Raw genomic sequence first — 96108 nt, 5'->3', positions numbered from 1 at the left:
CCCCGCCTGTGCTTTACGGCGGCAGCCGGTCAGCGGCTACCTGCTTGATCAGCGCTTGCTGCTTGTCGGCATAGTCGGCGCTTGCGGGAATGCCCTTCTCCCCGATCGCCCAGACAGGCTCGTAGGCAAAGAGGATTTCCGCCTTCGGTTGATCGCCGCTCAGCTCCTGCAGCGCGCCGAGAACTTGTGCCGTCAGCACCGCCTCGGCGCGGCCTGATTCACGCTCGTCCAGCGTCTCGCCGACGCAGATCAGTGGCACGAAACCGTGCCTGACAGCAGCTGCCGTTTTCAGTCCGACAGTCGCATCCGTCTCGCCGAAATGCTCCCGGCGCTCGCTATGGCCGAGTTCGATTACATCCAGCCCGCAGTCTTTCAACATCACTGGCGAAATCTCTCCCGTCCACGCGCCGGCATCGGCCCAATGCATGTTCTGGGCACCTACCTTCACGCGGGTGTTGGCTAGTGCCGCCTTGACCTGGCGCGCGGCGGTGAACGGCGGAATGACGAAAGGCTGTATCGCCTGATCGAAACCAGGCACGAAGGCGGCCAACGCATCGGCGAACAGCAACGCCTCGGCAAGCGTCTTGTTCATCTTCCAGCTCGTGCCGACCCAATATGGGGCCATTGTTTTTCTCCTTCGATACTTTTGCGGCCGAAGCCGGCTTCCGGGCGACGTATTCGCTCAAGTCCGAGGCTTGAGACTGTCCCGGCCACTGTCGACGTAAGGCGCCCAGAAATCCACCGACTCGCGGATCATCTCGATAACCTGATGGTCGACTGGTTCCCTCTCCCTGAAGGAAAGTTCAAGGCAAATTTCATTGTCGGTTCCACCACCCTGCCGAACCGCGTCCAGCAACTTCTGCGGCACTATGCGGCCATCCTTGTTGTAGGCGGCCGTGAACGGCCAATGGCCGCCCTTGTTCATGGAAGACTGCTTGATGTGGATGATCGGAGATTGCAATGGAAACGCTTTCGCCCAGGCGTAGGGATCGGTGTCGGCAGGGTTGGGTGAGGTCACGTCGCCATGGTCGATATCGACCATCATCTTCATCGGTATGGGCAGCTTCGCTGCGTCGATGGCGCCTTGCAGCGTGACGCAGCTTTCGATCGTGTGGCCGAACTCGCGGCCGACCGACATCGGCTCCCAGAACAGGTATGTCAGCCCCGCCGCCCTGGCGTGTTCGGCAACCTCGCGCCAGCATTCGAGCGCGATATCGAGAAGTGCTGCCCGCCGTTGCGGATCGTCAAAGTCCTTGTAGGTGAAGATGGCGAACTGCGTGCCCATGCCTGGCGCGCCGAGTTCGGCGGAAATGTCGGCGAAGGTCTTGAACCAGTCGACATAGTAGCGCCGGACGTCGGCGTCCGGGTGGCCGAAATGGTTGAGCCGGCCATAAGGTCCGGTCATGCCGGAGGTGATCCTGACACCGGTCCGCGAAAGCGCGCTGTTGAACAGGCGCAGGAATTTGGCAATCGTGGCCGCCGGCCAGCCCGGATTGACGAATTCATGCGTCAACTGCACGTCGCGAATGCCGATGCCATAAGCAATCGCGTCGATCAAATCGTCTGGATCGGCGAAGCGATTGACCAGAGGATTGGTGTTGAGGGAAAGCGTGAAGGCCATCAGTCCGCCGTCGCCATGATGTTACCGAACCAATCTTCGAACGCTTTCCGCTCGGCCGCATTGATATGCAGGCCATGCTTTGTGCGGCGTTCCAGTATATCGGCTGATGTGCCAGCCCATTCGGTCTCGACCAGGAACTTTGCCTCCCGTTCATACAGATCGGGACCGAAGCGTCGGCCGAGATCAGCCTCGCTTTGCGCGCCGGCGAGCAATTGCCTGGCGCGGGTGCCGTAGCTTCGAGCGTAGTGCTTCACCAACGACGGGCTGAGCCATGAAAATTCGACATGCAGATCGCTCAGAAACTGCTCGAAGTCCGCATTGGGCAGGTCGCCCCCCGGCAAGGGAATTTTGGCCGTCCAGGCTTTCTTCATCGTCGGAAAGAATGGCTGGATCTTTTCCAGCGCGTGTTCCGACAGCTTGCGGAAGGTGGTGATCTTGCCGCCGAACACCGAAAGCAGCGGTGCGTTGCCGTTGGAGGCGTCGAGTTCGAAAATATAGTCGCGCGTCACCGCGCTTGGATTGTCGGCATTGTCGTCATAGAGCGGACGCACACCGGAGAAGCTGTAGACCACGTCCTGTGGCGTCAGCTGCCGCTTGAAATAGCGATTGACCACCTTGATCAGGTAGTCGACTTCGCTGGCCTCGGCGACCACTTCCTCGGGCCTGCCTTCGTAGGGAATGTCGGTCGTGCCGATCAGCGCCAGATCGTTCTCGTACGGGTTGACGAAGATCACCCGCTTGTCGTTGTTCTGGATGAGATAGGCCTGCCGCCCCTCCCAGAATTTGGGCACGACGATATGGCTGCCTTTTACAAGCCGGACATTGCGCGTCGAATTCTGCCCGGCGACGCGGCTGACAATGTCGTTGACCCAGGGACCTGCTGCGTTGATCAGAGCGCGCGCGCGGACTTTCGTGACGGCGCCCGTGCGACCATCCTGCATGTCGATCGACCACAGTCCGCCTTCACGGCGCGCCGCGACACAGGCGGTGCGCGTGAGCACTCTGGCGCCTCGCTGCCTTGCATCGAGCGCATTGAGCAGCACCAGGCGCGCATCGTCGACCCAGCAGTCGGAATATTCGAAACCGCGCTTGAATTCGTCCTTGATCGGCGCGCCTTCAGGCGAGGTCCTCAGGTTCAGCGTTCTTGTCCCAGGCAGCCGTTTGCGGCCGCCAAGGTGGTCGTAGAGAAACAGCCCGAGCCGGACCAGCCATGCCGGCCTATCCTGCGGGCTGTGCGGTAGAACGAAGCGCATCGGCCAGATGATATGCGGCGCCGCCTCGAGCAGCACCTCGCGTTCGATCAGCGCTTCGCGAACCAGCCTGAATTCATAATATTCGAGGTAGCGCAGGCCGCCATGCACCAGCTTGCCGGAACGCGAACTGGTGCCTTGCGCGAGATCGTCTTTTTCGCACAGGATGACGGACAGGCCACGACCTGCAGCATCACGCGCTATGCCGGCTCCATTGACGCCGCCGCCGATCACGAAGAGATCGACGACATCTGTTGTATTGCTCAAGATCTTGCTCCTGTGCGGTGCGCCATGCCCTTCCACACCGGCCGAAGCGCCTGGCGCGCCGCAACGAAGGAAGGGAAGAGCGCATCGTATGTTTGCGAAAGCGCCTCGTCATAGGCATCGCAGTCGCCGAGAAGCGGCGTCACCCATTCGGCGGCGCAGTCTTCCATGGAGCCGTAGACGCCGAGCCCGACCGCGGCCATCATCGCGGCACCCGCCGCGCCGGCTTCCTGGCGGCTGCTGGTGCGCACCTGCGCCCTTGTCGCCGCCGCGATGATGCGACGTAGAGACGGACTGCGCGCTGCGCCGCCCGACAGGCGGATCTCACTCGGCACGGCGCCCATCGCCTGGTAGCAATCGCGAGCGGCGAAGGCCAACCCCTCGAGCACGCCGCGTGCCAGATCGCCAAAGCCATGCTTGACCGAAAGGCCGATGAAGCCGGCGCGTGCGTCAGGGTCGACGAACGGCCCTCTTTCGCCGGCTAGCGATATGTAAGGCTGGTAGATCAGCGATCCCGGCTCCGATGCTTCCATCCAAGCGTCGAGCGCCTTCAGCAACTCGTCATGAGAAGGTTTGCCGCCAGCCGTGGCGAGCACGTCGCGCGCAAGGCCAAGCACCCAGTCTATGTTGAGCGTCGCCGCCATGTTGGATTGCAATTGTGCAAAGGCGCCCGGAATAGGCATGGCGATCGTGTAGCCGGAGCCATCTGCGTTCAGCACGACATCGTCGGGAGTGGCTGCGAAGCGCGTGTGTATGCCGGTCGAGCCGATGACCGTGCAGCCGACATTGCCCGAGGGATCATAGAGGCCGGCTCCGAGCGCCGTCATGACCATGTCGACGTAGCCCAGCACCACCGGCGTGCCTTCGAGCAGGCCGGTCTCCGCCGCCGCCGATCGCGATAGCGGATGATGGTCGGTGGTGCCTTCGAGCATGGGAGGCAACAGGCGGCGATGCGTCGTCAGATCCAGGATGTCGAGGGCTTCGTCGGAATAGGTGCGCGACCGAAAATCGCCGAAGGTGAAGGTTCCCTCGGAGGGATCGGTGGCGCGTTCGCCCGTCATCTTGAAGTAGAGCCAATCCTTGCAATGCAGTGCGGTGGCCGCCCGCTCCAGCATGTCGGGATGGTTCTTTTTCATGAAGGCAAGCTGGGCGCCTTGCTGGCAGGAATTCAGCCCCGTGCCGGTCAGTTCGAACCGCCTGCGATCCCGGGGATCGGCGCGCATCTCGTCCACCAAACGTCCGGCGCGGGCATCGAGCCACAGCCAGGCGCGCGAGACAGGCATGCCGTCGCTATCGATCAGCCAGGTTCCGTCGCCTTGCCCGGTGATGGCCACCGCCGCGATTCGTTGCGCGAGGTCGGGAATCTTGGCCGCGAGATCGCGAACGGTCCGCGCCATGTCGCGCCAGGTCTGGTCGAGGTCCTGCTCGGCGCCGCCGCCTTCCAGCGTGACGAAGCTATTGGGCACCGACGTCATGGCGAGCTGCCGCCCGGACAGATCGAAAGCGATCGATTTGATCACCGACGTTCCCGCGTCGATGCCGATCAGCAGGTCTTTCATGCCGCAAATTCCGATTGGTTGCGAAGGCAGTTCACGAGGGCAGTCATTTCGTAGAAGAGACAGGGGGTGTCCGCAAGGACACCCCCTGTGCAGGTATTACTCAGACAGCACGAAGGGTGCGGTGTACTTGTCGACATTGTCCTTGGTGATGAGAAGGCAATCGAACAGCTGCTTCTCGGTCGCCGCACCGGTGGCACCCGTCTTGATAAACGAGTCCGCCTGCTGCACGGCCTTGGCCGAGAAGATGGCGACCGGCTGCAGCACGGTGTACTGCAGTTCACCGGACTTGATCGCCGCAACCGCGTCCGGGGAGCCGTCGAAGCCACCGACCTTGATGCCGGCGAGCTTGCCAGCTTCCTTCAGCGCCGCAACCGCGCCGAGAGCCATTTCGTCATTGCCGCTGATCACGGCGATGATGTCGGGATTGGCTTGCAGCATGCTCTGCATCTTGTCGTGGCCCTGGGTACGATCCCAGTTGGCGACCTGCGAAGCAGCCTTTTCGAGATCCGGGTACTGGCTCAGCACAGTCGCGTAACCGTTCGAGCGCGTGGCGGCATTGTTGTCCGACGGGGCGCCGAGCAGTTCGACATATTTGCCCTTTTCACCGACGGCCTGCACCCACTGCTGGGCACCGAGAGCAGCGCCCTGCGCGTTGTTGGAAACGAGCTGCCCCTTGGCGAGGCCTTCCTGGTTGATCTCGGCATTGACAAGGAACACCGGGATGTTGGCTGCAATCGCCTTCTTCACCGCACCGACAGAGCCGTCGGCGTTGGCCGGATCGAGAATGATCGCCACCGACTTGTTGGTGATGGCGGTGTCGATCAAATTGCTTTCGGTATTGGTATCGCCCTTGTGGGCGCCGACATTGGCCGTATAGCCAAGCTTCTCGGCCTCGGCCTTGGCGACGTTGCCCTCGGTCAGCCAGTAGGGATTGGCCGGATCGTTGACGATGATCGAGATCAGGCCCGCGGCTGACGCGGCGGCCGTGAACCCAACGACCATCGCGGCCGCGAGCAGACTTTTCAGCATGGTTTTCATGTACATTCCTCCAATGATTACGCGGTGTTGCTGCCAGTTCACCTGGCAGTCTTCCCTTGGGCAGGATTGGCCGGTTCGGCCTTCCCCCGTTTCTGAGAAGTCGGTTGGCCACCTGTCGCGCTTGGGAGCTTGCTGCGGCGGCGATACTGAACGGCATTGAGGAGCACGGCGAGCACGATGACCGCGCCGGTGAACACTGTCTGCCAGTAGGATGAGATGCCGATGATCACCAGACCGTCGGACAGGAAGCCGATGACGAAGGCCCCGAGCAGGGTTCCGCGGATGTTGCCGCGGCCGCCGGTCAGTGCCGCGCCGCCGATGACGACGGCCGCAATGGCCGTCAGTTCGTAGGTGGTGCCGGCGGTCGGTCCCGCCGATGTAAGCTGCGAGGACAGGATCAGGCCGGCAATGGCGGCGCAGATGCCCGACAGCACATAGACGGAAATCTGCACTGTCTTGACCGGAACGCCGGAGAGTTCGGCCGCGCGTTCATTGCCGCCCGAGGCGTAGAGCCAGCGCCCGAAAGCGGTGCGGTTCAGGACGATGCTGCCAATGAGCGCGATGACCACGAGAACCACGACGCCCGTCGGCACGCCGAACAAGCGGTTGAAGCCAAGCGCATCGAAGCCGGTGTTTCCGAGCTCCGGCTTGCCGCCGAGATTGTTGTAGGTCAGGCCGCTGGTCATCAGCAGCGCCAGGCCGCGCGCCATGTACATGACGCCGAGGGTGGCGACGAAAGCTGGAACCTTGAAGCGCGCGATGAGCACGCCGTTGATCAGCCCGACGACGGCGCCCAGCATGCAGGCCAGCACCGCGACCACCCACACCGGCGGATAGAGAACGACGCCCAGCCAACTCAGCGTCACCCCTTGCATCAGGAAGCCGGCAACGACGCCGGCCAAGCCCAGCGTCGACCCCACCGACAGATCGATGCCGCCATTGAGGATGACAAGCAGCATGCCGATCGCGAGGATTCCGAAGATGGCGACATGCGAGGCCATGGTCAGGAAATTCGCCACCGAGAGGTAGTAGGGCGACAGGATCGAAAAGACGACGATGATGACGATCAGGGCAAAGAAAGCGCGGCCCTCGAGCAGCAGCTTGGCGAGATCGAAGCCTTCGCTCGCGCTTGGACTGGACTGTTTTCTGGCCTGGCTGACATCGGTCATGGTGTGGGCTCCGAAATTCCTGGTGATCAGGCGACCACGGCTTCGCCCGAGGCGGCCATGATCTGCTCTTTGGTGGCATTGGCGCCGAATTCGGCTGAAATCCTGCCGCGGCGCATGACGACGATGCGGTGGGCAATGCTGAGGCATTCGTTGACCTCAGAGGTCGAGAAGACGACGGCAAGGCCCTGCGCAGCGCGTTCGCTCAGCAAGCGGAAGACTTCGGCCTTGGCGCCGACATCGATGCCGCGGCTCGGCTCGTCGAGAAGGATAACCTTGGGATTGGTCGTCAGCATCTTGCCGATGACGACCTTCTGCTGATTGCCGCCCGACAGCGATCCGATCATGGCGTTGCCGCCAGCGGTCTTGACGGTCACCTTGCGGATCGAGTCTTCGACCAGCTCTCGCTCTCTGGAACGAGACAGAAACAGGCCCCTGGCGAACGCTTCGATGCTGGCGAGCGAAAGATTACGACCGACGGTCATCGTCTGCACCAGCCCGTCGCGCTGCCGGTCCTCGGGGACCAGCACAAGCCCTCTGGAGATACGCTGGGCAATGCTCAGCCCCGAGACGTCCTCGCCTTCCAGCAGCGCCCGCCCGCCCGCCATCGGCACTCGTCCGGCGACGGCCTCCAGCAATTCCGTGCGCCCGGCACCCATCAGCCCGTAGATGCAGACGATCTCGCCTGCTCGCACGTCCAGCGACAGGTGATCGACGACGGAATAACCTGAGCCCGAAGTGTCGACGACGCTGACATCCTCGATCGATAGGGCGACTTCGCCGAATTCATGGCCGGTCGGCGGCGAGCCGAGATCGAAATTCTCGCCGACCATGTTGCGCACGATCCATTCGAGATCGATATCCCGGGCTTCGGCCGTCGCGGTAATCGCGCCATCGCGCAGGACAACGGCATAGTCGGTGATCTGCAGCGCCTCTTCGAGGTGATGCGATATGTAGACGATGGAGACGCCGCGGCTGGTCAGATCGCGGATCACCTTGAACAGAACTTCCACCTCGGTTGCGCTGAGCGCGGAGGTCGGCTCGTCCATGATGAGGATGCGCGAATCGACCGACAGTGCCCGGGCGATCTCGACGATCTGCTGTTGGCCGAGGCGCAGATCCTCGACCAGGGTCATCGGATCGATGTCCTCCTCGAGATCAGCCATCAGAGCGCGCGCCTGGCGTTGCTCCTCGGCGAAGTCGAGGCCGGTCCTGGTGCGCAGTTCGCGGCCCATGAAGATGTTGTCGCGAACGCTGAGGTTGGGCGCCAGGCTGAGTTCCTGGTGGATGATCGAGATGCCGCGATCGCGCGCGTCCGAGGACGAAGAAAAGCTGACGAGATTGCCGTCGAGCACGATGTCGCCGGATGTCGGCGTGACCACGCCGGAGAGGATCTTCATCAGCGTCGACTTGCCGGCGCCATTCTCTCCGAACAGCGTGGTGACCTTGCCGCGATGGATGTCGAAATTGACGCCCTTGAGCGCATGGACGCCGCCATACGACATGACGATGTTGCGCGCCGAAAGCACGGCGTCGCCAGTCGCGGGTCCGGTGTCGGCAGTCGGTTTCATTTGACGTCCAGCCTCACGGGGGTGACGAGCCAGCTCTTCGGGTTGACCAGCTTGAATGCGCCGACCACCGATATGGTCTTGCCGGTCAAGGTGCTCGTATCGACCTTGGCCAGGACTTCCTTCTTCATCTCATTGTTCAGCGCCGAACCGGCGTCCTGGTACTCAATCTGGTTGGTGAACTGGCCGAATGTGATCTTGCCCGTGGCGTCACGCAGTTCCGTCCCGTTGATTGCCGGTCCCGTCTGCACGCGGATCATCAACGTATCTGGCACGCCGTCGACGGCGACCTTGTAGATGCCAGATTTTCCTTCGCCGACGACGCCGGTGAACTTGACTGAAATGACCGGTCCGACGCCCGCAGGCACACCGTATTCCTTTTCCGCCGTTGCCCTGTCCTTGGCAATCGCCGTCGCCACCGTCACCGCGTCGGCGGCGCGTGCCTCGACATCGGCCTGCACCTTGGGAAATTCCGACTTGCCGTAGTCAGCGGCGGAAAACACGGCGCTGCGAACGTCGCCTGCCGACCCTATCCTGACCACGTTGGTATCGAGCGCCATGGCGCCGAGCAGGACGACAACCGCGGCGCTGGCAAGTGCCCGACGCAGGGCGGGCGAGGCAGGCCTGGTCGATGCAGTGGCGGCTTTCGCGCTCATGACGCAACCGCCAGCAAGGCTGATCCGCGCTTGTCACGCATTTGGCGATCCTCCGTTCATATGGCGCTTCGCGCCATTGGGTTTGTTCTGTTCGACAAGGGCACGAGCGGTGGATTCGTCGGTGATCAGGCCGCTCAGATAGCGGCTTTCGAGCACCGCTTTGATAGCGCGTATTTTCACTTTGCCGCCGGCGACGGCGACGATCCGGCGGCCCTTCAACTGGTCCCGCGGGAGTGCCAGGATTCTTTCCGACAGCGCCGTTTCCACTGGGCGTCCCTGGTCGTCGAAGAAGTGGGCGAGCAGCTCGCCGACGCCGCCATCGCGTTTGACCTCATCGATTTCGGAATGTTCGATCATGCCGGTGGCGACCAGCGAAGCTTCCCGCTCGGCGGTCCCTATGCCGACGAACATCAGGTCGGACCGGCTTGCGAGGTCGAAGACATCGCTGATGCCGCGCTGCCCAAGCAGCACCTCACGGTCCTCCGCGGTGTTGGCGACAAAAGGCACCGGCATCACATAGGCCTGCGCGCCGGTCCGCTCGGCCAGCCGATGCATGACGTCGTGCGGGTTGGCCGCGAACTTGCGCGTCACACCGCCAAGCAGCGAGACGAAACGGATATGGGCGGCGGCGGTGCGCGTCAGATACTCGACGCTTGCGGCAAGGGTACGGCCGTGGCCGACGCCGATCAGCATGTCCTCGCCGCGATCGATCTCCCGCTTCAGAAACTGAGCGCCGGCGATGCCAAGCGCCTTCAGCGGCAGCTCGTCCTGATCGAGATCCGGAACGACCTCGCAGTAATCGAGCCCGTAAGCATTGATCAGCTGCTGCTCGAGGTCGATGCATTCGCCGACGTCGCCGTCGATGATCACCCTGACCAGGCCATCCTGGGTGGCCCGCGTGATGAGCCGATGCGCCTTGAGGCTGGTCAGGCCGAGCCGCTTGGCCACCTGGGCCTGCGTCAGACCCCCGGCATAGTGAAGCCAGGCCGCGCGGGTGGCGAGGCTGGACTCATGATCGCGGTTAGCGGTTCCGCCGGATTTCAAGCCATCTCCTCCCTGAGATGATATTATTATCTTTGTGTGCAAAAATTTTCACATCCCTGCATCGCTGTCAATCCCCCGCCGGGTTGGGCGCATGCACATGCGGGCAATTCACAGGTCTCGCCCTTCCCGAAACGCCGGTCTGCCGGCATTCGGCGGGCAACATCGACCTATTAGGAGGTGAGCATGTTACTCGATCATACAGTTGTGTTAATTTAACGTCAATCTATGTTACCTCACGCCTAAGCCAGCAGAATTGCATGGCCATCGGCTATCCAGATTTTCTTCTAACTAGCTGTTTTTCAGGGATAATATCTAATATCGGCAAAATCCCAATCCGCCTGTGAGTTGGGCGATTTGCGGATGCGGCGCATCCATGGGCAAACCAACCGGATTGCCTTGTGAAGAGCATCGGTGACGGACTGATCAACCCAGCCGCATCAGGTTCCGGTCCTCGAGTTCCACAATTGCGGCCTCGACTTCCCTTGCAAGGCGCCCGGCGCTCCAGCCCAGCGCCTGTCCGGCAATCGCCGCAATCGCCTGCAGGTCGCGGCCTGTCAGGGAGCCTGATATCGCCAAGGTGCTGCGGCGCATGACGATGTCGGCCAGATGTTCGACGAACTCGTTGCGGACGATGTAGTCGATTTCCGATTTGCTGTAGCTTTCTGAATCCGGCAGCCGACCCTCATCGCCCGACCCATGCGTGGCGATCTGCGTGGCTCTGGTGCCGTATCGCGACAGCAGCGCATCGAGACGCCGTTCCTCAGCGCCCGTCTTCGAGCGAGCCAGAGCCAGCCAACTTGCTCGCGCTGCGGCATTGGTCGGGAAATCCCTGCCGCCGCCGATCGGCATGGCTTGCGTCGTCACCTTGCGGCTGTGCTGCAGGCGGCCGAGCACGGTGTCGGCGACTTCCTCGGCAAAGCCGCGAAAGGTCGTCCACTTGCCGCCGACCAGCGAGATGACCGCGAAAGGTCTGTTCCGATCCGGCTCGGCGACCGGCGCGGAGTGGTCACGGCTGATCAGCCCGGGCAGCGATGCATCGGAGGCCGGCAGCGGCCTGATGCCGCTATAGGCGTAGACGATCTGGTCGCGCTCGAACGCCATTCCCGGCAGCAGAGTCCGCACGCTGTCGAGCAGGTACTCGACTTCGTCGGGCTCGCAGCGCACCGCGTCGGGATTGTCGGCCTTGATGTCGGTGGAGCCGACCAGCGCCAGGCCGAGATAATCGTAGATGAGGCAGATGCGGCCGTCATCGGCTTCGAAATAGAGCATGCGCCCGGCCAGGCTTTTGACCAGTTCGTCATGCTTGAGCAGGACGTGCGAGCCCTTGGTGCCGCCGATCATCTTCGACGGCGCGCCAAGCAATTCGTTGACATCGTCGATCCACGGACCGGCGGCGTTGACCACCAGCTTCGGCCGCACCGAAAAGGCCGCGCCGTTTTCCGGCTGGAAGGTCAGTACCCCATCGGCGGACTTGACCAGCGCCGTATAGTTCGCGCTGGCCGAGGCCGCGTTTGCCTGCCGCCCATCGAGGATCAGTTCAAGCACGAGCCTTTCGGGGTGGCTTATCTTGGCGTCGTAGTAGGTGCCGGTGGCGACGATCGAAGGATTGAGCGCCGGCATCCCGCTGAGCGCCTGGCGCCGCCCGACCATGCGGTGGCGCGGCATGACCTGGTTTCGCGAGCCGTAGAAATCATAGATCATCAGGCCGATCTTGATCAGGATGGCGCCGCGGCTGCGCGGTGCGCTGGTCGAGCCGAACAGCGTCCGCAAGGCCGCCAACATGCCCTTGCTCCAGGAAAAGATCGGGATGACGGTCGGCAGCGGGCTGACATAGTGCGGCGCGTTCTTCAAAAGCAGATTGCGTTCAAGTGTCGACTGTGCGACCAGCCCGAACTCGCCGGTTTCGAGATATTTCAGGCCACCGTGAATGAGCCGCGACGGCGCGGCACTGGTGCCCGAGCCGAAATCCGCCTTGTCGACGATCAGACAGCTGACGCCTTGCGCGCACAGGTCGCGAAACAGCCCTGCCCCGTTAATGCCGGCGCCAAGAATGACGACGTCGACCTCGCCGGTTCCGGCCATGGCGGCCAAACGCCCGGCGGGATTTTCCGTAAATGTTGCTTCGCTTGAGCTCATGACGCTCTCGTCTTGACGATGCGCAGCTTCACGCCGGCCCGTTCGAGAGCTTGCGCCCGCGCATCGCCCAGGCCTTCGGTCGCCAGCACGACATCGAAGCTGGTCAGATCGTCGAAGACATGCAGCGCGATCCTGTCGAACTTGGCATGGTCGATCAGAAGGATACGCTTGGCCGATGCGGCCATCATCGCCTGCTTGACCCGCACGACATTGGGATCCTGGATGAAGGCCGTGGTTCCGGTGATGGCCGAAGCCGAACAGATCAGCACATTGGCGCGCAGCTGCGCCACGGCGTTCTCGCAGACGATACCGATATAGGCGTTGTAGGTGCCGTGGTACTGGCCGCCGAGACAGATGAAGTCGAGTTCGTCGACATTGATCAGCAGTGATGCCGTCGCTACGGAGTTGGTGATGACGGTCAGCGGCTTGACGTCGAGCAGCAGTGCCGCGACGGCGTTTGCCGTCGAGGAATCGTCCAGCATCACCACCTGGCCGGCTTCGACATAATCGAGTGCTGCCCGCGCCAGCGCATCCTTCTCGGCCCGGTTGACCGTCACACGGTAGCGGAAGGCGCTTTCGTAGAGGCCGGAAGGCTGAACCGTCACCGCACCGTGCAGCTTGCGCAGCACGCCCTGCTGCGCCAGCCGGTCGATATGCCGGTGGACGGTCATGCGCGACACGCCGAAATGCTCGACCAGATCGTCGATGCGCACCTGGCCGAGCTTGATCACATAGTCGGCGATCTCTTCGCGTCGTTCGTCGGCCTTGATCATGCGGTTCCCCCAGTGTCTGGCCGGCCCAGCTTCTCGATGTCGGGCCAATGCGGTTCGAGCGCACCGGCTATGCGGCCATAGAGGGAAAAGCGCTCGTTGAACACAGCACTCGAGGCTTGGTCAGGCTCGTATTGGCGCGCCGTCATCCCGACCTGCCTGGCGCCCTGTTGCGGCGTCGCGAAGATGCCAACCGCCGCCCCCGCGCAAAGGGCAGCGCCAAAGGCCGCGGCCTCGTCGGTCGAGGTGACGATGACCGGGGCGTTCAGCACGTCGGCAAACATCTGAACGAAGGCCGGATTGCGCGAACCGCCGCCGGTCAGGCGGATCTCGCTGATGGCAAAGCCGTCGCGCAAGGCTTCGACATGGGTGCGGTGATTGAAGGCAATGCCCTCCAGAACCGCCTTCAGCATATCGCCGCGATTGTGCCAGCCGTGCAGGCCGACAAAGCCGCCGCTGGCAACATCGCCATAAGGAGAGCCGAACAGATAGGGATGAAACAGGATGGTCGAGGGCTTCTTCAGCGCCGCGTCGATCTCTGCTGCCAGAAGCTCGTGGATCGAGTCGCCATCGATCGATGCCTTTTCCTGCTCCGAGCGGCAGAACGTGTCGAGAAACCAGTCGTAGTTCGCGGTCGAGGCCGGCGAGATCGCCATGTTGTTCCAGCGGCCTGCGTCGATGGCGTTGCGACAGAGCCAACGCGGGTCGACGCGTGGTTGCGAAGAGACGACTTCGTTGATGGAATAGGTTCCGGCGACGATGGCGAGCACGCCCTCCTCATGGCCGCCCATGCCAAGTGCGGAGGCAGTCACGTCATGCAGTCCGCACGCGACCGGTGTTCCCTTGGCAAGGCCGGTCATTTCGGCTGCCTCGGCGGTGACATGGCCGACGATCGCGGCGGAGTGCGCCATCGGCGGCAGCGCGTCGAAAACATCGTCCAATCCGAAGATTCGCAACGCTTCCGGCGCGAAGGCTTGCGTGCGGAAATCCGTGAATGAGGTGCTGGCCTCGGTACGGTCGGTGCCGATCTTGCCGGTCAGGCAAAAGCGCAGCCAGTCCTTGCAGGCCAGTATATGCCCGATACGCCCATAGCGGGCCGGTTCGTGCTCCCTGATCCAGGCGAGCAGCGCCGACGGCGCCGAGACGTGGGGCGCCTGGCCTGTTCGCGCTAGCGCCTCTTCGAAGACCCGGTCCGCCGACCATCGCTCGACAATCTTGCCGGCGCGGCTATCGAGCGACAGGATTCCAGGCCCCAGCGGCCGACGATCCTTGTCGAGCAAATAGAGACCGTCGCCATGCGCGGTTGCCGCCACCGCCCTGATGTCGTCCGCCGGGCGGCCACATAGCGCGATCGCCTCCTTGATTGCGTCGGCGGTCGCTTGCCAGAGGCCGGCCATGTCGCGCTCCACCCAGCGCGCATGGGGCATCGATTGCGGAACCCGCCGACGCGCCACCGACAACTGCGTGCCATCGGCATCGAAGATCACCGCCTTGGTGACCGTGAGACCGTTATCGATTCCGAGCAAACTGGGCATGGGCGCCGCCGTTTTCAGCAACTGGTGAAGGGCGCTGCAAGGCAATCCTGCAGGTTGGGATAAGGATGACGGACATGACGACAATCAACGAGCAACGGTGATACCAAAGCGCCGCATCCGATGCGGTAAACAGACCATAGTAGCCTGTTAAATTAACGTCAACATGTGATATATTTTGTAGAAATGTCTAACGTAAGCTGAGACATGCATCCGATGCGGGACGAAGCTCCGACCAGTGCCCAACTGGCTGGATGGCCCTCAACCCTGCACGGCGGGCCAGGGGGACGGTGCGACTGACGCTCGAACGCGTTTGACTGGCTTAGCGAATTCCGTGCGCAGCGGCCGGACAGCCGGCACCGTTCAAAGAAAACGCGACGACTCAAGAAGTTCAGCCACGCCGTCCAGTTCCTTGTGCAGGCGATGCCAGCGACGGTCGAGGTAGACCAGCGAATGCGCCTCAGGGGGGATCTCGTCCGGCTGCACCTCGCCGTCAAGGAGTTCGGCCGCCACCAGTGTCGCGCCCTCGATCGGCAGGACGCCGAGCCGGCGGGCGCGGAACCAGGTCGAGACGCCGGTATAGCGCGGTTCGCCCGTGGGCAGCCGAGCCCAGGCGCCTCCCGGCGGGAAGCGTTCCGCGCCGCTCGACGCGCAGAGCTGCGCCAGGTCGATATCGGTGTAGCGCAGCAGGTGGATCACCATGGTCTGCGCCCGCAGCAAGGGTTCGGACGAGGTCGATTTCATCGACAGCGAGAAGGCGACGACCGGTGGCGCAGCACTTACAGAGATCAGCGAGGACACGGTCATCGCCACCGGTCTGTCGCCGGGATCGGCCGTGATCACGGCAACACCGGCCGGATGGTGGCGAAAGGCTTCGCGGAAGGCGTTGGTCATCGGATGCGGGAAGCTCATCGACGTCTCTCTTCTGCAGCATGAAATGGGGCCGGATGGGTCCGCCGTCCGGCCCTTGCGACTACTTCTTCTCGATCAGATCGTAGAACTGCCAGGTGCGATCGCTCCACACCCCGCCGATGTCGCGGCCGGCCGAGGTGACGATCGATGGCGCGATCGTGAAATGGTTGGCCGCCACCATCATCTCGCGGAAGGTGCGCTGGATCACACCGGCGCGCAGCGACGCACCGCCGCCCGCGCGGTAGGCGAAGTTGCAGATGTCGACGCCAACCTCGTGAATCTCGGATTTGGCCAGATGGACAAGGCTGATCTGACGCGTCGACATGCTGTTGCCGGCTTCGACCGTCATCTCGATGTCGCGCCAGACTTCGAAGATGAAGGCGCGGGCAGCGCGATAGCGGGCTTCGGCGCGGCCATAGTCGTGCCAGAATTTCTCGCTCTCGCCGATCAACCCGGCGCGGCCTGACTTGCTGCGGGCGAACTTGGCGATCTCGTCCAGCATCCGCCGCCCGGTGCCGAGTGCCCAGCCGGTATGACCGATGGCGGCGAGGCCGACGACACCGAGACTGAAGAACTCCTTCTGGCGCAGCGGCGGTGCGGTCAGGATCGGGAAGACGAGATCGTCGGCGATGAAGACGTCCTCGGCCGCATAGTCGATGCTGCCGGTGCCTCCGAGGCCCAGAACGTCCCAATTGCCGAGCTGCTTGTGCTGGGAGATCGGCGCATGGGCGCACATGATGATCACATTGCCCCTATCGTCCTTGGCGGGCTTGCCGGTGCCGTCGTCGACGAAGGCGGCACTGTGGCTATAGGTGGCGTGGCTGAAGCCGCTGCCATAGCTCCACTTGCCGTTCAGCCGGTAGCCACCGTCGACCTTCTTCAGCATGCCGAGCGGCGCCCCCTGTCCCGAGAAACGGTTGTCGGAGCCCGGCGCGAACAGCCGCTCGACCGCGCTGTCCGGCAGAAAGGCAGCCGACATCGCGCCGATGCAGCAATGCACCATGGAAACCCAGCCGGCCGCCCCGGAATGCCAGGTGATCGCCGCCAGCAGTTCGAGACCCTCGGTGGGTCGCAACTGCGCACCGCCGAGGCTCTCCGCGGCAAAGATATGCGACATGCGCAGCGGCTTCAGCAGCTCGAACGTGGCCGCAGTCAGTTCGCCATTCTCCTCATCGGCGGTGGCGTTGGCTTCCAGGGCCGGTCCGATCTCCGCGATCTTCCTGAGCAAGTCGCGATAGTCGGTGGTCGTCCCCCACGAGCTGTGCTTGATGGGTTTGTTCATCGTGTTCTCCTCCTCCTTTTCAAATGCGATCAGCCGGCGAAGAAATCGCCGATCTTCCTGAGCGTTTCGGGTTTCTCCTGCATGACGAAATGGCCGGCGTCCTCGACGAGGATCAGGCGTGCGTCGGGCAGCGCCTCGACGAAGAGCGGAGCCTGTCCCGCCGGCAGCATACGGTCCCTGGTGCCCCAGACGACCAGTGTCGGATTGGCGATGCGCGCCAGAAAGCGCCGCAGGTTCGGATGACCCATGCCGAACGGCGCCAGCAGCCGGCCGAGCGTCTCGCCTTCGCGGGCGCGATCGGCGCCGAAGGCCTCGGCAAAGGCGGCGTCGGAACCATCCGGGAAGTAGCGCAGCGCCACCGAGACGTCTTGCGCCAGATAGGCCGGCAACTCCTGCGGCGCGACCGCGCCGAGATCAGTGGCCGGATATGCGGGGTCGTTGAGCCCTGCCGGCGCGATCAGCACCACCTTGTCGAAACGCTCGCGCGCAAGGCCAGCGAGTTCGGTCGCCATCCAGCCGCCCATGGAAAAGCCGATGAGATGAGGCTTCTCCGGCAGACGGAGAACATCGAGCAGATTCAGATAGTGTAAAACCATGTCGGACATCGTAGCGACATGCGGCGCCGGGCCAGAAAAGCCGAAGCCCGGATGGCTCGGGCAGAGCACGCGGAAACGGTCCGCGAGGCCCTCGGCAAAGTCGAAGCCTTCAAGCGTCGAGGCGCCGTGCAGGAACAGCACGGGCTTGCCTCTACCGATGGCCATCACCACCGTTTTCGTGCCATCGATATCGTATTCGAGCGTTTCGAATTGAACGGCCATTTTTCACTCTCCTCAAACAAGGTCCGGCTGGATCAGCACTTTGCATTGCGTGGTGCGGCGGCGAAGGCTCTCGAATATCTGCGGAACCGGCGAGAGGTCGATCCGGTCGGTGACCAGAGTTTGCGGTGCGAAAGGTCCGCCTCGAAGCGCATCGAGGGCGACGCCGAATTCGTTGCGCTGATGGAAGAAGACCGAAAACAGCAGGTTCACTTCCTTCGTCAGCGCAACGAACGGGTCCCACTGGTCTCCACCAATGCAGAGGCCGACCCCGACCACCGTGCCCTGCAGCCGGACCGCCTCGACCGCCGCGCCGATGAGGCCACGCTTGCCAACGCATTCGAAGACGATGTCGGGCGCTCCGCCGCAGAGATCGGTGAGGTTCTCGCTCAGCTTTTCGCCGGAAAGCGCGAAGCCGGTCGCGCCGAGAGCAAGCGCACGCTCGCGCTGATGGCCGTGGATGTCGGCCACCACGACACGCGATGCCCCCATGCGCCGCGCCCAGAAGGCGACGAGCAGTCCGATCGGCCCGGCACCCAGTATGGCGACCCGATCCCCCGGCTTCATGCCCGAACGGACGATGCAATGCAGGGCGACCGACAGTGGCTCGGCCAACGCACCATCCTCGAGTGCTACATCGTCGGACAGGATGTGACATTGGCGTGCGGCCACGGTCGCGTATTGCGCATAGCCGCCGCCGATCAGCTCCATCTCGTGACAGCGCGCCGGATCGCCGCGCTCGCAGGCCTCGCAGTGTCCGCAACCGCGCATCGGCACGACAGCGACCCGGTCACCGATCCGAAGGCCCTTTGCCTCCGATCCGACCGCGACGATGTCACCGGAGAATTCATGGCCGAGCACAAAGCCTGCCTCGATGCCGAAAGGCACCGGATCCTCGGTGATGTGCAGATCGCTGCCGCAGATGCCGCAAGCGGCGACACGCAAGACGACCTCGTCCGGGGCTGGCGTCGGGTCCGGCACCGTGCCGATCCGCAGTGGGACGCCGACCTTATCGAAGATGGCGGCTTTCATGAAATCCTCCTCGTCAGCGGTTCGGGGTCGACGAGCTTGCGTCGGATCGGGAACCATGGTGCATCCCACCGCTTCGAGATCAGGCCCCAGATGCCCGTCCGGGCGTAGAGCGCCACCAGAAGCGTCATCAGGCCGAGGACGACGAAATAGGTTGCGCCATATTCGCCGAACCAGCGGTCCGCGATGAAGAAGATCAGCGATCCGATCAGAACGCCCTCGATGGACCCGATCCCGCCGACCATGACGATGAAGATCGCGACGTTCGCCCACATCGGATCAAAGGCCGAACCCGGGGTGATGCGCAGCTGCGCCATGAAATAGATCGCGCCCGCGAGGCCGCAGCCGACCGCTGACGCGACATAGATCAGGAAGCGTAGCTTCACGACATTCACGCCCTGGCTGGCAGCCGCAACCGGATTGTCGCGTATGGCGATCAGCGCAAGGCCGAAGCGCGAGCGAAGCAGCCAATAGCTGCCGCCCAGCGTGACGAGCAGCATCCCCGCGCAGAGCAGCGACATAGCGACATTCCGCTCGAAGGCCGAATAGTCCTTCATCACGCGAAGCGACATGCCCGCGCCGGAATTGACGAGCGGCAGGTTCGAGGCGGTCAGCCGGAAGACCTCGGCCACCACCCATGTGCCGATCGAAAAATAGGGGCCATCCAGGCGATGCAGCAGCAGGTAGATCGGCACGGCCAGCGCGGCCGGCACCAGGAGCGACAGGAAGACCGCCACAAACGGATTGATGCCGTAGGTCTGCGCCAGCACGAAAAGCGCATAGCCGGCGGCGCCCATGAAGGCGTGCTGGCCTACGGAGACGAGGCCGGCATAGCCGGCGAGCAGGTTCCACATCTGCGCGACGGCGATATAGCAGCACAGCACCAGAACCGACCGGATCGTGCCGGTCGAAGCCCACCACGGCATGACAGCGACAGCGATCATGGCCAGCACCGCCAGCGTCATCGCGATGCGACCGGACCGGGTCTGGCGCTGGACCACGACCTCGGGCACCTCGGTTGTTGCCACATAGGGAATCGCACTCATGACAATGCCTTTCCGAACAGGCCCTGTGGGCGGGTCGCCAGCACGACCAGGAAGACGATATGTCCGGCAAGCACGCCGAAGCCCGGATCGATGCGGAAGCCGATGGCCTGCGAGATGCCGAGCACCATCGAGCCGACGAAGGCGCCCCATACCGTCCCCATGCCGCCGATGATCACCGCTTCGAACGCGTAGATCAGCTGGGCAGGTCCGTCGGCCGGAGCAACAGTCGACCGCAGCGCCTGGAAGACGGCTGCAAAACCGAGAATGCCGACCGCCGCCGCTGTCGCCATCGCATAGACGGCGCGCGGGTTGATGCCGGTCATCGCCGCCGCCTCGACATCGGCCGACGCGGCGCGGAGCGCGCGACCGAAGCGCGTGCGCTTCAGCGTCAGGTCGAGGCCTCCTGTCAGGCCCGTGGCAACGGCCAGCACGATCAGCGGCAGGAGACCGACATAGATGCCGCCGATCTCGATGGACTGGCTCTCGATCCCATGGCCGGGCAGCGATCGGCTGTTCGCGGACCATATCTGGAGCATCAGGTTCTGCAGCGCGATCGACAGTCCGAAGGTCGCGATCAGCGAGGGCAGCGGATCGCTGCCCACCACGCGGTTCAGCACGGCCTTCTGCAGCACCCAGCCCATCAGCACCGCGAGCGGCACCAGCACGATCAGCACCGGCAGCGGTCCCAGACCCCAAGCCGTGGCGATCGAGATGCCGATCAGCGACAAAAGGATCACCAGATCGCCATGGCTGATGTTGACGATCCGCATGACGCCGAACATCAGCGCCATGCCGAGTGCATACTGGGCATACATGCCGCCCAGCAGGACCCCCTGCACCAAGGCGTCAAACCACTCCATGGCCCGCTCCAAAATAGGCTTTGCCGATCTGCTCGCGCGTGATTTCGGCGGACCTGCCGGTCAGGGTCACGCGGCCCTCCAGCATGCAGTAGAGGCGGTCCGTGGCGGTCCGGGCGAGGCCGACATCCTGCTCGACCACGATCATCGCCGTGCCGGTGGCGCGGATTTCGGGCAAGGCGGCATAGATTTCGCGGATCACCTTGGGCGCGAGACCAAGGCTGATCTCATCGCAGAGCAGCACGCGCGGCTGGCAGAGCAGCGCGCGGCCGATCGCCACCATCTGCTGCTGCCCGCCCGAGAGGCTTTGCACCTGGGTGCGAGCCTTCTCCTTGAGGATCGGGAACAGCTGGTGCAGACGCGGCAGCGTCCATCCGCCCTTGGCGCCCATGCGCGCGGCCTGGTCGATGGCGACGCGCAGATTGTCCTCGACCGACATGCCGGTGAAGAGGCGGCGGCCCTCCGGCACGATGGCGACGCCCTTCTGCACCATGCGGTCGGTGGCGGTGCCGCCGACCGGCTCACCGTGCAGCAGCACCATCTCGCGCCCGACCGGAAGCAGGCCCATGATCGAACGCAGGAGGGTGGATTTTCCGGCCCCGTTGGCGCCGATCAAGGCCACGGCCTCACCCTGGTGCAGCTCGATGTCGACGCCGTAGAGCGCCTGGAAGTCGCCATAGCGGGCCAACAGCCCGTGGGTGGAAAGAACGGCCGTCATCCCTCGATCCCCATGTAGACGCGCTGGACCTCAGGCAGCGCGATCACGTCGGCGGGCACGCCTTCCGCGATCTTCTCGCCGAAATTCAGAACCAAGAGCCGGTCGGCTACCGCCAGCAATGCGTGCAGCACATGCTCGATCCACACGATGGTGATGCCGCGGTCGCGGATGCGGCGCACCAGCGCCACCAGCGCCTTCGATTCATCGTCGGTCAGCCCGCCCGCGATCTCGTCCAGCAGCAGCAGCTTCGGATCCGACGCCAGCGCGCGCGCCAGCTCCAGCCGCTTGCGGTCGAGCAGAGTGAGAGCGCCGGCCGAGACATTGGCCTTGTCGGAGAGTTCGCACTCGCGCAGGACCTGGGCGCAGAAAGCATAGCTCTGCTTCTCGGACCGGCCGCCGCCGAAAGCGGCGGCGACCAGCAGGTTTTCGAAGGTGGTCATGCCGGAATAGGGACGCGGGATCTGATAGGTCCGCCCGATCCCCATCTGGCAGCGCCGGAAGGGCGGCTCGCCGCGGAGTGCGGTGTCGCCGAGCTGGATCTCGCCGCCGGACGTCTTCAAGTCGCCGCTGATCATGTTGAACAGCGTCGTTTTGCCCGCCCCATTCGGGCCGAGGATGCCCAGCACCTCGCCCCGATGCACGTCGAAAGTCACGTCATGCAGGACGCGGACAGCGCCGAAGGACTTCGACACCCCGTGCGCTTTCAGCAGGATTTCCCTACCCATGACTCTGCCCGCGTCCCCGCTCATGTCACCAGGCGATCGGCTGAATAGCCTGTTGCGGCGCGAAGAGCTGATTGACCGTGTTGTCGACGATCTTCAGGTCATAAGGCCATTTCTCGCCCTTCACCCACTGGCCGCCGAAGATCGGCGTCTTGCAGATGTTCTTGTGGGGCGAGCCGTCGAACTTGATATGACCGACCAGCGTCTGCAGATCGGTAGCGACCAGGGCGTCTCGGTTGGCTGTGCGATCGAGCGGATTGGAAGAGCGCTTCAGGATGTCGAGCGCGACCTCGAGCAAGGCATGCGAATAGCCCAGCGGCTGCGTCCACTGCCGCTTCGAATCGACTTCCCATTGGCTGGCGATGTCGCTGCTGACCTGCCCGGTCAGCGACGACTTGAACGGGAACGCCGGTGTCCACCAGACCTCCGAGGACATGCCGTTGCCTAGAGGACCCATGGCCTCGACACCCCCCGGGAACAGGAGTGCCGCCGCCACCGTGACCGCCTTCGGCTTGAAGCCCTGCTGGTTGCACTGGGTGACGAAGGTCTTCAGATCGTCCGGATAGGTAATGCCGCCGATGATCTCGCAGCCCTGCTTCTTGAACTCGGCGATCTGTGCGGAAAAATCATTGGTGCGGGGCTGGAAATAGCCGGGCACCACGACCTCGTAGCCGGCCTTGCGGGTCGGCGCTGGCAAGCCATATTCGTCGTTGCCCCAGGTCTCGCCGTCGATGTTCTGCGGAAACAGCATGCCGACCTTCTTGTTGGTCTCCAGATGGCTCCAGAGTCCGACGAAGGTGTTCAGCGCCTCGTCGAGGCCCCAGAAGAAATGATAGGTCCAGCCGAAGGTCTGCTTGCCGCCGCCGCGCGGCATGATCACCGCTTGCCAGGGAGCACCGGAGGAAATGCAGGGGGTCTCATAAAGCTCGGCCTGCTCGGCCGCGGGCAGGATCGTGTCGGTGGTCGAGGCCGGTACGAGCAGATGCACCTCGTCGTTCAGGATGAGGTTGCCGGCGATTTCCGATGCCTTGTTCGGATTGGACTGGCTGTCGCGATCGAGGATCTCGATCTCGTAAGTATTGCCGTCGGCACATTGCAGCTGGCCGCCGAGCAGGGCGCGGATTTTCTGCAAGGTGTAGCCATCCGTTTCACCAAACAGGGCGAGCGGCCCGGTCGTGGGGCTGAGATAGCCGAGCTTGATCTTCCCCGCCGTCGCGGCGCGCAGATAGGTCGGCATGCCCAGCGTGCTGGCGGCAACGCCGGCTCCAATCCCCTTCAGGACGCTTCGGCGGCTGGGCCGCAAGCCCGATTTCACCAGTTTGTTGTAGTAGGTCATTGTCGGTTCCTCCCTGGGTTAAGTTTCTCCGGCCCACGGGACCGGTCTCAGTTCAAAGCTTGTTCAGGTCATCCTCAGCAGCGAGCCGCCATCGATGACGATCAGCGAGCCCGTCACGTAGGACGCGGCCGGCGACGCCAGATAGAGCGCCAGGCCCTTGATCTCTTCAGGGTCACCGATCCGGCCGATGAGCGACTGGGCCTCGAAGGCCTTGCGGTCCGCCGGATTGCGCAGCCGGCCGCCGGCGATGTTGGTGATGAACGGCCCGGGCAGGATTGCGTTGATGCGGATGTTGTAGGCGCCGAGCTCCATCGCCATGTGGCGAACGAGATGGTTCACCGCGGCCTTGGCGGGCATGTAGGGTGTACCCACGATGCTCTCGTTGATCAGCGAGGCGATGGACGACGTGACGATGATCTGGCCGCCGCCATTCGGCTTCATGTGCCGCACGGCATGCTTGATCGTGGTGTAGACCGAGGTCAGGTTTATCTCGATCACCTTGTCCCAGTGCTCGTCGGGCAGGTTCTCGATGGCGCCCTCGGGGTTCCTTTCGCCCGTCGGGGTGTTGAAGCCCGGCCCGGCGTCGATCCCGGCATTGGCGAACACGACGTCGATCGAGCCGGCCTTCTCGGCCACCTTGTCGAAGGCGGCCGCCATGGCCGCACGGTCGCCGACATCGACGACCTGGCCCCAGACATCGCCACCCGCCGCCCTGATCGCCGCCACGGTCTTCTCCAGCCCGGCAGGGTTCAGGTCGAAGATGCAGACCTTCGCCCCGTGCTCGGCCATGATCTCGGAATAGGCCTGCCCGATGCCGCTGGCGCCGCCGGTGACGATCACCGACTTGCCTCTGACATCGAACATCTTCTCAAGTGCGGCCATCAGTTTCCTCCCTTGCGCGACAGCACGAAATCGAACTCCACGTCGTAGAACGGCGCCGCGACCTCGACCCTGGCCGCGGCTTCGGCGTCCTCGACCTTGCGGAATTCGGCGAGCAGGCTTTTCTTCACGCCGAAGACGGCATCTGAATCGATGTACGGATCGTCCGGATCGAAGATGTGCGTGGTCAGCGCGTCGAAGCCCTCGGCCTCGACGATGTAGTGGAGATGCGCCGGACGATTGGGGTGGCGGCCTAGCGCGCCCAGCAGCCTGCCGACCGGACCGTCATCCGGGATCGGGTAGTATTTGGGCTTCACGCCGCGGAACCAGTAACGTCCGTCCGCACCGGTGCGGAACACCCCGCGCAGATTGAAGTCGGGCTGGATGCCCTTCTGCTGCACGTCGTAGAAACCCTCGTCATTGGCCTGCCAGACGTCGATCTTGGCGCCTGCGATCGGGTTACCCTCGGTATTGAGGATGCGGCCATGCACGAACATCGGCTCGCCCTTCTGGTCGAGGCAGATGTTCGATCCCATTGGCAATTCGGGCGCGTCGGCGACGTGGAAAGGCCCCAGCACCGTGGATTCCGAGGCACCCGACGGCTTGCGGTTGTTGATCGCATCGACCAGCATCGAGACGCCGAGAACATCCGACAGCAGGATGTACTCCTGCCGCCATTCGTTGCAGATCTGGCCCGTCTGCGTCAGGAACATGATCGCGCCGAACCATTCCTCCTGCGTCGGCTCGATCTCCTTCACCGCCTCGTGCAGCTTTCGGGTGATGACCTCCATCACCTCTTTGAGCCGCTCGTCTTTGGCGTTCCTGTTGCGCGCCACGACGACCTCGGCCGAGTTCGCCTCGGTGAAATAGCCGGATTCGTGTTCGTCAATCATGCGATCCTCCTCAGCGCGCCAGAACGGATTTGAAGACCCGGCGCAGTTCGGCCGCCGGATCGGCCGCGAGCGTTTCGGAACGCCAGGCGACGTGGTGGTCGGGACGGACGATCAGGCAGCCGGTGTCGCGGATCTCCCGCGCGCCGGCCCAGTCGCCGGCATGATCCTCGATCGTGCGGCGCGGGCCGATCACATGGCTGCGGATCGGCAGACCGAGCTCCGCGCCCACCGTCTCCGCCGCGGCGACCCACGCCTCGCCGCCAATACCGGTCAAAAGCGTGAACTCGCCATGCCCGCAAAGATCGAGCGTCGAGACCTTCCTGCCCGAGCGCTCGAACACCCAGACATGCGGCAAGCGCGCGCCCGGCCACGTCGTTGGCGCATAGTGCAGCTCGCGATCCTTCTCGAATGCCGGCTCGCGCTGGCCGTCGGTCACCACCGCGCCGGACGCATAGCGCTGGTTCATCTCGACGCCATGGGCGTCGAACTCGTACTTCTTGAAGGCGATAGCCTTGCGGAGCGCCTCGCGCTGCGCTTCGGCCGCGGGCGTCGCGTCGGCGCGGGCCTCCATGTTCCTCTGGATCTTGTCGTGATCGACGCCGCCATCCATGCCGAGCGCCTCGAAGATCGGTCCGAATTCGGCAATGGACTGGTTCGCCCGCGTCACGATCTGGCGCGCGATCGGTGCGCGCTCGGCAGAGTAGCTATCCAGAAGCCCGATGCCCGCCTGCCCCTTGACGACCTTGGCAAGCTTCCAGGCGAGATTGAACCCATCCTGGATCGATGTGTTCGAGCCGAGCCCGTTCGAGGGCGGATGCCGGTGCGCGGCGTCGCCCATGATGAACACCCGCCCCTTCTGCATGTGCGTGGCGAAGCAGTTGTTCACCGTCCAGGTGTTGGCGCCCAGGAGCTCGATCTCGAGCGCGGAATCTCCGACCAATTGACGCGCGACCTCGGTGGCCAGTTCCGGCGTTACCTCCGGCGGCGGCTGGTTGATGTCGTAGCCCCAGACGATCAGCCACTCATCCCACGGCCGCACCATGCGAACCAGACCCATGCCGATGCCGCCGACGTCGGCGCCGGGCTGCATGACCCAGTAGAGGACGCTCGGCCGGTGCGCGACGTATTTCGACAGATCGGCCCTGAACAGGATGTTCATCGAGCCGCCGACGCCCATCTTACCGTCGAGCGGCAGGCCCAGATGCTCGGCCACCAGCGAGTTGCCGCCGTCGGCGCCGACGAGGAACTTCGACCGCACGGTGAAATCCTTACCCGACAGCCGATCGCGGCAGGTCGTGGTCACGCCGTCCGCATCCTGGACATGGCTGACATATTCCGTGCTCATGCGTGCCTGCGTCCCGCGGGTGCAGGCCGACTTGAACAGGATCGGCTCCATGAAGGTCTGGGGCAAATCGTTCATGAAACAGGGAGACGACAGCAGATGTTCGGCCTTGGAGAGCGGCGCTGTACCCCAGCTCTTCATGCGGCCGATCTCCTCGCCGGCCAGGCTTTCGCAGAACACGTTCTCGCCCATCAGTTCCTGCGGCGAGGCGTGCATCATGGCCTCTGCCTCGACATCCGGACCGAGGTCGCGCAGCACTTCCATGGTGCGCTGGTTGGTGATGTGGGCACGCGGCGTGTTCGACAACCAGCGATAGCGATTGACGATCATGTTGGCCACGCCGTAGCTCGACAGCAGCGCGGCGGTGGCCGAGCCGGCCGGGCCAGTGCCGACGATCAGCACGTCGGTTTCGATATCCGCCATCAAATTCCTCCCTCGATCTTCGGACCGGTCAGCCTGCGGCGGACCGGAAACAGGTGCAGGCCATTGCGGGACGCGATCAGGCCCCAGAGCCCCTTTGGCGCAAAAAGCATCACGACAACGGCGATGAGGCCGAGCGTCATCAAGTACCAACTGCCGTAGTCGGCCAGCGCCGAGCGCAGCGCAAAGAAGACCAGCACACCGAGGATCGGCCCCTCGATGGTGCCGATGCCGCCGATGACGACAATAAAGATGACGTTGGCGGTCCAGTCGGTGACGGCAAAGGCCGCGCTCGGCGAGATGCGGGCCGTCTGCAGGAAAATCAGCGCGCCGGTCAGCCCGGTGGCAGCCGCGGCGATCAGAAAGACCGCCCATCTGAGCCGGGCGGTATCGACGCCCACCGATTGCGCCGCGTCGACATTGTCGCGCACGGCCGCCAGCGCCAGCCCGAGGCGGCTGCGCAGCAGCCAGTAGATGCCGCCCGTCACGGCCACGACCAGCGCCAAAGCCAGCCAGTAGGCCATGACATCGCGTGCCGCGGCCTCGCGGACGCCGAACAGCGCCCGGACCGCATCGGTGCCCAGGATGCTGCTCGTCGCCTCGCGCGGCAGCGACGTGCCGGTGCCGCCGCCAAGTGCCTTCCACTGCGCAACCAGCAGGCGCGTCACTTCGGCGATCACCCAGGTGCCGATGGCGAAATACGCGCCCTGCAAGCGGAACGCGAAAAAGGCCGTCGGAACCGCCAGCACCAGTGCCGCAAGGGCGCCCAGCGGGATCGCCAGGACCGGATTCCAGCCGAGCAGGATCACGCCGGCGAACATCGCGTAGGCGCCGATGCCGACGAAAGCCTGCTGGCCCACCGAGACCAGGCCGCCATAGCCCGCCAGCAGGTTCCAGATCTGCGCCAGCGTCAGCATGGTGAGGATGAAGAACAGATCCTGTATGACACCACGCGAGGCCACGGCAGGCAGCGCGAGCGCGGCGACGAGGAAGATCGGCACGATGATCGCGGTCACGGTTCCGGCGCGGGTGCGGGTTGTCAGTCGATACATGCCGGCCCTCAATCCACTGCGCGCGGAAAAAGCCCGCGCGGCCTGAGCAGCATCACGGCCAGGAAGGCGATGTGGCCGGCCAGGATCTGCCATTCCGGATTGAGCGCGGCGCCAAACGTTTGCGCCACCCCGATGATGATCCCGCCGGCAAGCGTCCCCCACAGGCTGCCGAGGCCGCCGATGATCACCGCCTCGAAGGCATAGATCAGCCGCGCCGGTCCGATCGAAGGATCGAAGTTCGCGCGCATGCCGAGATAGAGCGCCGCCAGCGTCACCACGACCATGGCGATCCCGGTGGCGATCGCGAAAATCCGCTTCGGCTCTATCCCCATCAGCCCCGCCGTCACGGCGTCGTCCGAGGTGGCGCGGAAGGCACGGCCGAGGGCGGTGTGGTAAAAGAGCGCGTTGAGCGCAATGATCGTCACGATCGCCGAGGCAAAGGTCATCAACGGCATGATCCCAACCGTGACCAGCCCTAGATCGAGCGATGCCCCTTCCAACGCGCCCACCGGAATGCGGCGGCTGTCGGCGGAGAAGGCCTCGAGCAGGCCGTTCTGCAAGGCGACCGACAGGCCGAACGTGACCAGAAGCGGCGGCAGGATGTCCTTGCCCAGCACGCGGTTCAGGACGGCGGCCTGCAGCAGCCAGCCGAGCCCGAACATCACGGGCATGGCAATCAGGGCAGCGATCCAGGGCGACAAGCCGAGCAGCGTGACGCCCATCAAAACCAGATAAGCGGCAAGAATGATGAGGTCGCCATGGGCTAGGTTCACCAGCCGCATGATGCCGAAGACGAGGCTCAACCCTGCTGCAAACAGGGCATAGAGCCCGCCCAGCAGAATCCCTTGCACGAGGGTGTCCAGCCAGATCATCGCCGCGCCACCTCGATCAGGCCACAAGGGTGCTGTGCGAGCAGACGACCGAGCCTTGGTTCCCGCGTCATGCCGCCACTCCGAAATAGGCAGAGTGGATATCTTCGCGCGTGACCTCGGCCGCCCTGGCGGCCAGCGTGGCGCGACCCTCCATCATGCAGTAGACGCGGTCGGCCACTGCCAGCGCCTTGCCGATATCCTGCTCCACCAGCACGATCGCGGCGCCGCCTTGGCGGATCCTGGGAAGTGCTGCGTAGATATCGCGGATGACGACGGGCGCGAGGCCGAGGCTGATCTCGTCGCAAAGCAGCAATTCGGGGTTCGACATCAGCGCCCGGCCGATCGCCACCATCTGCTGCTGGCCACCCGAGAGCGCGGTACCGGGGCTCTTGCGCCGCTCGCCCAGGATCGGGAAAAGGTCATAGACCGCGTCGAGGCTCCACGGCCCCTGCACCTTACGCGCCTGCCCGCCGACCAGCAGATTTTCCTCGACGGTGAGCGAAGGGAACAGCCGGCGCCCCTCCGGCACCATGGCGATGCCGCGCTTCATGATCTCGGCCGAAGACAGCGCGCCGATCGGCTCGCCCCTGTGCAGCACCATGCCGGGCGCGTTGCCGATCACGCCGGTGATCGAGCGCATCAGCGTGGATTTGCCGGCGCCGTTGGCGCCGATGATCGCCACGCATTCGCCCGCGGCCACGGTGATATCCACACCGAACAGTGCCCGGAACTGGCCGTAATTCGCGGTGAGGCCGCGCGTTTCCAGCATCAGACCTCGAGCCCCAGATAGATTTCGCGAACCGCCTTCGAGGCCATGATCTCATCAGGCGCGCCGATCCCGATCACGCGCCCGAAATCCAGCACGAGGAGCCGCTCGACCACCGAATTCAGGGCATGCAGCACATGCTCGATCCAGATGATGGTGGTCCCCCTCGCGTGGATGGCTCTGATCGTCGCGACCAGGGCCTTGCATTCGCCCTCCGTCAGACCGCCCGCGATCTCGTCCAGAAGCAGAAGTTCGGGGCCTGTCGCCAAGGCGCGGGCGAGTTCCAGGCGCTTGCGGTCGAGAAGGCTCAACGAGCCGGCCACGAAATTGGCTTTCCTGAGGAGCTCCGTCGCCTCGAGGATACCAGCGCAATCCTCGACCATCTCGGCCTCGCGTCCGCCGCGGCCGAAGGCGGCGGCGGTCAAGAGATTCTCGAACACGGTCAGCCCCTCGAAAGGCTGCGGAATCTGGAAGCTGCGGCCGACGCCCATGCGCACCCGCTCCATGGCCGGAGCGCGGGTCACGTCGCGGCCGAGGAATTCGATGCGGCCCTCATTTGCAAACAAGTTTCCGGTGATCAGGTTGAAGAGCGTCGATTTTCCCGCGCCGTTCGGGCCTATAATGCCCAGCGCTTCGCCGCGCGGCACGCTGACGGTCACGGAATCCGCAACCTTCAGGGCGCCGAAGGACTTCGAAACGTTTTCCAGCCTGAGTATCATCACAGTCATCCTTGGGTCGCGCCGAACGAGGGCGGCGCAGCCGCCCCCGGCAGCGTCAGGCCAGGGCTTCCATCTTGCCAGCGGTGGGAATCTCGGTAGCGCCGGCGTTCTCGACGGTCACCAGATCGAAGCCGCCACCGGCCTTCTTCCGCCACTGGCCGCCAACGAGCGGCGTCTTGCAGACGTTCTTCGCGGCGAAAGGCGGCAGTCCCGCACCGCTCCATGCCACTTTCCCCACCACCGTCGTCATGTCGGTGGCGGCTATGGCCGCCGCGATCGCCTCGGCATTGGTCGGATCCGAAACGCGCCCCATGACATTGGCCGCCACCTCGAACAGCGAATGGACAAAACCGATCGGCTGCGTCCAGGGGCGCCCGGTCTTGGCGGTGAAATCCGCCGCGATTTCCGCCGAGCTCTCGCCCGTCACGGACGATTTGAACGGATGCGAGGCCGACCACCAGACCTCGGATGAGAGGTTGTGGCCAGCATCGCCCAGCGTCTCGACCGATTGCGGAAAGAGGATCGCTTTGGCCACCGTTATCGCCTTGGGCTTGAAGCCCTGCTGGCGGGCCTGGTTCCAGAAGGTGGTGAAGTCCGGCGGAATGACCACACCGGTGACGATCTCGGCATTGGCCGCCTTGAAGGCGTTGACCTGCGCGGTGAAATCGTCCGACAGGTTCTGATAGCGGCCGGGATCGGCAAGGCTGAAACCGGCGGCATCGAGGCCCGGCTTCAAGCCGTTCTTCGGATCACCCCAGGCATTGCCGTCGGCATCGTTGGGGAACAGCCCTCCCACCTTGCCGTTGGTGGAAAGCTGCTTCCACATGCCGGTGTAGACGGCGATGATGTCCTCGAGACCCCAGAAATAGTGATAGGCGAAGTTGAAAGGCTTCCACGAGGACGGATCGGCCGGATTGCCCTGCTGGCCGATGAACCAGGGCTGCCACGGCGCCATCGTCGAGATCACCGGCACGCCCTCCGCCTCGCAGGTGGTGGCCACCGGATTGGTGTTCTCGGGCGTCGAGCCGACGAGCATCAGGTTGATCTCGTCATCGACGATCAGGCTCTTGGCTACCTCGGCCGCGCGGTTGGGGTTCGACTGGCTGTCCTTGACGATGACCTCGAAGTTCTTGCCCGCCTCGGAAGCGAGGAAGGCCTTGATGTTGTAGGCGTCGCTTTCCGCGAAGCCGGCGAGCGGCCCCGTCTGCGGCGAAACATAGCCCAGGCGGATCTTGGCGCCTTGCGCGATGGCCGGCGTCGCCAGGCGCGAACCGGCGAGCGCCAGGCCTGTCGCCGCCGAGGCTTTCAGTAGGCTGCGTCTTGTGATCATGTTTGGTTCCTCCCTCTTGTTTTGTTCTCAGTCCCCCGGACGGCGTCCCTCCCACGCCGCCTGAAGGAGTTCCCTTATCGATCCCGGATCAATCGGCCTTGGATTCGCATAGGCATTCTTCACCGCGATTGCCGCCGCGCGGTCGAGATCGGCCTCCTCGATGCCGATCGCCTTCAGGCTCAGCGGAGAGCCGACCGACTGTGCGAAATCCCAGAGCCCGCCGCCCGCCGAACCACCACCGAATGCCTCAGCGATCGGGCGCAGCAGATCGGGCACCGCCGCTTCGTTGAAGGCGGTCGTGTAGGGCAGCAGGATGGCGTGGGTTTCGGCGTGCGGCGTGTCGAACGAGCCGCCGAAGACGTGCGCCAGCTTGTGATGCAGCGCCATCGAGACATAGCCGAGTGCGGTCGAGCAGCACCACGCCGCATAGAGCGCCTGCGTCCGCGCCGCGCGATCCTGCGGATTGCCGATCAACCTTGGAATGCCTTCCCGAAAGGCAACCATGGCATCCCTGCACATCAGCACGATGACCGGATTGCGATCGGGGGCATACAAGGCTTCCATCGCATGAGCGATCGCGTTCATCGCCGAGGTTACGGTGAGATTTACCGGCAAGCTCAGTGTCAGATCGACGTCGTAGATCACCGTCTCTGGGCGAATGTCCGGCGAGCGGCGGGTGGTCTTCTCGCCGGCTGCCGTCTCGCCGAGTATGTCGGTCATTTCCGAGCCGGCATAGGTGGTGGGAATGACCACCTGGTCGGCGCCCGTGCGCACGGCAATGGCCTTGCCGAGCCCAGTGGTCGAGCCGCCGCCGAGGCTGACGACCGCCGAAGCGCCACTGCCGCGGAAGGTATCGATGGCCTTTTCCGTGACCTCGACAGGGGTATGCATGACCGCGCCGGCAAAGATCCCGGCGGCGAGGCCACCAAGGCTTGCGGCCAGCCTTTCCGCATCGCCCTTCTGATGCGGCGTCGAAAGCACCATCACCTTTTCATGGCCGAGCCGCCGGACTTCCTCCTCGACGCGAGCCATGGTGCCGGCACCGAAGACCACCCGTGTCGTCAGGCCCGGAAAGGTGAAGCTGTCCATCATCGCGCCGCCTCCATGCGCGGGCCACGCCCGGCCGCGAGGTCGTCGAGGATAGTGCCCAGCATGGCAATCTCGGCGTCCGAGACCTCATGGCCGCGGCCCGGGAACAGATCGGCCCGCAGGCTCGCGCCAATCCGGCCCAGCGATTGCGCGGCATCGGCAAACGCCGAGACCGGTATCCACGGATCGGCATCACCACCGGAAAGATAAATCGGCATTCCGGCCGGCGCCGCCTCGGATCTTTCGTCCGCCGGAACGCCGACACGGCAGCCCGTGAAGGCCGCCAAAGCGTCCGGCGGCGGCAGCCCCGCACAGAGATATTCGATCGAGAGACACGCCCCTTGCGAGAAGCCCGCGAGAAGCAGCGGCAGTCCGGGCAGTTCGGCACGCGCCGCAACCATTGCGGCCGCAAGGTGGTCGAGCGCGTCAGAGAGCTGCGCGCGGGCGACCGACGTCAACGGGTCGACGGCACGCGCCTCCCACCACATGCCGTGCGGCGCGCGCGGCAGGATGAAGGCCACGGCCGACGCGGAAAGCCGCGACAGCACATGGGACTGCATCTCTTCGGGCGATTGGCCGCGGCCGTGGACGAAGACGCAAATCGCCTTAGCCTCCGGGCCTCTTGGCCCAAGCCGGAGCGGACCGCTGCCTGAACTCACGCGAAATCCGCCTGTTCCAGGCCGGCCTGCAATTCGCTCTCGCGGTCCTTGAACCAAGGCGGGAAGACCAGCGTCTTGCCGATCTGGCCCGGAGGCTCGTCCTTGGCCCAGCCTTCCGGCGTGGTCCAGGCAATTTCGAACAGCGCGCCGCCGGGCGAGCGGACATAACAGGACTTGAAGTAGTTGCGGTCCTTCTGCTCCGATATGTCCGTGAAGCCGAGGCCCTCGATATGAGCGCGCAGCTTCAACTGGTTCTCTTCGTCGCCGGTGTTGAGGGCGAGGTGGTGGATCGTGCCTCCCGCCAGAGTCCAGGTGCCCTGCGGGCTGTCGCGGTCGACAATGACCTCCACGCGCTGTGCGACGCCGGCCGCATCCGGCACGCGGAACACGAGCCCCTCGTGGTCGTCGGCCTCTTTCTCCATCGGCAATGCGATGGTCAGGAAGTCGTCCATGGCGGTGCGGTCCATCACCGCCACCACGGCGCCGTAGATTCCCTTGATGCCGTGGGCCTTGCCGATGCCCTGCGCCTCGTTGGTGATGGGCGCGCGGGGATCCCTGTCGCTTTCCACCAGCTCATGCGGGATGCCGCAGGGATGTGCGAAAGCCGCACGGTCGGCGCCAAAACGGGTGATCTTGATGGCCTCGATGCCGCGCGCATTCAACCGGTCGACCCAGAAATCCGCGGCGCCCCTGGGGATCGACTGCATGATGGTGCGCGACTGATTGGACCCGCGGCGGCCATAGACGCCCGGCTTGCGGAACGGGAAGGTGGTGATGATCGTCGACGCATCGCCATTGGGCGAGCCGTAATAGAGGTGGTAGACCGGGATGACGCCGTCGAACAAGACGGTGCGCTTCACCGAATGCAGGCCGAGCGCCTTGGTATAGAAATCAAAATCTTCCTGAGCGCTGTCGGTCGAGAGCGTCAAATGGTGGTAGCCGCTGATACGTGCCATCGGTCATCTCCTCCCAGAGGTTTCGGTATCGCTCCGCCGCTGCGGGCAGAGCACGAGGTTGAGGTCGAGCGCGTGCTTGCGTTTTCCTCCATTGGGCGGCAGCGCGCGGAACTCGGCCATGAGTTCGGGTTTGACCCCGAAGATGGCATCCCGGCCGATCGCAGGGTCCGACCGGTCGAAGATGTGGGTCGTCAGCGTCTCGAAGCCCTCCGCCGAGACGCGAAAATGGATATGGGCCGGCCGCTCGAGGCCAAGGCCCAGCGCTGACATCAATTGACCGACCGGTCCGTCCGACGGCAGCGTGTAGCCCTTCGGCTTCACCGTCGTGAAGCGGAACCGTCCCTGCGGATCGGTACGGAAGCGTCCGCGCAGATTGAATTCCGGCTGGCGGTCGGGTTCCTGGTTCTCGTAGAGACCCTCGGCATTGGCCTGCCAGATCTCGACCGTCGCATCGCCGACCCCCGCGCCGTCGAGCGCGACGATGCGGCCCGCGACCTCCAGCGGCTCGCCCTTGTGATCGCGCGAGATGTTCGCGCCGGGTGGCATCTCCGGCACGTCGGCCCGGTAGAAGGGCCCGGCCAGGGTGTTTGGTGTCGCTCCGGCGGGGCGCGGGCTGTTCTGATCCTCGATCAGCGAAGACACGCCCAGGACGTCGGCGAACAGCACCCATTCCTGGCGCCGCGCATCGGCGTAGTGGCCAACCTCGGTCAGAAAATCGATCGCCTGGCGGAATTCCTCGCCGGAGGGCCGCAACTCCACGATCAGCGCGTGCAAACCATCCACGGCTGCCTGCGCCGCCGCCGCCAGGCGGGACTGGCCCATTGCCGTCAGGCGCCGCGAGAATTCCTCGGCCTGCGTCGATATCGCCTTGGGGGACTCATCCCGCTTCGGGTCGTGCTGGCCGTGCATTCCGCCGGGGCCTCCCTTCCCCTTGCCAAGCGGGATAGCACGGCCCGACGCGATGCTTGATGAGATGTGACGTCCCTTGTATAGCGTTTTGCTATGAAGCTGAACGAGCGCCACCTCATGCAGCTCGCCGCGGTGCTGGATGCCGGCGGCGTGTCGGAAGGAGCCGCCATGCTGGGCTTGACCCAGCCGGCGGTCAGCCGATCACTGGCCATGCTGGAGGCGCGGGTGGGTGAGCCGCTGTTCCTCAAGGGCCGCCGGCCGCTGCAGGCGACGCCGCTCGGCTTCCAGCTGGCGGCGCAGGGCCGCACGATCATCACCGCGTCGCGCAAGGCGTCGGATGCGGTGCAGGGCTTCATGAAAGGCACCAAAGGTGTCGTCCGTGTCGGCGGCGTGCCGTTCTTCATGGACGCGATGATCAGCCGGATGATCGGAGAATTCCAGAAGCTCGAACCCGAGGTCACCGTTCAGCAGAGCTACATGAACCTGCCCGAGATGGTCGCGGCGCTGGACAGCAACCAGATCGACCTCGGCATCGTGCCGATCGGCGTGCTCGACCTTGGTCCCGGCTTCGAATTCACCGAAATCCTGCCCGGACGCAATGTCGTGGCTTGCCGGCCCGATCATCCCCTGCTGCGAAATCGCCGCCTCAGGGCGCATGACCTGACCAGCTTTCCCTGGGTGGCTCCCCTGCCCGGCTCTCCGCTGATGTCGGACCTGCAGATGATCCTGATGAGCATCGGCATGTCGGACCTGAACATCCGCTATTCGGGAGGCTCGCTGATGAGCGTGATCAACTTCCTTGCCGAAACCGATGCGTTGGCCGTGCTGCCATTCTCCGTAGTCTTCGCGCAGCGCAAGGAGAGCCGGGTTACGGTGCTGCCCTATGAAATCCCGCAGCCCAGCCGCTCACTCGGTATCCTTCGCCGGGTCAGCGGACCACGCTCACCGGCGGCAGAGCGCTTCGCCGGCCACGTCACGACCGCCTTCGAAAACCTGAAGCACATCATCAAACGGCATGAGAATGCCGTTGTCTGGGGACGGTAAACCAGCCTCGCTATTCGAATGATGCGGTAGCGTCACACAACGCGCATGTTTCCTCCAGCCGGAGGCGCTTCATCCCCGCGTCGCCGGTTAGGCTCGACGGCCGCCCGCCCCCAAAAGCCGTCGGGCCGCCAGAAATCCCGATATCCTATTGGTCACGCCCTCCTCCACCTCGCCATCACTGCGTAAACGCTTTGGACATCTGATCCGCAAAGGGTTTCAACAGATAAGACCAGACATTGCGTTCGTCGGTGCGGATATGAACCTCGGCGGGCATACCTGGCCTCAGCACCTTCGCTTCGGTCAGGCAGCTCGATTTGCTTTCAACCTTGATACGCGCCGAAAAATAGGAAAGCTGACGTTGCGGGTCTTTAATCAGATCTGCCGAGATGTGTTTCACTGACCCTTGGCAGACCGGAGTGGTTCCCACGTCGAACGCCGGAAAACGGATTGATACCGGCTGCCCAGGCCGGACATCGTCGACCCGCGACGGAGGGATCAGCGCGTCCACCACAAGATCGTCGGTATCAGGTACGATGGTCATAAGCATCTCGCCAGGCGCGATAACGCCGCCGACGGTATGGACAGCCGATTCCTGTATCGTTCCGGACTGTGGCGCGCGGATCGTTGTCTTGGTCAGTTCATCCTGCGCCACAATCCTCCGTTCGTTGAGTTCGGTCTGTTTGGCTTCGGTCTCGCGGAGTTCGGTCGTCACGTCGGTGCGCCTTTGGTCATCCAGCTGCAGCATCTGCAACCCCGTTTCGCTGATGCGCGCCTGGGCTTCAGCTACTGCTGCAGCGAGGCGACCCGATTCTCCCCTGGCCCGGGTGGCATCCAACTTGATGTTGCTTACCCTCTCCTTGGAGACGAGTTTTTTGGCGTAGAGGGAATCAACGTCGGCGAAATCCTTGCTCAGCAGGGCAACCGATTCATCCACCGCGCTCTGTTGCGCTTTAAGACCGTCGATCTGACGTTCAAGTTGCTGGGATTGGCTTCTCAGCTGTGCCTTCTGTCCAGCCAAAGCCGAAGAGCGCGTTTCAAAGAGAGCGCGTTCGCCGTTGACGAGCGCAGCCAGCTCCGGTTGGTTCATTCGCGCTTTCAGGCCGACCGGCAGCTGCATTTCCGCCAAGCCCGTGCGCTCGGCCTCCAGCCGGGCGAGGCGAACGGTCGCGCGATCGAGATCCTCGCTGATGATTTGCAGGTTCGCGCGTGTCAGCGTGTCATCCAGCCTGACCAGCACGTCGCCGGCTCGCACATGATCTCCGTCCTGCGCGAAGATCCCGCCCACTGTTCCTCCGGTTTGATGCTGGACCTTCTTGACGTTGCTTTCTACCACCACGGTGGCCGGTGCAACCACGGCGCCGGCGATCTTGGTCAATCCCAGCCACAGGCCGCCGCCGAGGACCAGCAGACCTGTAATCACCAAGCCGAATATCAGGTTGGCCCGTATACCGTCCGGCAGATCTGGCGAGCTCACGGCAGGTCCTTTGCTGCCACGAAGGGTCCGGGCATAGGACGAGAAGGTGACGAATGTTTCGAGCAGAGCCTCATGCATGCCCGGCAACCCCCGGTATCGGCGCCAAAGAAGATGGCCGAGGTGAAACAGGCGGTGAAGGTCGGAGCACGTTCGCCAAGACCTCCTCGCGCGAGCCAAAGGCATGAACCGTCCCGTTCGACATAACCAGCACCTGATCGATGTTGGCGAGTGCCGAGGGACGATGCGCAACGACAATGACGATGCCCCCGCGCTGACGCACTGCCCGTATGGCGCCGGCCAGGGCAGCGTCTCCATCCACGTCGAGGTTCGAGTTCGGTTCGTCGAGCACGACAAGGAACGGCTCGCCATAAAGGGCTCGGGCGAGACCCACGAGTTGCCTCTGCCCTGCCGACAGGGCTGCTCCCCCCTCCCCGATGCGGGTCTGAAATCCCTGAGGGAGTTGCATGATCATTTTCTCGACGCCGGCGGCTCTTGCCGCCGCAAGGACGCCTTTTGGATCCGTCTTGCCTCGGAACCTCGAAATGTTGTCTGCTACCGTGCCGTCAAACAACTCCACATCCTGCGGCATGTAGCCGATATGGGCGCCGAGATGTTCCGAGTTCCATTGATCGAGAGAGGCGCCGTCCAATCTCACCGAGCCATGGAGCGGCTTCCACACCCCGACCAACGAACGGGCCAGCGTCGTCTTGCCGGAGCCGCTCGGGCCGACGACGGCCATTCCAGCCCCCCTCGACAGGTGGAAACTTACATTTACAACGGTCGGTCTTGTCAGGCCGGGCGGCGCGACTGTCAGTTGCTCGACGGCAAATCGTGCCTGTGGACGAGGCAATTCCATCGGATCGTCCTGACTGCCAAATGCAGCCATGACAGCTGCCAGTTCGCTATAGCTGCGCCGGGTCGATAGAAAACCTCTCCAGTTTGCAATGGCCGCGTCAACTGGGGCCAAGGCCCGGCCGAGCAATATGGAAGATGCGATAATCACCCCAGGAGAAGCTTCACCGCCGATGACCAGGTAGGCACCGAGCCCCAGAACGCCGGATTGCAGACCCATGCGAAGCGCCTTCGAGAAGGAACTGGCGCCACCGACGACATCCGAGAGGCGCTCCTGCTGACCAAGATATGCGCGGCTGACGTCGCTCCAGCGTCGAGCCAGTCGACCAGAAAGCCCCATTGCATGAACAACCTCGGCGTTGCGCCGGGCGGAGTCGGCAAGCGCCCGTTGCGACGACAAGTCTTCGGAGGCGCGCGCGGCCGGACCACGGCTAAAGACTTCCGCAACCGCCGTCAGGAGGACCACGGCGATCGCGCCGACGGTTGCCAACAAGCCGAGCAAAGGATGGAGCAAATAAATGATCACCAGATAAAAAGGGATCCACGGAGCGTCGAAGATGACCGTCGGTCCCGTTCCGGAAAGAAAGCCGCGCAGTCGGTCAAGATCGTGCAAAGGCTGCAAGCGGCCCGCATCACGTCCTGCCTTGAGCGGCAAGGACAGGGAGATGGAGAACACCTTTTGCTGCAAATTTCTATAGAGAAGACTGCCGATGCGGACCAGCACGCGAAGCCGCACGAAATCCAGGAGCCCGTAGACCGCATACAAGCCCAGCATGCCGATCGTGAATCCCACCAGGGTGGGAACGCTCTGCGACGGCAGAACGCGATCGTAGATCTGCAACATATAGACCGAACCGGTCAGGGCGAGAATGTTTATCACTGCCGAAAACAGCGCCACGCCAAGCAGCCCAGGCATGCAGGCGAGAATGGCGGAACGCAGCTCGGGAGAACCGGCCCCCGATGTTTTCATGACCAGCGGTCGTTCGCGCGACACTGCCGCGCCGTTACTTCCGTAAATTGTGATGGCTCAAACCTTTCTTGGTGCGCATAGCAGCCGCTATCCGTCGCCCCCCTTATTACGCTCTGCTTACATACGTCGACTTTGAGGAAAATGCAGCGGATTCGTGGCGCAGGACCAACGAAACGCGACCCGCAGCGTGCACAGGCTGGGGATAACTCCCCCAAAAAACGGCAATTCACGCTAGTAACGCAGTCCAGAATGGAACACGCAAAAGGGGCTTATGTCCTTGCTTCCACACACTTTCAAAGACGCCACGGTCGTTGACACAAAATACCTGATGCGGAGCAACAACTTAGATCAATCAAACCTTTTGTCGTTCTGTATTCTGTATTTGATCTCGCCCCGATACACCAATCACCCGAGCAGACCATCAGTCTCCCAGACTTCCAGAGGCGGCAAATTGACGACCGTCAGGCCGGCACGCCGGATCGTCATTCAAACGGAGGAGGACGGTGATCGAGCCTGACGTATTGTGGTTTAACGCATGCGCAGGGATGGCGACTGGAGGGCTCGTTCACCTCGGGGCGCTGGCCGACGGGTTCGACCGGCCCCATCTGTGACGGCTGCCAACCTGCCCAAGGAGGCGGATCGCGCCTTCGCCATCGTCGTTATCAGAGCGGACGCCGCGTTAGCCGTGCGTTATCCGCGTAGTGGGGTGTTGCGTGGAAAAGAAGTATCGGAAATTAAGAAGAGCTGTCTGGGAAACGATATATAGGGTCAGCTTGATAACCCCGAATTTCTACGTTCTGAACTACCCCATAGCAGCAGCGGGATTCTTTAACGGGAACAACAGGTTCCCAAGACGGGTTTCCAGTCAATCGGCTACGATAAATGATTTTATATTTGACAGAATGATACGAAATAGATGGGGATACCTGGAGAAGATTTGCGTTGATAAGCATTATGCTAAGTACATAGCTAGTGGAATCGCAGGCCTTAAAATCCCAAAGACGATCTCTGTATTCAAGATAGATAGAAATACGACGGCAGATGACATTTTACTTTGGATCCAGCCTTTCCTCGGACGTCATTTCGTGATGAAGCCGACCCATTCCTCTGGAAAAATTATATTCCTCGACAAACCGCTCAATAGGAAAACTCTAGAGGAATTCTTAAATTTCTCTAAGAGGTCGTACTTTAATATCGGACGAGAGACACAATATTATAAAATGGAAAAGAAATTAATTGTCGAAGACAACATTTCTACTGGTGGTGAATTAAGTGACTACAAATTCTTTTGCGTTCGCGGCAAGGCAATTTATCTTCAGGTCGACGTCGGTAGATTTGTTGATCATAAAAGGGCTGTCTTTTCTCTTCCGGATTTTAAGCAGATTGATGTCATGTATGGTTATGACCTACCAGAAAACGTAGAAAGGCCGGAAAATCTCGAAAAAATGATCGAGATCGCGGAAACGATATCTAGGGATGTTGAGTTTGTCAGGGTCGATTTGTACAGCATTAACGGTGACATATATTTTGGAGAGATGACTTTTTCTCCATGCGCTGGGTCGGATCATATTTCAAACGAGAGTTGGGCCATCGATTTTTTAAATAGGATCAAAGCAGAAAGTGCTCCTAAAGCAGCGATAGGTGGCCGCTTCACGCCGCAAGCGGCACGATCTTTCGACCGTCAAGTTGGCGGGTGAGCCGCGAGGGCGTCAGCGCAAGCCTCGGTTCATGTGCCGAGGCACCCCAATTGGCTTTCCCCTAGTTGGGGATAACCCGGTCGGGAAAGGCGGATATTTCCCAATCACGCGGCTCAACAATGAGCCGGATGAGAGGGGCTTATGTTGTTGTTGCGGCACTGTTTTAAAAGACTTCGGTTGACCCGAAGCGGAACATCTCCTGCTGTGCAGCAATCCTGTCGGCGATCAAAGATTCTATCCAGCGGGTGTCGTATTTGATTTGGGCCTAATATGCGCCGTCAACTAAGCAGACGTGGGGCATAACCGAATCAACCAAAGGATTTTTGGATGACACTCCACTACGCGTCCGGTGGATCAGCCGCCGAGATCGCAACCGCCGGATTCAATCTGGCTGATGTTCAGTACGTTTCGCAAGTCAATGCCTTGCCGGATGGCATGAAAGGCTTGGTTTATCTCGGTGAGCACGACGGAGTAACTTCGTCTTTCATTGATAAAGTCACTCCCTTCATAGGTAATCCAAATGTGTTCGGGTTTTACCTTAGCGACGAGCCTGATCCGACAGGCAAGTGGGGCAGCTACGCAACCGCTGCAAATCTAAAGGCGGAATCCGACTGGATTCATTCTCATGTTCCCGGCGCCAAGACCTTCATCACGATGATGAACTTGGGCACGGATGGCTCCCCGAGCTACATGAACCCGAACGACCCGGCCCACGCCGCTTACAATCCGGCGAATACGGGCATCGATTTCTACGGTATCGGCTATTACCCCATCAACAACACTTCGGCTCCCGACTACACCCATATCGACAAGATGGTTGCGGCTGCCGGTGAAGCGGGCATCCCGATTGACAAGATCGTCCCGCTTTACCAGGCGTTCGGTGGTGGCAACTGGGAAACCAGCGCTGGCGGCAAGTTTGTCATGCCCACCGCTGCCCAGGAGCAGGCCATGATTGATCGTTGGGCCGCACTGGTTCCGTCGCCGGCCTTTGACTATACCTATAAATGGGGAACGCAGAATGGCGACACCGCGCTTGAAAGCGCCTCGGAACTGAAAGCCTTTTTCCTCCAGCACAATCTCGAGGGCACCCATGCCCCGGTCTCGCCCCCGGTTAGTGATCCTGTCACGCCCCCGGTCAGTGATCCGGTCGGCACACCGACCACACCTCCTACTCACGTCGGCACCCCTGCTCCCACCGGGCCGGCCCCGTCGGGCAGCGATCATGTCTTCCATGGCACGCGCGGCGCAGACGTTTTCCACGCAACCGGGGGCAATGACAAATATCTCGTCAACAATGCTCATGACAAGGTCATGGAAGCGCCAAACGGGGGCTTCGACAAGGTCGCGGCCTCGGTGAGTTACGCTCTTACGGCGGGATCACATGTCGAGCAGCTCTCCACCGCCAATTCCGGTGGCAGGGCGTCCATTAACCTGACCGGCAACGAATTCGGTCAAGCCATCTATGGAAATGGCGGTGCCAACAAGATCAATGGCGGCGGTGGCGCCGACAAGATGACCGGCTATGGCGGCAATGACACCTATTACGTCGACAATGCCCACGACAAGGTGGTGGAGCAGGGAGGAAGCGGCCTCGACAAGGTTCTTGCCTCGGTGAGCTTCGCTCTTTCGGCTGGCTCGCACATCGAGCAACTCGCAACCACCAAGACGTCCGGCAAGGCCGCCATCAATCTGACCGGCAACGAATTCGGACAGACCATTCAAGGCAATGCCGGTAACAACAAGATCGACGGTGGCGGCGGAGCCGATACGTTGACCGGGCACGGGGGCAGAGATGCCTTCGTGTTCAGTACCGCCCTTGGCGCTGGAAACGTCGACAGGATCACTGATTTCAACAAAGCCCAGGACAAGATCCACCTCGACCATTCCATCTTTGCCGGTCTCGATCAGGGGGGCCTCTCGTCGGACGCTTTCTTTGCCGGCAAAGCGGCGCATGACAGTTCCGATCACATTATCTACAACAGTTCGACCGGAGCTCTTTCTTTCGACAGCGACGGCGTCGGAGGCGCAAACCAGATCCATTTCGCGAGCCTCTCTCCGCATCTGTCGATTACCGCATCGTCTTTCCTGGTCACCTGACGCTCCAGCGACGAATGCCTTAAAGGTCGGCGAGGTCTTGGTGCCTCGCCGACAGTCGTTTGGGCCGAGCGTCCGAACTTCGCGCCCATCAGCGAGCCGCGGAGTTCAGGTCCGCCACGCCTTACTCCAGCCACTCATCGTACCCACTTCAGGCAATGCCGTGGGGGCGTCCCGGTGAGACTGCGTCGGCAAGACAGGAGGGACATTAGCGCTCCCCCACCGCGAGGGAATCTCGCCTCACTGGTCCTACCCCTTTCCAAACATCATGGTGTCATTCAAACGGACGAGGACAGGAACCCGGCCTCCCCATAGCGTGCACTCGGGCGGGATGCGCTCATAGGTGATGAAACCGGGCCGTGGCAGCATCGAGAGCGTCAGTTACTCGATTGCCCGCCGTGTGCGCTGGGGAGAGGCAGATGAACCCACATCTGGTCTGCGTGGGAGGCGAGGATCACGCCTTGAGAGTTCCCTTCCTCATCGCGCTGCGAGAGAAAGGCTTTCGCGTTACGGCGGTCTCGAGCGGTTCTCCCGTACCGTTTTTAAGGCATGACATTTCGCATCACAGGTTCTCCTTCGACCGGTTTGCATCTGGCGGCGGGGAATGGCGTGCTCTCGGAACGATGCGCCGATTGATGCGGGAGCTTCGGCCCGACATCATCCAGAGTTTCGACACCAAGCCAAATCTGTTGACGCCCCTTTCCATGCGGGGAACAGTTCCGGTTATTCGCACCATCAACGGGCTGGGCTGGACGTTCTCATCTCTGGCGCCTCGCGCTTTGGCCCTGCGTCCGGTCTATTGCGCGCTGCAATGGCTCGCGTCTTCGTGGACGGCGGCGACCGTTTTCCAAAATCGTGATGACCAACTGTTCTTCGAGCGCTTTCGGCTGACCGGTCGCGGAAGCTCGCGACTGATACGCAGTTCCGGAATCGATGTCGATGCGTTCGCAACGGTGCGCCATCTCGGGTCCTCGGCAACGAAGATGCGTAGGGAACTCGGCCTCCAGTCCGCCGAAGTGGTGATCTTTGTCGGCCGCTTGACCCGTCAGAAGGGTGTGGGAACCCTCCTCGAGGCGGTTCCTCGCGTCGTGGCCGAAAGACCAGCAGCACGATTTGTGCTTGTCGGCCCGCGAGAATCCGAAGGCTCATTCGCAATCGACAAGTCCGAGATCGACCGGCACGCATCTCATGTGCTGGCCTTGGGTCCACGACGCGATGTCGCTGATCTCCTCGGCATGGCCGATGTATTCGCCTTTCCCACCCAGTATCGCGAAGGAGTACCGCGTGTGTTGCTGGAAGCGGGGCTTTCGGGACTGCCAATCGTGGCTTCCAGGATGCCAGGCTGCAGAGACGTCGTCGAAGACGGGTGGAATGGCTACCTGGTTGCACCGCATGACGCCGATGCCCTTGCCTCGCGAACAATAGACTTGCTGTCCGACCGCGCTGGGGCAAAGGCAATGGGCGTCCGTTCCGCTGAACTTGTGCGGGAGCGATTTGCCCTGCCGTTGGTGGTCGATCAGTACTGCGACCTGTACGAAAACACACTCCGCGCGGGGCTTCCGCGACCGCTCCCTGCTGTCGCGCTTGAGGGCAGCCTCGCAGATCACCGGGGCGGAGCACGTCAATGATCCGGGACGCCTTGCTCGCCCTGGGAGTTGCGATGTCCTACGCGACGCAACTGGCCGTTCCGGGATTGCCGCTCGGCTATGGCGAATTGTTCATCGCGATCTGGATCGTTCTGGCGATTGGACGAATATTCGCCGGGGGTCGTCTCCAGGTCACACCCGCTTTTGTCCAACTGGCGAGCTTCTGGCTGATCTTGTCGCTGGCTTTGGGAATCGGCACGATCGTCGGCTACCTGACCACCGTCCTTTACTTGACCGGGCTGGTACATGACCTGATGGCCTACATGCTGCTGGCCGGCTTCACATGCCTGGCGGCCGCGGAGCCCGACGCCGATCGTCACCTTCGCCGCAGTGCCTGGTGGGTGATCGCCATCGCCAATGGAAGCTTCGTAATTCAGCTGGGATTGGCATTTGGGGTAGCCCACCAGCCCGGCGTCGACCCCTGGTTCTGGGACAGATTCCGGGGCTGGTCCGAGAACCCGAACCAACTTGCGCTCTATTGCGCGCTTTTTGGCCCCCTGGCTTTGCACCTTGCCACGACCACCCGCAACCCATGGCGCCGTTTGCTCGCATTCTCCAGCCTGATCCTGACCTTTTATGTCGGCCGGCTGACGAAGAGCGACACCTATCTCTACACCAGTATCCTGAGCTGCCTCGTCTTTCTCGGATTGCGGCTTCGTGCATGGATCGCAACAAGCGGTCGCGCCAGCCTGCCCCGCTTGGCAGCAATTGTGCTGTTGGCGGGTTCCTTGCCTTTAGCGCTGGCGATGACGCCCTACGCGCTCACCGAAGAGGCCAGCGTCGCCCATTTTGCCAAGAGCCTTACCAAGGACCAGGGTGGGGAAGCGACACTCGAAACGTTCGAACTCCGGCTCTATCTGTGGCAGGACGCGGTGGAAACGGGGTTGAAATCCGGGTCGCTGGGATTGGGCCCTGGGCCTCACCTCGAGCGCCCGCCCGTCGCCGACCGTCAATTTCTGCAGCGACCTTTCGAGGCCCATAATACCGTTCTTGACCTTTACCTGCAGGGCGGATTGCTTGCGGTGATGGCATTGGTCTGGATCGTGGGAGCCGCAATGTCGCTTGCCTGGCGAGCGGGATTCGACGCGCTGCTGGTGCTCGGTGCGTCGACGATAATCTTCAGCATGCCTCACCTGATCATCCGCCATCCGATCGTGTGGTTTTCGCTGGCTTTCTGCCTCGTTGCCGGAAATCCGACCGCACTTCGGCGGCAACTTGCCGAGCCCAGGGTGCCCTAAATGTGTGGGATCGCCGGAATTCTATTGGCTTCCGATGCCACAGACATAAAGCCGCTCCAAGCGATCGGGCGGATGACCGCATCGCTGCGTCACCGGGGCCCGGATGGCGAAGGGCTCTGGGCCGATCGCGAGGCTGGAATCGCATTGGGCCACAGGCGATTGGCAATTGTCGACCTGTCAGCCGCCGGGCACCAGCCGATGCATTCTGCCAGCGGCCGATACGTGATCACCTTCAACGGTGAGATATACAATTTTCGCGATTTACGTCGCGAACTTGAGGGTGCGGGCCAAACCTTTCAAGGCGCCAGCGACACCGAAGTGATGCTCAGCGCAATCGAGCATTGGGGGCTTGAAACCGCCCTCAAACGCTTTGCCGGAATGTTCGTGTTCGCATTGTGGGATCTGAAGACAAGAAGCCTTTATCTGGCCCGTGACAGGATGGGCAAAAAGCCCCTCTATGTTGCTTCGACCCGAGACGCATTGGTCTTCGCCTCTGAGCTGAAGGCGATCAACACCTTTCCGGGCTTCTCTCCCGACCTTGATCTTGATGCCGCGGCGGCAATGCTTTCAACGGGATGGGTGCCGGACCATCTCTGTATCTGGCGAGGCGTGTTCAAACTGCCGCCTGGTTCCGTCCTTTCCGTCACCGCGGCGAATTGTGCCGAAGACCGCAGCGCGGACCGTCTTTCGCAACGCGTTCACCGCTGGTGGTCACTGGCTGACGTTGCAGCCGATGGGCGACGGAACCCCGCTACCGGCACCGACGAAGATCTGGTTGACGAACTGGACAACCGGCTTCGGCTGGCCGTGCGGGAACGCATGATGGCCGACGTCCCTCTGGGTGGCTTCCTGTCGGGCGGGATCGACAGCTCAGCCGTGATCGCCCTGATGCAGGCTCAATCCTGCAAGCCGGTTCGCAGTTTCACGATCTCGTTCGCAGAGGGCGGCTTTGATGAAGCTCCATACGCAGCGGCCGTTGCCCGTCATCTGGGCACCGACCACTCCGAACTTCACCTCTCGCCCAGCGCCGCACGTGACGTCATTCCCGAGTTGCCGCAGGTCTGGGATGAACCCTTCGCCGATGAATCGCAGATACCGACCTTGCTCGTTGCCAGGCTCGCCCGTCAGCACGTCACCGTAGCGCTGTCGGGCGACGGCGGTGACGAATGCTTCGCAGGATACGGCCGCCACTTCATGGCGGAGCGGTTGAAACGACACCTGCGCCTGCCCCGACAACTGCGCCGAACCTTGGCGGCAGGGGCAGGTTTTTTCGCACGCGCCGGACGCGACGATGTCATCGGCAAACTGCCACTCTCTGCGAGCGCGAGGCATTTTATCCGGAGCGACCGGATGGAACGTCTCGCCCGGCTGCTCACGGCATCGAATGAAGACGAATTGTTTCAGCGGCTGGCGCGGCCACAGGCTGAAAACCTGGGACGTCAGCGGCCCACCGAACCAATCTACGGCCACGGCGGTCCGCCGCTTGACGACCTGCTCTCCCGTCTTCTGTGCGATGACATGGCGGGGTACTTGCCTGGCGATATCTTGGTGAAGCTGGACCGTGCCACTATGGCCAACAGCCTTGAGGGCCGGTGTCCTCTGCTTGACCACCGCGTTGTCGAATTCTCCTGGCGGCTGCCATCCAACATGAAAGTTCGTGATGGCGCCGGCAAATGGATCCTTCGTCAATTGCTACGCCGCTATCTCCCGCAGCACCTGATCGAGCGTCCGAAACAGGGCTTCGATGTCCCTATCGCAGCATGGCTGCGGGGTCCGCTGCGCAACTGGGCCAGCGATCTTCTCGCCGACATGCGAGCAGAAAGCAGTGACGTATTGGACGCTGCGAAGATCGACGCCTGCTGGCGCGATCACATTGATGGCCAGAACCGCTCGCGCGAATTGTGGTCCGCATTGATGTTCCAGGCCTGGCGGAGCCGAGCCAACCGGCAAGCACAGGAAACCGGCCCAATTCATGAACCCGATCTGGCAGGAGTATAAAATGGTAGGTTCCGCAATCAGCCCGATCCAGCTGCCACGGATCAATCAACCACCAGCACCGGTTCTCGAAGGCAGAGTGCACGTGCGGTCATTGCGCGAATATGTCGAGCCGGCCACCGCGTCGCACCAACTCTTCGTGATTCTGGCAAGGCGAAAATGGTCTATTGTTGCCTTCGCTGTGTTGGGCGGGCTGCTGGCGGGGTTGCTGGGAAGTCTTCGCCCGGTTCTCTACGAAGCAACTACTCAGCTTATCATCGACGCCCCATCGCGCGGTTCACTGCCCGTCGGCGCCCCGTCTTCGCAGGACCTCGTCGATTCAAGCATAGATGACCACATCACGATGCTATCGTCGCAAGACCATCTGCGCCGCGTCATGGCGGCACTGCGCAAGACAGGTGCGGCTGAAACCGGACAGGACAATTCCGCTAGCGGGAATTCCCGGCTTGAGCCGTCTGCCATCCCTCCCCCGAGGACACGCTCGCTTGCCGGTGGTCTACTGGACCGACTGTGGCCAGGAGCGGACAAAACAATCAGCGATTCACAGGCCGAGGATGCCTCTGAATTGAGAGCCTTGCGGCAAGGAATGCGGGTCGGGCAGGAGCTGCGATCGAGAGTAGTCTCCGTCGCTTTCGCCGATGACAGTCCCGCGCGGGCGGCGCTCGTGGCCAACACATTCGCTCAGGTCTATGTCGACAATCTGATAAGGAGAAGGCAGGCATCCGACCAGCAAGAACTCGATGCGATCACCACCAGCCTGCCCAGGCTGCAAAACGATCTGCAGGCAGCGGCCGACCGCCTTGAGAAATATCGGTTGAGCCACGGAGCCATCGACCAAGGCTCGGCGGACAATGCAGCCAGGGAACGGGCCGACCTCAGCCAGCAATTGTCGATGTCAAACGCAGATCTCGCCGCTGTGGAAACTCGGCTGCGACATGTTCAGGAGCTTCGAGCGCAGGGGGCTTCTTTCGTCTCCGTGGCCGAAGCCATTGGCGGGCCTGAACTTGCCGATCTTGCGGCTCGACAGGCTCGCGCGCCTGCGGACCAAGAACTCAGAAACCTGACCGAAAGCAAGGTCGAACAAGGCATCGACAAGATTGCTGCGGACGCAAACATTTTCCGTGCCCAGATCGCCACTCTTGAGAGCCGGAAGGCCATTTTGGATGCGGTCATGGCCGACACCGCCAGCCGGCTTTCCGGGTTGCGGGTTCTCGAGCCGCAGGTCAGTTTGCTGACCCAGCGATACAACGAACTTCTTGGCCGGCAACAGGATTTGACGCGGCGTATCGGAGTTCCCTCGGCTGGAATTTCCATCCTATCGGCGGCATGGCCGCCGACCATCCCGCAGACCTTGCCCGCCATCTTCCTTGTTCCGCCCGGGATGATTGTGTTCGCTATACTGGGCGCGATTTTCGTCACGATGCGCAATCACTTCGATCGGACTTTCCGCGGTGAGACCGAGGCGGAAGCGGTGCTCAAGGTTCCATGTATGGGGCAGATTCCCGAAGCAGGCAGGGTGCATGCCAAACGACTGCGAACCCTTGTCCTGGGCGAGCGCAGCTCCGCCTATAGCCGCGCCGTGACGTCGTTGCTGATTGCTGCGGCGCCCAATGCGCTGAGGGCTCGTTCGTCGTACACGGCGCTTGTCACCTCCAGCGTCCCGGAGGATGGGGGGACCGAGCTCGCATGGAGTCTGGCGCTGGCCGGCACGCGGATGGGCGGTCGTGTTCTCTTGATCGATCTTGAACGCAAGGGCGTTCAACTCACGCTCGAGTTCCTGCATCAGTTCAGCGAGCGCAAGAGCCGCCATTCCTTCGCTGATTATGTCTGCAATCGCAGCAACCTGGAAAACGCCGTGGCCAGTCTGCATGAAATCGGCATCGACGTGATGACCGCTGCTCCGTCGGACGATCTGCTGGCGGTGTTGTCCTGCGAGGATGGGGGCAAAGTGATGGCGGATCTGCACTTGACCTATCGCATCGTCATCATAAACCTGCCGTCGGCGCTCGGGCGGCCGGAAGCCAAATTTCTGGCTGGATGGGCTGATGCGGTGCTTTTTGCCGTCCGATGGAGGAAAACGCCACGTACCCTCGCTCGCGGGGTGCTGGAACTCCTTCAGGGCAACGGTTCTCTTGCGGTACCCGTCGGCAGCGTCCTCACGCAAGTGAACTTGAAAAAACATGCCGGATATCGGCTCGAGGATAGCGCCGACCTCTTGCGCGAGCAGATAGCATGACCAAGCATAGGCTCGTCCTTGGGCCGCGGACGATCCGGGGGCGGTTCATCCAGGGAGCGGCCCGGACGATTCAGGGTGCAGCCTGTCCGCAGAGCGCGTCATTCAGGTGAATGATGGCAACGTTCGGTGTGCATCGTAGGCTGCGGCAATCCCCGATATTTGCCTCCCTCGGAAGCGCGAACCGATGGCACTGAGCGACCTTCTGAGACCCAAGATGGTTCCCGCGGCCGACACAGCCATCATCGCTGTTCGGCCGAGCACGATCGGTTCGATCATTCGTGCAGCTGGTGAGGTGTCGGCGATGGCAATTGTCGGCCAACTCACCCTTCTTGCTGCGATTCCGGTCTTGGCGCGGCTCTATTCGCCTGCGGATTTCGGCATCTTTACGATTTATCTGTCGATTGTGAACATACTCGCCGGGGTCGCAGCATTGCGCTTCGAGGCGTCACTCTATGGGGTTAAGGGGAGCGCCCAGGCCTATGTGACGGTCAAGCTTATCCTTTTGGCTGTGTTCGTGACCACCGTCCTGGCCTTTTCGGCCGGACAGATGCTGTCGAACCTTGCTCCCAACCGCCTCGGCTCGCTTGCCTGGCTCATTCCGATCGGAATGGGAGGCGCAGGTCTGGTCGAAGCCATGAACTGCTGGAGCCTGCGTGCTGGGCTTTTGCGCGACTTTGCCCTTGGGCGGCTGATCCTGCCGGCGAGCATGGCTGCACTGCAATTGGTTTTCGGCATTGCCAACCTTGGCGGCGAAGCGATGATCCATGCCCATATTTTGAGCCAGTTCGTCTTTATCGGGTATATCGGTTATCGGGTGACGAGCTGGGAGGATTTGCGCGGCATCGCCCGGGCACCTTGGCGTGCGGTGTTCGAAAAGGCCCGGCGGGAATACAAATTTCCTCTGTTCGATATCCCCGCAACACTCGCGAGCATAGCGATCAACAATCTTCCGGCAGTTCTTGTCGGTGGGCTGTTCGGCACCGCATTTGCCGGATATTTGGGCGTGGCAACGCGCCTGGTTACCGGTCCAGTGACGCTGATCGCTTCACCGCTCAGCAATGTTTTTGTCGCCGAAGCAAACCAGAACAACAATCGTGGACACCTGCTTGGCGTGGCACGCGGGCTTCTCCTGCTGGCCGCCGGCTTTACCGCGGTGCCGATATTGCTGCTTGGACTCGCCGCGCCCTATGTGGTCGTTCCGCTCCTGGGCGAGCCTTGGATGCCCACCGCGGAAATCATGACCGCACTGGCGCTGATGGGCGCGGCACAAGCGTTGTCTACTCCGCTTAGCGACGTTCCCGCTCTGCTACGTCGGCAAGGAACAAGACTGGTCATCGACCTCGCACGAGCGGTTCTCGTGTTTGGCCCGCTGCTCGCCGGCGCCCAGGCGGGCTGGCAGCCAGTCACCGTCATCTATTTCATGGCCGCCGGCGGCGCGTCGGGTTTCGCTCTGAAAATGGCAGCATCGCTGTATTTGTTGACCCACGACCCCCAACCAGCAGGCGCTGCAACGTGCATCCAACATGAATGTCTCGAGGAAAAAACACCATGAATTCGTCGTCGGTTGACAATCTTCAAGCGGCAGTTGCGGTCACCCAGCATGACCGTGCCGATGTCTCATGGTCACGCCCTTTTATCTCTGTCGGGATACCAACCTTTCGCCGGCCCGATACGATCCGCAGGGCGATCGACAGCGTCCTGGGTCAGGATTACTCCGATTGGGAGTTGGTCGTGAGCGACGACGAGGGACCGGAGGGCGAGACCTGGGCTATCGTGACCGACTATGCACGAAGCGAACCTCGCATCCGCATCATCGAGAACAGCCGAGGTCGCGGTCAGGTGGAGAACACCAACAACGCTATGCTGGCTTGCGCTGGACGGTGGATCAAGTTGCTGCACGACGATGACTGGCTTGCGCCAGGTGCACTCAGGACATTCGCCGAAGTTGCCAAACAGCACCCGTCGGTTGCCTTCATGACGTCAGCCGCAAACATAATCGAGGACAAGCGAGTGAGATTTCGCCAAGTCCCCAAGGAGCAGGAAGCGATCTCCCTTTATTCCAGCCAGCAGTGCCTGATGGACCTCTATCTGGTGCGCGCGACACGCTGCCTGGGGATCATTCCATCCACATTGTTGATCAACAGCGACGTCATTCGTGCCGGCTGCTTGATGCGCACGCACAAAGAGATTCCGGCCGGAGTGGATCAACTGTTCTTCGTCGATCTAGCCAGCCATGGGGACATGGTGGCGATAAGCGATCCGCTTACCTTTTATGATGCAACGAGCCATCCAAGCATTACCACGTCAAAGAGTTTCCGCGAGGTCGACGAAGTGACCCTCGCCGTCAAGCAGCTTAACTGGAATCTCATCAAAGACCGCAACCATCTCCCGCCTCCCGAGACATTGCTGCGGGCGCTGCGGGTTGCTCGTATTCCCATGCGGTTCCACCAGCAGTCCTGGTTGACCACGTTCCTGGATGGGATACAGATCTTCCGGCCTTCGGTCATGAAGGTGGCGGGCTGGCACGTGCTTAATCACGTGTTTGCAATCCGCCCAAGATTGGGCCGGGTGCGCACGCGACGGCGGTAAGGTGAGGCTGGCCGACAAGCACATCAGCGACAGATTGCGCGCACAAGCCTGTTGTGCGCGCGCATGGTAAAGGCGTTTGCCTCACGGCAAAACGCATATGCGCCCAAGAAGAGCTACCAGTTCCGCCTGTCGCCGTGTTTCGGTCTTGGCGAACAGCGACGCCAGCTGCGACCTTATCGTGGTCCGGCTCAAGCGCCGCTTGCGGGCTATTTCCAAAGGGGCATCGCCCTGCGCCAAGCGCAGTGCGAGCTGCGTTTCGGCACTCGTCAGACCAAACATTCTTTGCAGCGTCTGGGGATTTGGCCCGGACCTGTTTTCACGATCCAGCAGCGCCACGATGCTTGTCGCGTCAGGCGTTGCTATGCCCTTCTCGTTCAATATCAGGGGCCTGTCGCCCATGCCTCGGATCACCACCCATGAAAGCGTGCCAGGAGAAAAATTGCCCGGCACGTTTGCGATCAGCCGTCTCAGCGCAGCAAATACCTTGCTGGCCGTATCGGCTGCCTCGCCTTCGCGCTCCAAGGTGTTTTGAGCGGCTGAATTCCACTCCATGACCTTCCTGTCGCTGTTCAGGATCAGGTAGCCACAACCGATGCGATCAAGCATTCTCACAACAGATGCAAGGCTGCTCTGCCGTGGCTCGACAGCAACGCTGTCGAACCGTTGTGGTGCTTGATGCCAAGCGGAAGCATGGTCACCTTGCGTTCTCAAGGCGGAGACAGGCTTTCCCCCGAAACTTCCATATTGGCGACCAAGAATTCCATCATCTTGCCTACCAACCAGTGCCATTTTCTTACCTCCCGCAAAACGGCAACGCCTCCCAGTCAAAAGGAGGTGCCTTAAACATGTCAGTCAGGTCGCTTGGAGAGTAGCGGTCCGATCCGCCCCCGACATCGGACAAAATGCGCGCTACAATCCCGGGGAACAATCCTGCGGTCGGACTAGTCTGTACGCTTTTCGGTCTAATCTCGACGGACTAGTCAGAAGGTTATAGTCTGGCACATGCGTTTGCATTCGCTCAGTTTGCATCCGAACAGCTCAGGCAAGTTGCTGACCCGCCTTGCCTCGATGTCGCTCCTGATAGCGACACTTGCAGTCGAGACAGCGCTGCCGACCTCTGTGGCATACGACATCGGCTTTTTTGAGTTTGTTCCCGCCATTATTGCCATCTCATATTTCGAAGATCGCATGATCGCTCTTGCGGCAACATTTGTGATGGTTGCCGTCGGCTTGTTGACGCGGGATGTCCTGCACCATCCAATCGATGTCGGCCTTTGGGTTCAAGCCATTCTGCTGCTGGTTGCAGGGGGGATGATCGCCCTGACTTTCCACCGGCAGAGGCAGGACTACCGCACCCTTTTGCAGGTTGCGGAGGCTAGACTCGCGGCCTTGGAAGCAACCGAAAACAGGTATCGCTGGGCATTCGAACGTGCCGCCATTGGCTTTGCCAACATGAATGAGAACGGAGAGTTGCAACGGTCCAACAAGCGTCTTGGTGAGATGACAGGGTATGTCGAGGAGGAGCTTTCAAGTCTGCCGCTCAGCGCACTCGTCCACCCCGACGACAACCACACCTTGGCGGAAGCGTTGACTCGCCTGAAAGACACGACTTCGTTTGGCTCGGAGATCCGTCTCCTGAGAAGAGACGGCACGATTTTGTGGACAAGATTGGCCCTGTCTTTGGCCGTGCCAGCCGATGCTCTCCCTCAAAGCATTTTTGTAGTGGTGGACGACATATCGGGAGAGCGAACCGCCCGCGAGGCACTCCGGGCTCAGAAGGAATGGTTGGACCTGGCGCTATCGTCAAGCCGGTTGGGAACATGGCGCATAGATTTCGAGAGCGGGTCCGTGAAGGGCTCAGCCGCGTTCTGGGAAATGATGGGGCTGGCACCCGCGCCGAGCCGTCCATTGCAGGAATTGACTGCGGTCGTTCACCCGGCCGACTTGCCTAATCTGATGGCCCCGGGAGAGCTTGCATCAGGCGCCGACTATGACGCTGAGATCCGCATCAGGCGAACTGGCGGACATATCCGCTGGATTGCTCTTCGGGGACGGGACGAATTGCGCGACGGTCGTGCACAGCGAATAGGAGTCGCCGCGGATCTCACCGATCGGCGCATAACCATTCTGCTGCGGGCTGCGGCGAAGAAGCGAGAGCGGGCTATGCTTGAACAGCGCCATAGGCTCAACAATCTGTTTCCGGTGATCACGGCGCTTGTGAATATGGTTGGTGCCCCCGACAATGATATCGCCAGCTATAAGCAGACACTGATCGAAAAGATCGGCGCACTCCAGGCGACGCATCTGCTTCTTTCACGCGATGGCAGCCTGTCGGCTTCCCTGCGTGACCTCATCGTTCAGGAATTGCAGCCCTATATGGGGACGCATGACATTTCGATCAGTGGACCCGAAATAAAAATGGCTGAGGGTTCGGCTGAGAGCTTCGCAATGATCGTTCACGAGCTTACGACCAATTCCGTGAAGCATGGGGCTCTCGGCACTCCGGCAGGACGGATCGAGGTCGTGTGGCAATTCGTGGCCCAGGAGCCCGGCGCCGACATAGTGTTTGAATGGTCGGAATCGGGAGAGCGCCGGGTCTCCACCTCGGCTCGGCGTGGTTTTGGGTCGTTGATTATCGGAGCCGGCGGTGAGCCTATCGTGGGCCACTCTTCCAAGCTTGAGATGCTGGATCACGGACTGAAATATTCGGTCCGGCTGCCGCCAAAAGCAATCGGCGCTAGTTGATGTCCCTGGCGGCCCATGTCTTCAGCAAAACCGCGGCTTCCGTTCGATTTCGTGCCCCAAGTTCGCGCAGGACGGCAGCCGCATGAATCTTCGTCGTCGCTTCTGCAATTTCAAGAGAGCGGGCAATCTCTTTGTTCGAGTAACCTTCAGCCATCAACCTGAGGACTTCCTTCTGTCTGGACGTAAGCCTGCCCAGATTGTTGACGCTGATGGTCCTGTGGGGCATTTGCGTGGGAGCCTCGGATGGAAGGCGCACCGACGCCTTGGACCTTTGTGAAAGAAGTGCCGGAACGTAAATGCGGCCAGCCAGGATTTCGTTCACCGCCAGGACCACCTCCTCGTCCGTTTGGGACTTTACGATATAGCCATGAAGTCCAATCGAGAGGGCAGTTAGAATCTCGGCGCGTGAATCGGTCCCTGAGACAATTGCAAACCGTGTGTCGGGATGAGCCGGTAAGACGTCGCGAAGGTCGTCCTGACCGGACAGTCCCGGCATGTTCAGGTCGATGATGGCGAGATCAACAGGCGCCTGATCTTCAAGCAAGCTTATGACGGTATCAAAACACGCCGCTTCGAATATTTCCAAGTCTGGAATGCCGGCCATCAAAGCCAGTCGCAGCCCACGACGATACAAGCCGTGATCATCGGCGATGATAATACGATACATGAACCACCCACCTTTTGGCAGCCCGCATGTGTCCCTAGCTGCCGAAACCTCCCTTTGGATGGACTGTACGGTGACCCAACACAGATCAGCCGCCCGCTGATCCCCCGTATGTCGACGCTCGCCGCCGCCCATCGGCACATTTCAACCTTCTAATATAGCTTACAATCGCACACATTTCAGGGCCAGATGTTGAAGTGTTTTTTTCGTACGAACGGTAGCGATGCCCTTCCGAGCAGGTCGTTGCCGGCGCCGGACATGTGAACAGTTCCCAGCTCTGATCGCCCTGCCGCCCCCATGCCCTGCCAACTGGAATATTGAATCAAAAGGCCGGGAAAGTGCCATTCAAATGCACGACGACGCCTTCTTAAGCGCCACTTACCATCGCTGCACTCCGGAGAGGCAAAACCAACACTGGCGTACCTTCCGGCCGGGTGGGTTGGACCCATCACACCGCGACAGTCGTATCAATAGGAGGACGAGATGAAAGCGGTCATTCAGTGCGGTGGAATGGGAACACGCCTTCGGCCTTTCACTTCCATATTGCCCAAGCCTCTCATGCCGATCGGTGCTCGACCGGTTCTTGAATTGCTTTTGAAGTGGCTGCGGCGGAACGGCATTCAGGAAGTCTACGTCACGACCGGCTATCTGGGGCACTTGATCCGCACCGTATGCGGGGACGGATCCCAGTGGAATCTAAGGATACGCTACACCCAGGAACTGGAACCTCTCGGCACCATTGGCCCGCTCTCCCTGATCAGGGAGGAACTGGACGAGCCGTTCATTGTTCTCAATGGGGACGTACTTACCGATCTCAGTCTCAGCCGGTTTGTGGCATCACACCGCACACACACGGATCCAGTCACCATAGCCACCGCATCCCGCGTCATCAAGATGGACTTCGGCGTCATCGACGAGGTCGACAATACCGTTCAAGTATTTCGTGAAAAACCGACGCTATCCCATCTGGTAAGCATGGGAATATATTGCATGAATCCAGACGTTTTTCGTTTTATACCTGACGGCATCGCCTTCGGATTCGACGATCTCATGCTGCAGATGATGCAAAACGGCACGAATGTGCACGTCTACAAACATGACGGGCTTTGGCTGGATATCGGACGCGTTGAAGATTTTCAAAACGCACAAACCATTGCCTGGGAAGAGCAGTCCGCATCGATCGAGGTCTCGGCAGCGGCCGCTTGAGGGCTGAACGCTCGACCACGCCAACATGAGGAGGTCGTAATGCTCTTGGTCAGCGCTCCTATTCTTGGCTTTCCGGAAAAGGCGGCCTTGGCCAAAGTTGTCGACAGTGGGTGGCTGACGATGGGGGACCAGGTACGAGCCTTTGAAGAGGCCTTCGCGGCCGTGCATGATGCGGTCGATTGCGTTGCCGTCAGCTCTTGCACCGCCGCCCTGCATCTCATTCTCCATGCACTTGGGATCGGTCCCGGAGACGAAGTTCTGGTTCCCTCGCTGACCTTCGTGGCGACCGCGAATGCAGTGCTCTACGTAGGAGCAACACCGGTATTCGTCGACATAGAGTCGGCCGAAGTGCCACTGATGTCCCTAAGCGACGCGGAAGCCAAGTGCACCGGACGCACCAAGGCCGTCATTCTCGTCCACTTTGCCGGCTACCTCGCCGACCGGGAAGAATGGCAGAGATTTGCCCGTGTGCGAGGACTGCATATCGTCGAGGATGCCGCGCATGCTCCCGGCCTTAAGGAGGTGGGGACTTATGGTGCGGCCGCGGCCTTTAGCTTCTACGGCAACAAGAACATGACCACCGCGGAAGGTGGGGCCGTAATCGCCCGGGATGCACAGCTCCGTGAAGCGATCCGCCAGGCTCGCGGACATGGGATGACCAGCGGCACACATCAGCGGCTGAACAGCCGCACGCCGCAATACGATGTGACGATGCTCGGTTTCAATTATCGCATGGATGAATTGCGCGCCGCTATTGGCTTGGTCCAGCTTCAGAACCTGCAGGAATGGAATGAAATCCGGCGCATATTGGTCGTCCTCTATCGACGTCTGATCGCAGACTATTGCTCGGCTGTGACAGTTCCGTTCTGCAAACCGCGGACCTCGGCCTATCACATCATGCCTGTCCTCCTGCCACATGACGTCGACCGGCAAACGGTGATCGACCATCTGCGAACGAAGGGAATACAGACCACAATCCACTATACGCCCGTGCACCAGATGACGCTCTATCGCCAAATGTTCACTGAAATCCATCTGCCGAAGACCGAGGATTTCGCGCAGCGGGAGTTGACGATTCCACTACACCCGCAAATTACGGCAAGTGCGATCGAGTCGGTGGTTGTTGCGTTGGCCACCGCGATTGAAAGCAGCGGGCGCGCGGGAGCCGCGGCATGAACGCACTCGACGTGACGATGCATCGGCCCGCCGTAGCTGGCACCAGCCATGGAATTGCCAGGCGCGCGATGGATATCATCCTCGCCGCAGCAGCGGGAATGGCACTCGCTCCGCTGATGCTACTGATTGCTGTTGCACTCTTTGTCGAGGGTGGTTGGCCCGTGCTTTTCGCACAGACGCGCCTGGGTGCCGGCGCAAAACCATTTCGCATGTACAAGTTCCGCAAATTCAAGACAACAGCTGATCCTTTCGGCCTTGCGCTGACCATGAACGATGACAGCCGCATGACGCGGATAGGCCGTTTTCTCGCGGCAACGAAACTTGATGAGTTGCCGCAACTGTGGAACGTTTTTACGGGAGACATGGCAATTGTCGGCCCGCGGCCGGAAAGCCTTGCCTTCGCCGATTGTTTCCGCGGCGGCAATGAAGCCGTCCTGCAGTGGAAGCCCGGCCTGCTCGGCCCGACCCAGGTTCTCTTCCGTCACGAAGCCTGTTTTTACCCGCCATCCCTTGATCCGCTCCTGTTTTATCGAGAGGTCCTGTTCCCGGCCAAGGCAACGATCGACCTCGCCTATTATCCGCGGCGCACGATTGCATCGGACCTCGTCTGGATAATGCGAGGCTTCAGGGCGGTTTTCGGCGTGTCCCTGCCTCCCGCGGCAAGTGGATAGAGTTGGAAAGTGAGGAGAGTTTGGCATGAATGGATCGTTGTTCGTTCGCCAGTTTGTCAGCTCACACGATCAAAGGAGTGCGCAGTCGTGAGCTATCACGGCAGGAAGGTCCTGGTCACGGGTGCGGATGGATTTATCGGATCCCACCTCACGGAAGCGCTGGTGCACGAAGGCGCCGATGTCACGGCACTGGCCCTCTACAACTCGTTCGACAGCCATGGCTGGCTGGACGATTTACCCGACCACGTTCGAAGCCAGCTGCAATGCATTCGTGGGGATGTTCGTGACAGCGCGTTCATCAACCGGATCGTGCGCGGCCAGGCGGCGGTGTTTCATCTGGCTGCGCTGATTGCGATTCCCTACTCCTACGCGGCTGCCCAATCCTATGTGGAAACCAATGTGCTGGGCACCGTGAATGTCCTCGAAGCGGCACGCCACTGGGAAACCGAACGCATTGTGCATACGTCCACGAGCGAGGTTTATGGCACCGCTCTGACCATGCCGATCGACGAATCCCACCCACTGCAGGGACAGTCCCCCTACTCTGCATCCAAGATCGGCGCAGACATGATGGCGGCGTCCTATGCCAGGTCCTTCGATGTGCCGGTGGTCATCCTGCGACCGTTCAATACATACGGGCCGCGCCAGAGCGAGCGGGCCATCGTGCCGACCATCATAAGGCAGGCTCTGGACGAGAACTGTCCGGCGATCATGGTCGGCGACACCAGCCCTATCCGCGACCTTACCTTTGTGGAGGACACTGCTGCGGCATTTGTGGCGGCAGGGGCGGCCGAGCTTGAATTTGGCCATGCCTACAATGCAGGCAGCCAGCGCGCCGTCAGTGTCTCGGACGTTTTGGAGTTGGTGCTCGAGTTGAGTGGCACCAGGAAACCAGTTCGTCGAGATGAAAGCCGGATGCGGCCGCAAAACTCCGAGGTTCGCGCGTTGCTCGCCGATTCCTCGAACCTTGAAAGTAAAGTCGGATGGCGGGCACATACGAGCTTGCGTGATGGTCTGGAAAAGACCATCGAGTGGTGGCGCTCGCGCCTCAGCGAAGGCCGCGTCCGACGCGAAATGAGCTACATGACATGACCTTTCCGCGGCTCATACCAGCTTTGCTGTTGATGGCCGCTCTGCTGGCGCTGCACACAGCCGGAAACCGGCCGAGCGGTGCGGCAGGCACGGAGCCGGCAATGGATCTGCCCGCTTATCTGAAACCTGCAACTGATCCGGCGACAGGGATCCGCTTTACTCGGATCACTCAGCCCGGAGCGCTTGGCAGCGGAATTGTCTGCGGCAAAATATATTGCAGTCATCGCTACTCGAGCGCGCAAGCCTGGAATGCGGATCAGAGCCTCCTCGTCCTCATGAACGGCTGCAACGGCATGTGTTTCCTCGACGGGAAAACCTACCTCCCTTTGTTTCATCGCAACAAGTCGGGTGAGTGCGAATGGCGCCCTCGAAACGCGGAGATGATGATCTGTGTCGATGGTCAAAAGATATCGACCTGGGCGCCCCGCACCAATCGTGAGGACATAGTGTATGCCGCAACGAAATATCGGGATCTCGAATTCGGCCCGTCCAAGGGAAATCCTAGTCGTGACGGCAACCGCATTGCCGTACGCGCGACCCGCAATGATGGAGCTGCTGTCGTCTTCGCATACGACATCGACCGGCGTCTGAAATACCCGGACATCGATCTCGCCCAGGTTGCCGGAACGACCAGCTCCTGCACCATTTCTCCGCTCGGAGAGAACATCCTGTGTTTCCAAAATCTGGTCGACGGCACCGAACAGCGAGCCATTTTCGCAGTCGACGGGACCCTGCGCCAAACGTGGAAGGATCATCATCGGCCCGGCCATGGCGATTTGACTCTCGATGCGGATGGCAGCGAAATTTACGTCGGAACCAGCAAATCCGCTCCGGACAAATATCAGGTGATCAAGCGTCGGTTGTCCGATGGAAAGGTCACGTCGCTCACGAAGTACGGTGAGGCCGAGCATACGTCGCTGCGTGCTTTGGACAGGCCCGAATGGGCGTTTATAAGTTACGGGGGCAATCCCGATGAGGTTCGGAGCCACCCGGACTGGGCGCCATACACGCGCGAAGTGATCGCGCTGCGTGTCGACGGTCGTCAGGAGGTGCGACGCATCGTGCAGACGCGAAACGCTCCGTTCGACTATTGGAGCGAGACACATGCCTCACCCTCCCCTGATGGGTCGCAAGTGATCTGGTCGAGCAATTGGGGGGTGCCTGGTGGGCCGGTCTACGAATTCGTCGCCCATCTCGATTGGCCGCAGCAGCCGGGCCTGAATTAAAGGGAGATTGCCATCGATGGCCTTCGTTAGCCGAATTTTCTTTGCAGCCCTTGCCGGTTGCCTGGCCCTGGATATCGCAGCCGCGGCTGAAGCGCCGGTGGCCTATAAGCTGTCGCCCGGCGATACGGTGGAGATAGGAATAGCCTCCATAGCGGAGCGAACGCAACGCGCGATCGTGCAAATGGATGGCTCGATCGCGCTGCCCGAGTTCGGGATGATCCCGGTTGGCGGGCTGACGCCGGCAGAATTGCAGACGCGCATGGAGGCGGTGCTGCCAACCAAGATAGTCCATCAGCGCCTACCTGATGGACGGGAGCAAATGATCGTCATCAAGCCGAGCGACGTCACGGCCGTGATCGCGGAGTACCGTCCGATCTATGTGACTGGCGATGTGCTGACACCAGGGCAGCAGACTTACCGGCCACTCATGACTGTCCGACAGGCAATTGCCGTCGCCGGCGGTTTTAGTCTCCTGCGGTCTCGGGCAAGCCAAAGCGGACCTGATCCCGTTGATCTGCGACGCGACTACGAGTCGATCTGGGGGGACTACATCAGGGACTACTTTCATGGCGCGCGCATCCGCGCCGAACTTCAGAACCAGGCAGAATTTGACATGCAACCGCCGCAAGGCTCGCCCCTGTCGAATGCATTGATATCGGCGGTCGCGCAGGCGGAAGCGGAGGGCCTCAAGATTTCGCTGAACAATTTTCAGCAGGAGCAAAGCTATCTCGACAAGACCGCCAAGGATGCCGAGGCTCAGGTCGAGGTTCTGCTCAAGCGCGAGCAGACGGAAGCGGCCGCGGTGAAACAGGATGAGGACGATCTTGCGCGGGTCACCAAATCGTTCGAATCGGGCAACCTGACCAACAGCAGGCTCGCCGACGTCAGGCGTGCCGTGCTGATGTCGTCGAGCCGGGCGCTCGAGACCTCAGTCGAACTGATGAGAACGCGGCGCCAGCAGGAAGACTCCGTCAGGCAGCAGGAACGCAATGAAAATCAAAGAAGGATCGGCCTTCTGAACGAATTGAGGGACACCGACCTTCGCCTCGCCGAGACCACTGCAAGGCTCCACGCAGCCAGCCAGAAGCTTCAGCCATCAGGGGCGTCCGCGCTTCCACTGCCCGTCGCCGGCGAAACCTTTCAGGCGCGGATCACAATAACCGGCGGGGCCGGCGACGCGTCAAGAGGTCGACCGGTCGACCAGGACACCGAGGTTGCGCCTGGAGACACCATCGAGGTGAGGTTCAGCAGCGAACTGCAGAGCGCGGCGATCCAGTAGTTGCGCGGACGTGAACCGAGCCGGGAACGACGTTGCTGATGGCTCGCCCATGGCATGAAGACCGGGCGCCTGAGAAATCAACATTGGGAAATCAAGAAAGCGGGTTTGCCGTGATTGGTGAAATAGATGTCGCCAGCGCCTACAGCACCGGCCGCACCGACTTCATGGGGCTGAAGTTGGTTGTCGCGCCCGGCGTGCTCGTCCCTCGCCCGGAGACGGAACTGCTCGGCAGCACCGCCCTCAATGTGCTTCGTGAACTTAACAGGCCGGTACCGCGTGTCGTGGACATGTGCTGCGGGGCGGGCAATCTCGCCTGCGCCATTGGATACAAGGTCCCCACCGCGCGCGTCTGGGCGAGCGATCTTACTGACAGCTGCGTCGAAACCACCTGCCGGAACGTTGCCCATCTTGGCCTGGCCGGACGTATTTCGGTGCTACAGGGCGACCTCTTCAATTCCTTCTCGGGTCTGGAGCTCGAAGGTACGATCGATCTGGTCGTCTGCAACCCGCCTTACATCTCGGAGAAGCGGCTCGAAAACGACCGCGCGCATCTGATGGAACTTGAACCCCGTGAGGCGTTCGCTGCCGGGCCTTACGGCCTGAGCATTCATATGCGGGTGATCAAGGAGGCGCAGCATTATCTGCGGCAAGGTGGCATGCTGCTTTTCGAGGTCGGGCTTGGCCAGGACCGGCAGGTCATGAGTTTGGTTGAGCGTTCCAAAGCCTATGAGAGCATTCGCACGGTTGCGAACAAAGCCGGTGAAGCCAGGGTGGTTTGTGCACGGGCCAAAGCGCCAGCGTGAGCCGCGCCATGGGTTTGCGCGCCCGGTTGGGACGACGCCCTCAAGCCGTAGCCCGGCGATCAGTTTTCCTTGCTGACCACGTAACGTGCAATTCCCTGGATGGAATCGAAATTCTCCGGCAGAAGTTCACTGTCCTCGACAGTGATGCCGAATGTCTCCTCGACGAATCCGATAACTTCAAGCACTCCAGTCGAGTCTATGATGCCCTGATCGAGCAACGACGTTTCAACTTCCAGCGCACGCGGGTCGGCTACGTAGAAGTTTGACGCCAGAAAGGCGCGGATTTGATCGCTGTAGGTGTCAATTCTGTTGTTCGTGCTCAGCATTGAATTGGCCTCCGATCCAAATAATTTCCGTAAATTGCTTTATGACAGCGCCATTTTCTTGAGCTTGCCCGTGTCCGTCATCGGCAGACTGGACACAATTTGGATGGACTTCGGAATCATGAAGTTTTCCAATCGCTTCTGACATTCCATCCGCAGCTGCTTTTCGCCCATGATCGTTCCTTGCTCCATGACGACAAACGCTTTCACTGCTTGCCCCAGCAGGTCATCAGGTACTCCGACAACCGCGGCTTCCCGTACTCCCGGGATTTCCATCAGCACGTTTTCGACTTCCCTAGGCGCCACCTTTTCTCCCCGCGATTTTATGATCTCATCGCTGCGGCCGACAAAATAGAGGTAGCCTTCCTCGTCCATTCGGCAGTAGTCGCCGGTGTACAGAACCTGCTCGCCGGGCAAAGGACCTGGCTTGAGCTTCTTCGCGGTAGCCTCCGGCTTACCCCAGTAGCCCTTCATGACCGTTGCCCCGCGGATGACCAACTGGCCGACGACATTGGGACCAACCCTTCGGTCATCCTCATCGACAATCCACATTTCGGTGTTCGGGATGGCGATCCCCACGCTCAACGGTTTTCGGGCAAGATCGTCCGGCGGAAGATAGGTGCAGCGTTTGCATTCGGTCAGGCCGTACATCGAATAGATGCGGGCGGCGGCAAACAGTTCCTGGAGCAGGCGAATGTGCTTAAGCGGCAGGGCTGCCGCCGTATTCGTGACATACCTTATGCTTGCAAAATCATTTGCCTTCAGCGTCCTGAGATCCGACAGCGCGGCAAAGATGGTCGGCACGCCGGGAAAGCCTGTAACTCTCTCCCTTTCGATGATCGCAAGTATCTGTGCGGGGAAGGCAAACGAGCGCTCGAGGACCAACCGCGCCCCGGTACGGAATGCCATTATCATCTGATAGAGGCCGTAGTCGAAGGCCAGGGGCAAGACATTGAGGATCACGTCGTCTTCGCCAAGCTCAAGGTACGAGGCGATAGACGTGCAGGCTGTCATCATGTTCCTGTGTGTCAGCATCACGCCTTTGGGTTCGCCGGTCGAGCCCGACGTGTAGATGATGGCTGCGAGATCGATATCGATGCGGCGGCGGGGCGGCGCTTTGCCGTGGCCGGCAGCCGCCTCATCCCAGCGCACGGCATGCGGCAATCCCCGGAGCTCGGCGTCGTCCACCTGACCGGAGACGATGAGCCGCCGCAGCGACGGACAGTTACGCGCCGGCTCAGCAAAGACCGGCTGCAAATGTTTGTCGGTGATCAATGCTGCCGGAAGGCAATCGTTGAGCAAATACCCCAGCTTGTCGCTCTTGGTGAGCGGATTGACGACGCACACAACGGCGCTCGCCTTGAGAACCGCCCAGAAGCTGACCACGGTCTCGACGGTGTTGTCGGCGAAGATCATAACGCGGTCACCGGGGGCGACCCCGGACGTGACGAGATGACGGGCGACCGCGCTGGAGCGTGTCTCAAGCTCGTCATAGGTGAGCCGGTGCTCGCCGCACACCAGCGCTATCTTGTCGCCGAGCCGTTCGGCCGAATGGCTGAGGTAATCGTCCAGCAGAGGTACGGCGCCATGCATCATACCAGCACCTCTTCCCTGTGCAGGTGATCGACGTCTATCCTGAGGTCGACCGCATGCGCGCTCGATGGGCGGCTAGCGACAAACTGCTGATGGAGGAGCTGCGTCGACAGCACGCCGACCAACGCCATGTTGTCCGAGTTGGACAGATCCCCATCGCCGGTCTTGGCAGCGCATTTGTCCAGCAGGCGCGCGACCGAGTTCGGATCAAAGACATTCGCCGCGCGCAGGGCAGTCTCGGAGAGTGCTTCGCGGACATAGGCGGGTGCGCCATCGCCCGTGAAGCAAAGTGCGTTGGGCGCCCGGTAGGGTTGCTTCTTGCGGGCCACGACTTCCGCGGGCACGATCGATTTCGCCACACGCTTCAGCACGTGTTTCTCATCCAGAATGCGCAGCTTGTAGTCGGGCGGGAGCGAATTCGCCAACGCCACGAGCCTGTCGTCCAGGAACGGGAAGCGCCCCTCGACAGAATGGGCCATCAGCATCCTGTCACCCTGCGAGGAGAGCAGGTAGCCCGACATCAGCGTCCTGATCTCAAGATACTGGTCCTGCGCGAGAGGACCCCATCGTGGAAACTCTTCGGGCAGGTGGCCAAGCAGGTCCGCCACCACGTCGTGACGCGCCGCTTCGGCATGCATGTCGGCCGAGAACAGCCGTTTGATGGCGCTGGTGGTGCGCCAGCGGGTGTCATGCGCGAAGCCGGGCGCGCCAAATGCATGGATACCGTGTCCGAAGAACTGGCGCGCCATCGCCTGCTGCTTGACGGGCGACCGGCTCAGATAGGGGTAGAGCCGTTCCAGCAGTCGCGCGCGTCGGGCGGATGCGGGCTGCCGCCCCCAGAAACGGCGGACCTTGCCTTCACGGAACAGGTCGTAGCCGGCAAACATCTCGTCGGCGCCCTCGCCGGTCAGGACGACCTTGATGCCATGTTCGCGCACCAGCCTCGAGAGAAGGAACAACGGCGCCGGCGCGGTCCTGAGAATCGGACACTCGGCGTGACGGATCACATCTGGGAAAACCTCGGCAATATCACCGCGCGAAACCATCACCTCGTGGTGCTCGCCGCCGCTCGCACTTGCAACCAGCCGCTGGTAACGGGTTTCATCATATTCGGCGTCAGCAAAACGCAACGAGAAGGTCTGGAATGGCGCGCCGGCGAAGCGCCTACCGAGCATGGCGACAAGTGAGCTGTCGAGCCCGCCGGAAAGGTAGCAGCCAACCGGCACATCCGCCTTGACCATTCTAAGCGCCGTCGCGGCCTGCAAGGCGCTACGCACTTCGTCCACCGCATCGTCCAGTGAGCCGGTGAAGGTGCCATGGGCCTGGTCCGCGATCTCGGGATAGCAAGGTTTCCAGAAAGCGTGCTCACGAACGCTGCCATTGTCGTAGATGCGTACATGGCCGGGGGTAAGTTCCTTCACTCCCTGAAATACGCCTTGCGGCGGTACGACCGTCCACAGCGTGAAAGTCTGGTCTATCCCCGCCGGATCGAAGGCCCGCGGTATCGCCGGGTCGGCTGCGAAAATGGCCTTCACTTCGCTGGCGAAGTGAAGGCGGCCAGCATGTTCGCACAAATGCAGCGGGCAGATGCCGAACCGGTCGCGCGACAGGACGAGGCGGCCTGTCAGCGAATCCCAGATGGCGAGTGCCCACTGCCCGTTTAGCCTCTCGAACGCGGCCACGCCCCAGGCGCGGTAGGCGTGCACGATGACCTCGGTATCGCTGCGGGTGCGGAAACGATGCCCCAGCGCCGTGAGTTGTTCACGCAGCTCGATGTAGTTGAAGATCTCGCCGTTGAACACGATCCAGGTGGTATCGCCGGTGTCGGCGAGGGGCTGCTGTCCGGTCGAGAGATCGATGACCGACAGACGGGTATGCGCCAGCCCCGCCCGCCTGTCGCGGTAAACGCCGCTCTCGTCCGGGCCTCGATGGGAGAGCGCGGCTGCCATTCGTAGAAGCGCGGCTCGTGAAGGAGGCTCCGCAGCCGCGTTCAGCGCCACAATTCCGGCGATACCGCACATGGGTCAATCCCTGTCCATCGCAGCGGACAGCTGCGGCCGTGCGTGAAGGTAGCGGGCGGCGCGGCGTTTGCTGACGATATCCTTATAGACCTTCTCGACCTGCTCGGCCGTCAGGCCGGCGGCGGCGGCAACCACGCCGGCCGAAATTCCGTGATTCATGCCGTAGAGGCACAAATCCATCAGCTGATAGGGCAAGGCGAAGTAGAACTCCTCCTGGGTTTGCGCCATGGAAAACGTGTCCGTGGTCGGCGGCCTCATTCGGACCTCCTCGTCAATCCCGAGATATTCCGCCAGCTGATAAACCTGGGTCTTGTAGAGATGGACGATCGGCATCACGTCGGCGACGCCGTCGCCCTGCTTGACGAAGAAGCCTTGGTCATATTCGAGCCGGTTTGGCGTGCCTGCCACTGCATAGTTGAGGCGGTCCGCATGATAGTATTCAGTCATCTTGCGAACCCGCTGCTTGTAGTTGGTTGCAGCGACGATCTGCAGGTAAGCCGCCGGCGAAAGACGCACGGTGTCGATCTTTCCGTCCGGATCCTCGACGGTGAGGCGCGTGATATTAAGGCCGCTGCTCTCCAGCACCGATGCCATGACCAGCTTGCATTTCCAGCCTTCGCCATATCCAGGGACGGCAGTTCGGATGGCCTCCATCTGTCGGGCGTAGGCACCGATGCCCTCGAGCGCCGGCTGGATATCTTCAAGGATTGTGTCGATGCCAAGCTGCCCGGCGACGCTGCGGCCAAGCCTCAGCGAGTCGCCGGATGAATCGCGCTCCGGCATGAACAGGCCCAGTACCTTGTCCCTGCCGAACGCGCGTGCGCAGACCGTTGCGACGACCGAACTGTCGATGCCTCCGGAGAGCCCGACAACCACTCCGCGGCGCCGTTGTGTGCCGAGAACCTGTTCGCGCAAGGTCTCGACGATGCGATCGATCTCCAGCCGGGCATCGAGCGCCAGCACACCGCTGCTGAATTCCCCGATCAGGTCGATGACACTGCCTCCCGTTTCTGTGACTCGATTGAAGAGTAGGTCTCAGTCACAGCGTTTTCGATGAGCGGGCGATTGATGGTCAGATGAGGCTCCACGACCATGTCGATGTGAGTGCCGGCGATCGGAATGACGTCCAGATGGACGAATGCCCGATCCCACCCAAGTGCAAGCGGCATTCCGGGCCGCGCGCAACGGAACAAGGTGCCGGTGATCGGCAGTATCGGCCTGGGTTCTGTGAGCCACTGGAAGAAGGCGCGCGCGCGCAGAACTTCCTGCAGTTCCAGTTTGGTTCTGAAGCTCGTCGGGTTGAACTGACCCTCGGCATAGCGATCGAGGAAGCTGGCAAGCCGGGATTCGCAGTGCATTTTGACCGCGACCTTGGCAAGCGCGCGGCATGCCACTCGACTAGCCGATATACGATTGGTTCGGATCCGGTGAAATGTCCGGGTAATCGTCTCCCAACGCTTGCTGCGTTCGCCAACCAGGCTGGTATCCAGAATGCCCGTGAACGCTACCGCTCGCCCTTGATCAAGCAGACGCGCGGCAACCTCAAAAGCAACCGCTCCTCCGAGCGAGTGACCAAGCAGGCGAACACAGCCGGTCGGCTGTACGCGGTTGATATGATCGATTGCAGCTTCGACCATTGCGGCGACGGTGTTCTGACCTTGCAGGATCATGCCCAGGGCCGGATATCTGATGGGAGACACCCTGGCGACCTTGCTTATTGCCGATGCGAACGAAGCAAGGCTCGGACCATAGCCGACCGACCCGGGGAAAAGGAAAAGCAGCGGAGGCTCGTGTTTCCAAGCGGGCGCGTGCTCGCCGCCTCCTTGAGCAGAAATGACCGCTGCAACCATCTCATCGAAGCTCATTCCAACCGTGAAGGCTTCCAATCCGAGCTCCTGCCCGATCGCGCTTTCGATTTCCATGACGCAGTGCAGCAGCTTCAGCGAATCTCCCCCCGCTTCATCCCAACAGCCCAGGGCGACCCGCGTCTTGAGGACCTTGGTCCAGGCACGCCGTACGATCTGATGAGCAGGAACTTCATGTCCCGCATGGGGTATTTGCGGTGGGGGCGTGGTTTCCCGAACCGAAAGGTCAATTGCAGCCAGCGTTGTCATATCGATCTTTCCGCTGGGCAGTCGCGGTATCTCGGCGCTTGCATGGAGTCGCAACGGGCAAAGCGCCGGCGGCAATTTTGTCCTGGCAAGTTGGCGCAGCTCGTCGCAAAAACTGGCTCCCGCTCCGCTGTGCGGTACGGCGAATGCAACCAGTTCATTCGCCGGGGTGACGATAACCACGGCATCCTTCACCGACGGCGCGCCACGCAGCACCCGTTCGAGTTCGGCCGGCTCAACGCGCCGCCCATTGACCTTTATCTGGCGCCCTTTGCGGCCTATGATCCGCAGCAGGCCGTCACTCCCGATTTGCACAAGATCGCCCGTCGCAAAGATGCGAAGCGTCTGGTCGTCGGGGTCTACTTCAAACGGAACAACGGCCCCGTTTTCCCAATGTCCAAGCGCGACATACGGGCTTCTGATCAACAGTTCTCCGATCTTGCCGGGCTGAACCGGGTAACCCTCTTCATCGACCACTGCGAAGCTGATTCCCGGAAGCAGCCAGCCGACGGGAGCCGAAGAATCGAATTCCGGCCAATCGTGCGGCAAGAACCACTGCGATCCCGTCGTTTCCGTCGATGAATAGCCGATCTGCACCAGGCAATTTGGCGGGACAGCCTTGCGCACGAGGCGGATGTCGGCCGAAGATACCTTCTCGCCTCCAATTCGGGCAACTCTGAGCGAACCAAAGGCGTCCGCGGGTTCATCCGCCAAGAGAGCGCGAAGCAATGCCGGCACCAGATAGGTGATCGTCACGCCTTCGGATTGCATGCGGCCGCGAACCGCGCGCAGGCCGACGGCTTCAACCTCCACAAGCTGCAACGTGGCACCCGTGAGCAGAGCGGCAAGAATTTCCCGACAGCCGGCGATGGTTGCCGGGCCGGTCAGAGGCAGGAATACATCCTGTGCATTGATGTGGCACGCATCGACATATTGCTGCACTCGGCACAGCAAGTTCCGCTGGCTGTTGACAATCCCCTTGGGGCGGCCCGTGCTGCCGGAGGTATAAAGCACGATTGCCGGTGCATCGACAGAAACCACACGGTGTGCGGCTGGATGGGGCGTTGCCTGCAATGATTGCGCCATATCGATCCAGGCAACGTGCTGGGGCAGATCAAGGCCGTGGAGGCCTTTGTCGCCAATTATGGCGGAGAGCCTCGCGTCGGCGACGATTTCGTTGATGCGCGAGTCCGGATCTCGCACGTTAAGCGGCACTGACGGCCGACCGGATGCCATGCTGGCCAGCATCGCAACGGTGTACCAGACCGAGTTGGCCTGAAGTATTCCAACCGCATTTCCGTCGGGAACGACGGCTTCAATCCAGCCGGCCAATGCCTCGACCGCCCGAAAAAGCTCGGAATAGGTCAGTCGATTGGTGCCGTCGCTGGCGGCTAATTTTTCGGAATAACGCCCGGCGATCTCCCTCAGGTGATCAAAGACAGGAACGTCGGCGAAGCCAGTTCCCATCCGTTGATGCAGACGTAGAACAGGCCCGCCATGGTCAAGAGCATGATCGGGAGCTTTTAGCCATCGGCAAGGGACCACCGCTTGGTAGTCAGCCTGCACCGTTTGAATCGCCCTCGAAGATTCTAAATGCGCCAGAGACATAAGGGCCCCACGCTAGGATTGTTGCCGCTTATCGCTCCGCGGCATGATCTTTTCATCAATCATTCGGATGATGCGTGAGACGGTCTTAATCGCTTGAATTATTCGAAGATGAAGAGGCCAGCCTGCGCCCGCCCGGGCTGCGGGACTACCTTACCTTACAGAGGTGTCGGGCTGCGCGCTGCTATCCGCTTTGCCAGTACTTGAAACGAAGCAGTATGCGAACACTTCCCCTCCAAGCTCATCCGTTACACGAACCCAATTGTTTTCCCAAGTCCGCAGGGTAACCTGGCGTCCCGTTGACATAGTCGCCGCCGTGAACGGGCTGGACGCATTGACGTTACTCGCCGCGACCACGTCATCCCCCTCCATTTGTTCCACCAGGTATGTTTGCATCACTGCTCCTGACTGTGGGGCAAGGCCGGTTCAATCGCGTGTAGCTGGACAACTCCAACCGCAGGGAACGGATTTCGTTCCATGCTACAGGCAACCCTACCGCCGGAAGTCAGCCTTCAGATCGCCTGCCCTCCTGGCAGGACCGTGGCCTAGCCGCTGAACGACTGGTCAGGACTGAGCTATGCTTTGGGGGAGATGGACCTCGCCCTGCGAATCCGCATACTTCTGGAAAAGTGCAATCTTGTCGGGATACGTAATCCGGATTTCGCTGTGACAGCCCTCGCAGCGATATTTGGACGCAACCTGGAACCAGCGCCCGGGTTTCAGCAAAGCCAATCCGCAGCGAGGACATTTGAACGTCATTTCAAGAGGGCATAGATTCTGACACAGCGGCATTTCGCAAAGTCCATAAGGGATACCTAATGTTAGGCAACGACAGCCGGCCGAAATCGTTCCTGGACGCCGTTCTTTTCGTCAGGCCGATGACCAGCCCCGGACGCCGGGAGATTATTGGATTATCCGCGATGCCAGATTTACTGACGCGGGCCTGAACTCAAGCGCACCCCGATTTCCGGTGGCGTAGCGCCGTTGCAGGCGTTGACTGATGTCAGCAGCTTGCAATCCGAATGAGCAAGCCCGGAGCGAGGTGGCCTCGGGGGGACGACGGGGCCGCACGGTCGACGACACGGCCTATCCGGATGCTGAAACAACGCCGCGCGCCGACCCTGTCGAACAGCACCAGTGGAACAGGCAGGACGAAAAGCGGCGCAACAGGCGGCAATACTTAAGTGTCTCGCCTATATCGTAGCTCGGAAGCCGCGATCCCGACCGAGTTGATGGATATGGAAGCGCTGTTGAAGGGAACCGACGCATCCCTTGGCGAATGCGTCGGTTCCAGAAGTTTATGCGTGGCGGATTTCCGTTCCCAGCACCTTCAGACATTCGCGGATGAACGCAGCAAGCGCCGTCCAACCTTTGGCCGAAACCATTGTCCCGTCCACATAGGCCTCGGTCGGCGACAGGTCGATATAGGTGCCACCCGCCAGTGTCACCTCCGGCTCGCAGGCGCCGAGTGCCGCGACCTTCTTGCCGCGCACCACGCCGTCGACAGCGATCAGGATCTGCACGCCGTGGCAGATGGTGAAGATTGGCTTCTTGGCCTCGTGGAAATGGCGCACGATCGCCTGCACGCGCTTGTCGGTGCGGATGTATTCCGGGCCGCGGCCGCCCGCGCAGTAGACGGCATGATACTGATCGAGCTGCCTCTCGGCTTCCGAGAAAGTCTTGTTGATCAGCGCATAATGGCCGAGCTTTTCGGTGTAGGTCTGGTCGCCCTCGAAGTCGTGCAGCGAGGTCTTGATCAGATCTCCGGCGTTCTTGTCCGGGCATACCACGTGGATGGTGTGACCGACGGCTTCCATCGCTTGCTGATAGACAAAGATTTCGTATTCTTCGGTGAACTCACCGGTCAGCATCAGTATCTTTTTGCCTGGCATGGTTCTTCCTCTCAGTGTTTTGAGCTAGGCAAGGCGCAGACTGCGCCTGCCTTTCTGTGAAATCGGATAGGGTCAGAATGGCGAATCCGGAAAGTAATATTCCTTGGCGTTGGCCTGGGTGATCAACGGCGCGTCGAGCTTGACGGTGCCACGGACGGGTGCCTGGCCGATCAGGTTGGCGACTGTCATGTAGATCGCGGTCTTGATCATCGACGGCGGGTATGGCGTCTCGACCGGCGTCATGGCGTCGCCGTCGATCACTTTCTTGACGATGTCCTTCATGCCGTTGCCACCGAGCGCAAGCTTGATGTCGGTCCGCCCCGACTGCTTGACCGCCTCGAGCACGCCAAGCAGCATGTCGTCGTCATTGGCCCACACCGCATCGATATGCGGGTACTTGGCCAGATAGTCCTGCATCAGCTTGAAGGCTTCGTCGCTGTTCCAATGCGCGTACTGGATGTCGAGGACTTTCAGATCAGTGCCTTTGATCGTGTCCTGGAAGCCCTTGATGCGCTCGTCGTCGATGACGGTCGGAATGCCGCGCAACACAACGACGTCGCCCTTGCCGCCAAGCTTGTCGATCATGAACTTGGCGGTGTTGGTGCCAACCGCGATATTGTCGCCGGCGAGGTAGAGATCCTGGACGGAGGCGTCAGTCAGACCCCGATCGACGACGGTGATGAACGTGCCCATGTCCTTGATAGCGTTGACCGGCTGGGTCAGCTCTTCCGAGCTGTAAGGCAGGATCACCAGAGCATCCAGCTTGCGGCTGGCCGACAGGTCCTCAAGCGCGCTGACCTGCTCCGCCGCGGACGGCGACGTCTTCACGACCACTTCGACGTTCGGGAACGCGGCGTTGATTTCCTTGGCCGCCGCTTGTGCGTGGTAGACGATGCCCGCTGTCCAACCGTGGTCAGCGGCCGGTATCGACACCGCGATGACCTTCTTGTCTTGCGCCATGGCCTGGCCGGCCAGCAGCAGCGCGCCAAGTGTCGCTGCCGCAATCCATTTTCTACTGAACATTGTCTTCTCCCTTGGACCTACAAGAACGTTAATCCGCGTGGTCCGGACGCGGCGCTATTTCGAATTCGAAAACCGCTGGATGAGCATGGCGATGATGATGATGACGCCTTGAACAGCGGCAACGAGGTATTCGGAGACGAAGTCCGAGAGCACCATGAGATTGGCGATGAGTTCCAGGATGACGGCGCCGGCGACTGTCCCCCACACATGGCCCTTGCCGCCGCGCAATGCGGTGCCGCCAATCACCACGGCGGTGATGACCTGCAGTTCCCAAAGCTGTCCGGTTGTCGGCGTTGCGGCGCCCAGGCGCGGCACGTAGCAGATCGCGGCAATCGCCACACAGACACCCTGGACGATATAGGCCACGGTCCGTGTCCTGATCACCGAGATGCCGGAATAACGGGCGACATCCTCATTGGCGCCGACCGCCGCACATTTGCGCCCATATTTCATCTTGTAAAGGATGAAGGATGCGACCGCGGCGACTGCGACGGATATGAGGATTGGAACCGGGATCCCGCCGACCGTGCCGAAATAGACAGGCCGGTAGGCCTCGCGCAACGACCTGTCGATCGGTATCGTGCCGCCATCGGTCAGATAGGTTATCAGCGCCCGGAAAATCCCCATCGTGCCCAGCGTGGCGATAAACGGTTCGATCCTGCCGACCGTGACGATGAGCCCGTTGGCAAGCCCGCACAGGAGGCCGACCAGGATCGCAACCGCCATACCGGCGGGAATAGCCCAGATGCCGGCATGCGGCGCCACCGCGTTCATGAACATGATGGTGATGCCGGTGATGAAGGCGGCCATCGAGCCGACGGAAAGATCGAGCCCCCCCGACGAGATCACAAATGTCGCGCCGACCGCGATAATGGCGATGAAGGCGCTGCGGGTGATGACGTTGGCGAGGTTGGTGGCGGACAGGAAATCGGGGTTGATGAGGTAACCGGCCACCAGCAGAGCTGCCAGCGCAAGAAAAGGCCCGATATCGGTCCAACTGATGTTGAGATCGAGGGGGCGACGCCTGGGTGCGGATTCGCTCATGACAGCCATTTTGTGCCTCCCTTGGCTTTTGGCCCTGGCTTGGGGCCACTGGTCGCCAGTACCGCCACATTGCTTTCGGTCATTTCGGCGCCACTGACCTCGCCGGTGATGCGGCCTTCGCGCATCACCAGGATGCGGTCGCAGATGCCGATCAATTCCTGCATCTCCGAAGAGATGACGATGCAGGCCTTGCCCTTGGCCACAAGCTCCTGGATGAAGGCATAGATCTGCGCCTTGTTGGCGATGTCGATGCCACGCGTGGGCTCGTCGATAATGACCACCGAAGGATCGGTCAGCAGCACCTTCGCCAGCAGCAGCTTCTGCTGATTGCCCCCGGAAAGCTGGGCCGCTTTGGCGCCGAGGCTCTTCAGCCTGATGTCATATGTCTCCACGGCCTGTTCCAGGGCTTGCGCTTCGCGGCGCCGACCCATCGAGAGGCCGGGATGGAACACATCGAGCGCCGACAGCGTCAGGTTAGGCGCCAAGTGCTCTTGCAGCAGCAGTCCCTTGCCCTTGCGATCCTCGGTCAGGTAACCGACGCCGGCGTCGATCGCCGCGCGCGGCGATTGGAAATGGACCGACTTGCCCTCAAGTTCGATCTTGGCAACTGCCGGGCGCAAGCCGATAATGCCCTCGAAGAGTTCGGTTCGGCCTGCGCCGACCATACCGGCGAACCCCAGGATCTCGCCCTTGTGGACCGTGAACGACACGTCCTCCACATAGCCGGGAACGGAGGCGTTCCTCACGCTCAGCATCGGTACATCCGAAGGCGCTGCGGTTCTCTCAGGATAGAGCGCTGCCAGTTCGCGCCCGACCATCAGCCGCGCCATGTCCATCTGGCTCAGCGTCTTGCCGGGATAGGTGCCGACCATCTTGCCGTCGCGCAGAACGGTCACTTTGTCTGCGACCCGCTGCACCTCATCCAACCGGTGGCTGATATAGAGCACGGCGGTGCCGTGAGCCTTGAGTTGCAGGACGATCTCCAGCAGGCGCTCGACCTCGCCACCGGTCAGAACGGCGGTCGGCTCGTCGAAGATAACCACCTTGTGGTCGTCAAGCAGGGCGCGAGCGATCTGCACCATCTGCCGGTCTGCCAGCGAAACGTCGCGCACCAGTGCCCTTGGCGAGACCGCGCAGCCGATCTGCGCCAGTTTCTCGGTTGCCAGCCGGCGCATGGTGCGGTCATCCACGACATGGCCACGCGAAAGCTCTCGCCCAAGAAACAGATTGTCGGTGACCGTGAGCCCCTCGGCGAGCAGGATCTCCTGATGAACCAAAGCGATACCGGCATCCTGTGCTTGGGCAGGCTTGGCAAATTTCACCGCGTGTCCGTTCATCGACAACGTGCCGTGGCTTGGCTCGACATAGCCGGACAGCAGCCGCATCAACGTCGACTTGCCGGCACCGTTCTCGCCAATGATGGCATGGATCTCTCCCGGCAGGACGTCCAGGGTGACGTCCGACAGCACCGTCACTGGGCCGTATTGCTTGGACAATTCCTGGGCGCGCAGCACCGGTTCAAGCGAACCAGGCGCTTCGCTGGACAACGTGCTCCCGCCCTCCCCGGCGATATTCGCGGCAATGGACATCCGTTCCGACCTCAATCGAATGCCGGGAGCAGGCGATCGCGCGAGTGCTCGATATGGATGCGCATCGCCTTTTCGGCGGCATCGGGATCGGCCGAGCCGAACGCGGCAAGGATCGCCTCGTGTTCGTCAAGCGCCTCCTCGGTCACGCGTGCATGGAACATCAGGCGGAAGATGTGGAAGTGCGTGTGCTGGTGGCTCAACGTCTCACGGATGAGTTCGTTTTGAGAAAACTCCATGATCTTGTCGTGGAAGATCGCATCCTGTCTGGCGAAATTCGAATAGCGCACGCGATCATCCTTGCCTTCGCGGCGTGACATCACGCCGGCAGCTTCGAGCAACAGATCGAGCTTGGCGTCGTCCATCGTTGCGGCGGCCTTTGCGGCGCCATGCGGCTCGAGCAGCAGACGCATCTCGTATAATTCGTCGAAACGGCGCCGGGTGATCTGGGGCGCGGCACGATAACCGATCAGATGCGTCTTGAGCACCAGGCCTTCGCCTTCGAGCCGTCCGAGGGCTTCCCGGATCGGCGTGTGCGAGACGTTGAATTCCTTGACCAAGCTGTCGACTGTGATGCGCGAGCCGGGGGGGATCTTCAGCGCCATCAACTGCGCGAAGATGGCTTCATAGACATCTTCGACGAGACTGTTGGCGCGCTGGATGCGACCAGCTCCAATGCTGGCGTCGCTTGGGTCGGGTAAGTTTGCGGTCTGCATATTTTGCCTCTTGACAGTGAGGACTGCTAACACGATGGTTCCGCGGATGCAATCCTATATCCTATACGATTTTAAAGCGGATATCTTTTAAGTGCGAGAGACACACTCTTAAACCGTCCGATCCAGACCGAGTTCAATGCCTCCGTTTCCAGTCAGCAGCCGTCAAAGGAACAATCATGACCCTCTTCGCCGCCCTGCGGTTGCCGCGTGAAATCCTGTTCGGGAAGGGGCAACGCCATGTGCTGCCGACGGTCGCCGCCCGGTTCGGCCGACGCGCGCTGGTCTGCACCGACGAGCGTTTCGCGGGCACAACGGTATTCGCCGACATTATCAAGTCCCTTCAGTCAGCCTCGATCGAGGTCCTGGTGCATGATCGTGTTCTGCCCGACGTGCCACGCGATACGGTCGGCATCTGCGTCGAGGAAGCGAAGGGGTTCGGGCCGGATATGGTGATCGGCATCGGCGGCGGCAGCTGTCTCGATTTCGCCAAATGCGCCACCCTGCTGCTCAGCCATGGCGGCAAGCTCCAGGACTATTACGGGGAGTTCAAGGTGCCGGGTCAGACACTGCCGCTGATCGCCGTACCCACCACGGCCGGCACCGGCTCCGAGGTGACGCCGGTCGCGGTGATTTCCGACCCGGACCGGACGCTCAAGGTCGGCATATCGAGCCCTCACCTTATCGCCGCGGTCGCTCTGTGCGATCCCGAGCTGACAATGACCTGTCCGCCTGGCCTGACCGCGATCGCCGGCGCCGACGCTTTGACCCATGCGATTGAGGCCTTCACCGCCATGCGGCGCGGTGAAGATCCCAATCTGCCGCAACAGCATGTCTTCATCGGCAAGACTGCGCTGACAGACCATTTCGCGTTGCTCGCGATAAAGCTGCTTGGCCGGAGTCTGGAGAAAGCCTGCAGCGACGGCACGGATGCCGACGCGCGTGCCGATGTCATGATGGGCGCTCTGGCGGCGGGCTGCGCGTTCGGCACCGCCGGCACGGCGGCGGCGCATGCCGTGCAATACCCGGCAGGCGCCCTCACCCACACCGCCCATGGTTTGGGCGTGGCCACAATGATGCCTTACGTGATGACCTATAACAGCCGCGTCGCCGCTCACGAGATGGCAGAGATCGGCGCGGCACTTGGCTTGGAGGCCAAGGCGCGAACCGCCGACGCGATGGCAGCCGCCACGATCGAGGAGATCAGGCGATTGTTCGCGGCGATCGGTATTACGCCAACATTGGCGGATCTGGGCCTCCCTGCCGATAAGCTTGAGTGGACCGCCGAGCAAGCGCTCGGCATCGACCGCCTGATCAAGAACAATCCGCGTGCGTTCGATCTCGGCACGATGCGACGCCTCGTCCAGGCTGCCCATGACGGCGACCTCGCCGCCTGCGTTATGTGAGAAACGGAACAAAGCGATGAATTTGAACACTCAGCAACTCGACCAGGATGGCTATGACGTGCGCGGTTTTTCGCACGGACTCTACATCGACGGCACTTGGCGGTCGTCCTCCGACGGTCGGCTCATCGATGTCGTCGATCCCTCCTCCGGGGCGGTGATCGCGGCGGTTCCCGATGCGACGGTCGAGGACGCCACCGCCGCCGTCGAGGCGGCGGCCAAAGCAGCTAGGAGATGGCGGGAAACTGCGCCGCGCAAACGCTCGGAAATCCTTCGGCGCTGTTTCGAACTGATGGTCGAACGCTCCGAAACGCTCGCCATGCTGATCTCGCTGGAGAACGGCAAGGCGCTGCGCGACGCGCGCGGCGAAGTGGCTTATGCCGCCGAGTTCTTCCGCTGGAATGCCGAAGAGGCGGTCCGGATCACCGGTGAATTCGGCACCGCGCCATCCGGCACCAACCGGATCGTGGTCGATTATGAGCCGATCGGAATTTGCGTGCTGATCACACCGTGGAATTTTCCGGCCGCGATGGCGACCCGCAAGATCGCGCCGGCGCTGGCGGCAGGCTGCACTGTCGTCCTGAAGCCGGCCAGCGAAACACCACTGACGGCCTATGCGCTGGCGGCACTCTACAGCGAAGCCGGCGTGCCTGCCGGCGTCGTCAACGTGCTGACCACGACCAGTCCCGGGCCGCTGACTTCGGCCATGCTTGCCGATCCGCGGGTCAGGAAGCTGTCCTTCACGGGGTCGACGGGTGTCGGCCGAACCTTGCTCGGCGAGGCTTCAAAGCATGTCATTTCGTGTTCTATGGAACTCGGCGGCAATGCCCCGTTTGTCGTCTTCGACGATGCCGATCTCGACGCCGCCCTCGATGGCGCGATGATCGCCAAGATGCGCAACGCCGGCGAAGCCTGCACCGCCGCCAATCGCCTCTATGTGCAATCGGGAATCTATGATGCTTTTGCCGACGGGCTCCGCAAGCGCATGGCGGCACTTAAGGTGGGGGCGGGCCCGAATGCCGACACCGAGTGCGGGCCGATGATCACCAGAAAGGCTGTCGACAAGATCGATCGCCTGGTCAAGGACGCGGTGGGCCGGGGAGCCAAGGTGCTTTGCGGCGGGGCGATTTCGGAGGAAGAAGGATTCTTCTATCCGCCAACAGTGCTGTCCGAGGTGCCGCCGGATGCGGAGATGGCGCACGAGGAGATTTTCGGCCCGGTGGCACCTATCACACGCTTCGACACCGAGGCCCAGGCCATCGCCCATGCTAACAACACGGAATATGGCCTGGCCGCTTATATATACACACGCGATGTTGGGCGCGGCATGCGGGTGGCGTCGGGGATCGAGGCCGGCATGATCGGCCTCAACCGGGGACTGATGTCGGATCCGGCCGCACCATTCGGAGGCGTCAAGCAGAGCGGCCTTGGCCGCGAAGGCGGCCAGCACCACGGCATCGCCGAGTTCATGGAGGCTAAATATATTGCCGTCACCTTCTGAACCGGCAGTCATGTCAAAGGACCCTTTCCGCACGCGCGACCATGTGGCCGATTTTGACGATATCGTGGCCGACATAGTGACTCGCAGCGCCGAAACCCGGGCGACCCTGCCGATATCGGCGGGTATCGCCTATGGCGAGGGCGAGGCCGAAAGGTTGGACCTGTTCTTTCCGCCCGGTGTGCGCAGGGATCTTCCCGTGCACATCTTCATCCATGGTGGCTACTGGCGCATGTTCTCCAGAAGCGACTATTCTTATGTAGCGAACACAGTCACCAAAGCTGGGGCGATCGCGGTCATCGTCGATTATGCGCTGATGCCCGAATTCAGGATGGCGGCAATCGTCGACCAGATCCGGCGTGCCAAACAATGGGTGCTGGACAATATAGCCGCCCATGGCGGCGACCCTGCCCGGCTAAGCGTAAGTGGTCATTCGGCGGGTGCGCACCTGGCCACATTCCTGTTCGAAAAGGCGCCAATGCCGTCGCGCATACGTGCGGCGCTGCTGCTAGGCGGCCTTTACGACCTCAAGCCCCTTCAGACCTCCTTCCTCCAGCCGTTAATCGGCATCACCGATGAGGAGGCAGCTGCCTTCACCCCAATGACGCGGTGGCATGACCCGGAGACGGCAGCGACCATTCTCGTCGGAGATCAGGAAACGTCACCTTTTCACCAGCAGGCCGCCGACTTCGGAAAGCGCTTGCGCGCGCAGGGGCACCCTGTCAGCGACCTCCGCCTGAATGACCGAAACCACATGAACAGCGTGCGTGATCTGGGCATCAGCGGCACACAAGCTGGCGATTGCCTGATGGCGATGATCGATGGAAACGGCCTGTAGGACGGAAACCCAGGGAGAGCAGGGCCCGCTTGTGCCTTACTTGACATTCCCGTCACTCAGGAAAGTACCGTCACGGGGATCGCGGCACGCTGCCGGCATCGGGCTGAGCTTTGCGACAGGTGAAATCCGGCAGAGCACACAACCGACGATTCCTCATCCTCTTTTTCCACACTGACGAACTGCACAGCGCATCAGAAAATCGAAATTGCCCCTGCCGCCCTGAGCCGCGATGGTCTTTACGCAAGCAGCCGGCTTAGGGCTGTGGAGGAACGTCGTCGCGGCAAAGCCCTGGGGCAAGGCCGCTTTGGCACGCCGCTGGTTCAAACCGGCAGCGAGGGAGGAATTGACTTGGCTGGTTCGGGCAAATCCGACACCGCGCGCTTGGGCATCAAAATGTCCCAGGAACTCGTCGTCGGCGCGATCTCGGCCGTCCTCTTCCTGGTGTTCTCGGCGACGCTCAACAATTTCCTGAGCCAAGGCAACATCCTTGCCATTCTCAAGAATGTCTCGATCCTGGGCACGCTGGCCGTCGGCATGGGGCTCATCGTCGTTGGGCGCGGCATCGACCTGACCATGGTGGCGGTGATGGTCGTCGGCGTCGCCTTCAGTATTTGGATCTCCACCTGGGGCGTCGACTTCACGCTGGCCGTCGTCTTCGGGGCCATCCTGGTCGCGGCCATCGGCCTGTTCACCGGCGTCATGGTGGCGGTGGCCGAAATTCCGCCGATCTTCGCCACCCTTGCCATCGCGTCCTCGGTCTACGGCTCTGGCCGCATCGTCTTTGCGTCCGACGTGCTCTATGCCCCCTCCGATATCGGCTGGCTGAAATTCGTCGGCAACGGAACCATCCTCGGCATCCCGATGTCGGTGATCATCTTCGCGGCGGTGGCCGCGCTCATGGGCTTTTTCCTGAGGAAGACCCGCTTCGGCCGGCTGGTCTATGCTACTGGCGACAACCCGAACGCGGCCCGCACGACCGGGCTGCCGACGCGCCCGATCATCGTGACGCAATATGTCATCAGCGCCCTCATTGCCTATATCGCCGGCATCATCATGCTGGGGCTGGTCACCGGCATCGACACGCGCCTCTACAATTCCAGCCTGATCTATGACGTGCTGCTGGTGGTCGTGCTGGGCGGCATCGGCCTCTCCGGTGGCCAGGGCGGCGTACGCAACGTCATCGTCGGCACCATCCTGGTCGGCATCCTGACCAACGGCATGACGATCCTGAACTTCAGCTACACCAGCCAGAACCTGATCAAGAGCGTGATCCTGCTGGGCGCGCTGGCGATCGACGCCATCATCAATCCGCGCGACGAGCAGACCTCGCAAAGCGGCGACATCTGAACAAGAACCGAGACATAAATCTGGGAGGATACCATGAAGTTGTTCAAGAACTGCCTGCTCGCGGGCATGACAGCGCTGGCGCTGCTGGGCGCGGCGAAAATCGCCACGGCGCAGGAAACCGATCAGGTCGGCCGCTCTACCTATCTCGAGGCGCTCAAGGGCAAGAAGGTCATCTTCGTGCCAATCTCGCAGGGCATGGACCTCAACCAGGCCTGGGTGGTGGTGTGGCAGCGTCACGCCGCTCGCTACGGCTTCAGCCTCGAAGTGCGCGATCCCTCCGGCGACACCAATGCCGGCATTCGCGCCATGCAGGGCGCCATCGCCGAGAAGCCGGACCTGATCATCGTGCAGAACCCCGACGTCCAGACCTACGCACGCCTGTTGAAACAGGCGCAGGCGGCCGGCATCAAGGTGCTGCAAGTCAACATGCAGTCGGCCACCCAGACGGACAGTTATGTCGGCAACGACTGGATCGAAATGGGCCGTCTCGAAATGGGCGAACTGGCCAAGCACTGCACCGGGCCCAATGCCGTCTCGCACAAGGTGGTCTGGCTCGCCGGCGTCCAGACGGGTGCCGCCAACATCTACATGCGCACCGGCATCGACGAGGTGCTGAAGGCCAATCCCGAGCTGCAGCTCGTCTCCGACCAGCCGGCCGATTACATGAGCGAAGAGGCCCGCCAGATCACCGAGACGGTCCTCCAGCAGCATCCGGACCTGTGCGGCATCATGGGCATCTGGGATAATGCTGAGGTCGGCGCCGGTGCCGCCGTCGTGGCCGCCGGCAAGCAGGACCAGGTGACGATCGTCACCAATGGCGCGGGCAGCGCCACGGGCTGCGAGAGCATCAAGAACGGGCTGCTCGACGTGATCTTCAACTTTAATGCCCCGATCCAGGCCGAGATCGCAGCACAACAGATTTCCGAGCTGCTGCAGCAGCCCGGCCGGCAGGCGGGCAGCGAGAAGACCATCTTCTTCGGCCCGATCACCCGCGTCGACAAGGCCAATGCGACCGGCAGGAATTGCTGGAAGCTGGACGAGCTCAAGTAACGGACTTCCTTGATGAGCATGGCTGAAAGCCTTGTGCGCTGGCGCTACCGCCTGCTCCCCGACCACGTGGTCGGGGAGATCCTGACCAAGAAGTGGATCGACAGCGTCATCCCCTTCACGGCGCTGGTGATTTTGTGCGCGATCTTCGGCTCGATCGTGCCGGGCTTCTTCGATCTGGCGACGCTGACCAATCTCAGCGGCCAGACCGCCGAGCTTGGCCTTGTGGTGCTCGGCATGACCATCGTCATGGTGTCAGGCGGCATCGATCTGTCTGTCGGGTCGACCTTCGCGCTCGCCGTGCTGGTCACGCTCTATGGGATGAATGTCGAGCAGTGGAGCTTTGGTACCGGCCTGTTGGCGTGCCTGGGCCTCGGCGTCGTCTGCGGCGCCATCAACGGCTTCCTGGTTGGCTTTCTGCGCATGCGGGCGTTTCTCACCACGCTGGTGACGCTCATCATCTACCGCTCGACCTTCGACATCGTCTTTCCCCAGGTCTCGACCCGGATCGTCACCAGCGGTCCGGACTCGCCAGCCTATGATTTTCTTGGTTTCGGTACGATCTGGGGCGTGCCGACGTCCTTTGTGGTGTTCGTCGTCATCGCGCTGATCATCCATCTCGTGCTGTCGCGCGCCCGCTATGGCTGGCGGCTGTTCGCGGTCGGCGGCGCGCGCCGCTCTGCCTACAATGCCGGCATCAATGTGCGCTTCATCTTGTTCAGCGCCTATGTCTTGTGCTCGGTACTGGTGGCGCTCTCCGGCTTCTTCTTCTCGGCCCGCATCGGCAGTGCCGCTTCCGACATCGGCACCGGTCTCGAACTGCAGGTGTTGACCGCGACCGTGCTCGGCGGCATCTCGCTAGGCGGCGGGCGCGGCTCGGTCGCCAAGGCGCTGATGGGCACCGTCTTCGTGCTTGTCCTGTCGAACAGTCTGCTTGCGCTGGCCGTGCCCGGCCCGGTCAATTTCCTGATCCTCGGCATCGTGCTGCTTTTGTCGGTGCTTCTCGACGTTCGCTGGGTGAAGAACCGCCACAAGATCCTGCGCAGCGTCTACATCTCGCCAACCTTCGCCAAGATGCCGCAGGCGATCTCGACCGCGCCCGGCGCGCCAATGGCGGTGAATGACCGGTTGAAGGACGTCGGCGTCATCGGCCTCGGCGTTCTCGATGGCGCGGAGGATGTGATCTTCGACCGGCAGGACCGTCTCTACACCGGCAGCCGCCAGGGCGAGATCCTGCGCTTCCAGCCGCCCCATTACACCGATAGCGAAGTGTTCGCACATATTGGCGGCTCGCCGCTCGGCATGGCTTTCGACCGCGACGACAACCTCGTCATCTGCGTCGCTGGCATGGGCCTCTATCAGGTCTCGCCGGCCGGCGACGTAAAGCTGCTGACCGCCGAAACCAACCGCTCACTGACCTCGGTGGTCGACGACTCGACCATGAAGCTCGCCGACGACTGCGACATCCTGCCGGACGGCCGTATCGTCTTCTCGGAAGCGACAGTGCGCTTCGAAATGCATGACTGGTATGCCGACGCGCTGGAAAGCCGCGGCAACGGACGCATCATCGTCCATGATCCCAAATCCGGTTCGACACGCACACTGCTGTCGAACCTCGTCTTCCCCAATGGCATCTGCACGGCCTTCGACGGCCAGTCGGTGCTGTTCGCCGAAAGCTGGGCCTGCCGCATCAGCCGCTACTATTTCGATGGCCCGAAGAAAGGCCAGGTCGAGCGCGTCATCGAGGGCTTGCCCGGCTATCCCGACAACATCAACCGCGCCTCCGACGGTACCTACTGGCTGGCCCTGATGGGCATGCGCACGCCGGCCTTGGATCTCTCGCTTGAAATGCCGAGCTTCCGCCGTCGCATGGCGCGGCGCGTATCGGAAGACGCGTGGCTGATGCCCAATCTCAACACCGGCTGCGTGCTGCGCTTCGACGAGAACGGCCAGATCCTCGAAAGCCTGTGGGACCAGGCCGGCGAGAAGCATCCGATGATCACCTCGATGCGCGAGCACAAGGGCATCCTCTATCTCTGCGGCATCTTCAACAACCGCATGGGCACCTTGCCCTTGAAAGGCGTCGATCCCGACTGGTTCAGCTCGGATTCCTACTGGGGCAAAAAGCCATGAGCGGTTTGAGCCAGCTTCTTGACCGCTTTCTCGGCCGTGGCGAGTGGGCAGTGACCGTGCCGACGCTCGACGGGCCGTTGCTGCCCAACCAAGGACTGGAGGAAGCCGAGCCGTTCGCCGGCCTCGCCGAGGCCGACAATCTCGTACGCACCGAAAAGGGCATTCTGGCAAGCAGCGCCAACCGGCTGATGCGCTTTAGCGCCGACGGCCATGCCGAAACCTTGCAGGAATTTCCGGGCGAGATCACCGCACTCGCCCATGCCCGCGGCATGACCGCGATGGCCATCGACGGCAAGGGCGTCGTCGTCCACGGCGGCCTGCATGACGGGCGCGAGGCGACGGGTGAGGAGGCTCGGCGCCTCTCCTGCATCACCGCTCTCACCTTCCTCGACAGCAACACCTTGCTGGTGGCCAACGGTTCGGCCTCAGTGCCGGCGAGCAGTTGGCGTCGCGACCTGATGCAGAAGAGCGTGTCCGGTTCGGTCTGGCGGCTCGATCTAAAAAACGGCCGGCTGGAGCTTGTCAGGGACGGCTTGGCCTGGCCGGCCGGCATCGCCACCACCGGCTCCAACCGCATCTACGTTTCGGAGGCCTGGCGCCACCGCGTGCTGGCGATCGACCTTGCCACCACGGCGACGCTGCCCGTGCTGGAGCATCTGCCGGCCTACCCCGCCCGCATCGCCCCGGCCTTCAACGCCGGCTATTGGCTGACCTTCTATTCCGTGCGCAACCAACTGGTGGAGTTCATCCTGCGCGAGGAGACCTACCGCACCCGCATGCTGGCGGAAGTCCCGGAGGCCTACTGGATGGCGCCGTCGCTCGGCTCATGGCGCGACTATCGCGAGCCCATGCAAGGCAGCCAGTTGAAGCAGATGAACGTGCTGAAGCCATACGCGGTGACAAGGTCCTACGGGCTGGTGGTTCTTTGCGACGAGAACATGAAGCCGCTGTCGAGTTTCCATTCGCGCGCAGACGGCAAGGTGCACGGGACGCTGAGCGCCTGCGAGCTGGGCGATGATCTGCTGGTCGCCTCGCGCGGCGGATCGAGGATCGTGCGCGTGGCGAGCGCCGCCAGCGGCAAGCGAGGCTAAGCGATGTCGGACGCCAACATCATTGAACTCAGGAATGCCGCCAAGGCATTCGCGCGCATTCCGGCCTTCAAGAATGTCAATTTCGACCTGCGCAAAGGAGAAATCCACGCGCTGCTCGGCGAAAACGGCGCCGGCAAGTCGACGCTGACCAAGGTCATGGCCGGTGTCTTCAAGCTGACCGAGGGCAAGATGACCTTCGACGGCAAGGATGTGTCCTTCGCCACGCCCGCCGAAGCGCTGCGCGCCGGCATCGCCATGGTGTTCCAGGAAACCAACCTGGTGCCGGCCATGACCGTGGCGCAGAATCTCTATCTCGGCGAAGAGAAGATGTTCAACCGGTTGCGCGGCCTCTACATTCAGGCGCGGCAGTTCCTCGCCGGCATGGGCTTCCAGGTCGACCCGTCCGCGCAGGTCAGCACGCTGGGCGCGGCGCACAAGCAGATGGTGGAGATCGCGCGCGCCGTCCACCACAAGGCCCGCGTCATCATCTTCGACGAGCCGACCGCGACGCTGACGCCTGAAGAGAAGAGCCACTTCTTCAAACTTTTGCAGCGGCTGGTGAAGGAGGGCATCGCCGTCATCTTCATCACCCATGCGCTGGAAGAGGCGCTTGCCGTCGCCAACCGCATCACGGTCATGCGCGATGGCGAGATCGTCGCGTCCGGCGAGGCCAAGGGCTTCACCCGCGCCTCGATCGTGCAGGCCATGGTCGGCCGCACGCTCACCGAAACGCTGCATGGCGAGGTCAAGCGCACGGCGCGCCCCTATGGCGACAAGGTGCTTTCGGTCGAGAATCTGTCCTGCGCCGGCCTGGTGCGCAACTCTTCCTTCTCGGTGTTTTCAGGCCAGGTCACCGGCATGTTCGGCCTTGTCGGCGCCGGCCGCACCGAAATGGCCAAGGTCGTCGCCGGACTGTTGAAGCGCAACATCTTCCACGGCGGCGAGATCCGCCTGCTCGGCAAGTCGGTGCGCTATCGGGTGCCCAGGCCTGCGGTGCGCGACGGCATCGTCTATGTCACCGAGGATCGCAAGGTCGACGGTTTCTTCGAAACCATGACCGCGGGCGAGAACCTGCAAATGGGTGAACTGACCGAGGGCGCCAATCCCGTCTCCATGGTGTCGCTGGCGCGAGCCAGGCAACTTGCCCGCGAATGGGGCGAACGTCTGAGCCTGCGGCAGACCAGCGACCGAGCCCGGATGATCGAGCTCTCCGGCGGTAACCAGCAAAAGGTCGTGATCGCCAAATCGCTGATTCAGAAGCCGAGGCTGGTGATCTTCGACGAGCCGACACGCGGGGTCGACGTCGGCGCCATCGTCGAGATCCACCAGCTCATCAGCGATCTCGCTGAGCAAGGCATGGCCGTCGTTGTCATCTCGTCCTACCTGCCTGAAATTCTCGCCGTTTCGGATCGCATTCTGGTGGTCAAGCGCGGCCGCGTGGTCGAGGAGATGATGCTTTCGGAGGCCACCGAGGAACGCGTCATGTTCGCCGCGGTTCATTGAGCGGCTCGACAAGAGAGACACTTTTGCCGGCCAAGCCAGGACCAATGTCTGGCCTGCCCTATTGCCTTGCAATCGGTTCCGCGTCTGAATAGGTCAGGGGTCAGATCACCCTGCCCGAGCGGATATGCCCAGCGTCAACCTCAAACTTCTGCAGACGTTCTTGCTTGCCGCCGAAAACGGCAGCTTCCGACGTGCTGCCGAGGAGAGCAACCGTTCGCCATCGGCGGTCTCGATGCAGATTCGCGACCTTGAGGAGCAGATCGGCATCTCGCTGTTCATCCGCACCGCACAGCGTGCCAGCCTGACGCCGGAAGGCCAGATCCTGTTCGAGGAGATCGCCAACGTGATGTCACAGGTGCAGACCAGCCTCGACCGCCTGACGGAGGTCGCCGCTCGTCGCAAGGGCAAAGTGCAGATCGCCTGCGCCCCGACGCTCGCGGCAAGCCGGCTGGGCGATATCCTGGCGACATTCAAGTTGCGCTATCCACGCAGCATCGTCGAGGTCATCGAGAGTCCGCCGCAGGCCGCGCTTGGCCTTTTGCAACAGCAGGAGGTCGAGTTCTACATCGGCCCGGAACTGCCAAACCTGACGGACTTCCAGTTCGAGTCCATCCTCGACGATCCGCTGATGGCCTGCATCCCCACGGAAATATACGGCGGCGAAAAGAAGCTGCTGCTCTCCGACCTGCTGCGCTATCCGCTCATCCTGCTCAACCGCAAGACCGCCGTGCGCGGCCTTGTCGATCGGCTGACGGCGGCGGAAGGCATCGAGTTCAAGCCGCAATACGAGGTCGAAAGCGCACAGACGGCGGTGGCACTGGTGTGTTCGGGACTTGGCGTCTGCGTGGTGCCCGGCATCGCCATTTCGCGCAATGACGAGCGTATGCGGGTGGTGCCGATCGACCATCGCGACGCCCACCGCTCGGTCGGCATCATCACCGCGCGGGGCTATGTGCACCACTCCTTCTCCGAACAGCTGATGAACCTCATCCGCACCAATTTGCGCGAACTTGCAAACTGAGCGTCGCGCCTTCGGACAGGCACCTTGCACGAGCGCCGAGAATGGTGCGCTGGGAATGCCGCCATTGGCAGCCCGGCCTCACCTGAATATCAGCGCACCCTCAGTCGGTCTGGATCCAGATCGACTTGGTCTCCAGATATTCATGCAGATGTTCGATGCCGCCCTCGCGGCCGTAGCCGGACATCTTCATGCCGCCGAACGGCACCGCCGGGTCGATGGCGTGGTACATGTTGACCCATACCGAGCCGGCCTTGATGCGGCGGGCGAGCTTGTGGGCGGTGCCAAGATGACTGGTGCAAATGCCGGCCGCCAGGCCATAGGGCGTCGCATTGGCCCGCGCCACGGCTTCGTCGAGCGTGTCGAACGGCATCGCCGAAATCACCGGACCAAAGATCTCTTCACGCGCGATGGTCATCTTGTCCGACACCGCACCGAAGACAGTCGGCGCGATGAAATTGCCGCCGTCGTAGGGCCCGCCGGTCAGTCGCGAGCCGCCCGCCATCAGTTCCGCGCCTTCGTCGCGGCCGGCCTTGATATAGCCCACCACCTTGCCGGCCTGCCTGGCATTGATGAGCGGGCCGATTTCGGTTTCCGCCTCGATGCCATGGCCGATGCGAAGCCTGCCGGTAAACTCGGCGACCCGGCGCACGAATTCGTCATGGATTTCGCGGGCCACGAAAAGCCGCGAACCGGCGATGCAGATCTGGCCCGAATGCACGAACACAGCCATCGCGGCGACAGGAACCGCCTTGTCGATGTCGGCATCGCGGCAGACGATGATCGGCGATTTGCCGCCGAGCTCCAGGGAAACGCGCTTGAGGTTGGTCACGCCCGCCCGCGCGATGGCCTGGCCGGTCAGCGTCGAGCCGGTGAAGACGATCTTGTTGACGTCGGGATGTTCAGCGAGCCGCGCCCCGGCCTCTGTCCCGGTGCCGGTGACGACGTTGACGACGCCGTCGGGAACGCCGGCCTCCTGCATCAGCCTGGCGATCAGCAGCGGCGTCAACGAAGCATCCTCCGAGGGCTTCAGCACGATGGTGCAGCCGGTGGCGAGCGCCGGCGCGATCTTCCAGATCGACGCCGCGGTCGGAGCGTTCCAGGGGATGATCGCGCCGACAACGCCTACCGGCTCGCGCCTTGTGAACGAGACGATCTCGCCGGGGATCGAATTGTCTATGGATTCGCCATGCAGCGCGGTCGCCATGCCCGCATAGAAGCGCAGCATGCCGATGACGCGCCGCCGGTTGGCGAGCGTGCGCGTGATCGGCAGTCCCATGTCGAGAGTGTCGGAAACGCTGAGTTCTTCCCAATGGGTCTCGAAGAGATCGGCGATGCGCAGAAGCACGCACTGCCGCTCGTAGGGCGAGAATTTTGACCACGGCCCTTCGAAGGCCGTGCGCGCAGCGTCCACCGCCGCATCGATGTCGGCCGCCGAGCCACGCGGCACGGTGGCCAGCACTTCGCCAGTCGCCGGGTTGAGCGCCTGCATCTCCTGGCCGGATTGTGCCGGAACCCACTTGCCGCCGACGAACATCGGCCGGAATTCGCCATGGTAGAGCGCCGTGGCCTTCGCCCGCGGGTCGAAATTCAGCGTCATCTCTTCCTCCTCACAATTCCGTGGCGACTATGACTCCCACGCCGGTCGACCTCAAACAAGGAAAGCTAAAAGGGCGTTCAGATAATCGGACTGTGCAATGCACGCGACTTCCCCGATGGTGCCGGCAACGGAGGAACAGATATGAGACTTGCTGGCAAGGTCGCTATCGTCACGGGCGGCGGTTCGGGATTTGGCGAAGGCATCGTCAGGAAATTCGTCACCGAAGGTGCGCTGGTCGTGTTGATGGACCGTGATGAGGCCGCCGCGGCTCGCGTTGCTGCCGAAGCCGGCGAAAATGTGCGGCCAATCACTGGCGACGTCTCGACACTCGGAAGCTTCGAAGCGGCGGCAGACCTGGCCCGCTCGGCCTTTGGCGGTCTCGACATACTGGTCAACAATGCCGGCGTGGCCCAGCCGCCCTTGGCGCTCGAGACGATGGACGAAGAGATGTTCGACCGGATCGCCAACGTCAACATGCGATCCATCTACAATGGCGCCCGTGCGGTCGTCGCGCATTTCAAATCCATCAAATCAGGCGCCATCCTCAACGTCGCCTCCACCGGCGGCGTCTCGCCGCGCCCGAATTTGACGTGGTACAATGCTTCCAAAGGCTGGGCGATTGCCGCCACCCGGGCCATGGCCGTGGAACTCGCCCCCTTCGGCATCCGCGTCAACGCCATCAATCCGGTTGCCGGCGACACGCCACTTCTGTCCACTTTCATCGGCTCCGGCGAAGAGAACCGCGCCCGCGTCGTCGCCACCATTCCGATCGGCAGGCTGTCTACGCCGGCGGACATGGGCAACGCCGCGGCATTCCTGTGCTCCGACGAGGCCAGCATGATCACCGGCGTCGACCTCAACGTCGATGGCGGCAAGTGCATCTGAGCGTTAGACCATTTGGGAGTTGGCGATGAAGCCTGTCTACGAAATCGCCGTGGTGCATGGCGACGGCATCGGCCCGGAAGTCTGCGCCGCAGCGGTTCAAGTGGTGAAAGCAGCGCTCGGTCCCGGCAGCCCCTTGCACTTCAGCGAATACCCGGCCGGAGCCGAGCATTTCCTGAAGACCGGCCAGAGCTTTCCCGAGCCGACCTTCCAGGCCTGCCGCGAGGCGGACGCCATCCTGCATGGTGCGGGCGGCTTGCCGGGCGTCATCCATCCCGATGGGACCGAAGCAGGCCTGGATTTCACGCTGAGGCTGCGCTTCGAACTCGATCTCTATGCCAACATCCGCCCCGTCAGGCTTTTCGAGGGCGTGCCGAGCCCGTTGAGCGGAGTGAAGGCCGGCGGTATCGACTACATCATCTTGCGCGAGAACAGCGAAGGGCTTTACGCCGCGCGGGGATCGGGCGCGCTGTTGCGCGGCGAAGTGGCGGTCGACACGCTGGTGCAGACCCGCTCCGGCATCGAGCGCATCGCACGCAAGGCCTTCGAACTGGCGCGCCAGTCGGGCGGCGCGCCCCGTGACGGCGTGCGCCGGGTGACCTGCTGCGACAAGGCCAACGTGCTGCGCAGCTATGCCTTCTTTCGCTCCGTCTTCGACGAAGTGGCGAAGGACTATCCCGATATCGCGACCGAGCACGCGCTGGTCGACGCCATGGCGATGCATCTCGTGGTGAAACCGGGCCATTTCAACGTCATCGTCAGCGAGAACATGTTCGGCGACATCCTGTCCGACCTCGCCGCCGCGACGGTGGGCGGGATGGGCATGGCGCCTTCAGCCGAGATCGGCGCGGCCAACGGCTTCTTCCAGGCCGCGCACGGCTCGGCGCCCGACATTGCCGGCCAGGGTATCGCCAATCCGTATGGGACGATCCTGTCGGCAGCCTCGATGCTCGACTGGCTCGGCCACAAGCATGGCGACGAGAGACTCAACCAGGCCGCAGCGCGCATCCGTCGCGTGACCGAGGACTGCCTGGCCAACGGGCTTCTGAGCGCCGATCTGAAAGGCAGGGCGTCGACCAGCGAGATAACCCGTTCGGTCTGCGACCGGCTCGCTGCCGGGCGCGACTGATATGACCAAGCCAAGGATAAATCTTGTTGGACCTGGCAAGGTCGGCCAGACGCTCATGCGCCGGATATTCTTCATCGCCGGCCGGCACAGGGTCCAGACCTGAGATGGGCGCTCTCGATCGCCAGGTTTCGGTCGAGGACTTTCGCACGCTTGCCCGTCGTCGTCTGCCGAAATCCGTCTTCGAATTCATCGATGGCGGGGCGGGGCAAGAACTCACCCTCAAAGCCAATCGAAGCGATTTCGAAAAGATCAGAATTTTGCCGCGCGTGCTTACCGATGTTTCGCATCCGAACGTTTCCACGACGCTCTGGTCCGAGACCTTGCCAACACCGCTGGTGATCAGCCCGATGGGCTCCTGCGCGCTGGTCAGGCCCGGAGCCGACATTGCCATCGCGAGGGCGGCAACCGCTCGCAGCATCCCCTACACGCTCTCCACCATGGCCACGGCCAGCATCGAAGGCATGGCGCGAGCCGTACAGGGGCCGCTGTGGTTCCAGCTTTATGTGCTCAAGGATTTCGACTTCAATCGCCAGTTGGTGAGGCGAGCGGAAGAATTTGGCTATTCGACGCTGGTGGTGACCGTTGATCTGCAAGCCGGTGGCAAGCGCGAAAAGGATCTTAGGAACGGCATATCTATCCCACTGCGGCCTTCGGCCCGGCATCTCTGGGAAGGCATGCTTCATCCTGGCTGGTCGCTGCGCCTGCTGCGCGGCGGTCTGCCCCAGTTCGAGAACGTCCGCGGCTATCTCGGTGACAACAGCGCCGGCCTGACGATCGCCGCGCGTGTTGGCGGCAGCCTCCATGCAGGTTTCGACTGGGACGATTTCCGCCAGATCCGCGACTGGTGGAAAGGCCGGCTGCTGGTCAAGGGCGTCCTGCACCCGGGCGATGCGTCGCGACTGGTGGCGGCTGGTGCCGATGGCATCTGGGTGTCCAACCATGGAGGCCGCCAGCTCGACGGTGCTGTATCGAGCATCGATGCCCTGCCCGCTATCCGTCAGGCACTTGGCGCCCAAATCCCGATCCTCATCGATTCCGGTATCCGCACGGGCACGGACATCGTCAAGGCCAAGGCACGCGGCGCCACCGTCGCGGCGATCGGCCGGGCCGCCCTGTTCGGCGCCGTGGCTGGCGAGCCCGGCGTGGCCAAGGCACTGGATATCATCCTGGACGAAGTGGTGACTTGCCTCAGGCTCTGCGGGATCCCCCGTTTTCAGGAAGCGGGATCAGAAATGATAGCATAGCGCCAAGACGAGTGCTCACGCTTGGTCAAGAGGTACAGAAAACCCCCGCTCGTCCAATATTCTTCCTCATCATGCCAAGGTTTTGCTATCGCGGTTGTGCAAGCGGCTGCGGGCGGCCGACCAATTGCCGCCCTCACACGCCGCTCCTTCCCAAGCCCAGCGGCCGCCTGTCAGAGAGCACTTGTTTGATGCACACCCGCTAGCGGCGGTCGTGATTAAATTCGAGAGGCTGCACAGTCGGATAGGCAGACTAAGGTCGGCCGCCCGGTGCTGTTTTCGGTTCCATCCACCCGTTCTTCAGAATGTCGCGAAGCACGTTGCGGATGTCTTCGCCCGCTGCCGTTGCGCCGCTCGCCCAAGCGATCGCCAGTGCCCCGAAAAAGATGTCGCGCCCGGTCATCGTCCGTCGTGCAAGCCCTTCGTCCTGTGCAGCCTTCAGGATTCGCTCCGTCGTCGCGATGACAGCATGGCAGGTCGGCGTCAGCGGGGATTCTACTCGGCAAGCCGCCCGTAACGGTTCAGGCAAGCCCTCATAAGCCAGCATCCAGTCGCCGAGAGCTTCAACCCAGAGTTCGAGTGCGCGGCCTGCATCGCTCTCCCCGGCTTCGATTTCAACGCGACGATGGTCGAGGCCTTCATAATGAAGAACTAACAGCGCAGCCAGCAGGGCGTCTTTGTTTGGAAAATGGCGGTAGAGCGTCCCTGCTCCCACGCCCGCCAGCTTCGCAATAGAATCCATCGAAACGTCAACACTGTCGTTGCCGAACGCTTGTCGCGCCACCTCGAGAATGTGCGCCCGATTATGCTGCGCGTCCCTGCGCAGGGCTGACGCGACCGAAAATTGCGACATTACTGACCTTGAACCCTTGAATACCGGAGACACTCTCCGTATCTAAAAGCCGAATCGGAGAGAGTCTCCATATAGCCCCCGGTCGATTATTCTAACAGGTCGGCATTAGCGAGCGAAACGAGGACACGATGATCAGGCAGATGATACCGGCATGCATCCGGACAACGGGCACCGCAACCTGCCTGGCGCCTGGCGCGCGCCGTCAGTAGATGCCGCGAGCTATACGAGTTTCGAGGCGGACTGCTCCGTCGGCAGCACCGCCCTGCGCGACCCTCTGGATGTCCGCTCAATACGGAATAGATCCGCGCACCATGCGCTGAGCAACCGGGCACGCCCGCCTACTGCACGGAACTGACGTTGCCTGATCTTCAGGATGCGCTGTCCACGGCGGAAAAGGCGCGCGCACCCGGAATTCGCGACGCGCTGATCAAGGGCTTCATCGAGGCGACGCCTCCCCTCCGCCACGAGCAGATCGTAGCCCGCAACCGTGAAGTCACCGCCCGCCGATGAGAAACTTCTCCGGTTCCGGTCCGAGGTGGACCAATAAGACTGTCCAAGAATTCCTTCTGTTTGTCGGGAGCAACCTGAGGGACGACGATGACGAGGTAATTTGCGACAAAGGTGAAATCCCCCTTGATGATGCGAGGCATCAGCTCCTGCGCGCGGCATGCTCCGCTGCTCAACCAGCCATAGCGCCTGACTGGCGGCAG

78 protein-coding genes and 1 pseudogene are annotated in these 96108 nt (G+C 61.9%); 30 read left to right on the top strand and 49 right to left on the bottom strand.

Features of this window, described 5'->3' with window-relative positions; all coding sequences use genetic code 11:
• Nucleotides 1-34: 34 nt before the first annotated feature.
• From EOC83_RS15495 to EOC83_RS15335, 33 genes and pseudogenes are all read right to left on the bottom strand, one after another.
• Nucleotides 35-625 (bottom strand): annotated as a pseudogene (locus EOC83_RS15495) (triose-phosphate isomerase); the annotation flags it as partial.
• A gap of 57 nt (nt 626-682) precedes the next feature.
• Entirely contained in the window at nt 683-1621 is a 939-nt protein-coding gene (locus EOC83_RS15490; RefSeq protein ID WP_013533069.1) for a TIM barrel protein, read from the bottom strand.
• On the bottom strand, nt 1621-3138 hold the full coding sequence (locus tag EOC83_RS15485; protein WP_063167516.1) for a glycerol-3-phosphate dehydrogenase: 1518 nt from the start codon (nt 3136-3138) through the stop codon (nt 1621-1623). Before EOC83_RS15485 ends, EOC83_RS15490 begins: the two co-directional genes overlap by 1 nt.
• A complete protein-coding gene (locus tag EOC83_RS15480; protein WP_063167515.1) occupies nt 3135-4694 on the bottom strand; it encodes an FGGY-family carbohydrate kinase in 1560 nt (519 codons plus the stop codon). Before EOC83_RS15480 ends, EOC83_RS15485 begins: the two co-directional genes overlap by 4 nt.
• Nucleotides 4695-4790: 96 nt before the next feature.
• On the bottom strand, nt 4791-5738 hold the full coding sequence (locus EOC83_RS15475) for a D-ribose ABC transporter substrate-binding protein (protein ID WP_023756738.1): 948 nt from the start codon (nt 5736-5738) through the stop codon (nt 4791-4793).
• A gap of 32 nt (nt 5739-5770) precedes the next feature.
• Nucleotides 5771-6901, bottom strand: a complete 1131-nt coding sequence (locus EOC83_RS15470) for an ABC transporter permease (protein ID WP_013533073.1) — start codon at nt 6899-6901, stop codon at nt 5771-5773.
• Between the two features lie 26 nt (nt 6902-6927).
• Complete coding sequence (locus EOC83_RS15465) at nt 6928-8469, bottom strand: sugar ABC transporter ATP-binding protein (protein ID WP_063167514.1); 1542 nt, start codon at nt 8467-8469, stop codon at nt 6928-6930.
• Entirely contained in the window at nt 8466-9122 is a 657-nt protein-coding gene (locus EOC83_RS15460) for a DUF2291 domain-containing protein (RefSeq protein WP_063167513.1), read from the bottom strand. The genes EOC83_RS15465 and EOC83_RS15460 overlap by 4 nt, the downstream gene beginning before the upstream one ends.
• A gap of 33 nt (nt 9123-9155) precedes the next feature.
• Nucleotides 9156-10166 (bottom strand): sugar-binding transcriptional regulator, encoded by a 1011-nt coding sequence (locus tag EOC83_RS15455; RefSeq protein WP_027163951.1) that lies wholly within the window; start codon nt 10164-10166, stop codon nt 9156-9158.
• Nucleotides 10167-10589: 423 nt separating this feature from the next.
• A complete protein-coding gene (locus tag EOC83_RS15450; protein ID WP_164747145.1) occupies nt 10590-12248 on the bottom strand; it encodes a glycerol-3-phosphate dehydrogenase/oxidase in 1659 nt (552 codons plus the stop codon).
• A 50-nt stretch (nt 12249-12298) separates the two neighbouring features.
• Nucleotides 12299-13075 carry a DeoR/GlpR family DNA-binding transcription regulator gene (locus EOC83_RS15445; protein WP_063167511.1) on the bottom strand — a complete coding sequence of 259 codons (777 nt, stop codon included), beginning with the start codon at nt 13073-13075 and terminating at the stop codon, nt 12299-12301.
• A complete protein-coding gene (locus tag EOC83_RS15440; RefSeq protein WP_063167510.1) occupies nt 13072-14607 on the bottom strand; it encodes an FGGY-family carbohydrate kinase in 1536 nt (511 codons plus the stop codon). The genes EOC83_RS15445 and EOC83_RS15440 overlap by 4 nt, the downstream gene beginning before the upstream one ends.
• 360 nt (nt 14608-14967) lie before the next feature.
• Complete coding sequence (locus tag EOC83_RS15435) at nt 14968-15516, bottom strand: flavin reductase family protein (protein ID WP_013533080.1); 549 nt, start codon at nt 15514-15516, stop codon at nt 14968-14970.
• 61 nt (nt 15517-15577) lie between these two features.
• Entirely contained in the window at nt 15578-16798 is a 1221-nt protein-coding gene (locus tag EOC83_RS15430) for an acyl-CoA dehydrogenase (RefSeq protein ID WP_063167509.1), read from the bottom strand.
• A 29-nt stretch (nt 16799-16827) separates the two neighbouring features.
• Complete coding sequence (locus tag EOC83_RS15425) at nt 16828-17616, bottom strand: alpha/beta hydrolase (RefSeq protein ID WP_063167508.1); 789 nt, start codon at nt 17614-17616, stop codon at nt 16828-16830.
• A 12-nt stretch (nt 17617-17628) separates the two neighbouring features.
• A complete protein-coding gene (locus EOC83_RS15420; RefSeq protein ID WP_063167507.1) occupies nt 17629-18645 on the bottom strand; it encodes an alcohol dehydrogenase catalytic domain-containing protein in 1017 nt (338 codons plus the stop codon).
• Nucleotides 18642-19688, bottom strand: a complete 1047-nt coding sequence (locus EOC83_RS15415; RefSeq protein WP_063167506.1) for a branched-chain amino acid ABC transporter permease — start codon at nt 19686-19688, stop codon at nt 18642-18644. Before EOC83_RS15415 ends, EOC83_RS15420 begins: the two co-directional genes overlap by 4 nt.
• A complete protein-coding gene (locus tag EOC83_RS15410; protein ID WP_013533085.1) occupies nt 19685-20548 on the bottom strand; it encodes a branched-chain amino acid ABC transporter permease in 864 nt (287 codons plus the stop codon). The genes EOC83_RS15415 and EOC83_RS15410 overlap by 4 nt, the downstream gene beginning before the upstream one ends.
• Entirely contained in the window at nt 20535-21263 is a 729-nt protein-coding gene (locus EOC83_RS15405; RefSeq protein ID WP_013533086.1) for an ABC transporter ATP-binding protein, read from the bottom strand. The genes EOC83_RS15410 and EOC83_RS15405 overlap by 14 nt, the downstream gene beginning before the upstream one ends.
• A complete protein-coding gene (locus EOC83_RS15400; RefSeq protein WP_063167505.1) occupies nt 21260-21988 on the bottom strand; it encodes an ABC transporter ATP-binding protein in 729 nt (242 codons plus the stop codon). Before EOC83_RS15400 ends, EOC83_RS15405 begins: the two co-directional genes overlap by 4 nt.
• A 25-nt stretch (nt 21989-22013) precedes the next feature.
• On the bottom strand, nt 22014-23321 hold the full coding sequence (locus EOC83_RS15395) for an ABC transporter substrate-binding protein (RefSeq protein WP_063167504.1): 1308 nt from the start codon (nt 23319-23321) through the stop codon (nt 22014-22016).
• A gap of 63 nt (nt 23322-23384) precedes the next feature.
• Nucleotides 23385-24203, bottom strand: coding sequence for an SDR family NAD(P)-dependent oxidoreductase (locus EOC83_RS15390; RefSeq protein ID WP_013533089.1), 819 nt, complete (start codon nt 24201-24203; stop codon nt 23385-23387).
• Nucleotides 24203-25093 (bottom strand): intradiol ring-cleavage dioxygenase, encoded by an 891-nt coding sequence (locus EOC83_RS15385; protein ID WP_063167503.1) that lies wholly within the window; start codon nt 25091-25093, stop codon nt 24203-24205. Before EOC83_RS15385 ends, EOC83_RS15390 begins: the two co-directional genes overlap by 1 nt.
• 10 nt (nt 25094-25103) lie before the next feature.
• Nucleotides 25104-26858: an FAD-dependent monooxygenase gene (locus EOC83_RS15380; RefSeq protein ID WP_063167502.1), complete on the bottom strand. Its 1755-nt coding sequence runs from the start codon at nt 26856-26858 to the stop codon at nt 25104-25106.
• Nucleotides 26858-27907 carry a branched-chain amino acid ABC transporter permease gene (locus EOC83_RS15375; RefSeq protein ID WP_063167501.1) on the bottom strand — a complete coding sequence of 350 codons (1050 nt, stop codon included), beginning with the start codon at nt 27905-27907 and terminating at the stop codon, nt 26858-26860. The genes EOC83_RS15380 and EOC83_RS15375 overlap by 1 nt, the downstream gene beginning before the upstream one ends.
• Nucleotides 27908-27915: 8 nt before the next feature.
• Entirely contained in the window at nt 27916-28779 is an 864-nt protein-coding gene (locus tag EOC83_RS15370) for a branched-chain amino acid ABC transporter permease (RefSeq protein WP_013533093.1), read from the bottom strand.
• A 67-nt stretch (nt 28780-28846) separates the two neighbouring features.
• Nucleotides 28847-29548: an ABC transporter ATP-binding protein gene (locus EOC83_RS15365; RefSeq protein ID WP_063167500.1), complete on the bottom strand. Its 702-nt coding sequence runs from the start codon at nt 29546-29548 to the stop codon at nt 28847-28849.
• On the bottom strand, nt 29548-30264 hold the full coding sequence (locus EOC83_RS15360; RefSeq protein WP_063170177.1) for an ABC transporter ATP-binding protein: 717 nt from the start codon (nt 30262-30264) through the stop codon (nt 29548-29550). Before EOC83_RS15360 ends, EOC83_RS15365 begins: the two co-directional genes overlap by 1 nt.
• A 55-nt stretch (nt 30265-30319) precedes the next feature.
• Nucleotides 30320-31594 carry an ABC transporter substrate-binding protein gene (locus EOC83_RS15355; protein WP_063167499.1) on the bottom strand — a complete coding sequence of 425 codons (1275 nt, stop codon included), beginning with the start codon at nt 31592-31594 and terminating at the stop codon, nt 30320-30322.
• 27 nt (nt 31595-31621) lie between these two features.
• Complete coding sequence (locus EOC83_RS15350) at nt 31622-32683, bottom strand: maleylacetate reductase (protein ID WP_063170176.1); 1062 nt, start codon at nt 32681-32683, stop codon at nt 31622-31624.
• Nucleotides 32683-33342 carry a dienelactone hydrolase family protein gene (locus EOC83_RS15345; protein WP_013533098.1) on the bottom strand — a complete coding sequence of 220 codons (660 nt, stop codon included), beginning with the start codon at nt 33340-33342 and terminating at the stop codon, nt 32683-32685. Before EOC83_RS15345 ends, EOC83_RS15350 begins: the two co-directional genes overlap by 1 nt.
• A complete protein-coding gene (locus EOC83_RS15340) occupies nt 33339-34298 on the bottom strand; it encodes a VOC family protein (RefSeq protein WP_013533099.1) in 960 nt (319 codons plus the stop codon). Before EOC83_RS15340 ends, EOC83_RS15345 begins: the two co-directional genes overlap by 4 nt.
• Nucleotides 34299-34301: 3 nt before the next feature.
• Nucleotides 34302-35207 carry a dioxygenase gene (locus EOC83_RS15335; RefSeq protein ID WP_063167498.1) on the bottom strand — a complete coding sequence of 302 codons (906 nt, stop codon included), beginning with the start codon at nt 35205-35207 and terminating at the stop codon, nt 34302-34304.
• A 93-nt stretch (nt 35208-35300) separates the two neighbouring features.
• On the opposite strand from EOC83_RS15335, the gene EOC83_RS15330 reads away from it, so the two are divergent.
• The gene (locus tag EOC83_RS15330) at nt 35301-36251 is read left to right on the top strand and encodes a LysR family transcriptional regulator (RefSeq protein ID WP_013533101.1); all 951 of its coding nucleotides are present in this window, start codon (nt 35301-35303) and stop codon (nt 36249-36251) included.
• A gap of 175 nt (nt 36252-36426) precedes the next feature.
• Here the strand turns inward: EOC83_RS15330 and EOC83_RS15325 are convergent, their stop codons facing one another.
• Both EOC83_RS15325 and EOC83_RS15320 read right to left on the bottom strand, forming a co-directional pair.
• Entirely contained in the window at nt 36427-37803 is a 1377-nt protein-coding gene (locus tag EOC83_RS15325) for an HlyD family type I secretion periplasmic adaptor subunit (protein ID WP_013533102.1), read from the bottom strand.
• Nucleotides 37796-39547 (bottom strand): type I secretion system permease/ATPase, encoded by a 1752-nt coding sequence (locus tag EOC83_RS15320; protein WP_063167497.1) that lies wholly within the window; start codon nt 39545-39547, stop codon nt 37796-37798. The genes EOC83_RS15325 and EOC83_RS15320 overlap by 8 nt, the downstream gene beginning before the upstream one ends.
• A 713-nt stretch (nt 39548-40260) precedes the next feature.
• Between EOC83_RS15320 and EOC83_RS15315 the strand changes: the two genes are divergently transcribed.
• The 8 genes from EOC83_RS15315 (at nt 40261) to EOC83_RS15280 (ending at nt 53042) form a co-directional block, all read left to right on the top strand.
• A complete protein-coding gene (locus EOC83_RS15315; RefSeq protein ID WP_164745800.1) occupies nt 40261-41244 on the top strand; it encodes an ATP-grasp fold amidoligase family protein in 984 nt (327 codons plus the stop codon).
• Between the two features lie 327 nt (nt 41245-41571).
• Nucleotides 41572-43341 (top strand): calcium-binding protein, encoded by a 1770-nt coding sequence (locus EOC83_RS15310; RefSeq protein WP_063167496.1) that lies wholly within the window; start codon nt 41572-41574, stop codon nt 43339-43341.
• Between the two features lie 416 nt (nt 43342-43757).
• Nucleotides 43758-44966, top strand: a complete 1209-nt coding sequence (locus tag EOC83_RS15305; RefSeq protein WP_063167495.1) for a glycosyltransferase family 4 protein — start codon at nt 43758-43760, stop codon at nt 44964-44966.
• Nucleotides 44963-46222 (top strand): O-antigen ligase family protein, encoded by a 1260-nt coding sequence (locus EOC83_RS15300; RefSeq protein WP_063167494.1) that lies wholly within the window; start codon nt 44963-44965, stop codon nt 46220-46222. Before EOC83_RS15305 ends, EOC83_RS15300 begins: the two co-directional genes overlap by 4 nt.
• On the top strand, nt 46223-48220 hold the full coding sequence (gene asnB, locus EOC83_RS15295; RefSeq protein ID WP_063167493.1) for an asparagine synthase (glutamine-hydrolyzing): 1998 nt from the start codon (nt 46223-46225) through the stop codon (nt 48218-48220).
• On the top strand, nt 48195-50453 hold the full coding sequence (locus EOC83_RS15290) for an exopolysaccharide transport family protein (protein WP_244514268.1): 2259 nt from the start codon (nt 48195-48197) through the stop codon (nt 50451-50453). Before asnB (EOC83_RS15295) ends, EOC83_RS15290 begins: the two co-directional genes overlap by 26 nt.
• A gap of 184 nt (nt 50454-50637) precedes the next feature.
• Nucleotides 50638-52005, top strand: coding sequence for a lipopolysaccharide biosynthesis protein (locus EOC83_RS15285; protein ID WP_013533110.1), 1368 nt, complete (start codon nt 50638-50640; stop codon nt 52003-52005).
• A complete protein-coding gene (locus EOC83_RS15280; RefSeq protein WP_063167492.1) occupies nt 52002-53042 on the top strand; it encodes a glycosyltransferase family 2 protein in 1041 nt (346 codons plus the stop codon). The genes EOC83_RS15285 and EOC83_RS15280 overlap by 4 nt, the downstream gene beginning before the upstream one ends.
• 81 nt (nt 53043-53123) lie before the next feature.
• Here the strand turns inward: EOC83_RS15280 and EOC83_RS15275 are convergent, their stop codons facing one another.
• A complete protein-coding gene (locus EOC83_RS15275; RefSeq protein ID WP_024502429.1) occupies nt 53124-53831 on the bottom strand; it encodes a helix-turn-helix transcriptional regulator in 708 nt (235 codons plus the stop codon).
• A 213-nt stretch (nt 53832-54044) separates the two neighbouring features.
• Between EOC83_RS15275 and EOC83_RS15270 the strand changes: the two genes are divergently transcribed.
• Nucleotides 54045-55787, top strand: coding sequence for a PAS domain-containing protein (locus tag EOC83_RS15270; protein ID WP_063167491.1), 1743 nt, complete (start codon nt 54045-54047; stop codon nt 55785-55787).
• Here the strand turns inward: EOC83_RS15270 and EOC83_RS15265 are convergent.
• Complete coding sequence (locus EOC83_RS15265) at nt 55780-56454, bottom strand: response regulator transcription factor (protein WP_063170174.1); 675 nt, start codon at nt 56452-56454, stop codon at nt 55780-55782. The genes EOC83_RS15270 and EOC83_RS15265 overlap by 8 nt on opposite strands.
• Before the next feature lie 480 nt (nt 56455-56934).
• Between EOC83_RS15265 and EOC83_RS15260 the strand changes: the two genes are divergently transcribed.
• The 7 genes from EOC83_RS15260 to EOC83_RS15230 all read left to right on the top strand — a co-directional run bounded on the left by EOC83_RS15260 (nt 56935) and on the right by EOC83_RS15230 (nt 63904).
• A complete protein-coding gene (locus EOC83_RS15260) occupies nt 56935-57657 on the top strand; it encodes a sugar phosphate nucleotidyltransferase (protein ID WP_013533115.1) in 723 nt (240 codons plus the stop codon).
• Between the two features lie 39 nt (nt 57658-57696).
• Complete coding sequence (locus EOC83_RS15255; RefSeq protein ID WP_013533116.1) at nt 57697-58833, top strand: DegT/DnrJ/EryC1/StrS aminotransferase family protein; 1137 nt, start codon at nt 57697-57699, stop codon at nt 58831-58833.
• Nucleotides 58830-59504: a sugar transferase gene (locus EOC83_RS15250; protein ID WP_013533117.1), complete on the top strand. Its 675-nt coding sequence runs from the start codon at nt 58830-58832 to the stop codon at nt 59502-59504. The genes EOC83_RS15255 and EOC83_RS15250 overlap by 4 nt, the downstream gene beginning before the upstream one ends.
• 87 nt (nt 59505-59591) lie before the next feature.
• Nucleotides 59592-60596 (top strand): SDR family NAD(P)-dependent oxidoreductase, encoded by a 1005-nt coding sequence (locus EOC83_RS15245; RefSeq protein ID WP_063167490.1) that lies wholly within the window; start codon nt 59592-59594, stop codon nt 60594-60596.
• Nucleotides 60593-61822 carry a hypothetical protein gene (locus EOC83_RS15240; RefSeq protein ID WP_027163967.1) on the top strand — a complete coding sequence of 410 codons (1230 nt, stop codon included), beginning with the start codon at nt 60593-60595 and terminating at the stop codon, nt 61820-61822. Before EOC83_RS15245 ends, EOC83_RS15240 begins: the two co-directional genes overlap by 4 nt.
• 16 nt (nt 61823-61838) lie before the next feature.
• Complete coding sequence (locus EOC83_RS15235; protein ID WP_063167489.1) at nt 61839-63101, top strand: polysaccharide biosynthesis/export family protein; 1263 nt, start codon at nt 61839-61841, stop codon at nt 63099-63101.
• A 110-nt stretch (nt 63102-63211) separates the two neighbouring features.
• Nucleotides 63212-63904, top strand: a complete 693-nt coding sequence (locus tag EOC83_RS15230) for a class I SAM-dependent methyltransferase (protein WP_164745784.1) — start codon at nt 63212-63214, stop codon at nt 63902-63904.
• Between the two features lie 59 nt (nt 63905-63963).
• Here the strand turns inward: EOC83_RS15230 and EOC83_RS15225 are convergent, their stop codons facing one another.
• From EOC83_RS15225 to EOC83_RS15170, 10 genes are all read right to left on the bottom strand, one after another.
• Entirely contained in the window at nt 63964-64230 is a 267-nt protein-coding gene (locus EOC83_RS15225) for an acyl carrier protein (protein WP_013533122.1), read from the bottom strand.
• A 39-nt stretch (nt 64231-64269) separates the two neighbouring features.
• The gene (locus tag EOC83_RS15220) at nt 64270-65823 is read right to left on the bottom strand and encodes a class I adenylate-forming enzyme family protein (RefSeq protein WP_063167488.1); all 1554 of its coding nucleotides are present in this window, start codon (nt 65821-65823) and stop codon (nt 64270-64272) included.
• Nucleotides 65820-67841, bottom strand: a complete 2022-nt coding sequence (gene asnB, locus EOC83_RS15215; RefSeq protein ID WP_063167487.1) for an asparagine synthase (glutamine-hydrolyzing) — start codon at nt 67839-67841, stop codon at nt 65820-65822. The genes EOC83_RS15220 and asnB (EOC83_RS15215) overlap by 4 nt, the downstream gene beginning before the upstream one ends.
• A gap of 3 nt (nt 67842-67844) precedes the next feature.
• Nucleotides 67845-68825, bottom strand: coding sequence for an NAD(+) synthase (nadE, locus tag EOC83_RS15210; protein ID WP_272482884.1), 981 nt, complete (start codon nt 68823-68825; stop codon nt 67845-67847).
• Nucleotides 68825-71419 carry an AMP-binding protein gene (locus EOC83_RS15205; protein ID WP_082826410.1) on the bottom strand — a complete coding sequence of 865 codons (2595 nt, stop codon included), beginning with the start codon at nt 71417-71419 and terminating at the stop codon, nt 68825-68827. Before EOC83_RS15205 ends, nadE begins: the two co-directional genes overlap by 1 nt.
• 1436 nt (nt 71420-72855) lie before the next feature.
• Nucleotides 72856-73449, bottom strand: a complete 594-nt coding sequence (locus tag EOC83_RS15190) for a DJ-1/PfpI family protein (protein ID WP_013533129.1) — start codon at nt 73447-73449, stop codon at nt 72856-72858.
• A gap of 72 nt (nt 73450-73521) precedes the next feature.
• Nucleotides 73522-74472 (bottom strand): substrate-binding domain-containing protein, encoded by a 951-nt coding sequence (locus tag EOC83_RS15185; protein ID WP_063167484.1) that lies wholly within the window; start codon nt 74470-74472, stop codon nt 73522-73524.
• A gap of 54 nt (nt 74473-74526) precedes the next feature.
• Nucleotides 74527-75525, bottom strand: coding sequence for an ABC transporter permease (locus EOC83_RS15180; RefSeq protein WP_024502420.1), 999 nt, complete (start codon nt 75523-75525; stop codon nt 74527-74529).
• On the bottom strand, nt 75513-77105 hold the full coding sequence (locus tag EOC83_RS15175; protein ID WP_063167483.1) for a sugar ABC transporter ATP-binding protein: 1593 nt from the start codon (nt 77103-77105) through the stop codon (nt 75513-75515). Before EOC83_RS15175 ends, EOC83_RS15180 begins: the two co-directional genes overlap by 13 nt.
• Nucleotides 77106-77116: 11 nt before the next feature.
• Entirely contained in the window at nt 77117-77818 is a 702-nt protein-coding gene (locus EOC83_RS15170) for a GntR family transcriptional regulator (protein WP_013533133.1), read from the bottom strand.
• A gap of 176 nt (nt 77819-77994) precedes the next feature.
• Between EOC83_RS15170 and EOC83_RS15165 the strand changes: the two genes are divergently transcribed.
• The 9 genes from EOC83_RS15165 (at nt 77995) to EOC83_RS15125 (ending at nt 89696) form a co-directional block, all read left to right on the top strand.
• Nucleotides 77995-79221: an iron-containing alcohol dehydrogenase gene (locus EOC83_RS15165; RefSeq protein ID WP_063167482.1), complete on the top strand. Its 1227-nt coding sequence runs from the start codon at nt 77995-77997 to the stop codon at nt 79219-79221.
• Between the two features lie 16 nt (nt 79222-79237).
• On the top strand, nt 79238-80719 hold the full coding sequence (locus EOC83_RS15160; RefSeq protein WP_063167481.1) for an NAD-dependent succinate-semialdehyde dehydrogenase: 1482 nt from the start codon (nt 79238-79240) through the stop codon (nt 80717-80719).
• Nucleotides 80720-80729: 10 nt separating this feature from the next.
• The gene (locus EOC83_RS15155; protein WP_024502416.1) at nt 80730-81554 is read left to right on the top strand and encodes an alpha/beta hydrolase; all 825 of its coding nucleotides are present in this window, start codon (nt 80730-80732) and stop codon (nt 81552-81554) included.
• Between the two features lie 393 nt (nt 81555-81947).
• Nucleotides 81948-82901: an ABC transporter permease gene (locus tag EOC83_RS15150; protein WP_032809776.1), complete on the top strand. Its 954-nt coding sequence runs from the start codon at nt 81948-81950 to the stop codon at nt 82899-82901.
• A 33-nt stretch (nt 82902-82934) separates the two neighbouring features.
• Nucleotides 82935-83951: a sugar ABC transporter substrate-binding protein gene (locus EOC83_RS15145; protein ID WP_063167480.1), complete on the top strand. Its 1017-nt coding sequence runs from the start codon at nt 82935-82937 to the stop codon at nt 83949-83951.
• Between the two features lie 12 nt (nt 83952-83963).
• Nucleotides 83964-86081, top strand: a complete 2118-nt coding sequence (locus EOC83_RS15140) for an SMP-30/gluconolactonase/LRE family protein (protein ID WP_063167479.1) — start codon at nt 83964-83966, stop codon at nt 86079-86081.
• Nucleotides 86078-87172: a hypothetical protein gene (locus EOC83_RS15135; protein ID WP_063167478.1), complete on the top strand. Its 1095-nt coding sequence runs from the start codon at nt 86078-86080 to the stop codon at nt 87170-87172. The genes EOC83_RS15140 and EOC83_RS15135 overlap by 4 nt, the downstream gene beginning before the upstream one ends.
• Nucleotides 87173-87175: 3 nt before the next feature.
• The gene (locus tag EOC83_RS15130) at nt 87176-88675 is read left to right on the top strand and encodes a sugar ABC transporter ATP-binding protein (RefSeq protein WP_063167477.1); all 1500 of its coding nucleotides are present in this window, start codon (nt 87176-87178) and stop codon (nt 88673-88675) included.
• Nucleotides 88676-88799: 124 nt separating this feature from the next.
• Nucleotides 88800-89696, top strand: a complete 897-nt coding sequence (locus EOC83_RS15125) for a LysR family transcriptional regulator (RefSeq protein ID WP_063167476.1) — start codon at nt 88800-88802, stop codon at nt 89694-89696.
• Nucleotides 89697-89796: 100 nt separating this feature from the next.
• On the opposite strand, the gene EOC83_RS15120 is transcribed toward EOC83_RS15125, so the two are convergent.
• Nucleotides 89797-91293, bottom strand: coding sequence for an aldehyde dehydrogenase family protein (locus tag EOC83_RS15120; RefSeq protein ID WP_063167475.1), 1497 nt, complete (start codon nt 91291-91293; stop codon nt 89797-89799).
• A 141-nt stretch (nt 91294-91434) separates the two neighbouring features.
• On the opposite strand from EOC83_RS15120, the gene EOC83_RS15115 reads away from it, so the two are divergent.
• The 3 genes from EOC83_RS15115 to EOC83_RS15105 all read left to right on the top strand — a co-directional run bounded on the left by EOC83_RS15115 (nt 91435) and on the right by EOC83_RS15105 (nt 94548).
• On the top strand, nt 91435-92178 hold the full coding sequence (locus EOC83_RS15115; RefSeq protein WP_013533144.1) for a glucose 1-dehydrogenase: 744 nt from the start codon (nt 91435-91437) through the stop codon (nt 92176-92178).
• Nucleotides 92179-92203: 25 nt separating this feature from the next.
• Nucleotides 92204-93304 (top strand): isocitrate/isopropylmalate dehydrogenase family protein, encoded by a 1101-nt coding sequence (locus tag EOC83_RS15110; RefSeq protein WP_063167474.1) that lies wholly within the window; start codon nt 92204-92206, stop codon nt 93302-93304.
• A gap of 104 nt (nt 93305-93408) precedes the next feature.
• Nucleotides 93409-94548, top strand: a complete 1140-nt coding sequence (locus tag EOC83_RS15105) for an alpha-hydroxy acid oxidase (protein WP_063167473.1) — start codon at nt 93409-93411, stop codon at nt 94546-94548.
• 250 nt (nt 94549-94798) lie between these two features.
• Here EOC83_RS15105 and EOC83_RS15100 read toward each other — a convergent pair whose 3' ends face one another.
• The gene (locus EOC83_RS15100) at nt 94799-95398 is read right to left on the bottom strand and encodes a TetR/AcrR family transcriptional regulator (protein ID WP_063167472.1); all 600 of its coding nucleotides are present in this window, start codon (nt 95396-95398) and stop codon (nt 94799-94801) included.
• A 357-nt stretch (nt 95399-95755) separates the two neighbouring features.
• On the opposite strand from EOC83_RS15100, the gene EOC83_RS15095 reads away from it, so the two are divergent.
• Nucleotides 95756-95908, top strand: coding sequence for a hypothetical protein (locus EOC83_RS15095; RefSeq protein ID WP_244514267.1), 153 nt, complete (start codon nt 95756-95758; stop codon nt 95906-95908).
• Nucleotides 95909-96108 lie beyond the last annotated feature (200 nt).

Origin of the sequence: Mesorhizobium sp. Primo-A, from assembly GCF_003997175.1 — a bacterium.
In the GTDB taxonomy this organism is placed as follows: Bacteria; Pseudomonadota; Alphaproteobacteria; order Rhizobiales; family Rhizobiaceae; genus Mesorhizobium; species Mesorhizobium ciceri.
Note: the sequence above shows the minus strand (reverse complement) of the source record. Positions and strands in the feature narration are given on the sequence as shown.

Excerpts from the sequence above, each read along its gene's own strand:
- EOC83_RS15490 (WP_013533069.1), bottom strand. The coding sequence starts at position 1,621 with ATGGCCTTCACGCTTTCCCTCAACACCAATCCTCTGGTCAATCGCTTC.
- EOC83_RS15480 (WP_063167515.1), bottom strand. The coding sequence starts at position 4,694 with ATGAAAGACCTGCTGATCGGCATCGACGCGGGAACGTCGGTGATCAAA.
- EOC83_RS15475 (WP_023756738.1), bottom strand. The coding sequence starts at position 5,738 with ATGTACATGAAAACCATGCTGAAAAGTCTGCTCGCGGCCGCGATGGTC.
- EOC83_RS15470 (WP_013533073.1), bottom strand. The coding sequence starts at position 6,901 with ATGACCGATGTCAGCCAGGCCAGAAAACAGTCCAGTCCAAGCGCGAGC.
- EOC83_RS15465 (WP_063167514.1), bottom strand. The coding sequence starts at position 8,469 with ATGAAACCGACTGCCGACACCGGACCCGCGACTGGCGACGCCGTGCTT.
- EOC83_RS15460 (WP_063167513.1), bottom strand. The coding sequence starts at position 9,122 with ATGAGCGCGAAAGCCGCCACTGCATCGACCAGGCCTGCCTCGCCCGCC.
- EOC83_RS15450 (WP_164747145.1), bottom strand. The coding sequence starts at position 12,248 with ATGGCCGGAACCGGCGAGGTCGACGTCGTCATTCTTGGCGCCGGCATT.
- EOC83_RS15445 (WP_063167511.1), bottom strand. The coding sequence starts at position 13,075 with ATGATCAAGGCCGACGAACGACGCGAAGAGATCGCCGACTATGTGATC.
- EOC83_RS15440 (WP_063167510.1), bottom strand. The coding sequence starts at position 14,607 with ATGCCCAGTTTGCTCGGAATCGATAACGGTCTCACGGTCACCAAGGCG.
- EOC83_RS15435 (WP_013533080.1), bottom strand. The coding sequence starts at position 15,516 with ATGAGCTTCCCGCATCCGATGACCAACGCCTTCCGCGAAGCCTTTCGC.
- EOC83_RS15430 (WP_063167509.1), bottom strand. The coding sequence starts at position 16,798 with ATGAACAAACCCATCAAGCACAGCTCGTGGGGGACGACCACCGACTAT.
- EOC83_RS15425 (WP_063167508.1), bottom strand. The coding sequence starts at position 17,616 with ATGGCCGTTCAATTCGAAACGCTCGAATACGATATCGATGGCACGAAA.
- EOC83_RS15420 (WP_063167507.1), bottom strand. The coding sequence starts at position 18,645 with ATGAAAGCCGCCATCTTCGATAAGGTCGGCGTCCCACTGCGGATCGGC.
- EOC83_RS15415 (WP_063167506.1), bottom strand. The coding sequence starts at position 19,688 with ATGAGTGCGATTCCCTATGTGGCAACAACCGAGGTGCCCGAGGTCGTG.
- EOC83_RS15410 (WP_013533085.1), bottom strand. The coding sequence starts at position 20,548 with ATGGAGTGGTTTGACGCCTTGGTGCAGGGGGTCCTGCTGGGCGGCATG.
- EOC83_RS15405 (WP_013533086.1), bottom strand. The coding sequence starts at position 21,263 with ATGACGGCCGTTCTTTCCACCCACGGGCTGTTGGCCCGCTATGGCGAC.
- EOC83_RS15400 (WP_063167505.1), bottom strand. The coding sequence starts at position 21,988 with ATGGGTAGGGAAATCCTGCTGAAAGCGCACGGGGTGTCGAAGTCCTTC.
- EOC83_RS15395 (WP_063167504.1), bottom strand. The coding sequence starts at position 23,321 with ATGACCTACTACAACAAACTGGTGAAATCGGGCTTGCGGCCCAGCCGC.
- EOC83_RS15390 (WP_013533089.1), bottom strand. The coding sequence starts at position 24,203 with ATGGCCGCACTTGAGAAGATGTTCGATGTCAGAGGCAAGTCGGTGATC.
- EOC83_RS15385 (WP_063167503.1), bottom strand. The coding sequence starts at position 25,093 with ATGATTGACGAACACGAATCCGGCTATTTCACCGAGGCGAACTCGGCC.
- EOC83_RS15380 (WP_063167502.1), bottom strand. The coding sequence starts at position 26,858 with ATGGCGGATATCGAAACCGACGTGCTGATCGTCGGCACTGGCCCGGCC.
- EOC83_RS15375 (WP_063167501.1), bottom strand. The coding sequence starts at position 27,907 with ATGTATCGACTGACAACCCGCACCCGCGCCGGAACCGTGACCGCGATC.
- EOC83_RS15370 (WP_013533093.1), bottom strand. The coding sequence starts at position 28,779 with ATGATCTGGCTGGACACCCTCGTGCAAGGGATTCTGCTGGGCGGGCTC.
- EOC83_RS15365 (WP_063167500.1), bottom strand. The coding sequence starts at position 29,548 with ATGCTGGAAACGCGCGGCCTCACCGCGAATTACGGCCAGTTCCGGGCA.
- EOC83_RS15360 (WP_063170177.1), bottom strand. The coding sequence starts at position 30,264 with ATGATACTCAGGCTGGAAAACGTTTCGAAGTCCTTCGGCGCCCTGAAG.
- EOC83_RS15355 (WP_063167499.1), bottom strand. The coding sequence starts at position 31,594 with ATGATCACAAGACGCAGCCTACTGAAAGCCTCGGCGGCGACAGGCCTG.
- EOC83_RS15350 (WP_063170176.1), bottom strand. The coding sequence starts at position 32,683 with ATGGACAGCTTCACCTTTCCGGGCCTGACGACACGGGTGGTCTTCGGT.
- EOC83_RS15340 (WP_013533099.1), bottom strand. The coding sequence starts at position 34,298 with ATGGCACGTATCAGCGGCTACCACCATTTGACGCTCTCGACCGACAGC.
- EOC83_RS15335 (WP_063167498.1), bottom strand. The coding sequence starts at position 35,207 with ATGCACGGCCAGCACGACCCGAAGCGGGATGAGTCCCCCAAGGCGATA.
- EOC83_RS15330 (WP_013533101.1), top strand. The coding sequence starts at position 35,301 with ATGAAGCTGAACGAGCGCCACCTCATGCAGCTCGCCGCGGTGCTGGAT.
- EOC83_RS15325 (WP_013533102.1), bottom strand. The coding sequence starts at position 37,803 with ATGCATGAGGCTCTGCTCGAAACATTCGTCACCTTCTCGTCCTATGCC.
- EOC83_RS15320 (WP_063167497.1), bottom strand. The coding sequence starts at position 39,547 with ATGAAAACATCGGGGGCCGGTTCTCCCGAGCTGCGTTCCGCCATTCTC.
- EOC83_RS15310 (WP_063167496.1), top strand. The coding sequence starts at position 41,572 with ATGACACTCCACTACGCGTCCGGTGGATCAGCCGCCGAGATCGCAACC.
- EOC83_RS15305 (WP_063167495.1), top strand. The coding sequence starts at position 43,758 with ATGAACCCACATCTGGTCTGCGTGGGAGGCGAGGATCACGCCTTGAGA.
- EOC83_RS15300 (WP_063167494.1), top strand. The coding sequence starts at position 44,963 with ATGATCCGGGACGCCTTGCTCGCCCTGGGAGTTGCGATGTCCTACGCG.
- asnB (WP_063167493.1), top strand. The coding sequence starts at position 46,223 with ATGTGTGGGATCGCCGGAATTCTATTGGCTTCCGATGCCACAGACATA.
- EOC83_RS15290 (WP_244514268.1), top strand. The coding sequence starts at position 48,195 with ATGAACCCGATCTGGCAGGAGTATAAAATGGTAGGTTCCGCAATCAGC.
- EOC83_RS15285 (WP_013533110.1), top strand. The coding sequence starts at position 50,638 with ATGGCACTGAGCGACCTTCTGAGACCCAAGATGGTTCCCGCGGCCGAC.
- EOC83_RS15280 (WP_063167492.1), top strand. The coding sequence starts at position 52,002 with ATGAATTCGTCGTCGGTTGACAATCTTCAAGCGGCAGTTGCGGTCACC.
- EOC83_RS15275 (WP_024502429.1), bottom strand. The coding sequence starts at position 53,831 with ATGGCACTGGTTGGTAGGCAAGATGATGGAATTCTTGGTCGCCAATAT.
- EOC83_RS15270 (WP_063167491.1), top strand. The coding sequence starts at position 54,045 with ATGCGTTTGCATTCGCTCAGTTTGCATCCGAACAGCTCAGGCAAGTTG.
- EOC83_RS15265 (WP_063170174.1), bottom strand. The coding sequence starts at position 56,454 with ATGTATCGTATTATCATCGCCGATGATCACGGCTTGTATCGTCGTGGG.
- EOC83_RS15260 (WP_013533115.1), top strand. The coding sequence starts at position 56,935 with ATGAAAGCGGTCATTCAGTGCGGTGGAATGGGAACACGCCTTCGGCCT.
- EOC83_RS15255 (WP_013533116.1), top strand. The coding sequence starts at position 57,697 with ATGCTCTTGGTCAGCGCTCCTATTCTTGGCTTTCCGGAAAAGGCGGCC.
- EOC83_RS15250 (WP_013533117.1), top strand. The coding sequence starts at position 58,830 with ATGAACGCACTCGACGTGACGATGCATCGGCCCGCCGTAGCTGGCACC.
- EOC83_RS15240 (WP_027163967.1), top strand. The coding sequence starts at position 60,593 with ATGACCTTTCCGCGGCTCATACCAGCTTTGCTGTTGATGGCCGCTCTG.
- EOC83_RS15235 (WP_063167489.1), top strand. The coding sequence starts at position 61,839 with ATGGCCTTCGTTAGCCGAATTTTCTTTGCAGCCCTTGCCGGTTGCCTG.
- EOC83_RS15225 (WP_013533122.1), bottom strand. The coding sequence starts at position 64,230 with ATGCTGAGCACGAACAACAGAATTGACACCTACAGCGATCAAATCCGC.
- EOC83_RS15220 (WP_063167488.1), bottom strand. The coding sequence starts at position 65,823 with ATGATGCATGGCGCCGTACCTCTGCTGGACGATTACCTCAGCCATTCG.
- asnB (WP_063167487.1), bottom strand. The coding sequence starts at position 67,841 with ATGTGCGGTATCGCCGGAATTGTGGCGCTGAACGCGGCTGCGGAGCCT.
- EOC83_RS15205 (WP_082826410.1), bottom strand. The coding sequence starts at position 71,419 with ATGGGAACTGGCTTCGCCGACGTTCCTGTCTTTGATCACCTGAGGGAG.
- EOC83_RS15190 (WP_013533129.1), bottom strand. The coding sequence starts at position 73,449 with ATGCCAGGCAAAAAGATACTGATGCTGACCGGTGAGTTCACCGAAGAA.
- EOC83_RS15185 (WP_063167484.1), bottom strand. The coding sequence starts at position 74,472 with ATGTTCAGTAGAAAATGGATTGCGGCAGCGACACTTGGCGCGCTGCTG.
- EOC83_RS15180 (WP_024502420.1), bottom strand. The coding sequence starts at position 75,525 with ATGGCTGTCATGAGCGAATCCGCACCCAGGCGTCGCCCCCTCGATCTC.
- EOC83_RS15175 (WP_063167483.1), bottom strand. The coding sequence starts at position 77,105 with ATGTCCATTGCCGCGAATATCGCCGGGGAGGGCGGGAGCACGTTGTCC.
- EOC83_RS15170 (WP_013533133.1), bottom strand. The coding sequence starts at position 77,818 with ATGCAGACCGCAAACTTACCCGACCCAAGCGACGCCAGCATTGGAGCT.
- EOC83_RS15165 (WP_063167482.1), top strand. The coding sequence starts at position 77,995 with ATGACCCTCTTCGCCGCCCTGCGGTTGCCGCGTGAAATCCTGTTCGGG.
- EOC83_RS15160 (WP_063167481.1), top strand. The coding sequence starts at position 79,238 with ATGAATTTGAACACTCAGCAACTCGACCAGGATGGCTATGACGTGCGC.
- EOC83_RS15155 (WP_024502416.1), top strand. The coding sequence starts at position 80,730 with ATGTCAAAGGACCCTTTCCGCACGCGCGACCATGTGGCCGATTTTGAC.
- EOC83_RS15150 (WP_032809776.1), top strand. The coding sequence starts at position 81,948 with ATGTCCCAGGAACTCGTCGTCGGCGCGATCTCGGCCGTCCTCTTCCTG.
- EOC83_RS15145 (WP_063167480.1), top strand. The coding sequence starts at position 82,935 with ATGAAGTTGTTCAAGAACTGCCTGCTCGCGGGCATGACAGCGCTGGCG.
- EOC83_RS15140 (WP_063167479.1), top strand. The coding sequence starts at position 83,964 with ATGAGCATGGCTGAAAGCCTTGTGCGCTGGCGCTACCGCCTGCTCCCC.
- EOC83_RS15135 (WP_063167478.1), top strand. The coding sequence starts at position 86,078 with ATGAGCGGTTTGAGCCAGCTTCTTGACCGCTTTCTCGGCCGTGGCGAG.
- EOC83_RS15130 (WP_063167477.1), top strand. The coding sequence starts at position 87,176 with ATGTCGGACGCCAACATCATTGAACTCAGGAATGCCGCCAAGGCATTC.
- EOC83_RS15125 (WP_063167476.1), top strand. The coding sequence starts at position 88,800 with ATGCCCAGCGTCAACCTCAAACTTCTGCAGACGTTCTTGCTTGCCGCC.
- EOC83_RS15120 (WP_063167475.1), bottom strand. The coding sequence starts at position 91,293 with ATGACGCTGAATTTCGACCCGCGGGCGAAGGCCACGGCGCTCTACCAT.
- EOC83_RS15115 (WP_013533144.1), top strand. The coding sequence starts at position 91,435 with ATGAGACTTGCTGGCAAGGTCGCTATCGTCACGGGCGGCGGTTCGGGA.
- EOC83_RS15110 (WP_063167474.1), top strand. The coding sequence starts at position 92,204 with ATGAAGCCTGTCTACGAAATCGCCGTGGTGCATGGCGACGGCATCGGC.
- EOC83_RS15105 (WP_063167473.1), top strand. The coding sequence starts at position 93,409 with ATGGGCGCTCTCGATCGCCAGGTTTCGGTCGAGGACTTTCGCACGCTT.
- EOC83_RS15100 (WP_063167472.1), bottom strand. The coding sequence starts at position 95,398 with ATGTCGCAATTTTCGGTCGCGTCAGCCCTGCGCAGGGACGCGCAGCAT.